Raw genomic sequence first — 115,343 nt, 5'->3', positions numbered from 1 at the left:
TTTACCCTTATGTCATACTCTAAGACGTAAGTACCTTTATTAATTTTGTCAAAGGCAGTATCTTTAGTACTTTTGTAAAAAACCTAAGGGATCTTTGTATTGGTACCAGATAAAACATCCACAGGTTCAAGGCTAGATGCTCTGATGTCTTTTAAATTTACAGACTCCATGTCTTCTTTCGTCGAAATAATTAATCGTACAGTAACTAGGTCGCCAATAGTCAAATCTCTGTTTAATTTAGTTAAAACAGCTCCTCTGGTGGTGCTTTTTTTTTATGATATTAAATAGTTTTTAATTCATCTGAAATACGGAGTGAATAACCCAGGCTGGTCCAATGAGTAAAAACTGTAAATCTTTTATAAAAGAGGGCTTCTTACCTTCAATCTTGTGTCCATAAAATTGACCAATCCAGCCTACAGTAAATACTGCAATAGAAAACCATAATAAAGGTAATGATTGAGCGATAATGTAATTTCCAATCAGACAAATTGTAGTAAAAACAAGCATTTTTAACCCCATTATTATTGATAATCTAAAATAAAAAAGCAGGATAAAAACTAAAACTATAAAAGCCCAATTAGCCAAAACGGGATGTACTGAAGCGAGTGGATTTAGAATTTGGCTTGGAATACTCATAAACAGTCCAACTACCGAAAAAAAGATTAAAGGCACACAGATGTAATGAATCTTTTTATTGGTTCGATTTTTATGGCTTACGCTGTATTCTTCAAACCATTCGTTTAATGTTTTCATGTGTTATTTTTTACTATTGCAAGCTAATTTAATAAAAAAATAGAGAACTGCTGTTGTTTGGTCTGTTTTGGCAAATTATTGTTAGTTGAAAGAATTGTGATTTTATCCCGATTAGTTTTTTGGATAAGGGATAGTAGTGGAAATCCTTTTTTGAGTTTTTTTAACTCAAAAAGATTGTAACAAATAGCCCGACCCTCCCTTTTTTGGAGGGTTAGCCCCTGAAAAGTGCCAAATTTAAGATTGTTTTAGTCTTTGTAGGTGTCAAATAAATACTCAAGTGTTTCTGGGATATTATTAGCTTTTATTGTAGGATAGAGGATCTCTTTGTCGAGCCAGCTTTCGATAATTAAATTAAAGTCGTCTTCAACATCATAAACAACAGGGACGCCTAGTTTTTTTAAAGCTGCGGCATTACATTCTTGTTCGTAATGATTGCGAATAGGTATGCTAAGAATTTTCTTTTTAAGATAAAGCGCTTCTGCAGGAGTTTCAAATCCGCCGCCTGTAATTATTCCTTCACAGTTGATTAAGCTTTTATTGAATTTTTTTTGATTGACTGGATAGTAGGTAATATTTCTAATGGTGTATGGAGATTCTACATCATTTAAAAACCAATGAAAATGAACTTGGTTTACTTTATTGAACGCTTTCTCTAAGCAGTCTTTGTCAAATGAAGGGAGGTATACGGTAATGTGTTCTAGATTTTTTGGTTCAGCTTCTATAATTTGATCTTTGATGATAGGAGGGCGAATAAAGCTATCGTAGTTTTCAAAGTGCAAGCCAATATTTTTAGGTGAAGGGGCGTAGTGTTTGAGAATCATTTCGCCCATAAAGCTTTTTTTTTCTGGTCTTGGAGTGTGTTCAGAGATAAAACTGGCTTGATGTCCAAATTGGACTGACTGTACATTTTGTAATTTGCAGGCCAACGATGTAATTGAGTCAAAATCATTAATTATTACATCATAATTTTTCAATGGTAATGCGTCAGCATCTTTATACATTTGGCGTGGTTTGATGTTTTTGACAATATTCCAATAGTCGAGTCCGCCGCATTTACTATAATGAAGGCTGCATCCTTTGCTTTTAAACTTTACAGGTAGTTTTATATCAAGGCTGGCATTGTTTCCGCTTAAAAAAAAATCGATAGTCCCGAATTTTTGCAAATAAGGATAAAGTTGCATGGCTCTACTGATATGTCCGTTTCCGGTGGCTTGTATCGCATAAAATATTTTCATATATGCTATTTGTTTAATGAGTTGAGGATCATCTCGTTTTAAATAATAGTTTAGTTTTTCCGGGTTTGTTTACTACAAAAGTAATTGTCCTATGTTATGGTAAAATGTTTTAAAGTTTTCTAATACATTATAATTTCAATTCTAATCGATGGTTTTAAGTTCTAATGTTAAATAAAAATCTTTTCTATTCCTTTAAAATTTCCTTATTTTTGAAAAATGAAACATACCTTAATTATTTGTTTGATATTTCCATTGATGATGCTGGCCCAATCAAGTTTTGATAAAGCACAGAAGCTGTTTGACGACGGTAAATATGAACAGTCAAAACCTATCTTTGAATCACTATTAAAATCTAATCCGTCTAATTTAAAAATCATTGAAAATTTGGGGGATATTGCAGGAAATAATAAGTCATGGGAGGAATCAATAAGTTATTATAAAAAGTTAATAGAGTTGAAGCCTTCTGAAGCTGATTATTTTTATAAGTACGGAGGAGCGAAGGGGATGCATGCTTTGGAAGTAAATAAGTTCAGGGCCCTAGGAATGATTGATGAAATCAAAGAAGCTTTTGAAAAAGCGATAGAATTAGATTCGGGGCACATTGATTCTAGATGGGCTTTAATTGAACTGTATCTAAAGCTTCCTGGAATTGTGGGAGGGAGCGAAACAAAAGCGATAAGGTATTCAAATGAACTACTGAAGCTGTCTGCAGTTGATGGTTATTTGTCTCGCGGACATATTGAAGAGTATTTTAAGCGATATGCAACAGCCGAGCAACAGTATAAAAAAGGAATCTCAGCGGGTTATTCTAAGGTAGGTTATCAAATGTTAGCTGACTTATATAAGAATAAAATGAATCAACCGGAGCGGGCTAGAATGGTCTTAGAAGAATTTAGAAAAAAAAGCAAATAGATAATCGCTGTCGCGGTTAATCAATTCAACCTATAAACGCATAATAGAACAATAAAATGAAAACACACTTCATCGCAATAGGAGGAAGTGCAATGCATAATTTAGCATTAGCATTGCACAATAAAGGGTATCAGGTAACGGGAAGTGATGATGCTATATTTGAGCCGTCAAAATCAAGGTTAGATAAAAAAGGAATTTTACCAGCTGAACTAGGTTGGTTTCCTGAAAAAATCACAGCTGATATTGAAGCAGTGATTTTAGGAATGCATGCAAAAGCAGATAATCCAGAATTGTTGAAAGCGCAGGAATTAGGTTTGAAAATTTATTCTTACCCTGAGTTTTTATACGAACAGTCCAAAAATAAAACAAGAGTAGTTATTGGAGGTTCACATGGTAAGACAACTATTACATCTATGATTCTCCATGTAATGCATTACCATGACATTGCAGTGGATTATATGGTGGGAGCACAGTTAGAAGGCTTTGATACTATGGTTCATCTTACAGAGGAGAATGATTTTATTGTCTTGGAAGGAGATGAGTATTTATCGTCGCCTATAGATAGAAGGCCTAAATTTCATTTGTACCAACCTAATATTGCTTTACTATCTGGTATTGCTTGGGATCATATCAATGTTTTTCCAACGTATGAAAATTACGTAGAGCAATTTGAAATTTTTATTGGTAAAATTACCAATGGGGGAATTCTCGTTTACAATGAAGATGATGCTGAAGTAAAGCGTGTTGCTGAAGCAGCTACGAATCCAATTCGAAAGTTAGCGTATCAGACACCTAATTATAAGGTCGAAAATGGAACGACGTTATTAGAAACTCCTGAAGGAGATATGCCTATTGAAGTTTTTGGAGCGCATAATTTGAATAATTTGGCTGGAGCCAAATGGATTTGCCAAAACATGGGAGTCGATGAAGCCGATTTTTATGAAGCTATTGCCAGCTTTAAAGGAGCATCAAAACGATTAGAAAAAATTGCCGAAGGTGAAAATAAAGTAGCATATAAAGATTTTGCGCATTCTCCTAGCAAAGTTGCAGCCACTACAAAAGCCGTAAAAGAACAATACCCAGATCGCACTTTGGTGGCCTGTTTAGAGTTGCATACGTACAGTAGTTTGAATGCCGAATTCCTAAAAGAATACGAAGGTGCATTAGAATATGCTGACGTAGCCGTGGTTTTTTACTCACCAGATGCTGTCAAAATAAAACAATTGGAAGAGGTGAGCTATGAGCAAATTGCGAATGCTTTTAACCGAAAAGATTTAATTATATATACGAATCCAATAGAGTTCAAAGAATACTTATTTAATTTAAATTTTGATAATTCAGCTTTGTTATTGATGAGTTCTGGTAATTATGGCGGTTTGAATTTTGATGAGGTTAAAAAAATAATTGAGTAGTCTATACGATGGGAGATCAAATTAAAATCGTAAAAACGACATCTGAGAATAAAGATTTTATTGCCTTAGTTGGTGCTTTGGATAAGAGTTTGTGGGAGGCATATCCTGAATTAAAATCGAATTATTGGGGGAATAACATCATCGAGTTGAATCCTAATGTGGTAATAGTTTATGTTAATGACGTGGCTGTTGCTTGCGCTTGCTTTAAGAAATATAATAAAGATACAATCGAAATAAAACGTATGTTTGTTTCGGTTGAAGAAAGAGGAAAAGGATTGGCTCAGAATATGTTACAGGAATTGGAGTCTTGGGCTAAGGAAAAGGAATTTTCGTTTGCTGTTTTGGAGACGTTATACAAACAAAAAGCGGCGATTAAGATGTATCAAAAAGTGGGCTATGTGATCACTGACAATTATGCGCCTTATATTGGGTTGGAAAATAGTATTTGTATGAGAAAACACATTTAAATTCAGTTGTGATATTGGACTTAAAGTAATAATTAGCGTTGGCAGTTGGATTAATTTAAATCTTGAAACGTGGAACAAAATAACTTTCCCATTACCCATTGGTCCGAAGACGACAAGCCACGTGAAAAACTAATGCTTAAAGGCAAAAGCGCATTAAGTGACGCTGAATTGATTGCTATTTTGATTGGTTCGGGAAGCCGAAATGAATCGGCAGTTGAATTAAGTAAGCGGATTTTGAAGAGTGTAAGTAATAACCTGAATGCTTTGGGTAAGTTGACAATTTCTCAATTGATGGAGTTCAAAGGAATAGGAGAGGCTAAGGCCATCTCCATTATTGCTGCTCTCGAGTTAGGAAGGCGCCGAAGAACTGAAGATGCTGTTGAGTTGATTAAAATCACTTCTAGCAAAGCGATATTTGAATTGATGCAGCCTATCATTGGAGAGTTACCGCACGAGGAATTCTGGATCGTTTATTTGAATAATTCTAATAAAGTGCTTTCAAAATCACAATTAAGTAAAGGAGGAATAACCGGCACTTTGGTTGATGTGCGATTGGTCTTTAAAAATGCACTTGAAATAGGCGCCACAGCTTTAATTTTATGCCACAACCATCCGTCAGGAACATTGATTCCCAGTGATGCTGACAAACAAATAACCAAAAAATTAAAAATAGCCGGTGACAGCTTAGAAATTAAAGTTTTAGATCATTTGATTGTTACAGAAACCAGTTATTATAGTTTTGTTGATGAAGGAATTTTTTAATAGTAAATTAAAAGTATAATGAAGATTGATAATATAAAAGATGTTTTTTTTGATTTAGATCATACCCTTTGGGATTTTGATAAAAATTCAGAAATCACTTTTGAAAAGATATTTAGTAAAAGCCATCCTGCAATTGAAATAAAGACTTTTATAGGGAAATATGTGCCAATAAATCAAGCATGTTGGAAATTGTTCCAATACGATAAAATTTCACATCAAGAATTACGTTATAACAGATTGAAACAGTCATTCGATGCATTGGATTATGATATATCAGATAAAGACATCGATTTGATTGCTGATGAATACATTCAATATTTACCGGATAACAATCATCTTTTTGATGGCGCTTTTGAAATTTTGGATTATTTAAATCAAAAGTACAAGCTTCATATCATTACTAATGGTTTTGCTGATGTTCAGCATAGAAAGATTAGTAATTCAAAATTGGTTAATTATTTTCATACCGTTACTAATTCAGAAATGGCGGGAGTTAAGAAACCCAACCCTATCATTTTTGAGTATGCGTTAGATTTAGCCAAGGCCAAAAAAGAAAATAGTATTATGATAGGTGATTCGATCGAAGCGGATGTACAGGGCGCTTTAGATATTGGATTAGATGCCATTTTTTTTAATGAAACACCTAGTCCTGTTGGGAAGCACATAAAACAAATTAACCATTTATTAGAATTAAAAAATTATTTATAAATTATGAAAAAAGTACTATTATTACTGGTTGCATTGATCTCTACATACGGTTTCTCACAATCGATTAATAATTACAAGTATGTAATTATTCCTTTAAAATATGAGTTTATGCGAACAGATAATCAATATCGTTTAGCTACTCTGTCTAAGTTCAACCTTAATAAAGCAGGTTTTGAGGCTTACTATGAAAATGAACACTTAGCTGTTACTACAGAAAGATGTGATTTAATGTATTTTGATGTAATCAAAGAAAAGTCTTTTTTGACAACAAAATTACATGCTGTTTTAAAAGATTGTTATGGCAAAGTTATTTATGAATCTGAAACGGGAATTAGTAAAGAAAAGGATTATCAACTTGCTTATAGTGAGGCTTTAGATAAGGCTTTTGTTTCAATAGGAAGCTTGGGTTATCAATATGCAGGGGCAGTAAAAGAGATGAAAAATGCTGCAGCTCCTGTTAAGGAGCAATCTACTACGGTTGAGGTAAAAGAGGTAGCTGCTGTTGCAAATAAAGTGACGCCGACTGCTGTAGTTGCACCAAAGGTTGCAGTTCAAAGTTCCGGTGCTTTGTATGCACAACCAATAGCAAATGGATATCAGTTGGTCGACACTACGCCAAAAGTGGTGATGAAGGTTTACAAGACCTCAAATGAATCTAATTTCATTGCTGAAAAAGACGGTAATAACGGCGTATTAGTATTAAAAGAGGGAGTTTGGTTTTTTGAATATTACAAAAATGGAACCTTGTTTTCTGAAAAAATAGATGTTAAGTTTTAGTTTAAAGCGAATAAACAATAAAGAAGCAGCTTGTCTATTATGGATAAGCTGCTTTTTTATTGGTTAATAACCATATTTATTTTTCCAACGGTTTTTTAGGAATTCCCGTGTCGTATTTTCCCGTGAATTACTTCCTGGAACATAAATTGCTTTATTACTTAGTTCCTTAGGAAGGAATTCTTGTTCTGCAAAATTATTGGCATAATCATGTGAGTATTTGTACTCATCACCATAGCCTAATTCTTTCATCAACTTAGTGGGTGCATTGCGTAAATGTATCGGAACAGACAAATCCCCCGTTTGTTTCACTAATTGTTGGGCAGTCCCAATTGCCATGTAAGAAGCGTTACTTTTAGGAGAGGTTGCTAAATAGATGGCGCATTGACTTAATATAATTCTGCTTTCCGGATAACCTATCGTGGTAACAGCCTGAAAGGTATTGTTGGCCATTATGAAGGCCGTTGGGTTAGCATTGCCAATATCTTCACTCGAGAGGATTAGCATGCGTCTAGCAATGAATTTCACATCTTCGCCACCTTCAATCATTCGGGCTAGCCAGTATACGGCTCCATTGGGATCACTTCCTCGGATCGATTTTATAAATGCCGAAACGATATCATAATGCTGCTCGCCACTTTTGTCGTATAGTACTGTATTTTGCTGCACTAGTTGAAAAACTCTATCATTAGTGATTACAATTTCGTCTTCAGCAGCGGCGTTTATGACAAGTTCAAAAATATTCAATAGTTTGCGTCCATCTCCTCCAGAAAGACGCAATAAAGCTTCTGTCTCCTTTAATTCAATATTTTTTGTCGATAAAAAAGTGTCTGTTTTCAAAGCGCGTTGCAAAAGAGATTCCAAATCTGATTTTGTAAACGCATTTAAAATATAAACTTGACAACGCGATAGTAAAGCGGGAATTACTTCAAAACTGGGGTTTTCTGTAGTAGCTCCAATTAGTGTAATCCATCCTTTTTCTACAGCAGCTAATAAGGAATCTTGTTGCGATTTGCTAAATCTATGGATTTCATCAATAAATAAAATTGGGTTTTTGGCTGTAAAAAGCCCTCCGCTTTGTTTTGCTTTTTCAATAACGTCACGAATGTCCTTCACTCCGGAATTGATCGCGCTCAAAATATAAAACGGCCGTTTTGATTCTTGGGCAATAATTTGTGCTAAAGTGGTTTTTCCTGTTCCTGGCGGTCCCCACAATATCAATGAAGGGATAATCCCTTTTGCGATTTGTTGAGTCAATGATCCGTTAGGGCCTATAAGATGAGCTTGACTGATGTAGTCTTCTAGTTTCTGTGGGCGTATGCGTTCTGCTAAAGGTGCTTCCATTTGTTTTTATGCATCTGAATTTAATATTCATTAATCATCATCTTAAATTCAGTTTAAGAAATGTAAAATTACTCAATTTTTTGCGTTCTACTTTTTAATATAGGTTTCTTTTTTCTTGGAGCCAATTCCAGCTATCCGTTGCAATCTTTTTATTTCATTTTAAAAAAATGAAGTAAAAAGGATTTTCACTTCTATCTGGGCTAGTTTTTTTTACAACAACTATTTATTGGAACTGACAAAATAGCATTAAATTGCATATGGATAAATTTTTGAGGTAGTTTCTTTGTAAATATGTGAGCTAACCAAAATTCAAAACTTAGACTAATGGACAAACATTTTAAATTCAGCAACTCTGTCGTAGGCCTGCCGCTCTTTTTTGTATTGTTTTTGTGGTTTATCTATTGGTTAGAAGTTCGATTTGGTTTTGACTTCGATGTCAATGGTATATTGCCACGAACTGTTTCTGGATTACAGGGAATTATCTTTAGCCCATTTATACATTCAGATATCAGTCACCTTTACAACAACTCGATTCCTTTGTTGGCTCTATTAGCGGCATTGCAGTTTTTTTATGCTAAACAATCTTTTTATGTTATCGGTTATGGCATTTTGTTTTCTGGACTGTTAACATGGATTATTGGAAGAGAAAATTACCATATAGGAGCCAGTGGGTTGATTTATGTTCTAGTCAGTTTTATTTTTTTTAAAGGGCTATTTACAAAATATTACCGTCTAATTGCGCTGTCGTTAACAGTGATTATGTTGTATGGAGGGATGCTCTGGTATGTTTTTCCAGAAGTGGATAATTCCATTTCGTGGGAAGGACATTTGGCAGGATTGGTAACCGGTTTTGTTCTTTCGTTTATTTACAAAACTCCCGAATATAAAAAGGAAGTAAAATACGATTGGGAAAAGCCTGATTTTGTAGCTGCTAAAGATAAATTTATGCAACGTTTTGATGAAAACGGCAATTTTGTGAATTTGCCTCCTGTAGTTGAGGAGGAATCGGAACTGCCGTATTTTACATCAAGTAGTACCTTGAGCTATGCAGCAGACTTAAATTATAGCCATGTTGCAAATATTGATTTAGAGTCAGAATCAGAATCGTGAATAGGAGTGGAAGGGGGCACTAAAAAATAGTAATGCCTGATTAGCAATACTGATTTGACTCGTTTAGGTTTTTTTAGTAGTACATCAGATTACAGAGGGCTATAATCTTTAATTATTTTAGGTATGAAAAAAAAACCGCCTAAAAATTAATTTAGACGGTTCAGTATTATTGATTATGGTTAATTACCAGCCTGGGTTTTGTTGAGCTAATAACGTTGGATTGTTAGTGGTTTCTAACAAGGGTATAGGCCATAGAACTCTTTTATCAGAGCTTGGTATTGCTGCTTCACCGTAAGGTCCTGTGTAAGGAGTTCCTAGAGTATAAGCAGATGCAGCTGGGTTTCCACTGGCTACCTTTGCAGGTATACCGTCAATAGGAAACATATCGTCATTTTGTAATCTGATGATGTCGTTCCAACGACGTCCTTCCAATAAAAATTCAATTCTGCGTTCTTTTAAAATAGCTCCAACCATTGTTTTTGCTGTTGGAAAACTTAATGCAGTATATGCTTGAGTTAGTGGTAATGCTAGAGATCTGTTTCTAACACTGTTAAGTCTTGTTAGGGCAGAAGTTAAATCTGGAGTGGATTTACGTGCATAAGCCTCAGCCATGTTAAGGACTACTTCTGCGTATCTAATAATAGGAGCTGCATCGGTATAATTAACGTCGTCTCTATATTTGTTTGTATACTTAACACCTCCACTCGTAAAGACCATACCAGTAGCTGGAGTCTCATCTCTACGTTTGTCATCTACTAACCAACTTGGATCTCTCCAGATAATAGGACTAATACCAATTAAGAGTCTTCTTTTGAATTGAGAAGCAAGAGCGGCATTTACACCAGGGTTCAAAGTTGAAGAATGTAGGATTGAAAATATAGATTCAGTATTTGAATAACTATTTGCAAATGGACCACTAGGTGTAGCAGTTAAGGTATATCCACCATTTAATTTAAGGCCTTCATTAATAACGTTATCCCAATCTCTTTTGTGTAGGTACACTCTTGTTTTGAACGCAATTGCAGCTTTTTTAGATGCTTTTGTAAGTGTAGTATTAGTGATCAAAGTTTCTGCGTCATTTAAATCAGCAATTATTTTTGTATAACATTCCGCCACCGTGTTACGAGGTTTTAGTAGTTCTGAATCAATTTCTGCTTGAGTATCAATGCCTATTTCTCTATAAGGAATTCCTAGGTGTGTAGCTCCAACACTGAAGTTATAAGGCCTTGCAAATTGTGCGAGCAACTCGAAATGCGTGATTGCTCGTAAAAATTTTGCTTGTCCAATATAATCGTTAGCAACAGCCTGAGTAATGATTCCTTTGGCAACAGCTCCAGTTACTCCGTCAATTACTAAGTTACATCTGTTTATCAAACGATATCCATCAATCCAGTAATACACGTTATTAGCAGTTCCTGCATCATAAGTAGATTGGTAAGTAAGTTGGTAAAAAGTTTGTGTGTTAACAGCATCTTCTCCTCTTGCTTCGTTTTGTTGTACAAATGCAGCTCCCCATACATATCCTCGACCTGCATTTGGATCGGTACTGTTGTACTGTCCTATTGCTGCCGCATTATACATACCGTTAATTGAGCTTTCAATTAAAGACGGCGAAGAAAAAGCCGCATCAATGGAGATGTTGTTTATCGGAGTTAAATCCAATATGGTATCTTCATTACATGAATTCATTCCGAATACAAGTATTCCTCCTGCTATAATTTTTAATAAGATTTTCATTTTTTTATAAGTTTACGTTAATACCCATTGAGATAACTTTTGCACGTGGTGTACCGTTCAAATCGACACCGAAAGTTTCCATTTCTGGATTTAAACCTTTGTACTTAGTAATAATTACTAGGTTTTGACCTTGAACAAAAAATCTAACGTTTGATAAGTTTGCTTTTGCAAGTAATGATTTTGGAAGACTATATCCTAAAGTAACATTGTCTAAGCTAATAAAGTCGCCGTTCTCTACAAATCGGGTAGTAGCATTACTTGACTGGTTTAAGAAGGTGTTTGTACCAGCATAAAGTCGTGGCGTCCACCCATCGCCAGGATTTTCAACACTTTGCCATCTTCCCAATATCTCAGTTCCGTTGTTATTTAAATTTTGTGTGACTAAATCTCTTCTAGTTGAGTTGAATAATTTATTACCGCCGCTAAATCTCACTAAAAATCCGAAGTCTATGTTTTTATAGGTGATTTTAGAGTTAAATCCACCAAAATAAGTTGGTAATGTTCCTCCTAATACTTTTTTGTCAGTTGCAGCCAATGTACCAGCAACTGAAACATCAGCTCCATTGTTTGGGTCAAATACTTTGTATGTTCCTGTAACAGGAAGTCCTTGTACTAATGTTCCATCTGCTTTATAGTAAACAGGATTTCCGTTTGCTGGATTTACACCCCAATATTCAAAACCGTATAGTGAGTTCACAGATTCACCTTCTCTAATAATAATATTTGGAGATATGTTTACGTCTGTTGAAGATCCACCTATTAAGTCAGCTCCACCATTTGGTAATGATGTTACTTCGTTAGTTTGTAATGTTAAGTTTGCACCTACATTAATTCTTAAGTCTCCTGTGTTAACGATAGTGTAATCAGCAGAGAATTCATATCCTTTGTTGTATAATGACCCTACGTTTTTTGTGATTCTATTACTAGGTATTCCTAATGATGGTGCGGTTGGTTCGCTTAATACAAGTCCATCGATGTCATTTTTAAAATAATCGAATCCTATTTTTAACTTATTGTTAAATAAAGCTAAATCTACACCAAAATCTGTTTTTTTACTAGTTTCCCATTGTAAAATATTATTACCAAATTGTGTGAATGCAATACCGTTGTTATCACCATATTTAGATGCTGATGTTAATCCTAAATAGGGATATGATCCAATTTCGGTGTTACCAACTTCTGAATAAGAAGCTCTAACTTTAAAATCATTAACGGTATTTGAAATTCCTTTCATAAATCCTTCGTTTGCGATATTCCAAGCAGCTGAATATCCAGTAAAGTTATTCCATCTTTGGCTTGGGTCTAATTTAGATAATCCATCTCTTCTTATCGAAGCACCTAGAAAGTATCTTTCATCATAATTGTAAGCAAGTCTTCCAATGTAAGATACGATACCTACTTCAGTTACAGAACCTCCAGATTCTTGAATTCCATAAGCTCCAGTTACTAGGTTTTGGTTGTAAAAGGTGTCTAACAAGTTAGTTCCGTTTCCAAAGAAGCGTTCGTTTTTTTCTTTCTGAAACTCGGCAACAGCAGTAGCTGATACATTGTGTTTTTCAAGGAATGTTTTATTGTAAGATAGGATGTTTTGAATATTCCATCTTAACAATTCAGTGTTGTCATTTTGTAATCTTCCTAAAGATCCTCTACCATCTCCGTGTATTGGGTTCCAATATAAGAAACCTGAAGTAATAGGGTTGTCAGCACTAGCTTGAAACTTGTAGCTAAGGTCTTTTGTGATTTTTGCTGTTGCAAAAGTGTTTACTAACATTCTGTTGATTTTAGACTTGTATTTATTGTTGTCTAAAACATAAACAATATTAGAAATGTTGTCACCTACTGGTTGTAAATTTGTTCCTTGTCCTACGTTACCTGTTGCTAAGTTAATGTTGTATCCTGTTGGATTTGTAGCGTCATAAATAGGATTGTTTGGAAGTTGTCTAATAGCATTGAAGATGTTTCCAGATAAGGAGTTTCTCCCGGTGTTTAATCCATCATATTGAGTTCTTGTAATTGCTACAGACCCACCCACGGTAAGCCAATTATTTATATCATGCTCTAAACTAGTTCTCAAAGTTATTCTTTGCATTTCATTAGCTTTAGCTACACCTTCTTGAGTAGTATAGCCCATAGACATGAAATATCTCGTTTTGTCTGAACCACCGCTAAAAGAAAGATTGTGGTCCATTTGAAAGGCACTTTGATTAAGAACCGCTTTCTGCCAGTCAATATCAAATTCATTTCCTGCTGCCCAAGGAGTTTGTGCTCTGTTTGTTCTTTTTTCATTAGCGATTACTAAAAAGTCTTCGGTTTTTAGTAGGTCATGCGTTTTAGTTGCCGATGCAAAACCTGTCACTACATTGTAGGCCACTTTCATTGCTCCTTTTTTACCTTTTTTGGTGGTGATAAGAATGACTCCATTTGCGGCACGAGAACCATAAATAGCTGTCGCTGCACCGTCCTTTAAAATTTCAAATGACTCAATGTCATTTGGGTTGATGTCTCCAAGTGCATTTGTATTAGCGTATCCTCCGATATCTCCTGAATACATTGGCATGCCATCTACCACGTATAGTGGGTTTGTTCCGGATGATATTGAAGCTGTACCTCTAATCCTTACTTTAGGAGCTTCCCCAAGTATTCCAGTTGAAGATGTCACTTGTACACCTGATGCTCTACCTGCTAATTGGCTTTCAAAACTAGGGGTCACAAGCCCTTCAATATCTTTACCTTTAACGGAAGATTGTGCACTTGTCAGGTCTTTCTTTTTCTGAACGCCATAACCAATTACAACCACTTCTTGAAGATTTTGTGATGCGTCTTTTAATTTAACGTTGATGGTTGTTGAGTTTGCTTTAATTTCTTGTTTTTCAGTCCCAATGTAAGAGAACGATAAAACTGCCGTAGGCGATACTTTGATAGAATATTTTCCGTCAAAATCTGTTTGGGTACTGTTTTGGGTACCCTTTACCACAACACTTACTCCAGGTAGTGGCTTACCTGAATTGTCAGACACGGTACCACTAACACTTCTGTCTTGCGCAAATGTAATTTGCGTAATTAATGCTAGTACCAGCATTAAAATTTGATTAAACTTTGGTTTCATTGTTAAATATTTTCGATTAGTTCAACAAATATCATAACTTAATGTTAATATTGTTGTGTTTTTATTTGTTGTAAAATAAAAATTATTTTCATATATACCATATTGTGTATGTTTTAAGATTTGTTTTTTCTAAATTCATAATCATCTGTATTTGTGGGTGTTAATTGTTTTTTTTTCAATTTATCAGCCCTCTTTTTTAATGTAATTCCAGTTTTTGTGAAGAAGCTACGTGAAGTGAGTATGTTAAAAATTGTAAATTTTAACATCGTCAGGTGAAGTTGTTATAAAAAAAACTTACGTAGATTTAGATATTATAAGAAAAAACCTCGTAAACATATATAATTTAGTGGTTTTAGTTGTTAAAGTTTGATTTTAAAGTGGTTGAAATAATATGATTTATTACAATAGTGTAGGTGCAAGTAGTCCTAGATTTGTTGTACAAAGTGCTAAGAAGAGCATCTTATGTTGTCAATCTGTTCAAAAATCCTTTTTGACTCAAATTCAGCATTTTTTCTTATTAATTATATGTCAATTCTAAGATGATAGGTTTGGTCTTCAGGTGTTATAGATAGTGACGCAGTTCGTTTTAGATTTATATTACAGACTTTTTATCTTTGCTCGTTACGTTTTCGATTCCATCTGGATGCAATGATAAAATATTTATAATTTTTAAAATTTGCTGTCTGGATTTGAATAGTGAATTGTGTTATTTATGACTTTTCATAAGCTTAGGAAAATAAAAAAAACCATCAGTTTGAATTGATGGTTTTAATACTAAAATAAAATTTTTAAAAAAAAGTAGTGATGGTTTATGGTAGAAATTAACCGTAAACTGATTTCACTATTAGTGTAAAGCGCTTCAAAGTTTCGCTGGGGCTATCTAATATTTAGTATTATTAGCTTATATCTTAGCAGATGTAATTAATTGTGCTTTTGTATCTCTTCAATTTTAATATTTTTTAGATTATTCGTTTCTATAGAGTGTTCGTATTTAATTAGGGATGTGATCATGACAAATATCTTACGTAATATTTAATTTTGCTATTAATTCAATTGTTGTAATATTTAAATTATTGTTATATATGCTGTACGATTTTTTTTATGCAGTAGTACGTAGGAATGGCTGTAAGTGGCTGTTATTGTGAGTTTTATTTATTTTTTCGTTCAATTTGTCGTAAATTTTTTTGAAAATAGAAATTCTTGTTTAAATAGTTAAAGTGCTAAATTTTAACATTTTAAATTCTGTTTCACGAAAATAGTTGTGGATTAATTAATATATTTTATAGGTTTTATGTTAAAAAAAAGGTTTTGTATTGTATCGATGTTACCAAAAAAAGGGATTGAACAACGAAGAAGTTGTTCAATCCCTTAAGAATATTTTGTTTGTGAGAATATTACCCCCTTTGTCGTACTGCTTCGTATAAAAAAGCACCACAAGCAACTGATACGTTCAATGATCCTATTGATCCAAACATAGGAAGTTTCGCTTTTTCGTCAACGATTTTAAGAACTGAAGGGTTGACTCCACGGTCTTCTGATCCCATAATAATAGCCACTCCTTCTTTTAATTCGATATCGTAAATATTTTTATCCGTTTTTTCTGTAGCAGCGACGGTTTTAATTCCGCTGGCTTGCAAAAGGAAAATGGCGTCTTTAATATGTTCTACTTTACAGATAGGAATGTTGAAAACAGCCCCTGCTGAAGTCTTTACCGTATCTCCGTTTACGGGTGCAGAACCTGCTTTTTGAACTATAATACCATTTACGCCAGTACATTCAGCGGTTCTAATTATAGCTCCAAAATTACGAGCATCAGAAATTTGATCTAAAACTAAAAACAATGGTTTTTTTCCATTTTCTAATACCGACTCTATCAAAGTTTCTAAATCAAAAAAGGAGATAGGGGAGATGGTCGCCACCGCACCTTGATGATTATTTGGTGTTAAACGGTTTAGTTTTTCAACTGGAACATAGGAGAAGTTTATATTACCACGCTTCATCACTTTCATTAAGTCTTTCATTAGTTCGCTGCTCGCTTCCTTTTGAATGTACACTTTGTCTACTGTTGCGCCTGCTTGAATAGCTTCGATAATTGCTCTAATCCCAAATATTTGATGTTCTTTTTCCATGCTGCAAATATATAAAAAAAACCACTCCGAATAAACGAAGTGGTTTGAATAATCTTGATATTAAAATATTAGTAGTTGTCTTCTAAGAAACCTGTTCTTTTATGACCAGAAAAAATTAATATGTTTCCTGGGTCGTAACTGAATTCTCCCTTAAAATAGATACTATCAGTAACGTTTCCACCTTTAGAGTGTGCTGCGTTTTTTAAGATCTTTCCTTCGGTAATTGTAAAAGTAGATCCCGGATCAAGTAAATTGTCTTCGTTAGCTACACTAAAAGTTAAGTTACTAGTATCTACGTTTAACTTTCCTTTTAAATACCATCCATCTTTATTGTCGTTTATGTACATAGTATTGTTCCCATCATTTGTGTCATAAGTAACATGATGAGAATGTTGAACTAAAACTCCTGATGCATCGCTGATATCGATATACCACTCACCATTCATTTCGATTGATGGTGTTTCTTCTTTTGCATAATCATCATAACCATTATTGTCACAAGAGCTTACTATGGTTATCATAAAAACTCCCAGAAGTATTTTATTGATATTGTTTTTTAATATATTCATGATGTTTTGATTAAAGTTGTACTTGAGTTAAAGTTGATACAAATTTGTATAGAGTAGTACCTGTATCCCAATCACAAGAAACTACCACTTTTTTTGTTGCTGGATTTACAGTAACTGCTGTTAGTGTAGCAACTCCGCCAAAGTAAGTATTTGTCATTGGATTTCCTGGGAAAGTAAATGTATTTGTGCTAATGTTTACAGCGTTCATTTTACCACCGGGTGTATTACTGTTGGCAATAGCTCTTGCTATTGGATACCATCCGCCAAATGCATCAGATATTTCGTAAGTTCCATCAGTGTTTTTCCAGATATAGATATATTTCATGTCTCTGTATGCAGCACTAGGAGTAGAACCATTTCTAGCAGCAGTTGAAGTATATACTCCTTCGATGCTGTTTACTAAATCTCCTGTTTTGTATACGATTACAGTTCTTGTAACTGTATTTGCAAAACCATCTTTGTTAGTAGCTTTGTAAGTTTGAATATATTCATCTTGAATATTCGTATCCAATTTATTTGACTTTCTGTTTACTCCTACTGCAGTCGAAGTGTATTCAATTGCAACTCCATTTTCAGTTGCAGAGACTCCTGGGTCATTGTATGCCGATCCTAATGGTACAAATACTATCGTTGCTCCCTTTAGTGTAATGTCCGGGAAATAGGTAACTGTAGATCCAATTTCTGGTTCAAGGCTACACGAAAGTATTGTTAAAAATAACATTGTGATACCTGCTATTTTGATTTTTTTTAAGTATTTCATATACGTGATTTTTATATTAATTTTTTTGATCCCACCAAACCTTTTGTGTAATTGATGTACGTTGAGTAATGTTGGTATTTCTATCAACTTCATTTTGTGGATAGAAAAGAATACTTGGGACAGTTTTAGCTGTTAATATAGAAGTAAGAGATGGTACTCTGTTTCCTTTTGAGTAATCTTGTGTTCCAAATGTTACAACTTCAGGAAACTTTGTTCTAGTGGTTTCTATATATGCCTCTATGTTGTTAACATTAGCTAAGGCTGCCCATTTTTGAATCATTACTTGTCTTACAGCTTGCTCAGTACCAAGTCCAGTGATGAACTCATATGCCGCACCTGTAGCTGTTAAAGTTGTTGCTCCAGTTGTAGCTAATCCGTAAGTTTTAAATGAATTTTCTACACCTAAATTGTATTTTTCTTTAGCTCCAGATTGACCAGAATATCTAATCAACGCTTCAGCTTGTAAAAAATAACTTTCTGCTACTGTTAATAAATAAACAGGTGTTGTAGCAGTAACTTTTGGTCTAGCATAGTTTATTGCGGTATTGGTGAAGTTTTCACCGTTTCCTTGGTCTAATGCTGCAAAGGTGTTAGTAGTTGACGCTCTGTACACTGCTGTTTTTCTTGGGTCACCGTTTTGTTCGTAAAACTCCATCAAAGTATTACTAGCAATATGATTTATATCACCTAAACCTGGAGATGAAGATAGATTTACTTCGTAAAATGGATTACGTTGTGAAATTTCAGTTCCAAATTTAGCAAAACTTGCATCCGCAGTTATGAAATTGTTTTGTGCTAAAAGAGCTTTAACAGCTACTGGATCTGCTAGAGATGTATATGCCATACGCATGTAAATCTTTAGTTTAAGTGTATTAGCGAATTTAAGCCAGTTTGTCATGTCTCCTTGGTAGATAACGTCCTGAGTACCGAATGCAGAGGGAACAGGATTTGCGTTATATGCAGCAACCGCTGTATTGATTTGTTTTAATAAATCAGTATAAATTTCGTCTCCAGGCGTGACTTTAGGGTTTATATTTGCTACTCCACCTAAAGATTCAGTATAAGGAACATCTCCGAAAACATCTACCAGAACTTGGTATGTATATGCCTCAAGAAGTTTTCCGATTAATACTTTTCCTGTATTTCCTTGTAACTCTGATTCAGTAATAACGAATTTTAAATCGTTTAAACATCCTGAGTAAAGTTCATCCCATGCCCTGTTTGCGAAATTAGTCGGAAGGTTGTATTGGTCAATCGCGTCGTACTGACCAGCACTTGGTGCTTGTGTGTGATATTGAGCGTAAAATCCACCAACATTTGCTAATTCTCCACCAGTCATTGCTATCAGCGAAGCTTCAGCAGAAGCAAGAGCCAAGTCAGGAGTAATTGCGCCGGGAGAATTAGGGTTAGTATTCACATCTAAATCTTGTTCGCAAGAGCTTAATGCTCCAACTGAAAAGATTATTAGTAATATTTTAGATATATTTTTCATATTATTTCTTTATTAAAAGTTTGCTTTTACACTAAAACCGATGCTTCTAGTTGAAGGGTTAGCGCTAAATTCACCAAATTGACCTGCAATATCTGTTCCGAAAGTTGATGTTTCTGGGTCAATATATTGGTTGCTGCTAGGAGTCCATAAGAATAAATTTCTTCCAACTACTGAAAAAGAAAGTGATTGTAAAGGACTAGCGCCTAACAGTGATTTAGGAAGTTGATATCCAATAACAACTTCTCTTAGTTTTATAAATGATTTATCAATTACTGTTGCTCTATCTAATGCTGTTGCACTATAATAGTCATCTTGGTGCTCAATATCTACTGGTGTAGTATTAGGAGCATATGTTACAGTTCCATCAGTAGCAGTTGATTGAGTTACAGAACCAGGAACAACGAATGGTTGTCTGTTATTGTAAGTTGTTGTTATTGAGTTCCCTGTAAATCGAGTAATGTCAGCAGTTCTTGAATACATTAATCCGCCTTGACGAATGTCAAATGAGAAATCCAAAGTTATATTTTTGTAACTTAAAGAGTTTCCTACTCCCATAGTGTAATCATATTGAGTATCTCCGTATACTTCTTTTATAGGCGATGCAATAGGAATTCCATTCGCGTCAACTACAATGTTTCCATTAGGGTCAGTTAAAGGTACATTACCTTCAATTAATCCAATCGGAGATCCTTGTTTAGCTATAAATGCAGTTGTACTCAACCCGCCTAAATTTAGTTTATCTAATCTTGGATCTAATTTCTCAAGGACCGAATTATTTGTTGCGTAGTTTATTGTTGTAGTCCATCCAAAACTATTGTTTTTTGGTTGAATAAAATTTAACGTTAATAATCCTTCAAACCCTTTATTAGAAATTGTTCCAACATTGGCAGTTTGTGAAGTAAATCCAGTTGATGCTGCAAGTGGTAATGAGATAATTTGATTTACAACTTTAGAATCATAATAGGAGAAATCAACAGTGAATAAGTTTCTAAAGAAAGAAGCTTCTATACCAAATTCATATTCTTTTCTTCTCTCAGGTTTTAAATCTGGATTGGCAGCTCTATTACCTACTTCATATCCGTTTACTCCATTGAAAGGGTAAGTTAAGTTACCAAAACCAAGACCTACATCTCCTTTTACGAATACTGGCAATACTTGGTATGGATCTGTATCAACACCTGTTTCACCGTAGTTAGCTCTTAATTTACCAAAATTCACAACGTCTTTGATTGCTGGAAAAGTATCTGTAAAAGCCCAACTTGCATTTATTCCTCCGTATAATACAGAACGATTTCCTTCAGGTAAAGTTGAGTACCAGTCATTACGTAGTGTACCAGTTAAGAAAAGTTGATTTTTAAATGATAATGAAGTACTGTTGTATACTCCGTACAATTTTCTTTCTGATCTACTAGAAGTAGCTTTAGCGTTTTCTGTTGAATTATCAAATGAATGAAATCCTGCAATATCTTGACTACCAACATTACCAGTAATTGAACTAGCTGTTCTTTGATTCATATTAAATCCAAATGAAGACTGTAATTCCAAGTCTTTTGAAAGATCAAAGTTTAAATTGTACAAAAGCTCATGGTTAATCTGTTTTGTAACAGACTTAGATTCTTCGTACGAACCTGGTTGTTCTGTTGATGAAAGATCATTAGGTGATCCAGGCAATGCATCTACTCTTTCTTCCCAAAGAGCTAAATTTGCCGTAGATTGGTCTAAACCAAAACGGTAAACAAAGCTTGACCATTTGTTGATTTCAGCATTCACTTCAATAGATCCGTAGATTCTGTCTTTTGTGAATTTTGATCCATTTTCGTTTAATGTAAAATATGGATTAGTTACACCGTAAGGAGTGTAGTAATTTGAAACATTGTTAAAAGGACTAGTGTAGTCTTTAAATTCGCTTAAAGCTATATCTGTAGGGATCTGCATTAAGTTGTTCATTACAGTCAAACCTTGACCTGTAGCAACGGCACTCCCGCCAGTATTCACGTAGTTTAAGTTTCCTGAAATAGTTATGTTTTTAACTTTTGAACTTCCAGATAAACCTAAAGTGTTTCTTTCGAATTTATCTGCATCAGTTGGCATGATTCCATCCTGTTGAGAATTTGAGTACGATAGTCTTACCGATGAATCTTGAGATCCTCCTGATATCGCTAATGTGTTTAATTGGCTTACTCCAGTGTCAAAAAAGTTCTCAAGCTGATCTTTTTGAAAAGAGTACGGTTTTATTTTTTGAGCATTATCTACTATATTTCCCCAAGGTCTAACAACACCATCAAATTTTGGTCCCCAAGATCCGTTTTCACCTAAAAAATGTTGTCCATTCCAACCTTGACCAAATTGATCTTGATACTGTGGAGTTCTTAAGATTTGCGTGAAATTAGTTGCGTTTGAAAAGCTTACTGCGATTTTACCAGCTTTTCCTTTTTTAGTAGTAATAAGAATTACACCACTTGCTGCTCTTGATCCATAAAGTGCTGTTGCAGCTGCTCCTTTAAGGATAGACATTGTTTCAATATCGGCTGGGTTGATATCTCCAGACCCACGACCAAAGTCATAACCGCCATTAAGGCTGCTTGAAAAGCTTGATCCATTGTTTATGGGAATTCCATCAACAACGTATAAAGGTTGGTTATTTCCAGTTAAACTACTAAATCCCCTGATAATTACTCCGGAAGAAGCTCCGGGATCAGTAGAAGCACTTGAAATAGTTACACCAGCTACTTTTCCTTTTAATGCATCAGCAACGTTAGTCTGTGAAGACTTATTTAGTTCTTCTGAATTAATAGTTGTTGCTGAGTATCCAAGAGATTTTTTCTCTCTTTTTATACCTAATGCAGTTACTACAACTCCTTCTAGTTGTACTGCAGTACCTACTAATCGAACGTTAATAGATGTCGATGTAGCTTTTTGTTCTTGAGATTGCATCCCAATATAGCTGAAAATTAAAATTTGACTAGGGCTCGCTTTGATTGCAAATTTTCCGTCAAAATCAGTTTGTGTTCCAAAGTTAGTTCCTTTAACTAATACACTTACGCCCGGTATCGGCATTCCTGTATTGTCAGAAACAACTCCTGTTACAGCTCTCTCTTGCGCAAAAGTTAGTTGCGCCATAAGTACTATTAATAGCACTAAGATTCCATTGAACTTTAGTTTCATTTTTAAATATTTTGAATTAGTGAAACAAAATTCTTAATAATTTGTTAAGTATCCTAATTATAGAAACGCTATTTTTAACATGAAAAGAAATTTAACATTTTAACACAATGTAAATTATATGTTATGAAACAATGTTTTTTTGCCGTTTCAGCGCGAAAAAAAGTAAAATTATAAGATAAAACTGACTTATAGAGCTTGGTATTAGGTTCTGGTTATGAGTGTGTTATTTGTAAAATTTAGATTTTGTGAGGGGAAAGTTGTTAAAACCCTTTGTTTATTTAACAATGAATTTTTGTCGTGATATATGATCTATATCAAAAAAGAAGGTTTGTTTAATAAGCTTATGTTGTTTTGTTTTTCGCTGTAGATTAGAAAGCGGTTTGTGGTTTAAGGGTTTATTCGTGCTGTTTACAATAATTTAAACTCAATAGCGGTAAAAGGTGTTGTGAGAAGGTGAATAGGTTTTTGCCAAATAAATTGAAATGGTTTGGAATTTTTGAAGTTCTATCTGGTTTTCGTTTTAATTGGTTTTCGAATTTGTTTATGATTGGGTTTAGCTTGTAAAGAGTTTGTTGAGATGTAATTAATGAGAATGAGTGATACTGCTGAAAGGTTTAAAAAAAAATAGTGAATTATAAATTGTAGTTTTTATGAACTCTTTGGTAGTTTAGCAACTGCATTCTTGAAACTAGTTTGGTTTTGGCGGTATAGATGGAAGTGTTGCTTTTTATAGTAGAAAGCTAAAGCAGAGTTCGATTTTCGTGCTGAATTATTAGGGTTTCTTTTGGATTTTACTTTGTATATCCGTGTTGTAGTAGTGAGGACTATAATTTTTAGATTGCTATAATCCGTAAAATGTTAGTCGATACCTTCCCAAGTTTGTTGTAGTGATTATAAGCTTTTCTTTCTTGTTGCGTCATTTATTTAACCTTATATATAGTTTGGGGGCTTTGTCAATTCACTAGATTAAATGGTCTGTTTCTTTACTCCGTTATGTAATAACGAGGTTCAGCTGTAGCTTGTAACGATCATATTCGAGGCTTTTAATAATTTAGTTTTTAATGTTGAATTTTGTGTGACTTTGAATGTTTTAATCTAAAAACCAAATATGAAGGTGTTCAATGCAGTTCCTTAATACTTATAGTAAGTTAGTCTCTTAAATTTGTCCTCGAGTTGGTGAGTACAGTTTCTATGGCTGCGTTTTTATTGCTATCATCATTTTAGTATTATAGTCATTTTAAATATATATATATTATTGCTTTAATGCTCGCTCTAATGTTTGATGTCCTTTATCTATGGGGCAAATAAACAAAAAAAAACCACCAGCTTTCGCTGATGGTTTTAATAATATTTAAGTGATAATTATAATTTATCCCAAAATACATGTTTGATTACTGTATTACCTCCTAGCTTAGAAGAAGCTGCTTCTAAGTTAGTTGCATTGATAGTTTCTTCTGCTCCAGGATATGTATATCTTTTAGGAACTTCCTTAATATCACCGTAAGTTATTGCAGGAACTTTTAATACAGGGAAATCTAATCTTCTGTAAGATGTCCATGCTTCAAAACCTCTGTTAAACAAAGCGATCCATGATTGCTCACCTATTTTTTGTTTCCATGTTCCTGTTGCAGTTGCATAAGCTACATCTGTTCTTGCTAAGTAAGTAACAATATCTGCACTAGCAACACCCCAATCTTGTAATGATGCAGTAATTGCTGCATTATAATGAGATGTAGCTGTACCGCCTACTGCAATACCTCTTTCTACAGCTTCGGCTAATAAGAATTCAACTTCAGAATTAGTAAGCAAGACTCCTGGGTAGGTAGGAGTTTTAATAGTTTCTGTAAGATGAGAAAAGTTACCATAAGTATTAAGTACACCATATACTCCTCCTTTATAAGTTGTTGATCCAACTGGAAATGGAGTGAAGTATTTAGCTCTTCGTGGGTCACTAAGTGCATTTAACTTATTTACAAATGTATCTGCAGGAACAAAGTCATTACGCCCGCTTGCTACTAAATCAACATATAGTGGATTTGTATTAGGCTGTACAGATGCGTATTTAAGGTAAGCGCTATCAGCAGTAGTAGTAATTACACCAGCTGCTAAAGCTGCCAAAGTTTGAGTTGTCGCATAAGCGTGGTCAACATCATCCATGTTTATCGCCATTCTCAAACGAAGTGTGTTTGCAAATTTCTTCCATTTTGCAGCGTCTCCTCCGAATACTAAATCAGCACTTCCAAAACTTCCTGCGCTAACATCTAAAGAGCTAGATGCAGCAGTTAGTGTAGCGATAAGATCCTTGTATATTGTTTGAGCATCATCATACTTAGGTTGTGGGTATTTAATAATGTCCAAAGCTTCAGTATAAGGTACATCTCCAAAAGTGTCAACTAAAACACTGTAAGAATAAGCGCTTAAAATGTCAAGTATGGCAATTTTATTGTCTAAAGCTTTTGCTTCAGCAGCTGATCCTGTAAAAGTTGCTTTGTGTGCAATTAGCAAGTCTTTTGATTCTTTAAAATCTCTTAATACATCACGATAATAAACAGTCCAATGAGTGTCAGGAATTCTTCTACCAGTAAGGTCATATTGACTTTCTTGTGGGTACTGAACTTCTGTCCATTGTTGTGCAAACAATCTAAATACGTTGAAATTTACAGACGTACTTGTCACTTGATCCATCATTGCATGTTCTGCGCTTGTAAATAGGAAGTTTGCTTCTGTTACTGTGGCGCGTTTTGTCTCCGTATTCAGTCCTGTAATGTCATCACTGCATGACGATACAAAAAGACTGATAGCAGGTATTAATATAAGCAGTTTATTTTTCATAGTTTAGAATTTTATTGTTAGGTTACATCCAATGTTTCTAGTTGTTGGTAAAGAACCAATAGATAGCCCTAATGAGCCAGCATTTGAACCTAGCCCACTTTCTGGGTCAGCATCTGGAAGGTTTTTTTGAATGATCCATAAGTTTGATCCAACAAGAGATATTTTCATGTCGTTTAATTTCAGTTTTGATACAAGTGAAGTTGGGAAATTATAGGTAATGTTCACCTCTCTTAATTTAATAAAACCAGCATCATAAACATAAGCTTTTCTAGCTCCAGTTCCTCCAGCGTAAGCCTCAGTAATAGCTCCTCCAGTAAAATATTCTGATCTTACTGTGTTTGGCGTTCCGTCGGCATAAACGCCAGGTAGTATTACACCACCACCGTCAGCAACTGCATTTCTTTTTGGGTTTCCTAGATCGTTGTCTCCAACTGTTTGTACACCTAATCCTCCTCCTACACCATACCATTGATCAGTAGAGAATATATCTCCTCCGTGTTTGATATCTATTAAGAAGCTAAAAGATAGTGATTTGTAGGTTAATTTATTACGAATACCTCCAACCCAGTCAGGGTTTACATTACCAATAATGTTATTAGTTGAAGTATTAATTACATACTTTCCTGTAGCAGGATTTATGATTTTTTGTCCGTCAGCAGTATAAGTGAAATCTGTACCTTTTAATACTCCAAAAGGTTGTCCTACCTCTGCATTCAAAGTAACTCCACCAGGGAATGAACTAACTTGTAAGTTGTCTACTCCGTCTGCTAATTTAGTTACTAAGTTTTCGTTTTTAGACCAGTTTAAATTGATGTCCCAAGCAAAATTAGTTGTTTTTACTGGAGTCGCATTAAATTGAAGTTCGATACCTTTATTCTCAATAGTTGCTGCGTTCAAAAAACGAGCTGAGTTTCCTGTAGAAGTTGAGTAAGGCACGCTTACTGCTTCTCCGTTATTGATGTTTTTGTATAAACTTACATCAAATCCAAGTCTTCTTTTGAACATTTGTGTTTCAAGACCTATTTCATAAGTTTTGGTCTTAATTGGTTGTAAGTTAGGGTTGTTTTTAGTGCTGTTTACGGAGTACTGCTGTTGTCCGTTAAAAGCATCAGATTTTGAATAGGTATCAACTAGTGCTAATCCTGGTGTTCCAAGAGGGCTTTCAGAATAACCTCCTCTTACTTTTCCAAAAGATAACCAGTTTGTTTCAATGTTGCTTGAGAAAACCCAGCTACCCGAAACAGAATTACTAAATAAATAATTATCTCCTACTGGTAAGTTTGAGAATGCGTCTCTTCTAGAAGTAGCATCTAAGAATAAGAAGTCTTTGTATCCTAAGGAAGCTGATCCGTAGTAACTATTTACTCCACTTTTATTAGCTCTTTCATATGCATATGGACTTGTTGAAAGTGAGTTGTCAAGAGCGTATAATCCCGGAACAATTAGCCCACCTTGAGTAGAAGCTGTAATAGAATTGAAAATATTTCTTTTTGCTGTTCCTCCTACAAGTGCAGTTAAATTAAAATCTTCACCAAAATCTTTCTTGAACGTAAGAATTAAATCATAATTCTGCTCAGAAAAATTTCCATTATAACGTTGGTAACCTGAAGTTTCGTCTAGTCTATTGATACCAAAAGTTTTTGCTACTGAACCGACAGCTACTCTTTCTTCACGTATCTCAGAGTAAGTATCTGTAGATATTTTACCTGTTGCAGAAAGCCAATCATTAACTTTATATGTTAAATTTGCATAACCTACAAAACGGTTTCTAGTATCATTTTGAAAGTTTTTGTAACGTTCAAAATAAGGGTTATTCCAGTAAGCAGGACTTCCGTCAGTGTCTGAAGTTCTGTTCCAAGTAATGTTTTGTCCTCCTGATGCATTGTATGCTTGCTCAAGTTGTTTGATGTCAGCATTAGTTTGCCACCATTGACGGAAACCAGTAACGAAATTATCACCATATCCAGTCAAGTTTCTACCTGTTGTAGATTGATTAGAAAAGTTAGCAAAAGAGCTAAGTGATAATTTATCTGTAAATTGATGATTTAATTTTAAACTAAAGTTGTTTTTAGTCAAATCACTATTGGGTAAAATTCCAGTTTGCTTAGTATTACTGTAGTTAAAAACCATATTACTCTTGTCATTAGCATCTTCGAATGAAATACTATTTACAAGCGAAAGTGAGTTTTTGAAAAAGCTAGTTGGGTCATTTTTAGCTCCAACCCATGGAGTTGCTTTACCGTAATTTGCATTTCCAGGATAAGCAGCGTATGCATCCCATTGGAATAAGTTTAAATTAGGGTCGAAAGCATCACCTGCTGATGCATCATCACCAAAGTACACATTATTGTTACTGTCGTACGATCCACCGTAACCTGCACCATATTCTTTTTGATATTTCACAAAAGTGCTTTTATCAATAGAACCAGATACTACCTCTGATGAAACAGTGATTCCTAATCCTTTTTTAGATCTACCTTTTTTAGTAGTAATCATCAATACTCCATTTCCTGCTAGGTAACCATATAGCGCTGACGCTGCGGCTCCTTTAAGAACGTTAACACTTTCAATGTCATCTGGGTTGATATCCATACCATTATTTCCATAATCATATCCTTCTCTACCTGTTGATTGGGCTGTTAAACCGTTGATAGAAGTGTTTGAATTATTTATAGGCATTCCATCAATCACGATAAGCATCTCATTACTTTGGCCAATAGATTTGATACCACGAGATATCGCACTAGTAGATCCTCCAAAGTTGGTGTTTCTTGTGATGTTAACACCTGCAACTTTTCCAGAAAGTTCATTTAAGAAGTTTCCACTTGAAGTTCCAGATTTTAACTCCTCAGATTTTAATTCTTGAGTTGCATAACCTAAGGATTTTTTTTCTCTTTTAATACCTAAAGCAGTTACTACTACTCCTTCAAGTTCTACTGCTGAACCAGTCATTGTAACGTTTACAAGTGATGATTTAGCTGCTAGTGATTGAGTTTTCATCCCAATGTAGCTAAAAAGCAAGATTTGATTTGGAGCAGCTTTGATAGCGTATTTCCCGTCAAAATCAGTTTGTGTTCCAGATTTTGTTCCTTGAACTAATACACTTACGCCTGGTATAGGCATTCCTGCATTGTCAGAAACAAGACCCGTAACAGTTCTCTCTTGCGCAAAAGTTAGTTGCGCCATAAGTACTACTAATAGTACTAAGATTCCATTGAACTTTAGTTTCATTTTTTAATATTTTGAATTAGTTACACAAAACTCTTAATAATTTGTTAAGAATCCTAATTAATGAAACGCTATTTCCAATATAATAGGAAATTTAACATTTTAACACAATGTAAAATTTAGGTTATATAATGATGTTTTTTTGTTGTTTGTGATTTGGGTTTAAAAATTCACACCATAGCTAAGTTGAATAATAGTATTTGAGAATTTTAATGTTTGGTCGGTTTGGCTGCCAGTAACTATTGAGATTTTTAAGAGCCCGTTATTTGTTTTAACACCTAGCCCAAACCCTAATCCTAAAAGTGTGGTTTTGGCGCTGGGTTGTTTTTTTAATGTTGCGTCTCTAAGTATGGAGTAATCAAATATAGTATGTAGGTAAAGTGTGGGCGAAACTAAGTATCGGTATTCGGTCAGAATGGCTGTCATGAAATTAGCCTGAAGGCTATTTTCTGTAAAGCCACGAATGGAGTTGATACCTCCAAAACGGAATAATTCATTAGTAATGTAAGTAGCGCTTTTTAAATAATAGTTTTGACTTCGAATGTTGATCGCATTTTTATTGTTCAAATAAAAAGTGTGCATAGCAAAAAAGTCAATGTAGAACTGGGGGGTCTTGATTGTATTTTCAGTACCGTTGCTTATTTCTCTTTTTCCAATTCCTGTTTTAATGTCAAGATTGGTTTTGTTGTGAAAGAGAGAGCTTCGATTGTCTATTTTCAGATAGGTTAATTCGGCTGTTAGGTAGGAATTTCGGAAATCAGCAATAATTGTGTTGTTTGTGTTTTGAATGTCACTTGATATTGTGGATTGGTAGCCTAAATAGATTCGGCCATTGTAATTAAGGTAGTAACTTAGGTCTAGGGCTGTTTTTGTGTTTTGAAAGATGCTGTCTTGTTTGAAAATATTCAATTGTCCTCTTATTCCTAAGGGACTTTTGAAGATGTAGGGCAGTTCTAATGCTGTTTTGAATGTTTTTTGTTTGTTTCCGTCGCTTTTCCAATACAATGAGAATTGTTCTCCTACTTTTAAGGTGTTCTGAAGATTTAGGTCAAGGTAGCCGTTGAAAGTTAATTTTTTGCTATCGTTATTATTAAATCCAATAAAGCCATCAAAAGTGTTTGACTTTGCTTTTTCAAGGTAGACATAAACTTTGGTGCTGTCTTTTGTGAATAGTATTTCGGGATACTTTATTTGGGTGATGAAGTTGTATTTTTCAAAATCATCGTGAATTTTACTTAAGAGAACGGGGTTGAATAGTTGGTTTTTGTATTTCCGATTGATTTGAGCCAAGTTTCCTTTTGGGAAAATGTCATTTTGTTTGGTTTTGTCGTAATTGACCACGATGGAATTAAGTTTTCTTAGGTTTTCGGACTCAATTTTTAATGTAGCGATTAGTTTGTAGTCTTTTTTTTGAAATTGAGTAAGGTATAATTTGGAAAACGAATAGCCCTTTTGGTCTAAAAGTTTTTGACTTCGGTTCAGGAAGGCTTCGGTTTCAGTGTAAGCAATGATAAGTGTGTCTTTAGGATTGTTGGGGAAAAGTAATTCGCTTAGTATGGAATTTGCATCTAAATAAATGTGTATTGATGTAATTCGTTCTCCTAGATTTATTTTTGCGTTGTAAGTGGAGTCGTTGATTTTTGTTTCGAACACGATTTTATTTGCAATAAATCCTATTTTTGATAGTTTTTCAACTACTGATCCAAGCTCGTCACTTACCGATTTTGCATTTTTATGTTTGGATATGTAGTTTAGGGAGTCAATCACTTTGGTTTCAGAAATAGAGTTTCCGGTGAGTTGTAAGTGGATGTTTTGGGCAGAAGATGTTAGTCCAATGCTGAATAGGAAAAAGTATATGATAATATGTTTCAATTAAAAAGAAGTTTTTATAAAAGTACTGCAAATATCCAAAGTTTGTAATAAAATTCCAATCGTTAAATAATCTTGTTGAAAATTAATGGATTAACGTTTGTAGAGTAAAAAATAATTTATACATTTGCAACCCCGTAAAAAGCGGGAATTAAATATACATAATAAATTTTTAGTATTAATTATGCCAACAATTCAACAATTAGTAAGAACAGGAAGAACTCAGATAACTAAGAAGAGTAAATCGGTTGCTTTAGATTCTTGTCCTCAAAGAAGAGGGGTTTGTACGCGTGTTTACACTACAACACCAAAAAAACCAAACTCTGCAATGCGTAAAGTAGCGCGTGTACGTTTGACAAATGGTAATGAAGTAAATGCCTACATCCCTGGTGAAGGACACAATTTACAAGAGCACTCGATAGTATTAGTTAGGGGTGGAAGGGTAAAAGATTTACCAGGAGTTAGATATCACATCGTTCGTGGTGCACTTGATACGTCAGGAGTAGCAGGAAGAACGCAAAGGAGATCTAAGTATGGTGCTAAACGCCCAAAAGAAGCAAAAAAGTAATTTAAAAAGTTATTCTTGTAGAGGCATGATTCGTCATGGTTATGTAGGTATGGCATTTTATTAAAAAAAAGACATGAGAAAAAGAGCGGCAAAGAAAAGACCACTTTTACCAGATCCAAGGTTTAATGACCAATTGGTAACGCGTTTTGTGAACAACTTAATGTGGGACGGTAAGAAATCGACAGCTTTTAAAGTATTTTATGATGCAATTGACATTATAGAATCAAAAAAGCAAGATGCAGAAAAATCATCATTAGAAATATGGAAAGATGCTTTAACTAACGTTATGCCTCACGTAGAAGTACGTAGTCGTAGAGTTGGTGGTGCTACATTCCAAATTCCAATGCAAATTAGACCAGATAGAAAAATTTCTTATGCAATGAAGTGGTTAATACTTTATTCAAGAAGAAGAAATGAGAAATCAATGGCTCAAAAGTTAGCTTCAGAATGTTTAGCTGCGGCTAAAGAAGAAGGTGCTGCTGTTAAGAAAAGAATGGATACTCACAAAATGGCAGAGGCTAATAAAGCGTTCTCTCATTTTAGATTTTAATTCTAAGAAATGGCTAGAGAACTTAAATATACAAGAAACATAGGAATTGCTGCTCATATTGATGCTGGTAAAACAACGACAACTGAGCGTATATTATTCTATACAGGAAAATCACACAAAATTGGTGAAGTACACGATGGTGCTGCAACAATGGACTGGATGGCACAAGAGCAAGAAAGAGGAATTACTATTACTTCTGCTGCTACAACTTGTGAATGGAATTTCCCAACTACACAAGGTAAAGTATTACCTGAAACATTGCCTTATCACTTTAATATTATTGACACACCGGGACACGTTGACTTTACAGTTGAAGTGAATCGTTCTTTACGTGTTCTTGATGGTTTGGTTTTCTTGTTTAGTGCTGTTGATGGTGTTGAGCCACAATCAGAAACTAACTGGAGATTAGCAGATCAGTACAAAGTACCACGTATTGGATTTGTTAATAAAATGGATAGACAAGGATCTAACTTCTTGATGGTTTGTCAACAAGTAAGAGATATGTTGAAATCTAATGCTGTTGCAATCACTTTGCCAATTGGTGAAGAGAATGATTTCAGAGGTGTGGTAGATTTGGTAAAAAACCAAGCTATTGTATGGCATGAAGAAGGTCTAGGAGCTACATATGATATTGTGCCTATTCCTGAAGATATGCTTGAAGAAGTTAAGGAATACAGATCTATTCTTATTGAGGCAGTAGCTGATTATGATGAAAATCTGTTGGAAAAATTCATGGAAGATGAAAACTCTATTACAGAGGAAGAAATTAACTTCGCTTTAAGAGCTGCGGTTATGGATATGGCTATCATTCCGATGATTGCTGGATCTTCTTTTAAAAACAAAGGTGTTCAATTTATGTTGGACGCAGTATGTAAATATTTACCTTCTCCAATGGACAAAGATGGTATCGAAGGGATTCATCCTGATGATGCTGAATTGTTAGAAGAAGATCAAACTAAAATATTGCGTAAGCCAGATGTTAAAGAGCCATTCGCTGCTTTAGCTTTTAAAATTGCTACTGACCCATTCGTAGGTCGTTTAGCTTTTTTCCGTGCTTATTCAGGACGTTTAGATGCAGGTTCTTATGTATTGAACACCCGTTCAGGAAACAAAGAAAGAATCTCTCGTATTTATCAAATGCATGCTAACAAGCAAAACCCAATCGATTTTATCGAAGCAGGTGATATTGGAGCGGCAGTAGGATTTAAGGATATTAAAACTGGAGATACATTGTGTGATGAAAAACACCCGATTATTCTTGAGTCAATGAAATTCCCTGCGCCGGTAATTGGTATTGCAATTGAGCCTAAAACCAAAGCTGACGTTGATAAAATGGGTATGGCTTTAGCTAAATTAGCTGAAGAAGATCCTACGTTTACTGTTAGAACTGATGAAGCTTCAGGACAAACTATTATTTCAGGTATGGGTGAGCTTCACTTAGATATCCTTGTTGATAGAATGCGTCGTGAATTTAAAGTTGAAGTGAACCAAGGTGAGCCTCAAGTTGAATATAAAGAAGCTTTTACAAAAATTGCTCAACACAGAGAAACTTATAAGAAACAATCTGGAGGTCGTGGTAAATTCGGTGATATCGTATTTAAATTAGAGCCTGCTGATGAAGTTGATGGTAAAGTCCCTGTTGGATTGCAATTTGTGAATGCAGTAAAAGGTGGTAACGTTCCTAAAGAATACATACCATCTGTTGAAAAAGGTTTCAGAGAAGCTATGAAAGCTGGTCCGTTAGCGGGTTATCAGGTAGATAGTTTGAAAGTGACGCTTTTAGATGGATCTTTTCACCCTGTGGATTCTGATGCACTTTCTTTTGAACTTGCAGCTAGAATGGGATACAGAGAAGTAGCTAAGGCTGCTGGAGCTGTAATTCTTGAGCCAATCATGAAAATGGAAGTTATTACACCAGAAGAAAACATGGGAGATATCGTAGGTGATATTAACCGTCGTAGAGGTCAGGTTAATGACATGGGTGATAGAGCAGGTGCTAAAACCATTAAAGCAGATGTGCCATTGTCTGAGATGTTTGGATATGTTACGACATTAAGAACACTTTCATCAGGAAGAGCAACTTCTACTATGGAATTTTCACATTACGCGGAAACTCCTTCTAATATTTCGGAAGCAGTAATCAAAAAAGCAAAAGGAAACGCTTAATCTTTAAGAAAATGAGTCAAAAAATCAGAATAAAACTAAAATCTTACGATTATATGTTGGTAGACAAGTCTGCTGAAAAAATCGTAAAAACGGTAAAAAGTACCGGTGCAGTTGTAACAGGTCCAATCCCATTACCAACACACAAAAAACTTTTCACAGTACTACGTTCTCCACACGTTAACAAAAAAGCTAGAGAGCAATTCGAAGTGATGTCATACAAGAGATTAATTGACATTTACTCATCTTCATCAAAAACAATTGATGCATTGATGAAACTTGAATTACCTTCTGGAGTTGAAGTAGAGATCAAAGTTTAAGTAGCTTTTTAAGAAAGAGAAGGGCACTGCATTTAAGTGGAAAATATTTTATTTGGTTTGTGTGTAAATAAGTTATACTTTTGCACCACTAAAAAAAATAGGGTTCACTTAAGTGTTAGTGTTCTATTTTTATATTTAATAATTAATAATTAATAATTATGTCTGGGTTAATTGGTAGAAAAATCGGCATGACTAGCATTTTCGACGAGAACGGGAAGAATATTCCTTGTACAGTAATCGAAGCTGGACCATGCGTTGTTACCCAAGTCAGAACCAAAGGTGTTGACGGGTATGAAGCGTTGCAACTTGGTTTCGATGACAAAAACGAGAAACATTCCACAAAAGCGGCTTTAGGTCACTTTAAAAAAGCGGGAACTGTAGCTAAGAAAAAAGTCGTTGAATTCCAAAATTTTGCAACAGAACAAAAACTAGGGGATCTTATAGATGTTTCTATGTTTGTTGAAGGAGAATTTGTAGATGTACAAGGTGTATCTAAAGGTAAAGGTTTTCAAGGGGTTGTAAAACGTCACGGTTTTGGTGGTGTTGGTCAAGCAACTCATGGTCAACATAACCGTTTAAGAGCGCCAGGTTCTGTAGGAGCTTCATCTTATCCATCTAGAGTATTCAAAGGAATGCGTATGGCTGGACGTATGGGAGGCGAAAATGTAAACGTTCAAAACCTTAGAGTTTTAAAAGTAGTGACTGAAAAGAACCTACTTGTTATTAAGGGATGTGTTCCTGGATGTAACAACTCTTATGTAATCATTCACAAGTAATGGAAGTAAAAGTATTAGATTTCAACGGAAAAGATACTGGAAGAAAAGTTCAACTTTCTGATTCAGTATTCGCAATTGAACCAAATAATCACGCAGTATACCTTGATGTTAAGCAATATCTTGCTAATCAAAGACAAGGGACGCACAAGGCTAAAGAAAGAGCTGAAGTTGCGGGAAGTACACGTAAGATTAAAAAACAAAAAGGAACTGGTACTGCTCGTGCGGGTAGTGCAAAGAATCCATTGTTTAAAGGTGGTGGAACAGTTTTCGGACCAAGACCAAGAAGTTATTCATTCAAATTGAATAAAAACTTGAAGCGTTTGGCTAGAAAATCTGCTTTCTCAATCAAAGCAAAAGAGTCAAATATTATCGTTCTTGAAGACTTTAATTTTGAAACTCCAAACACTAAAAATTTCATTAATGTTTTGAAAGCTTTAGAGTTAGAAAATAAAAAATCTCTGTTTGTGTTGGGTGACGTTAATAAAAACGTATATTTGTCCTCACGTAATTTAAAGGCGTCTAGCGTAGTAAGTAGCTTAGAATTAAGCACTTATGCTATTTTAAATGCTAATAACTTAGTTCTTTTAGAGAGTTCTTTGGAGATAATTGAAGAAAATTTAAGCAAATAATAGGATATGAGCATCATAATTAAACCTATAGTAACGGAAAAAGTAACCAAAGAAAGTGAAGTTTTAAACCGCTTCGGATTCGTTGTTAACAAAAAAGCAAATAAAGTTGAGATTAAGAAAGCTATTGAAGCTGCTTATGGTGTGACTATTTTGAGTGTTAACACGATGAACGTAAGACCGGATAGAACTACAAAATACACTAAAAGTGGTTTAATCAGTGGAAAGACGAATGCAATTAAGAAAGCAATTGTTCAAGTACAAGAAGGAGAAACAATTGATTTTTACAACAATATCTAAGATAGAAAAATGTCAGTAAGAAAATTAAAACCTATTACCCCAGGTCAGCGATTTAGAGTTGTGAATGGTTATGACGCCATTACAACTGATAAGCCGGAACGCTCTTTGATAGCGCCGATAAAAAACTCTGGAGGTAGAAATAGTCAAGGAAAGATGACCATGCGTTATACGGGTGGTGGTCACAAGCAGAGATATCGTATTATTGATTTCAAAAGAACAAAGGAAGGAATTCCTGCGACAGTGAAATCAATCGAATATGATCCAAATCGTACTGCGTTTATCGCATTATTGGCTTATGCTGATGGTGAGAAAACTTATATTATTGCTCAAAACGGATTGAAAGTAGGTCAGAAATTAGTTTCTGGTCCTGAATCTCAACCTGAAATTGGTAATACATTGCCTTTAAGCAGAATTCCATTAGGAACTGTTATATCATGTATTGAGTTACGTCCAGGTCAAGGAGCTGTAATTGCTCGTTCTGCTGGAACATTTGCTCAATTAATGGCAAGAGACGGGAAATATGCAACAATTAAAATGCCGTCAGGTGAAACAAGATTGATCTTGTTAACTTGTGCTGCTACTATTGGAGCTGTTTCTAATTCAGACCACCAATTAGTTGTATCTGGTAAAGCAGGTAGAACAAGATGGTTAGGTAGAAGACCTAGAACAAGACCTGTAGCGATGAACCCTGTTGATCACCCGATGGGTGGTGGAGAAGGACGTTCTTCTGGTGGACATCCACGTTCAAGAAATGGAATACCAGCAAAAGGTTATAGAACTCGTTCTAAGAAAAACCCGAGTAACAAGTATATCGTAGAACGTAGAAAGAAATAATAAGATATGGCACGTTCATTAAAAAAAGGACCTTTCGTTCATTATAAGTTAGACAAGAAAGTTCAAGAAAACATTGCAGGTGGAAACAAAGGAGTTGTTAAGACATGGTCTAGAGCTTCTATGATTACTCCAGACTTTGTTGGGCAAACTATCGCAGTTCATAACGGTCGTCAATTTGTACCAGTTTACGTAACAGAAAACATGGTAGGTCACAAATTAGGAGAATTTTCACCAACTAGATCTTTTAGAGGTCATGCTGGAGCAAAAAATAAAGGTAAAAAATAAGAAGCAATGGGAGTTCGTAAAAGAGAAACAGCAGATGCGAGAAAAGAGGCTAATAAGTCTATTGCTTTCGCGAAATTGAATAACTGCCCTACTTCACCTAGAAAAATGCGCTTAGTAGCGGACTTGGTAAGAGGTCAGAAGGTAGAAAGAGCACTAAACATCTTAAGATTTAGTTCTAAAGAAGCTTCAAGAAAATTAGAGAAATTGGTTTTATCTGTAATTGCCAACTGGCAAGCAAAAAACCCTGATGCTAATATGGAAGAGGCAGGTTTATTTGTTAAAACGATTACAGTAGATGGTGGAATGATGTTGAAAAGACTTCGTCCAGCTCCACAGGGTCGTGCACACAGAATAAGAAAACGTTCTAATCACGTTACAATCGTGTTAGGATCTATTAATAACACACAAGCAATTTAATACAAGATGGGACAAAAGACAAATCCAATTGGAAATAGACTTGGTATCATCAGAGGATGGGACTCAAACTGGTATGGTGGAAATGATTATGGTGATAAACTTGCCGAAGATCACAAAATCAGAAAGTATATCCATGCTCGTTTATCAAAAGCTAGTGTATCAAAAGTAATCATCGAGAGAACTTTAAAACTTGTAACCGTTACTATCACTACTGCTAGACCTGGTATTATTATCGGAAAAGGTGGACAAGAGGTAGACAAGTTAAAAGAAGAACTTAAGAAAATTACTGACAAAGAGGTTCAAATTAACATCTTTGAAATCAAAAGACCTGAACTTGACGCGTATCTAGTTGCTACAAGCATCTGTCGTCAAATCGAAAGCAGAATTTCTTACAGACGTGCAATCAAAATGGCTATTGCTGCCTCAATGCGTATGAACGCAGAGGGTATTAAAGTTTTGGTTTCTGGTCGTTTGAATGGAGCTGAGATGGCACGTTCAGAAGGTTTCAAAGAAGGTAGAGTTCCTCTATCAACTTTCAGAGCTGATATTGATTACGCACTTGCTGAGGCACATACTACTTACGGTAGAATGGGAATCAAAGTGTGGATCATGAAAGGTGAAGTCTATGGAAAGAGAGATCTTTCTCCGCTTGCAGGAATGGACAAAAAACAAGCTGGTGGTAAAGGTGGAGATGCTCCTCGTGGCAAATCTAACTTTAATAGAGGTGGAAAACCTGACGCTCGTAAAAGAAAGTAAATTTTTAAATTAAAGAAAAATGTTACAGCCTAAAAGAACAAAATACCGAAAGGTACAGAAAGGTAGAATGAAAGGAAACTCTCAAAGAGGGCATGAACTTTCTAATGGAATGTTTGGTATTAAATCTGTACATGAAGATGGATGTTTTCTAACTTCTCGTCAAATTGAAGCTGCGCGTATTGCTGCAACTCGTTTTATGAAAAGAGAGGGACAATTATGGATCAAAATATTCCCAGACAAACCAATCACAAAGAAACCTCTTGAGGTACGTATGGGTAAAGGTAAAGGTGCAGTTGAATATTGGGCTGCCGTAGTTAGACCCGGAAGAATCATGTTTGAAATTGGAGGAGTTCCTTTGTCAGTTGCAAAAGAGGCGTTACGTCTTGCAGCACAAAAACTTCCAGTAAAAACCAAATTCGTTGTTGCTAGAGATTTCGAAGCATAATCTATATTATATTATGAAACAATCAGAAATAAAAGATCTTTCTGCAGCGGAGTTGCAAGAAAAGCTTAGCCAGACTAAGAAAATATATGCTGACCTAAAAATGGCTCATGCTATATCACCAATTGAAAACCCACTTCAAATTAGAAGTGTAAGAAGATCAGTTGCTAGATTAGCTACAGAGCTTACAAAAAGAGAGTTGCAATAATTGTAATCTGCTGAAAGATGGAAGAAAAAAGAAATTTAAGAAAAGAGAGAGTTGGTGTTGTAACTTCGGATAAAATGGATAAGTCTATTGTAATCGCTGAAGTTCGTAAAGTAAAACACCCATTATACGGTAAGTTCGTGTTGAAGACTAAAAAGTATCACGCACACGACGAAAAGAACGACTGTAACATTGGAGATACGGTAAGGATTAGCGAAACGCGCCCTTTAAGTAAAACTAAATGTTGGAGGTTAGTTGAAATCCTAGAAAGAGCTAAATAATTATGGTACAACAAGAATCAAGACTAAAAGTAGCAGATAACACTGGAGCAAAGGAAGTTTTAACTATCCGTGTTTTAGGAGGTACCAAAAGAAGGTATGCCTCTGTTGGTGACAAGATTGTAGTTTCTATAAAAGACACAACTCCAAACGGAAGCGTTAAAAAAGGAGCTGTTTCAACTGCAGTTGTTGTACGTACCAGAAAAGAAGTGAGAAGAGCCGACGGATCATACATCAGATTTGATGACAACGCATGTGTGTTATTGAATGCTGCTGGTGAGATGAGAGGAACTCGCGTTTTTGGTCCAGTAGCAAGAGAACTTCGTGAAAAACAATTCATGAAAATTGTATCATTAGCACCTGAAGTGCTTTAATTCGTTTTAAGATGATAAAGCTAAAAATAAAAACAGGAGACATCGTAAGAGTAATTGCTGGAGACCATAAAGGTTCAGAGGGTAAAGTTTTACGTGTTGACCGTGAGAAAAACAAAGCGATTGTTGAAGGTGTAAACATGGTTTCAAAACATACGAAACCTAGTGCAAAAAGCCCTCAAGGTGGTATCGTGAAGAAAGAAGCTTCTATACAAATTTCTAATTTGTCTTTAATTGATCCGAAAACAAAGGAAACAACTAGAGTAGGAATTAGAGTTGAAGGAGATAAGAAAGTAAGATTTTCAAAAAAATCTAATCAAGTACTATAGTAATGACGTATATACCTAGACTGAAAGAGGAATATAAGAACAGAGTTATTTCTGCTCTTAAAGAGGAGTACGGATACATAAACGTAATGCAAGTTCCTAAATTGGAAAAAATCGTTTTGAGCCGTGGAGTTGGTGCAGCTGTATCTGATAAAAAACTTATTGACTATGCAGTTGATGAGTTAACAAAGATCACTGGACAAAAAGCAATATCTACAATATCAAAGAAAGACGTTGCGTCTTTCAAATTGAGAAAAGGTATGCCAATTGGAGCAAAAGTTACTTTGCGTGGAGAAAGAATGTATGAGTTTTTAGATAGACTTATTACTTCAGCTTTGCCACGTGTAAGAGATTTCGGTGGTATTAAAGCTACTGGTTTTGACGGAAGAGGAAATTATAACCTTGGAGTTTTGGAGCAAATCATTTTCCCAGAAATTGATATTGACAAAGTAAACAAAATTTCAGGTATGGATATCACTTTTGTAACTACTGCAAACACTGATAAAGAAGCAAAGTCGTTATTGGCTGAATTAGGATTACCTTTTAAAAAGAATTAAGACATGGCTAAAGAATCAATGAAAGCCCGTGAGGTGAAGAGAGAAAAAACGGTAGCTAAGTATGCTGAGAAAAGAAAAGCTTTGTTAGAAGCTGGAGATTTCGTAGGTTTGCAAAAGTTACCAAAAAATGCTTCGCCAGTTCGTTTGCACAATCGTTGTAAATTAACAGGTAGACCTAGAGGTTATATGCGTCAATTTGGTCTTTCACGTGTTACATTTCGTGAAATGGCAAATAACGGATTGATACCTGGTGTTAAAAAAGCATCTTGGTAAAACGTAATTTATTACGTTCTGATACAGACTTAACCTAGTTACGTCTGTATCATTAATATTTATAAATTGGTTTCAGGTTCGATTAATAATTAATTGAAAACCAAAACCGCAAATCAATAAACATGTATACAGATCCTATTGCGGATTATTTAACAAGAGTTAGAAACGCTGTGGCTGCAAACCACAAAGTTGTCGAAATTCCTGCATCTAATCTAAAAAAAGAAATCACAAAGATCTTATTTGATCAAGGTTATATCTTAAGTTACAAATTTGAAGACAACGCTGTACAGGGTTCGATCAAAATTGCTTTGAAGTATGATAAAGATACTAAAGAGTCAGTAATTAGAGATATCCAAAGAATTAGTAAACCAGGTTTACGTAAGTATTCAAGTTCTTCTACCATTCCTAGAATCCTTAACGGATTAGGCATCGCTATCGTTTCAACATCAAAAGGATTGATGACTGGAAAGAAAGCGAAGCAATTAAATGTAGGTGGTGAAGTAATTTGTTACGTATACTAATAAATATTCTATAAGATGTCAAGAATAGGTAAAAATCCAGTCGTAATCCCTGCCGGAGTAACTGTAGAAGTTAAAGATGGTATTATTACGGTAAAAGGAAAAAATGGTCAACTTACACAGGAGTTTTCGGACGTAACTGTAACAGTTGAAGACGGTCAAGTTCAAGTAGAAAGATCGTCTGATCACAAAGACCACAGAGCAAAGCACGGTTTGTATAGATCTTTAGTCAATAATATGATTATAGGTGTAACTGATGGTTTTACAAAGTCATTAGAATTGGTTGGAGTTGGTTATAGAGCTTCAAATCAAGGACAAAAATTAGATTTAGCTCTTGGATTCTCACACAATATTGTTTTGGAAGTAGCTCCAGAGGTAACTCTAGAAACTATATCTGAAAAAGGTAAGAACCCAATTGTGAAGTTAACTTCGTTTGATAAACAACTTCTAGGACAAGTTGCGGCAAAAATTAGAGGCTTTCGTAAGCCTGAGCCGTACAAAGGAAAAGGTGTTAAATTTGTAGGGGAAGTATTAAGAAGAAAAGCAGGTAAATCAGCATAAAAAATAAAATTATGTCATTAACGAAACCTCAGAGAAGACAGAGAATTAGATTCAGAATTAGAAAATCGATTAGTGGTACTGCTGCTAATCCAAGATTATCTGTATTTAGAAGTAACAAAGAAATTTATGCTCAATTAATTGATGACGTAAACGGAGTTACATTGTTGGCTGCATCTTCAAGAGAAAAAGAAATAGGAAAAGGTACAAACGTGGAAGTTGCTATTGCTGTTGGAAAACTAGTAGCAGAAAAAGCGTTAAAAGCTGGGATAGAAGTCGTAACATTCGATAGAGGAGGTTACTTGTATCACGGTCGTATTAAATCATTAGCAGAAGGCGCGAGAGCGGCTGGACTTAAATTCTAATATAGTATGTCTAATAGTAAATACAAGAATGTAGAGTTAATAAAACCAAGTGGTCTTGAATTAAAAGATCGTTTGGTGAGTGTTAATCGTGTTACTAAAGTTACAAAAGGTGGTAGAGCTTTCGGTTTTTCTGCTATTGTAGTTGTAGGTGATGAAAATGGAGTAGTGGGTCATGGATTAGGTAAATCTAAAGATGTTTCTGAAGCAATTGCTAAAGCAGTAGAAGATGCGAAGAAAAATTTAGTAAAAATTCCTTTACATGGTCAATCAGTTCCTCACGAACAAAAAGGTAAATTTGGTGGTGCACGTGTGTTTTTAATTCCTGCCTCTCATGGTACAGGAGTTATTGCTGGTGGAGCTGTTCGTTCAGTTCTTGAATCAGTAGGGATTCACGATGTATTATCTAAATCTCAAGGATCATCAAATCCTCACAACGTAGTAAAAGCAACTTTTGATGCTTTATTACAAATGAGAAGCGCTCACACTGTTGCAAAACAAAGAGGAGTTTCTTTAGAGAAAGTTTTTAAAGGTTAATTCAAGGAAATTATGGCTAAATTATTAGTAAAACAAGTTAGAAGTAAAATCAACTGTCCACTTGATCAAAAAAGAGGATTAGTAGCTTTAGGTCTACGTAAAATGGGTCAAGTGGTAGAGCATGATTCAAACCCTACAATCCTTGGGATGATAAACAAAGTTAAACACTTAGTTTCTGTAGAAGAAGCTAAATAACAAATACTGTTATGAATTTAAGTAACTTACAACCAGCTGAAGGGTCGACACACAGTCAAAATAAAAGATTAGGTAGAGGAGAAGGTTCTGGAAAAGGTGGTACTTCTGCAAGAGGTCACAATGGACAGAAATCTCGTTCTGGTTATTCTAAAAAGATTGGTTTTGAAGGAGGGCAAATGCCACTTCAAAGACGTGTACCTAAGTTTGGTTTTACAAACATCAATCGTAAAGACTACGAAGGTGTGAATCTAGATACTCTTCAATTATTAGTTGATAATGGTATTATTACAGATAGTGTCGATATGACAACTTATGTAGCAAACCGTTTGGCAACTAAAAATGAAATCGTTAAGATTTTAGGAAGAGGAGAATTGAAAGCAAAATTAAAAGTAACCGCTCACAAATTTACCGCTACTGCAAAAGCTGCTATTGAAGCTGCTGGAGGAGAAGCTGTAACAATGTAATTTTCGATTTATGAAGAAATTTATTGAATCAATAAGCAATGTTTGGAAAATCGAGGAACTAAAAAACAGAATCCTAATTACATTAGGTCTGCTTTTAGTTTATCGTTTTGGAGCACATGTTACGCTTCCAGGGATCGATGCAACACAGTTAACTAGTTTAGCCGGTCAAACCAAAAGTGGTATCGGATCTATTCTAGATATGTTTACTGGTGGTGCGTTCTCTAAAGCGTCAGTTTTTGCTTTAGGAATCATGCCTTACATTTCTGCGTCTATTGTTGTTCAGCTTATGGGAATTGCGATTCCTTATTTGCAAAAGCTTCAAAATGACGGGGAAAGTGGTAGAAAAAAGATCAATCAGATTACACGTTGGTTAACTATTGTTATTACTTTAGTTCAGGGGCCAACTTATATCTACAATCTTTACAGAACTTTACCTAGTAGTGCATTTTTATTAGGGTTTAATTCCTTTGAATTCTTATTTTCTTCAGTAATTATCTTGGTTACAGGTACAATATTTGCCATGTGGTTAGGAGAAAAAATAACTGATAAAGGAATTGGAAATGGTATTTCTCTATTAATTATGGTAGGTATACTTGCTAGGTTCCCACAAGCATTCATACAAGAATTTACTACAAGAGTTACGAATAACAACGGTGGACCAATGTTATTGGTTATCGAAATTATTATTTGGCTTTTAGTTATTGTTGCATGTGTTTTGTTAACCATGGCAATTAGAAAGATACCAGTTCAGTACGCTCGTCGTACTACATCAGGGGATTTTGAACAAGATATGATGGGTGGTAATAGACAATGGATTCCTTTAAAGCTTAATGCTGCAGGAGTTATGCCTATTATCTTTGCTCAGGCGATTATGTTCATTCCAGCTGCTGTTGCTGGATTATCAAAATCAGATGCATCGCAATCAGTTGTTGGCGCTTTTAGTAATATGTTCGGTTTTTGGTATAACCTTGTATTTGCAACTCTAATAGTTGTCTTTACATTCTTTTATACCGCGATTACTGTTCCTACTAATAAGATGTCTGATGATCTTAAGAGAAGCGGAGGATTTATTCCAGGTATCAGACCTGGGGTTGAAACTTCAGATTTTCTTGATAAAGTGATGTCTTTGATAACTTTCCCAGGATCTTTATTTCTTGCTTTGATAGCTGTGTTCCCAGCGATTATTGTTAGTCTTATGGATGTTCAACAATCTTGGGCAATGTTTTTTGGGGGTACCTCATTAATAATTATGGTTGGTGTCGCGATAGATACAATTCAACAAATTAATTCATACTTGTTAAACAAACATTATGATGGTTTAATGAAGAGTGGAAAAAATAGAAAAGCAGTAGCTTAATTTTATGGCAAAACAATCAGCAATAGAACAAGACGGATCAATCATTGAAGCATTATCAAATGCGATGTTCCGTGTAGAATTAGAGAATGGACATATTGTTATTGCTCATATATCTGGAAAAATGCGTATGCATTATATCAAATTATTACCTGGTGATAAAGTGAAACTGGAAATGAGCCCATATGATTTGTCAAAAGCAAGAATTACTTATAGATATTAAAGGATATTCACAATGAAAGTTAGAGCATCAGTAAAAAAGAGAAGTCCCGAGTGCAAGATTGTGCGTAGAAAAGGGAGATTGTACGTTATAAACAAAAAGAATCCTAGATTTAAACAAAGACAAGGATAGTTATGGCAAGAATAGCAGGGGTAGATATCCCGAAAAACAAGAGAGGTGTTATAGCACTTACCTACATCTTCGGATTAGGAAATAGTAGAGCTATTGAGATTTTAGATAAAGCTCAAGTAAGCCAAGATAAAAAAGTTCAAGACTGGAATGATGACGAGATCGGAGCAATTCGTGAAGCGGTATCAGAATTCAAAATTGAAGGAGAATTGCGTTCTGAAGTTTCTTTAAACATCAAACGTTTAATGGATATTGGTTGTTACAGAGGTATCCGTCATAGAACTGGTCTTCCTTTAAGAGGACAAAGAACTAAGAACAACTCTAGAACAAGAAAAGGTAAAAGAAAAACTGTTGCCAACAAGAAAAAAGCAACTAAATAATAAGTAATATGGCTAAAGCAACTGCAAAAAAACGTAAAGTTATCGTTGAATCAACGGGAGAAGCTCATATTTCTGCTACCTTCAATAACATCATTATTTCTTTGACAAACAAAAAAGGTGAAGTTATTTCTTGGTCTTCAGCTGGTAAAATGGGTTTTAGAGGTTCTAAAAAGAACACTCCATACGCAGCCCAAATGGCAGCAGAAGATTGTAGTAAAGTAGCTATTGAAGCAGGACTTAAAAAAGTTAAGGTTTATGTAAAAGGACCAGGAAACGGACGTGAGTCTGCTATCCGTTCTTTGCATAACGGTGGAATTGAAGTGACTGAGATTATCGATGTTACTCCAATGCCTCACAACGGATGTCGTCCTCCTAAGAGACGTAGAGTTTAATAATAATATTTAAGTATAACTAGGTAGAATATACGATTATCGAAGGATATGACCTGAATTCATAATCTCTACCTTAATTTAATTTTAAGAAATGGCAAGATATACTGGTCCAAAAACTAGAATTGCTCGTAAATTTGGCGAAGCAATATTCGGAGATGATAAAGCTTTCGAAAGAAGAAGTTACCCACCTGGACAACACGGGATGGCTAAAAAAAGAGGAAAAAAATCTGAGTACGCTATCCAGTTAATGGAAAAGCAAAAAGCTAAATATTCTTACGGAATTTTAGAAAAACAATTCAGAGGTTTATTCAAAAAAGCATCGGCTACTAAAGGAGTTACTGGTGAAGTTCTTTTACAATTGTGTGAAGCAAGATTAGATAACGTAGTATTCAGAATGGGTATCGCTCCTTCTAGAAGAGGCGCTAGACAACTTGTATCTCACAGACACATCACTGTTAATGGTGATGTGGTAAATATTGCTTCTTACCACCTTAAACCTGGTGATAAGGTTGCTGTTCGTGAAAAATCTAAATCTTTAGAGGCTATCGAACGTTCTTTATCTAATTCAAGTCATGTTTATGAATGGATTACTTGGAACAATGACGTAAAAGAAGGTACTTTTGTTACTGTACCGGCAAGACTTCAAATTCCAGAAAACATTAAAGAACAATTAATCGTAGAGTTGTACAACAAATAATAATTGACTTAGTCGAAATTTATGGCAATATTTAATTTTCAGAAGCCCGATAAAGTTATCATGATCGATTCAACCGATTTTGAAGGTAAGTTTGAGTTCAGACCTTTAGAACCAGGATACGGATTGACCGTTGGTAATGCACTTAGAAGAGTCTTGCTTTCAGCATTAGAAGGTTATGCAATTACATCTGTTCGCATAGAAGGTGTAGATCATGAGTTTTCTACTATCTCAGGAGTTGTTGAGGATGTTACCGAAATTATTCTTAATCTTAAACAGGTACGTTTCAAACGTCAAATTGAAGATATAGATAATGAAGCAGTTACTATTTCTGTTTCAGGTAAAGATCAATTAACAGCTGGTGATTTTCAAAAATTTATTTCAGGTTTCCAAGTTTTGAACCCAGAACTTGTTATCTGTAATCTAGATCCAAAAATCAAACTGAATTTCGATTTAACAATCGAAAAAGGTAGAGGATATGTTCCTGCTGAAGAGAACAAAAAACAGAATGCTGCAATTGGAACCATTTTTACTGATTCAATTTTTACTCCGGTAAAAAATGTGAAGTATGCAATTGAAAATTTCCGTGTAGAGCAAAAAACAGATTATGAAAAATTAGTTTTTGAAATAAAAACTGACGGTTCTATCAATCCAAAAGATGCACTTACTGAAGCTGCCAAGGTTTTAATTCACCATTTCATGTTGTTCTCTGACGAAAGAATTACACTTGAGGCTGATGAAATCGCACAAACAGAATCGTATGATGAGGAATCATTACATATGAGACAATTGCTTAAAACTAAGCTTGTTGATATGGACTTATCTGTAAGAGCATTAAATTGTTTGAAAGCGGCTGAAGTTGATACACTTGGTGATTTAGTATCGTTTAATAAAAATGACCTAATGAAATTCCGTAATTTCGGTAAAAAATCTTTAACGGAACTAGATGAACTAGTTGCAATTAAGAATTTAAACTTTGGAATGGATTTAGCGAAATACAAACTAGATAAAGAATAATTTACTTCATATTTTGCTCTCCATAATGGATTGTAGCAAGATGAAGTTAAAATAAATTGGTCATGAGACACGGAAAAAAATTCAATCACCTTAGCAGACAGACTGCACATAGAAAATCTATGTTAGCTAATATGGCTTGTTCTCTTATCGAGCACAAACGTATTAACACTACTGTTGCTAAAGCAAAAGCGCTTAAACAATTCGTTGAGCCTTTAATAACAAAATCAAAAACTGATACTACGCACAATCGTCGTATTTGTTTCGCTTACTTACGTAGCAAATATGCGGTAACTGACTTGTTCAGAGACGTAGCTGCTAAAGTTGGTGACCGTCCAGGTGGATACACACGTATCATTAAAGTTGGGAATCGTTTGGGAGATAATGCTGATATGGCAATGATCGAACTTGTAGATTTCAATGAACTTTACAATGGTGGTAAAAAAGAAGTTAAAAAAGCGAAAAGCCGTCGTGGTGGAAAAGCAAAGAAAGCAGATGAAGCTACTGAAGCTCCAGCCGCTGAAACTGAAACAACTACAGACGCAGCTGAATAGTTATGAAGATAATCATTCAATAAAAATTAAGGATAAGCTATTTATAGTTTATCCTTTTTTTTTGTTTTTTTTTTGGAGCAAATCAGTAAGGATTGTTTCAGTATGGCTCCTGCTGTGCGCTATATCTTTTGCTTTGGAAAGAATAAAGGTGAAATATGTCGTTTTCATCAGGGCTAGGTAAGGACTTTTTATTTTCATAATAAATTTCAAAAGTTTGTTTCCATTGCATTAAAGAATTAAATTTGCACAATATTTAACTACAAATGAAACGAGCTTTGCGAGTTCCATGAGACTATTAAAACAATAATAGAAATCAACGAATGAAATATACAACAAGACAAAGCGCCATGCTTTTATTAAGTGATGGTACCATTTTTCACGGAAAATCGATAGGAATTAGCGGAACAACTTTTGGTGAAGTTTGTTTCAATACAGGAATGACTGGTTATCAAGAAATATTTACCGACCCTTCTTATTTTGGACAGATAATGGTAGCTACCAATGCCCATATTGGAAATTATGGTGTCAATGAAAATGAAGTTGAATCATCTAGTATTAAAATCTCTGGATTGGTTTGTAAAAATTTTAGCTTCAATTATTCTCGCGCTGATGCTTCTGAAAGTTTAGAGGATTACTTTATTAAAGAAAATCTAATTTGTATCTCTGATGTAGATACAAGAGCATTGGTTAGTTATATTAGAGATAATGGTGCTATGAATGCTGTAATATGTACTGATGGAACTGCCGTTGAAGTGTTAAAAGCAGCATTGGCTAATGTTCCAGACATGAAAGGCTTGGAGTTGGCATCAAAAGTTTCTACTAAAGAGCCTTATTTTTATGGTGACGAGAATGCAACATATAAGATTTCAGCTTTAGATTTGGGAATCAAAGCGAATATCCTGCGTAATCTTGCTAAAAGAGATTGCTATATTAAAGTTTTTCCATTTGATTCATCATATGAAGATTTGGCTGCGTTTAATCCTGATGGTTATTTCTTGTCAAATGGCCCGGGTGATCCTGAGCCACTTTCAAGTGCAATTCAAGTAGCTAAGGAAATACTCGAAGACAATAAGCCATTGTTTGGAATCTGTTTGGGTCATCAAGTAATTGGTTTGGCAAATGGAGTTTCAACTTACAAAATGTTTAACGGACATAGAGGAATAAATCATCCGGTAAAGAATTTAATTACGGGGAATGGAGAGATCACCTCTCAAAACCATGGTTTTGCGGTAAGTAAAGAAGAATTGGACAATAATCCAGACTTAGAGATTACACATCTTCATCTTAATGACGGAACTGTAGCTGGTATGCGTATGAAAAATAAAAATTGTTTTTCAGTTCAATACCACCCGGAAGCAAGTCCTGGGCCACATGATTCTTCTTATTTGTTTGATCAATTTATTGAAAACATTAAAAGATAAAAAATATTGCTGTTTAATCAGCAATTTATCAGATTATATAAGGTCTGACTTTCTAGTAAAGTCAGGCCTTTTTTTATATTATTATTTTATTTTAGATTCCAAATGGATACGTTTCGGGGATTTGGCTTCCGTCAGGTTGGATGTTTAAGGCATGTAGTACAGTTGTTAAATCAATATAAATAAAGGCAGATGACCTCTGTGGTATAATGCTGGGGACGTAATTTCTATAGGTTTCGTATTAAGGGTTGGAGACTAGTCCTGTTGCGCGGTGGTTAATATAGTCTGAAATGCATTTTTTATTTCGGATTTTGTTCATTAGTAACAGTTTGTTTTGACCATTACTTGCAATGTTAAATGCATGTTGCCAATTTCCTTTTATGGCTTCGGGGGCTTTTATTTTTCTTGTCTCAGTTCCCCAATTTCTCTATCGGCTGTTAACTTATTGTTGTAGTCTTTGAGCCACTCAATAAATGCTGCTGTTTCACAATTGGCCCACCTCCATGTAGGCCATCGTTTGAACGCACTCTTAAAACTATAAATGTCTGTGCCGGAATTTAGGTATCCCTTTGCGTATTGATTTAGGCGATGGCAATGTGGCCAGTCTACTTCAATACCCACAAATGAAAATCCTTTTTGCTAGATTATGCGTTGTGTTATTTACGCTATCCATGTGCAGTATGCGTGTGTTCCGTAAGAAGCTTCACCAAGTAGAACATATTTTGCATCTCCTATATAGTCTATTAAAGGGTATAGGTCTTCTGTGTTTTGTAAAGGTGTGGAGTGATTCTTCAATAGCTCTACAATTTGTGGTAAATTATTTAAATTGTACAGTGTGTCCATCTTGCTTTCAATTTTTGTATATAAATTGCTTATAATGAGTAGTTTGTTTTTAAAATTTAATGGTAAGGAGAAAAATGGATCTAGTTTAACAGTTTTTCGGTTTCTGTTGTCAGCTTTTCCCATTTTTTAATTAAAAATAAAAAAGGAGGAAGTAATTTAGAAGAAATATGCCAATTATTTAGTTTTGGAAAATAATTATATCGTTTTCGTTAATAACATTCATTATTTTGATATTATCATTTAAAAAGATAGGATATATTTGTAGTATTATAATTTTAAATAAAGTAGTATGAGTATTATTATCAAAATTCACGCAAGACAAATTTTCGATTCGAGAGGAAACCCTACTATTGAAGTAGATGTAGTTACAGATAATGGAGTTTTAGGAAGAGCGGCAGTTCCATCTGGAGCTTCAACCGGAGAACATGAGGCTGTAGAGTTACGTGATGGAGGAAAAGCGTTTTTAGGAAAAGGAGTTTTGAATGCAGTGAAAAATGTTAATACCGTTATTGCTGAAGAATTATTGGGTACTTCAGTTTTTGAACAGAATTTAATCGATCAAACCATGATTGAATTGGATGGTACTCCAAATAAATCAAATTTAGGGGCAAATGCGATTTTAGGAGTTTCTCTTGCTGTTGCAAAAGCAGCTGCTAATGAATTAGGGTTGCCTTTATATAGATACGTGGGTGGGGTTTCTGCAAACACTTTACCGGTTCCAATGATGAATATTATCAATGGAGGTTCACATTCTGATGCGCCAATTGCATTTCAAGAATTTATGATTTTTCCTGTAAAAGCAACTTCTTTTACTCATGCAATGCAAATGGGAACTGAGATTTTCCATAGCCTTAAAAAAGTATTACATGATAGAGGTCTTTCTACAGCAGTAGGTGATGAAGGTGGTTTTGCACCAAATTTAGCTGGTGGAACTGAAGATGCATTAGATACTATCAAAAAAGCTGTTGAAATAGCTGGGTATACATTTGGCGATGAGATTATGATCGCTTTAGATTGTGCTGCTGCAGAATTTTATGTAGACGGGAAATACGATTACTCTAAATTTGAAGGTGAAACAGGTAAAGTAAGAACTTCTGCTGAACAAGTTGATTATTTAGCTGAATTAGCTTCTAAATACCCAATCATCTCTATTGAAGATGGTATGGACGAAAATGACTGGGACGGATGGAAATTATTAACTGAAAAAATTGGAGATAAAGTACAATTAGTAGGTGATGATTTATTTGTTACAAACGTAGAGCGTTTGTCTACTGGTATAGAAAAAGGAATCGCAAATTCAATTCTTATCAAAGTGAATCAAATTGGTACTCTTACTGAGACGATTGCAGCCGTAAACATGGCTAAAAATGCAGGGTATACTTCAGTAATGTCACACCGCTCAGGTGAAACAGAAGATAATACAATTGCTGATTTAGCAGTTGCTTTAAACTGTGGGCAAATTAAGACTGGTTCTGCGTCTCGTTCTGACCGTATGGCTAAATACAACCAATTGTTAAGAATAGAAGAAGAGCTGGGAGAAACTGCTTATTTTCCTGGGAAAAAAGCATTCAAAATAAAATAAGATTTCAAGATTTATATTTTTTAAAGCCATTCGTATTAAACGAATGGCTTTTTTGTTGAATTTAACAATATCAGTGACAATTTCTCTTTTTAATTCATGTTATTATCCTTAGATTTGGTAAATTATTAAATGTAAAGATTTATTTTCAAAATATTATGTCAAAAACAGCTACAATAGAAATTGATGGTAAAAGATATGAATTTCCGATAATTAAAGGAAGTGAAAACGAAGAAGCTATCGATATTAAAAAATTACGAGATTTAACTGGGATAATCACTCTTGACCCAGGGTATAAAAATTCAGGTTCTTGTACCAGTAAAATCACTTTCTTGGATGGGGAACTTGGAATTCTGCGTTACAGAGGATATTCAATTGAGGACCTAGCTGAAAAGGCTGATTTTTTAGAAGTTTCATTTCTTTTGATCTTCGGAGAATTGCCAACTGCAGAACAGCTGGAACAATTTGAGGTTGATATTAGAAAATATACCTTAGTCAATGAAGAAATGAAAAGCATCATTGATGGTTTTCCTAGAACAGCACATCCTATGGGTGTTTTAGCTGCTTTGACTAGTGCTTTGACTGCGTTTAACCCTAAATCGGTAAACGTTGACAATGACAAGGAAATGTATCAGGCTGTATGTAAGACAATGGGTAAATTCTTGGTTATTGCAACTTGGACTTATAGAAAAAGCATGGGTTATCCTTTGAACTATTATGATAATACCAAAGGGTATGTTGAAAACTTCATGAATTTAATGTTTAAACTGCCAACGGAGCCTTATAAAGCAAGTCCGATAGTAATTGATGCTTTAGATAAGTTATTTATTCTACACGCAGACCATGAGCAAAACTGCTCTACGTCAACTGTGAGAATGGTAGGTTCTTCGCATGCTGGATTATTTGCATCCATATCTGCGGGAGTTTCTGCACTTTGGGGTCCACTTCATGGTGGTGCAAATCAAGCTGTTCTTGAAATGTTAGAAGAAATTCACAAGAATGGTGGTGACACAGACGCATATATGGCTAAAGCTAAAGACAAAGAAGATCCATTCCGTTTAATGGGATTTGGACATAGAGTTTACAAAAGTTTTGACCCAAGAGCGCAAATCATAAAGAAAGCGGCAAATGAGGTTTTAGAGACTTTAGGAGTAGACGACCCTATTTTGGCTATTGCTAAAAAATTAGAGGCTGCTGCTTTAGAAGATGAGTATTTCAAATCAAGAAACTTGTATCCAAATGTAGATTTCTATTCTGGAATTATTTATAGAGCATTAGGTATTCCTACTGATATGTTTACCGTGATGTTTGCTATAGGTCGTTTGCCAGGTTGGATTGCACAATGGAAAGAGATGCGTGAAAATAAAGAGCCAATAGGAAGGCCAAGACAAATCTATACAGGCGCTGCCTTAAGGGATTTTAACAAACCTGAATAAAAAAAAAGAGTATTAAAAAAAAGCTTCACTAACTAGTGAGGCTTTTTTTATCTTTGCTCAAAATAGTAAATAAATATATGCTAGAATTAAAAGTAAATAACGAGACTTCAAGATTGAGAGCTGTAGTGTTAGGTACTGCGGTTAATAATGGACCAACCCCTTCCATTTCTGAGGCATATGATCCAAAATCACTGGAGCATATTTTAGCTGGAACCTATCCGGTTGAAAAAGACATGGTAATTGAGATGGAGGCGTTTAATAAAGTGCTGAAGAAATATGATGTAACCGTTTTTCGACCTGAATTAATTGAAAATTACAATCAGATATTTACCAGAGATATTGGGTTTGTTATTGATGATATTTTTATTAAATCTAATATTTTACCAGATCGCGAATCGGAGTTAGATGCAATCCAATATATAATTGATCAGATTGATCCTGAAAAGGTGGTGCGTCCGCCTGAAGAAGTTCATATAGAGGGTGGCGATGTCATGCTTTGGAACGACCATGTCTTCATTGGTACTTATAAAGGAAGTGACTATGCATCCTATATTACAGCCAGAACAAATATGCAAGGAGTAGAGTTTATTAAGGATTTATTTCCTAATAAAATTGTGAAGGAATTCGATTTGGTTAAATCAAAAATTGAAGCAAGGGACAATGCCTTACATCTGGACTGCTGTTTCCAACCCGTAGGCGTTGATAAAGGGATAATATATAAAAGTGGGTTTCGTGAAGAAGCAGATTATATGTATTTGGTAGCGCTTTTTGGGAAAGAAAATTTATTTCATATCACAAGAGAGGAAATGTATAAAATGAATTCCAATATTTTTTCTATTGATTCCAATGTGGTAGTTTCTGAGAAAAATTTCACCAGGTTAAACAATTGGTTGCGAGATAATGGTTTCACAGTAGAAGAAATTGCTTATGCTGAGATCTCCAAGCAGGAAGGTTTATTACGATGCTCCACTTTACCATTGATTAGAGATTAATTTTATAGCAGCTCAGAGACTCATTGTAGTGCGTTTCTGCGGTGTAAAACAAATAAAAAAAGACAAAAATGAAACAAACGACAAACTCCATATTAATGATTCGCCCTGTTGCGTTTAGAATGAATGAGCAAACCGCTATAAATAATTATTATCAGAAAGTGTTGGACGGCCTGTTGCCAGCAACTGTAAATGCTAAAGCACAACAAGAATTTGATGATTTCGTAGAGAAATTAAGAGCTGTTGGAGTTGATGTTACAGTAGTTGATGATACTTTGAATCCAGACACGCCAGATAGTATCTTTCCTAATAATTGGGTATCATTCCATGAAAATGCTGATGTGGCTTTGTATCCTATGTTTGCTAAGAATCGTCGTGAGGAACGCCGTGAGGAAATCTTGGATATGTTAGAAGAAAAGGGATTTAAAATAGAAAACATTGTTGACTATACTGAAGCTGAAGATGATGGTTTTTTCTTAGAAGGAACGGGTAGCTTACTTCTTGATAGAGCGAATGAAAAAGCATATTGTGCGTTGTCGCCAAGAGCTGATGAAGAGCTTTTTATAGAGTTCTGTGAAGATTTTGATTATGAACCTGTGATTTTTGAAGCCTTTCAAACGGTAAACGGAGAAAGAAAACTAATCTATCATACCAATGTGATGATGTGTTTGGGTGAAACTTTTGCTGTAATTTGTGCAGATTGCATAGATGACAAAAAAGAGCGAAAAATGGTTTTGGATAATCTAAAAAAGGACAATAAAGAAATTATATTAATCACAGAAGATCAAGTCAATAATTTCGCAGGAAATATGTTGGAAGTACGCGGCGAAGATGATAAACGATATTTGGTGATGAGCACAGCTGCGCATCAAAGTTTGACTCCTAAGCAAATAGGACAGTTAGAAAAACATGCTGCCATTCTTAGTTCGAGTTTAGATACAATAGAAGCTTGCGGTGGCGGAAGCGCCCGATGCATGATGGCGGAAATTTTCCTTCCTAAAGCATAAAAAAAAAGACCTTCAGAAATGAAGGTCTTTTTTTGTGAATATATTTTTACATTAAATTAGTTTGGACAATCGTTATTATCGAACTAATAATATATTGAACTCCAATAGCAATTACGATAAATCCCACAATTCTTGAAATAGCCACAATTCCTGAAGCTCCTAATATTTTAGCCAAATAATGCGCACTTCTTAACGTAATAAATATCGCAACGGCAACGGCAAATATTGCCAAAACCGAAATGATAATTTCAAACATTTCGTGGTGTTCGTGGTAAAAGGCAATCAATAATGAGATTGATCCAGGACCAGCCAGCATCGGAATAGCTAGAGGCGTTAAAGCAATATCATTCCTCCTTTGGGCATCATTCGCTACTTTTTTATTTACTCCTCTTTTCTTATTGAAATTCCCTGTCAGTAATGAAAACCCTGAGGTGGCGATAATAATCCCCCCCGCAATACGGAGTGCTTCGATGCTAATTCCAAAAAAAGACAAAACATATTCACCGAAAAAAAAGGAGATCACTAAGATGATAAAAACGTTGATAGCTGTCCATAATGAAATTCGGGAGCGTTCTTTTTCATCGTCGTCCATAGTAAGTCCAACGAAAATTGGTACAGTTCCTATGGGGTTCAAAACGGAGAAAAGTGCGGCAAATAGAGAAATAAAAAGTTCCATGTTTTTTTGCGAAATTAGTAGGTTTGGGTACAGAAATTAGCGCTCTAAATATTAATAAAAGGTTATAGTTAAAGTGATTTTAGCTTTTTATTGTACCAAATGAAATCGAAAGATATTGATTTTAAATGAAAAGGGACTATAGTATTTTACTACTTTTGCAAAAATAATAATAATTGAGATAATGAAAAATAAAAAAACTGTAGTTTTAGGTGCGACCACAAAACCAGAACGATATGCATTCAAAGCCATAGAAATGCTTGTAGATAAAGGACATTCGGTACTGGCTATTGGTCAAAATGCAGGGGAAGTGGCAGGAATAAAAATCAAAACTAAAGCAATTCCTTTATCAAATATTGATACAATCACTTTATATTTAAATCCGGCACGTCAGCGTGACTACTACAATTATATAGTGGAAGCAAAGCCAAAACGTGTCATTTTTAATCCCGGAACAGAGAATCCTGAATTATATCAGCTTTTAGAGTTAAACAACATCAAGGCAGAGGTAGCTTGTACATTAGTTTTATTGACCACTAATAGATATTAATTTTTAGGTAGCTAGTTTCTGCTTTCCGTTGCCTGCGAGCAAAGTGAACTGATGAAGTAATCTTTTTCTTTTTTTTTAAAAACAGGAAAAGGATTTACTCTAGACACTTCGGGATGATCAGGGCTAAAAAATTAAAAACTTATTTTTTCTGAAGTTGGTTTGCTTATTAATAGCAAACCAATAAAAGTGATTAGACCATTGATGATTATGAGCTCGTTGTCAAAGACGTACCCAAAAAACAATATTTTTGAATTTTCGCTAATAAAAAAAGTTAGCGCAGGAGACAGCAGGCATATCAAAGGCACCCATTTATCCCTGACTGTTTTTGATTTCATAAATAGTCCAAAACAGTACAATCCTAGTAATGGTCCATAGGTGTAGGAAGCTACCCTAAATATCATTCCCACTACCGAGCTGTCATTGATGACATTAAAAAACACAATCACCAGAAACATTAAAAAACAAAAAACGAGATGAACCAAATGTCTTGTTTTTACTGCATTGGTTTTGGTTGCATTTTCAGTTTTATCCATCGCTAAGAAGTCAACACAGAAAGAAGTCGTAAGTGCTGTAAGTGCTGAATCAGTAGTAGCAAATGTAGCTGCTGTTAATCCCAGTAAGAAAATCACCGATGGAATTAGGCTTAGGTGATGAAAAGCGATTTCAGGAAAAAGTAAATCGGTTCTTGGTTTTCCTGTAACTAAATCGATAGGAACTTCGATTCCGTTTTTTGTGGCATAAATATACAGCAAGGCACCAACACTAAGAAAGAAAATATTGATTAGAACAAATATCCCTGTAAAGGTAAACATGTTTTTTTGGGCTTCGCCAATAGTTGCACAGCTCAGGTTTTTTTGCATCAAATCTTGGTCTAATCCTACCATTGCGATCGTTACGAATATTCCTCCTAGTATTTGTTTTACAAAGTGGAATTTGCTGGATAGGAAATCTTCAAAGAAGAATATTTTCGAATAATTACTGTTTTTTACTGCCGAAAATGCTTCAATCACATTCAGGTCCATACTTCGACATATAAAATAAATAGTCATGAAGACCGATGTGACTAGGAAAAATGTCTGCAAAGTGTCTGTAATAATAATCGTCTTTAAACCACCACGATAAGTATACGCGAAAATTAAGGCTAAAGAAATAAGTACGGTAGCTGCAAATGGTATTCCGTAAAAATCAAATACATAACGCTGTAGAACAATTACAACCAGATACAGTCTAAAAGCAGAACCAATAGTTCTGCTTATCAAGAATATTGTAGCAGCAGTTTTGTAGGAATAAGTTCCTAGTCGGCGTTCTATATAGCCATAAATCGAAGTTAAATTCATTCGATAGTATAAGGGCAGCAGAACTTTGGCAATAAGGATAAACCCAATTGCATTTCCTAATACAAACTGAAAGTATTTGAATTGTTCTCCGCTTGGCGCCCCTACTTCTCCGGGTACCGAAATGAAAGTGACTCCGGAAAGAGCTGTTCCAATCATTCCAAAAGCAACCAAGTACCATTTCGAATTTTTATTGGCCTTAAAAAAAGCATCGTTACCGCTGTCTTTTTTACTTGTAAAGTGGGAAATGGTAAACAATATTCCGAAGTAAACTATGATGAGGGAAAGTATAGAGAATGGAGTCATTTTGTAGATTTAATGTGACCAAAATACAATATTTTGTTTAATCGGATATTTCTGGATTCAATATATTTAAAAAAGTATGGTTTTAAGAAAGGGATTAGGTATTTAACAGAACAAACAAATAAACAAATTGCTACATTTGCAGCTATGGAATTTTCATCAAAATTAATAGAAAAAGCGGTTAATGAGATAGCGCAATTGCCGGGAATTGGTAAACGATCTGCTTTGCGATTGGTACTGCATTTATTGAAACAACCTAAAGAGCAGACTGGCTTTTTAGCTCAAGCGTTAATAAACATGAGAGAGGATATCAAATATTGTGAGAATTGTCATAATATTTCTGATAGCTCGGTATGTGAAATCTGTGCCAATAAGAACAGGAATCACCAACTTGTTTGTGTTGTTGAAGATATTCGAGACGTAATGGCTATCGAGAATACGGGGCAATATAGAGGTGTGTATCACGTTTTGGGAGGTAAGATTTCGCCTATTGATGGTGTGGGACCGAGTCAGTTGAAGATTGCTACATTAGTGGAAAAAGTAAAGTCTGGTAGCGTAAGTGAGGTAATTTTTGCGTTGAGCTCAACGATGGAAGGGGATACCACTAATTTTTACATCTACAAACAGATTACTGATGCAGATATTGTTATTTCTACCATTGCTCGCGGAATTGCCGTAGGTGATGAGTTGGAATATGCTGATGAAGTTACCTTAGGTAGAAGTATATTGCAGCGGGTTCCATTTGAAAAGTCGTTTAAGACCAATTAATTTGCTTAATAAATTGTTAAACTTTTTATATAATAAATGAAAAGCTATATTTGTTATCTAAATCATTAAAATGAAGAAGTTTGTTTTCTTTTTATTCATAAGTATCAGCTTTATATTTACGTCATGTATTCCAACTCAGGATTTAATTTACCTGCAAAAAAAGGATGGAACTGAGATGGAAAACTCGATTTCTGCTGTAATGGCAAAGCCCTATAGATTGCAAACAAATGATGTGTTGAGTATAAGTATTAAAGCAATTGACCCAAAATTGGTGACCATTTTCAACACGACGAACCAAGGTGAAGCAGGCAAGTCAGCATCAGGATTGTATTTTGATGGTTTTACTGTAGATGATCATGGTAATATAAGAATGCCTGTTTTAGGTGATATAAACGTGATAGGTTTTACTTTGGATGAAGTAAGAGTTCGAATTGAGAAGCAATTGCTCGCCGAGTATTTTAATAAAGAAGCTAATCTTTTTGTGATTGTAAAATTATCGGGTTTCAAATATACCATTAACGGAGAAATAGGGAGTACGGGAACTAAAACTTTATTCCAAGACAATGTGACTATCATGGAAGCCATTGCAAATGCTGGGGATATTAATATTACCGGTGATAGAAAAGCGGTAACCATTATCAGGAAGACACCCAACGGAGTCCAAATGCATGATCTCGACCTTACAGATATTAAGGTGATGAATTCGCCTTATTTTTATTTACAGCCCAATGACTATGTTTATGTTAAACCATTGAAGCAAAAAACATGGGGTACAGGAAAAACGGGGATAGAGTCTTTCGGAACGATAACTACATTGTTTTCAGTGGCAACAACAATCTTCTTTTTACTATTTAAAAATTAAAACAGAATTCAAAAAATGTTAGACATAAAAGATTTTTCGATTTTTGAAAATCAGGTAAGTTTTGATTTTAAAGGTTTTTTAATAAAAATCGGAAGTTATTGGAAATGGTTTTTATTGAGTTTGCTTATCACTTTTACTATTGCCTATCAGGTGAATATTCGTAAAGGAAAAGTGTACAGTATGGAAACGCTTATTTCTGTAAAGGAAGAAAGTAATCCTCTTTTTACGTCTAATACCAGCTTGGTTTTCAATTGGGGAGGTACTTCTGACCAAGTTCAAACTATCTCAACTACAATACAGTCACGATCCCATAACGAGTTGGTAGTCGATAAATTGCAATATTATATTGATTATCTGGTTCAGGGGAAATACAATATGGAAGATGCCTATGGAGCGGTTCCTTTTTATGTGCAAATCGATAAGTCTAAACCGCAAATTACAGGGAGCCCAATAAGTATTACTTTTTTGAGTGATACTCAGTATGAAATCAAAATTCCATTTGTCAATAATTCCGTTTCATTATTGAATTATAGTGATAATACCTATAGCACAACTTCAGTTGCAGTTGGAGATTTTGTAAAAAGATATAAAGTGGGAGAGCAAGTTGTGTTGCCCTTTTTGAATTGGAAATTGCAAATAAATGACAACCCTGGTTTTTATAAAGGGAATGAATATTTTGTTCAATTTAATGATTTTAATGGCACGGTCGCTCGTTATCAAGGGGTGAATGTGACATCAGGAGACAAAGGGGGTTCTATTCTTACACTTGGAATGCAGGGGGCAAATAAGGCAAGGATGGTTGAATACCTTAATGCTACCGTAAACATGCTTATTAAGAGACAATTGGACGGTAAAAACCAATTTGCCACAAACACGATCGCGTTTATTGATAGCACCTTGGTTGCAATGGAATCACAGTTGAAGGAAACTGGAAATGAATTGAAAACATTTAGGAAAGGCAAGAATATTTACGATATAGAACAGGGTGGTTCTAAATTTTCAGATAAGATGCTTGAATTTGACGTCAAGAGAGACGAGGTGACCAGAAAAATCACTTACTACAACTCATTAAAAGCATATTTAAAAAACAGTGTAGATTATTCTAAACTACCGGCGCCGGCAGTAGCAGGTATTGAAGACCCAAATGTGGTAGTCAATGTGTCCAAATTGATTTCTCTTTCTACCCAAAGATCAGAAATGGCTTACGCCGTTAAAAGCGACAAGATTTTCAAGGATTTTGACAATCAGATGGAAGCGATAAAGAATGTGTTGTTGGTGAATATCGCTTCTGCAAAAGCCGAATTGCAATTTGACTTAGCAACTGTAAACAGTAAAATTAGTCAAACCGAAAGTACCATTAAAGACCTTCCAGATGACCAACAGGAACTGATTAAGATAAAACGAAAATATGATTTAAGCGATAATATCTATAGCACGTTTCTTCAGAAAAGAAGTGAGGCCGATATTGTTAAAGCGGCAAATTTATCGGATATTCATTTTATAGATCCAGCAAAAGATGTAGGTAGAGGCTTAATAGGTAACAAGACCTCTGTGAATTATGTATTGGCATTGTTTCTAGGTATTTTATTTCCCTTACTTTTTGTCTTTTTCATTTTCTTTATCAATAATTCCATTCAGAATACAGAAGACATAAGTAAGTTGACTAAAATTCCTCTGATTGGGGTTGTGGGTTTAAATAAAGAAATTTCTGAATTAGCGGTTTTTGACCGACCTAAATCTGCCTTGTCAGAATCTTTCAGAGCCATTCGTTCTTCTCTTCAGTATTTGTATAAACAGAAAAATGTTGATGGGGCAAAAACCCTGATGATTACTTCATCAGTCAGTGGAGAAGGAAAAACATTTTGTTGCATAAACATAGCGACAGTTTTTGCTCTAAGCGGAAAAAAGACGGTAATTATCGGACTCGATTTAAGGAAGCCTAAATTATATGAGGAGTTTAATCTATCAAATGATGTGGGTATTGTAAACTATCTAATCAAGCAAAAAAGCCTGGAGGAAATCATTAATCATACACAAGTTCCTTATCTGGATGTTATTCTGTCAGGACCGGTACCGCCTAACCCATCAGAATTAATAATGAGTGACTCTATGACTGAGTTGATTGAAGAATTAAAGAAAACCTACGATTATATTATTTTGGATACGCCGCCAGTAGGCTTAGTGTCAGATGCATTAGAACTGTCACAATATTCAGATGTTACCTTATACATCGTGAGGCAGAACTTTTCGAAAAAAGAAATGATTACCTTGCTGAACAATAGAATAAAACGAGGAGAACTAGACAACGCATCCATTATTTTTAATGGGTTTGAGAATAAGGCCAAGTATGGTGCGGGTTATGGTTATGGCTATGGTTACGGTTATGGCTATGGCTACGGAACATATTCAAATGGATATGATGATGAAGATGTTGGCAAATCAATTATTCAAAAAATAGTTAAGAAAGTCCGCAAAGTATTGGGCATATAAATAGATTAGATAATGATGAAAGAAGAAACGAGAAGTACGATACTAATCACAGGAGGAGCTGGGTTTATAGGATCAAACCTAAGTGAGTATTTTTTAGCAAAAGGCCATAAAGTAGTCTGTTTAGATAATTTTGCCACTGGGCACAGACACAATTTAAAGGATTTTATAAACAATCCTAATTATCGTTTGATTGAAGGAGATATTAGGAATGCTACTGATTGCAGCAATGCAGTAAAAGGCGTAGATTATGTCTTGCATCAGGCGGCTTTAGGTTCTGTTCCGCGATCTATAAATGATCCGGTTACTACTAATGACGTAAATGTCTCTGGGTTTTTAAATATGCTGGTGGCTGCCACAGATGCAAAGGTAAAGCGGTTTGTATATGCGGCTAGTTCATCTACCTATGGGGATTCTGTTGGGTTGCCAAAAGTAGAAGATGTTATTGGAAAACCCTTGTCTCCGTATGCCATAACCAAATATGTAAACGAACTATATGCTGAAATTTTCAGTAAAACTTATGGACTTGAAACGATAGGTTTGCGTTATTTTAATGTTTTTGGAAGAAAACAGGATCCTAAAGGAGCTTACGCTGCTGTAATTCCGAAATTTGTGATGCAATTGATGCAGCATGAAAGCCCTGTAATTAATGGGGACGGGAATTACTCCCGTGATTTTACTTATATCGATAATGTCATTCAAATGAATGAACTGGCGATGACTACCACTAATAAACAAGCTGTGAATACAGTTTATAATACGGCTTACGGAGATTGGAATACATTGAATAATTTAGTAGGCTATCTGAAGGAATTTTTATCGAAATACGATTCCGAAATTGCAAATGTTGCTATTAAGTACGGTCCCAATAGAGCGGGAGATATTCCGCATTCTTTGGCGAGTATTGATAAGGCAAAAGAATTGTTAGCTTACGATCCGAAATTTTCTTTACAGCAGGGACTAGAAGAAGCGGTGGACTGGTATTGGCAGAACCTGCGTTAAAGAAGTGCAAAGAGAATAGAAGAAAGAGAATAGAGCAAAGAGTTAAGAATTGAAAAACATAGAAATGAATATTACAAAAATTTGTTGCATCGGTGCGGGGTATGTTGGTGGGCCTACAATGGCTATAATCGCGCAAAAATGCCCTCAGATTGAGGTTACGGTGGTCGATTTGAATGAAGAGAGAATCGCGGCTTGGAATGATGAAGATGTTGATAATATTCCAATTTACGAACCTGGTTTGTCTGAGATTGTTAAGGAAGTCAGAGGAAGAAATTTGTTTTTCTCTACCAATGTGGAAAAGGCCATTGATGAAACTCAAATTATTTTTATATCGGTGAATACACCTACTAAGACCTATGGGAAAGGAAAAGGTATGGCAGCTGATCTGAAATTCATTGAATTGTGCGCCAGACAAATTGCCAAAATTGCAAAAGACGATAAAATTGTTGTTGAAAAATCAACGCTGCCCGTACGAACTGCTGAGGCTATAAAAAGTATTTTGGATAATACCGGGAATGGAGTACAGTTTCAGATTCTTTCTAATCCAGAATTTTTGGCCGAAGGTACAGCGGTGCAGGATTTGTTAAACCCAGATCGAATATTAATTGGTGGAGATACTACTGAAGAAGGACAAAAGGCAATACAAGCATTGGTTGATGTGTATGCTAATTGGGTGCCTACTGATAAAATATTGACTACAAATGTTTGGTCTTCAGAATTGTCAAAACTGACTGCTAATGCATTTTTAGCTCAGAGAATATCTTCGGTAAATGCAATGTCAGAATTGTGTGAGAAAACAGGTGCTGATGTGAATGAAGTGGCAAAAGCGATTGGAATGGACAGCAGAATTGGGGCAAAGTTCCTTAAGGCTTCTGTTGGTTTTGGAGGCTCTTGTTTTCAAAAAGACATTCTGAATTTGGTATACATTGCTAAGTCCTATGGATTGCACGAAGTGGCTGATTATTGGGAACAGGTTATTATTATGAATGACTACCAAAAAAGGCGTTTTTCTAATAAAATAGTACAAACTTTATACAATACCGTAGCCGATAAAAAAATTGCTTTCTTGGGATGGGCTTTCAAGAAAGATACCAACGATACCAGAGAATCTGCGGCAATTTATGTGGCGGATGATTTAATCAATGAGCAAGCACAAATTGCGGTTTATGACCCCAAGGTGTCCGCTAAAAAGGTCTTGGCTGACTTGGATTATCTAGAAACTCGGACTACAGAAAAAAACAATGCTTGTGTAACTTCATTTGTTGATCCTTATGAAGCCTGCGCAAATGCACATGCCGTAGCCGTGTTGACAGAATGGGATGAGTTTGTACAGTACAATTGGCAAAAAATATACCACTCCATGCAAAAGCCTGCTTTTGTCTTTGATGGAAGAAATATTTTGGACCGTGCTAAAATGGAGGAAATTGGATTTGTGTATCAAGCGATAGGTTCTTAATTATAGTTAGGAGCAAAGTTGCAAAGGGACAAAGATTCAAAGGGATCAATTGCATTGTAAAGTGCAGCATGTAATTGCAACTACTGATGTTGCATACTAATTTTATAGCAATACATTATAGATGATGAACTGGTATGTAGTTTACACAAAACCAAAATGGGAAAAGAAAGTTGCTGAGCAATTAACTAATTTTGGTATTGAATGTTATTGTCCATTGATCACAACGGTGAGGCAATGGTCAGATCGGAAGAAAAAGGTGGAAGTGCCACTTTTTAATTCCTATATATTTGTTCAGTTGGCAGACAAGGACCGTAATTTGGTTTTTCAGTCAGTTGGTGTGGTGCGTTATTTATTTTGGTTGGGGAAACCCGCCATTGTTCGCGATGAAGAAATAGCCACGATCAAAAACTGGCTAAGCATTGCGGATCAATATGATGTTGTGGTAGACGCATTTCAAATTGGTGATAAAATCACTTTGGAATCGGGACCCTTCATTACACAGGAGGCTACTGTACAGGAAATTAAAAAGACCCATTATGTATTAGTATTAGAATCATTGGGCTGCACCTTAAGAATGAATTTTAAGTAAATTTGAACTGTTTCTTTGCTGTACTTCTTATGATGTGTTAGTTGTATATAAAATAGGCTGGGAGCTAGCAGATTCAAAAAAGTAAAGAAAGCGCTGAGCTTTCCTGAAATTGGCAGTTAGATCTAAAGTCCGATGTTTTTTTAGTGATTAGAAATCTGTTCTAAGTTATTTATTTAACCGAATAATTAAATTAAAAAGCTCAGGTTTACCTCATATTTAAATGGGGTGAAGCTGAGCTTTTTTTATGTCAATTGTTTAGCGGCTTAGAGGTATTGTTGAAAATGAGTTCATAGATTTTTGTGGTTGAGATTTGACAAGCAGAGGGAAGCTCAATTGGATTCAGGCTGCTTGTCTAGGGTCAATGTTGCTAAATGACAGGACGTTTGGTATGGCTAAAGTGGAGTGTATTGATAATTTGTATTTTTCTTACAAAAATAAGCCTAAGTGGCGTTTGGGCTCTCACCTAATTAGGTGATATTTTTATGTAAATAAAAGGTTAAACCAATGTTTTTTGTATTGACAGTCAGCACGTTGTGTTTTCCATGTTGGCTTAAGTCTGTTGTACAGTTTTTTAAAATAAAAATCGTAGTGAAAAGAACGATTTAATGTCCCTATATTTGCAAATTCAATTTTTGCTGACTTTCTACCACATTGTTGTGGGTTGGAAGCGCGAAGCGGTGTAATATAGTTAAGAATATACACCTAAACTGTGTAAAGATTTACTTCAATATAGATGGTTTCAAATATTAAAATAGCGGTTATAGGTCTGGGTTACGTTGGTTTGCCATTGGCACGCTTGTTTGCTACAAAACATGCCGTAATTGGATTTGATATCAATGAATCAAGAGTTGCCGAATTAAAAGCAGGTCATGATGCGACACTTGAGATTGATTCCGTTTCGTTGTCTAAAGTTTTGGTTGAAAAAACAAATTCTGCAGTGGGATTGTATTGTACCTCTGTTTTAGAGGAAGTAACGGATTGTAATTACTATGTGGTTACGGTTCCTACACCAGTTGATAAAAATAACCGTCCTGACTTGACTCCTTTATACAGATCTTCTGAAACAGTGGGGAAACTATTAAAAAAAGGAGATATCGTAATTTACGAATCCACGGTATATCCGGGGGTGACTGAGGAAGAGTGTGTTCCTGTTTTGGAACGTGTCTCTGGACTAAAATTCAATGTTGATTTCTTTGTGGGATACTCTCCTGAGAGAATAAATCCCGGAGATAAAGAGCATACAGTAGATAAGATATTAAAGGTAACTTCAGGATCTACTCCTGAAATTGGCCAAAAAGTAAATGAGCTATACCAATCTGTAATTACGGCTGGTACTCATCTGGCTCCATCTATTAAAGTTGCTGAAGCAGCAAAGGTTATAGAGAATTCACAACGAGATATTAATATTGCTTTTGTAAACGAATTGGCTAAAATATTTCAACTATTAAATATCGATACTCAGGCTGTTTTAGCAGCTGCGGGAACCAAATGGAATTTTCTTCCTTTTAAACCGGGTTTAGTAGGAGGTCATTGTATAGGTGTTGATCCTTATTATTTGGCACAAAAAGCACAAGAAATGGGATATCATCCTGAAATTATTTTGGCTGGAAGACGCTTGAATGATAGTATGGGGGAATATGTAGCTTCTCAAATTGTGAAGTTAATGATCAAGAAAGGAATTTCAGTTAATGGAGCTACGCTCTTAATGCTTGGAATTACTTTCAAAGAGAATTGCCCCGATGTTCGCAATACTAAAATTGTGGATGTGATTGCCGCTTTAGTTGATTACGGTATTAGCGTTTCTATATACGACCCTTTGGCTAGTCCTGAAGCAGTGAATAAAGAATACAAATTAGGAACTACCAATACGGTTCCCAATCAAAAGTTTGATGCTGTTGTTTTGGGGGTTGCTCATGCTGAATTTTTAAATTTGGATTTTTCAAGATTACAAAATACAAATAGTATTTTGTATGACGTAAAGGGAGTTTTAGGAGATAATGTAGACGGAAGGTTGTAGAAATCGTTGACCGTTTTTCGTTTTTCGTCCATCGTTAACCGTTGACCGTCTTGCGTTAATCGTACATAGAAAAACCTTTCACGTTTTTCTATCGAACATCGAACATCGAACATCGAACAACGAACATCGAACAAGGAACAAGGAACAAAAAATATGGAAAATAAACATTCAATCACACATGTCATCCTTACTGGGGGCGTAGGAAGTCGTTTGTGGCCGTTGTCTCGCAAAAGTCAACCTAAACAATACCTTGATATTTTTGATGGCAAGTCTCTTTTTGAAATGACCGTAGATCGCAATCGCAATATAGCTGATAAGGTGATGGTGGTTGGGAATATTGACAATTGTCATTTGAGCCGAAAAGTATTAGAAAAAACAAATACAGAATATATCGATATCATTGAATCGACTCCAAGAAATACGGCTGCAGCCATAGCATTTGCCGCGTTTGCCGCTGATCCGGACGATATTTTGATTATCACTCCTTCTGATCATATTATTGATGATATGGAAGCCTATGAATCGGCAATTGAAGAAGCAGTGGAAAAAGCATCTAAAGGATATATTGTAACTTTCGGGATTATGCCTACGAAACCGGAAACGGGATATGGATATATTGAACGTAAGGGAGATGATGTAATTTCTTTTAGGGAAAAACCCAATCAGGTTTCAGCCCGGGATTTTATAAACAAAGGGAATTTTCTTTGGAACAGTGGGATGTTTTGTTTTAAGGCAGGAATTTTATTGGAAGAATTAAAAGCTTTTCATCCTGAAGTATATGAGAAATCAAAATTGGTTTGGGAAAACAATACTAATGGGAATTTAGATCTAGCGCTTTCTATGGATATCCCATCTATTAGCATTGATTATGCGGTGATGGAACGCTCAAAAAAAATTAAAGTGGTTTCCTCTAAATTTGGCTGGTCTGACTTAGGCTCTTTTGAATCAGTATATGATTATTTGATTTCCATTGGGCATCCAGTAGATGAAAATGGCAATATGGTGATTGGAACCAATAATTACACCGCTTTTATAGGTGTTAAAGATACGATATTCGTATATACAGATACGGCCAATTTAATTTTGAAAAAAGAATTTTCACAGGATGTCAAAAGTGTATATAATGCACTTGCGAGAGACAATTCCAATTTACTAAATTAAAAAACTTTGCTGTCGTTTGTCATCTCGACGATAGGAGAGATCACATAAGTAGCTAGATAATCGTAGTAAATGTGGTTTTGTGCTAAGAAGGTAATCTTTACTTTTTTCCTTGAAGAAAAAAGTAACAAAAAAATATTCATGGGTTAATATTGTTTTTTTTGTATTTATGAATCTTCGATTTCAAGCCTGAAAATAAAAATCTTGAAAACTGTTTTGATGGTTTACCTGACTGCCACTGGCAGTCCTCCTTTTAATTTCAAATGTTGTTTTCCTACGCTTTTTATTTAAGGGCGGGGCTGGGTTTGTTGATTAGATTGCGTCACTTCGAGTGTTTCAATTTTTTTTTATTTTGAAATGTATCGAGAAGTCGTGAATTTAAGAACATCGTTTCCAGTTGAAGAGACATAAATAAAGCATTAATAATGGCATCGAAAACCTTAATATAATTTTTATTATAAAATGAATAAAGACGCTAAAATATACATCGCAGGACACAACGGTATGGTGGGTAGCGCGATCTGGCGAACACTTACAGCTAAAGGCTACACCAAACTGATTGGGGCTTCGAGCAAGGAACTGGATCTGAGAAACCAACAAGCCGTAAAAGATTTTATGGCTGCCGAAAAGCCGGAAGTGATTATTGACGCTGCTGCAAAAGTAGGAGGGATCTTGGCCAATAATGATTTTCCGTACCAGTTTATCATGGAGAACATGCAAATTCAAAATAATCTAATCGATACAGCGTTGAAATCCGGTGTGGAGAAATTTATATTTCTTGGAAGTTCTTGCATCTATCCTAAACTGGCACCACAACCGCTAAAAGAAGAGTATTTGTTGACGGATACTTTGGAGCCGACAAACGAATGGTACGCTATTGCAAAAATAACAGGGGTAAAAGCCTGTCAAGCCATCAGAAAACAATTTAATAAAGATTACGTAAGCCTGATGCCAACTAATCTTTATGGTACTCACGATAATTTTGATTTGACTTCTTCTCACGTTTTACCCGCGATGATGCGAAAGTTTCATGAGGCAAAGGAAAATGGAAATACTCCGGTAACCTTATGGGGAAGCGGAACGCCGATGAGAGAATTTCTTTTCGTGGACGATATGGCACAAGCAGTCGTTTTCGCATTAGAAAACAAACTACCGGATTATTTATACAACGTAGGTACAGGAGAAGATTTGACCATCAAACAATTGGCCGAAACCATTCAAAAAATAACGGGACACCAAGGAGAAATCATTTGGGATAGCAGTAAACCCGATGGGACGCCAAGAAAATTAATGGATATATCCAAAATGCATGCGTTGGGATGGAAACATCAAGTACAATTAGAAGAAGGAATTCAAAAGACCTACGATTGGTTTTTAGAGAATATAGATCGATTTAAGCAAGTGAAGATGTAGGTCGTTGACCGCTAATCGTCCGCCGTTTACCGTCCAACGTCTATCGTTGAGCGTGTTTCGTCAATTGAACAACGAACAACGAAAAGCGAGCAACAAACAACGAACATCGAAAAGCGAACATCGAACAATGAATAATAAGCAATAATATCATGGATAACACACCACAAAAAGTAGCATTAGTAACAGGAATTACAGGTCAAGATGGATCGTATTTAGCAGAATTATTATTAGAAAAAGGGTATATGGTTCATGGTGTAAAACGCCGTGCGTCATCTTTTAATACGCAACGTATCGATCATATCTATCAAGATCAACATGAAGTGCATGTTAATTTTAAATTGCATTATGGTGATTTGACTGATTCTACTAATATTATACGAATTATACAGGAAGTACAGCCTGATGAAATCTATAATTTAGGTGCGATGTCACATGTAAAAGTGTCTTTTGATTCTCCAGAATATGTTGCTAATGTGGATGGACTAGGAACCTTGAGAATTCTTGAGGCGGTTAGAATTTTAGGTTTAACAAAGAAAACAAGAGTGTATCAAGCTTCTACTTCTGAATTGTATGGAGGATTGGCAGAAAATAAAAATGCAGCAGGTTTTTATGACGAGAACTCTCCTTTCTATCCTCGTTCACCGTATGGAGCGGCTAAAATTTATGGTTTTTGGATTACTAAAAACTACCGTGAGGCCTATAATATGTTTGCTTGTAATGGTATTCTTTTCAATCACGAATCTCCACGACGTGGTGAGACTTTTGTAACACGTAAAATCACCATGGCAGTAGCTGCTATTGCTAAAGGAAAACAAGATTGTTTGTACTTAGGAAACTTGAATTCTCAAAGAGACTGGGGACATGCTAAGGATTATGTAGAGGCCATGTGGCGTATTTTACAACAAGATGTGCCAGAAGATTATGTAATTGCTACAGGTGTGACTACGTATATTAGAGATTTCGTTATCATGGCTTTTGCTGAGGTAGGTGTTTCATTGCGTTTTGATGGCGAACAAGAAAAAGAGACAGCTACCGTGGTTGCTTGTTCTAATCCTTTATATCAGATCGCGATAGGTACGGTTGTACTTAGGGTAGATCCAGAATATTACCGTCCTACTGAAGTGGATTTATTGATTGGTGACCCTACAAAGTCAAAAACACAATTGGGATGGAAACCTCAGTATGACTTAACGGCTATGGTTAAAGAGATGGTTGTGAGCGATTTGAAATTATATTAGTTTTAAAATAGTATTTCAAAGACTGTGGCTATCCGACATTAAATTATTTGAGTAAATAATGTCTTTTCTGTTACATTGATAAAGGCAATTGAATTTTATAAAGTTAAATGATCATAAATTAAGATGGTAAAAAATTTAATAGTATTTGGAACTCGTCCTGAGGCTATAAAAATGGCACCTTTGGTGAAAGAGTTTAATAAGAACAAGGAATTATTTGACACCCGAGTTTGTGTAACTGCACAACACAGAGAAATGTTGGATCAGGTATTGGAGTTTTTTAAAATCATTCCCGATTATGATTTGGACTTAATGAAACCCAACCAGAATTTATATACGTTGACTTCAGATATTATTTTGGGATTAAAGCCTATTTTAGAGGAGTTTAAACCAGACTATGTTTACGTTCATGGTGATACTACCACGACGATGGCAACAAGTATTGCTGCTTTCTATTCTGGAGCAAAAGTGTGTCATGTGGAAGCGGGTTTGCGTACACATGATAAATATTCACCTTTTCCTGAAGAAATAAACAGACAAGTTACCGGCAGAGTTGCTGATATTCATTTTGCTCCAACAATTACCTCTAAAGAAAATTTGTTGAAAGAGAATGTTTTAGATTCTTCGATTTTGATTACTGGAAATACGGTAATAGATGCTCTTTTAGATAGTGCCGACAGAGTAGCTGCAATTCAAAATGATGAAATAGAATTCTTGAAAAAGGAATTGGATTTTACAAAACGTATCATTTTAGTAACGGGACACCGTAGAGAAAACCATGGAGACGGTTTTATCAATATCTGTGCGGCCCTTAAAGAAATTGCTGTTTCAAATCCGGATGTTCAGATTGTATATCCGGTGCATTTGAACCCAAATGTAAAAGGGCCTGTTTATGATATTTTAGGTGGTGTAGCTAATATTAAATTAATAGCTCCTTTGGCTTACCCCGCATTTGTTTGGTTGATGAATCAATCTACTTTGATAATCACTGATAGCGGTGGTGTACAGGAAGAGGCTCCAAGTTTAGGAAAACCAGTTTTGGTTATGAGAGATACCACGGAAAGACCAGAAGCAGTTGAGGCCGGAACGGTTATTTTGGTGGGTACCGATAAAAATAAAATCGTTCTCGAATGTAATAGTTTGTTGAATAACAAAGTGCGTTACCAACAAATGAGTGCATTGCACAACCCTTATGGAGACGGCAAAGCCTGTGAAAGAATAGTGAATTATATCAAAGAAATTTAAATTATGAATAATCAAAAAGTAGTAACTGTAGGATTAGGATATATTGGTTTACCCACTTCTGCCTTAATAGCCAATAATGGAATTTCTGTTCATGGTGTTGATGTCAATCAAAAAGTTGTAGACACAATAAATGCAGGGAAAATACATATTATAGAGCCGAGTTTAGATGAAGCAGTCGCAAAAGCAGTCGCAGCTGGATTTCTAAAAGCTGCTACCGAGCCAGTTAAAGCCGATGTGTATTTAATTGTGGTGCCAACTCCTTTTAAGCAAAGAAACGAACCGGATATTTCATTTGTTCAAGCAGCTACTGTAGCAATTTTACCACTTTTGAAAGAAGGAGATTTGTATATCATTGAATCAACTTCACCTATTGGAACCACAGAAAAAATGATGAATTTCATTTTCAATGAAAGGCCTGAATTAAAAGGAAAAATACATTTAGCTTATTGTCCGGAAAGAGTATTGCCAGGGAACGTAATGTATGAGTTAGTGCATAATGATAGAGTGATTGGTGGAGTTGACGAAGCTTCAACTCAGAAATCAATTGATTTTTATCGTCAGTTTGTTAAAGGGGAGTTACATGCTACCAATGCACGTACAGCTGAAATGTGTAAGCTTACTGAAAATTCGTCACGTGATGTACAGATAGCCTTCGCAAATGAGTTGTCTTTGATTTGTGCAAAAGCGGATATAAATGTATGGGAGTTGATCAAATTAGCAAACAAGCATCCACGGGTTAACATATTACAGCCTGGTTGTGGTGTTGGTGGCCACTGTATAGCGGTTGATCCTTATTTTATTGTTGCTGATTATCCTATGGAATCTAAAATCATTGCATCAGCTAGAGAAATAAATAATTACAAATCTTTTTGGTGTGCGGAGCAGGTAAAAACGGCTAAATTAGAATTTCAAATTAAAGAAGGAAGGAAAGCTAGTGTAGCGATAATGGGATTGGCGTTCAAGCCCAATATTGATGATTTAAGGGAATCTCCTGCCAAATATATAGCACAAAGAGTGATGCAAGATGCAAACGATGAAGAGTATTATATTGTTGAACCCAACATTGAAGACCATCATGTATTTAAAATATCAGATTATAAAATTGCTGTTGAAAAGGCGGACATTGTTGTGTTCTTAGTAGCGCACAATGAGTTTAAATCACTTGATATTGCAGATGATAAAATGGTATTGGATTTTTGTGGGGTACGGAATTAAAAATTAAATGTGAAATTCAAAAAATAAAACAGATTAATAAATCAAAAATATATCCCTTTGCTACTTCAGAATGGAAAATTAATCATTTGTTAAAAAGTACCCTTTATCGCAACATAAAGAACTGCAGGATTGCCAAGTTTTCAAAAATCATTAAAAAATGGAAGTCAATTAGGAATTATATTTGAATATGCACAACAACCTTTACCCGATGCTGTGGCACAAGCAGTTATTATTGGAGGGGATTATGTTTGCCTAATTTTAGCAGTTAATATTTTCTATGGCGCAGGGTTACAAAGTCTTTTGAAAGATGCATTAAAAGCTTTAAAAAGAGAATAAGTCAATAGTTTTTGGCAGTTTTATGCTTGATCGCAAAAGATATGGGGTGGCTGAGTTTTATGAAAATGCAAATGTTTTAAATATGGAGGAAAAGCTTGAAAATCCTAAATTTAATTATGCAGTGCTAGGCTTGTATAATATCCAAATTCTGTAGCTCAAATCGCAAAAAATGTAAAACCATCACATAGAGGAGAATTGGAAATCACATATGTAAATCAGTCTTATTTAGAGCAAAATAAGTTAAAAATGCAAATTTTTAAAGGGGATATGCATGGTTGGATACTCCAACGCATGGAGCTTTAACTGAAGCTTTAGAACTTGTGAGGGTTGTTGAGAAAGGGATAGGATTGAAAATTGCCTGTTTAGAAAAAGTTGCGTTTAAAATGAAATATATTGATAAAGGTCAATTAATAGAAATAGCTTCCTGATTAATTAGAAGTAGTTATGGTTTAAATTTAGAAAAAATACTGAAATTATGTCTAGAAATTAGCTTGTTATGATTTTTTTTGGGTTAATAGCAGGCAATTAAATTATTAAAAATGATTTTTATAGAAAAATTAGATTGGGATAGCCAATTTTTTAAACTCAAAATTGGAAGATGCACTATAAATCAAAATGATAAGTATTGTCTAAATCAATTTAGATATATTTCACAAGAGTATGATTTAGTCTATATATTTAGTCAACTTAATAATTTAGATTTTAAGTTAATGGATAAGAAGGTAGTATATATTAACGAAGATATAAGTGGGTTTTTAAGTATAAATAAAGATGCTAATGTAAATAAAATTGAATACTATCAACATAATAGAAAAAATTATGATGATATTTTAGATCTCACACTGCAAAGTGGTGAATACTCTAGGTTTAATATTGATGAAAATTTCAGGAATAATGAATATTCAAAGCTCTATAAAGAATGGATTGACAATTCTATAAATAAAAAATTAGCCCAAGAAATCATTGTAAAATATCTTGACAATAAAGTCGTAGGTTTCGCAACTCTATCAAAAAAAGATGATCAATTGGCGGATATTTCTCTTGTTGCAGTAGATAAAAATTACAGAGGTAAAGGAATTGCAAAAGAGATTATTTTAAACACAATTATTGAAGCTAAAAAAAGGGGATTTAATAAAATACAAGTTGTTACACAAGTAGACAACTTACCTGCGAATGGACTTTACCTCGCAACTGGATTCAAAGAAAAATCATTAACTAATATTTATCATCACTGGAATCATGATACCATTTAACAAACCATATCTAACAGGAAAGGAAGCGCATTATATGTATGATGCCGTTTATACAGGTAAATTATCCGGAAATGGAAAATATACAAAAAAATGTCAACATTTTTTTGAGGAAAAGTACGGGTTTAAAAAAACACTTTTAACAACCTCATGTACCGATGCACTTGAAATGTGTGCAATATTATTAGATATAAAACCGGGTGATGAAGTAATAATTCCATCTTATACTTTTGTGTCCACGGCTATAGCATTTATAAGGCAAGGTGCTAAAGTTATATTTGCAGATTCAGAAAGGGATACTCCTAATTTAGATGTCACAAAATTAGAAGCTTTAATTACAGATAAAACGAAAGTAATTGTGCCGGTCCACTATGCTGGTGTTGCAGTTGATATGGATCCAATAATGGAATTGGCAAGCAAGTACAATTTATTTGTTGTTGAAGATGCCGCTCAAGCTATTGATAGTTTTTATAAAGGAAGACCGTTGGGTACTATAGGTCATTTATCAGCTTTTTCTTTTCATGAAACAAAAAATATAATTGCAGGAGAGGGTGGTTTGTTAGGAATTAACGATGAGAGATTTGTTGAACGGGCCGAAATTATTTGGGAAAAAGGAACAAATAGAGCCTCTTTTTTTAGAGGAGAGGTCAATAAATATGGTTGGGTAGACATTGGGTCTTCATTTTTGCCATCTGAAACAACTGCCGCATTTTTATATGCACAATTAGAGAATATCAATGATATTCAATTGAAAAGAATTTCATTGTGGAATAGCTATTTTGATAAACTAAAACCTTTGAAAGATAAAATTTCGCTACCAGAAATTCCTTCGTATGCTACCTGCAATGCACATATGTTTTTCATTGTCTGTAATTCTATTGAGGAAAGAAATCGCCTTATTCAAACCTTGAAAGATAATGGAATTTATAGTGTATTTCATTATTTGAGCTTGCATAAAAGCCAATATTATTTAGAACATTTTTCAGAACGTCCTGTTTTGGAGGAGGCTGATAAATATACAGATAGGCTTTTAAGATTACCAATGTTTTATGAGTTAGCAGAAGTGGATCTAATAAAAATAACTAATTGTATTTTGGATTTTTATGATGTTTAGTATGATAGATTTTAATAAGCTTCTAAAGCTTGATGCAGGCAATAAACGTAGCGTTCAAGCTAAAAAAAATATTTTAGCATCGGTGTTTATTCGCGGAGCTAATATAGTTATAGGGCTGTTAATGGTTAGTTTAACAATTAATTATCTTGACACAGTCAAATATGGTATATGGGTGACATTAAGTTCCCTAATTGCTTGGTTTTCTTTTTTTGATATTGGTTTTGGAAATGGTCTTAGAAATAAATTTGCAGAAGCCTTAGCTCAAAATAATGTTGCTTTAGCCCGAAAATTCGTAAGCACAACATATTTTATACTATCTATTATCATTATTGTTTTAATCGGGATTTTTATTCCTTTAAGCAATTATATCGATTGGAATTTAATTCTAAACGTAAGTCAAACTATTGTTTCATCTTACGAATTAAAATTATTAGCAATTATTATTTTCTCGTTTTTTGGATTAAACTTCGTTTTTAAACTAATTACTACAATTCTCATCGCAGATCAAAGGCCAGCTTTAGCTGCATTTTTAACCTTATTAGGCAATATACTTTCATTAGCTTTTGTGTTTTTCCTTTTAAAAAGTACGGTAAGTTCACTTTTATATTTAGGCTTTGTTATAAGTATTGCTCCAGTCATAATTCTTATAATTTCAACTTTTATTTTTTTTAGTGGTACATATAAAGAGTATAGACCTTCCTATAAAAGTATTGATTTAAAAGTTATTCCGAGTTTATTTGGACTAGGAATAAAATTTTTCATAATTCAAATCGCTGCGATTTTATTATACCAAACAAACAACATAATTATTTCGCAACTTTATGGACCTAAAGAGGTTACTTCTTTCAATATTGCTTTTAAATATTTTAGTGTGTTGATGATGTTATTCTCAATTGTTATTTCACCATTTTGGAGTGCTTTTACAGAAGCATCGGTCAACAATGACAATAGATGGATTAGAAATATAATGAAAAAACTTTTTAAATTTTGGGGGGTATTGGTTTTGGTAGGCTTAATTATGCTTTTTATTTCAAGTTGGATTTATCCTTTATGGGTAGGTGAGAATGTAGTTATTAGCTTTTGGATGTCAATTCTTGTGCTAATATGGACTCTAATAAATACATGGAACAGTATTTTTAGCACTTTTTTAAATGGGATTGGAAAAATTAAGTTACAACTCTTTATTGGAATCTTTTCAGCTTTACTAAATATACCCCTGGCAATTTTTTTAGGAAAAGAAATAGGATTAAACGGAATATTTATCGCTAACATAATTGTAAGCTTATTAGGAGCATTTATTTATCCAATACAATACAAGAAATTAATTTTTAATGGTGCAAAAGGAATTTGGAATGCGTAAAATTAAAATTTTGAATTTGGCTTTTACGGATATGGGGGGGGCTGGAAAAGCATCTCTTATATTTAATGAAATGTTTAATAATGAAGGTTATGACTCTCGTCTTTTAGTTAAAGAATCTAATGTAGAAAATAATAATGTGATAATTTTTGCAAAGAAAAAAGACAATGTTTTTGTAAAATTTATTTCTAAACAGAAAGGTAGGATTAAGTATGTGCTAAATCGCTACTTTATATTTAAAGATAAATACTTTTTTTTTAAACTCAACGATAATTTATCCGAAATTTCTACTAAAGAAATATTAAATGCTGTTCCTTTTGTTCCTGATGTAATATTTTTACATTGGATAACGGGATTTGTCAATTCAAAAATGATTAATGAACTGGCAGCAATTACAAAAGCAAAAATATTCTGGATTATGATGGACAACGCGCCACTCACAGGTGGATGTCACTATCCTTGGGATTGTGAAGGTTTTCATTCTTCGTGTTCTAACTGTCCGGCCATTAAATTATCTTTTTTAAAGAGTAAAGCTGAAGCGAATTTAGCGACCAAAAAGTTAAATATTCCATTGAATTTAGAATTGATAACGTGTTCAATTATGGATTTTAACAGGGCTAAAAATGCAGCTGTATTTAAAAGTAATACAATTCATAAAATACTCTTTCCTATTGATGAAAAAAAATTTTCAGTAGCAGATCGAGACTATGCCAAACAATATTTTTCTATTCCTTCCGATAAAAAATTGATTTTTTATGGCGCCTCAAATATTAACAATACTAGAAAAGGGATAAAGTATTTCTTAGAAGGGATCAGGATTTTGCAAAATATTTTTTTAGAAAAGGGAATTCACTTAGATAATTATGCGATTTTAATTGCTGGAAATGTAACAACTAACCTGTTTTCGAATATAGAAATTCCAATATATCACCATTCTTTGTTAAATGAAGAAAAGCTAATTAATGCATATCAAGCGTCTTCAGTTTTTTTATCAACTTCCGTTGAAGATTCAGGACCATTAATGGTAAATCAAGCTGTTATGTGTGGAACTCCTGTTGTGGCATTTAACGTTGGAGTCGCTGTTGACCTAATAAATAGTGGGATTACAGGGTATTTATCTGAATTATATGACTCCCATTCTTTAGCTCAAAATTTATTTAGAATTTTAACGATGGATAATGAAATGGAAATGGAGATGTCAAAACAATGTAGAGAAATGGCTATAAGAACTTTTTCGTATAAAGCTGCAATTTCTAACTATAATGATTTAATCAATCAATCAGTAAAAGATAAAATAATTTACTGATGCAGAATTTATACCTCATGAAAGCCGAGCGAAAAACAGTACAAATTATCCTATTCTTAATAGGACTATCACTGGTTACATCGTATTTCGATTTTTTAATTCCTGGTTTAAGATATATTCAATATGCTGTTACTCCAATTCTAGGAATATATGTTTTATATTTTGGCTTGAAAAAAGGTAAATCGCTTTCTGTATTACGGTGGTTCTTTATAATTTTTATAATTTTTTTTCTAAGGGGTCTTTTATTAGGTAACTATGGAAAATATATCCTAGGTGATATACTATCATGGAGCTTTGTGTTTATGGTCGTGTTTTTTAATTCTGATGCTGCTTTTTACAGTTTTAAAAGCAAGATTCCTGAATTCATGGCAAAGCTTTTAATTGTTTTCATCCCCTTTACTTTATTTGTTTTTTTTAAATATGCTAATATTTCGGCTGATATAACTAGAAGCTTAATAGCAGATAACGGAGTAAATGAGAAGGCAATGTTTTACCCTTTACTATTTGCACCTTTATTACTTCCTTTTATATTTGATTTTAAATTGCACGTAAGAATCGCTGTAATTGTGGGTAATCTAATGTTGGTTTTTTTTGGTATAGTAACTGCAACGCGGGGAATGTTTATGATACCGATTGTAGCTTTCCTTTTAGTTTTTTTGCTTCAGAAAAAGATGTCATTTAAAATTGTGATAATTCTCATTCTTGTAATTGTAACTTTTTTGAATATAGGATCATTTTCAGATAATGAGGTGCTTAAAGAGAAATCAGACTACTTGTATTCTCGATTTAATGAAGATAAGGACGTGAGTGGAGGAAGAAATTCTGAAATTTTTGATTTATTTGATGAATATACCTTTACGGAATTTTTGATTGGCAGAGGAGCTGGAGGAACTCATACATTTGGGTTTTGGAAAGATGTAGATACTCCTTTAAATTTGGGAGCAAATGTGGCGCATTATGGTGTCACACATCTGCTACTGAAAGGTGGTTTCGTACTTCTAATTTCTTTCTATAGTTTGGCTCTTTGGGCAATTTTGAATTTATATAAAAAAGGAGATCGTAAGTACATGATAGTGATTATTTTATATTTGATTATGGAAATATCACACAACCAATTCAATAATTTAGCATTTTTAATACTTTTTTGGGTAAGTATTAGTTTTAGTTTGAAACTCACTAATAAAAGAAAACTAATAAATTCGAGTACGATATAATAATCCGTCTAAAAATGAAAGATTCCGCCTCACCAGATCTAAAACTACCTTTAATAAGTATTGTCACAGTTGTTTACAACGATGTAACAAATATTGAAAACACTATTGAGAGTGTTATTAACCAAACATACAGTAATATAGATTATATTACAATAGATGGTGGTTCATCCGATGGGACAGTTGATATAATAAATAAATACAAACATAAAATTGCAACTATTATCTCAGGAAAGGATAAGGGAATATATGACGCAATGAATAAAGGTACGGATTTAGCAAAAGGCGCATGGATTATTTATATGAATTCAGGTGATCTATTTAGTGATTCAACTATTTTAGAGAAAATATTTATAGAAAAACAAAAGTCTTTAGAGGGAATTTCTGTTATATACTCGGATGTTTTATCAAAAAACAAACAAATTATAAAACGATTATCAGCACGAAGGTTAAGGTTAATTTGGATGGGGCCTCCTTCAAGTCATCAATGTCAATTTGTGAAAACGGAACTTGCTAAAAGTAAACCCTTCAACTTGAATTTTAGAATCAATGCAGATTATGATTTTATTTACTATACGTTAAATAAAGGAGTAAAATTTTTGTATCTGAAAGAATTTTGCATAGCAATTTGCGATGCAAGCGAAGGTTTTTCAAAAACAAGTGATTCCAAATTTATTTTAAAAGAAAATTTTATAGTTTCTAAACAATATTCAAGCTTTCTTGAACAACAATTGTTGGTTATTGTTAATACATTAAAATATTTATATAGTATAGTTAGAAAATTTAAATAGTACTAATGATTCTACAATTCGCAAAATCGCCTCCACCAATAGGAGGAGTTTCAATACATGTTCGGCGTTTAATGTACTCTTTGAAAGAGGAAGGAATTTCTACTGAAATTCTTGATTATTCGAAAGAACGAAATTTAATAAGTATTTTAAAAAAGATATTTAGAGCTAAAATTATTCATATACATTTAAGTAAAAAAGCACATCGTTTGTTTTTTGTTTTTTTCTTTAGAATTTTATTTAAAAAGGTAATTGTGACATATCATGGGAAGTATGATTATAAAAACCTATTCGATGTATTGTCTTTAAAAATTTGTAACGTTTCGATAGTGTTAAATAGTTTTAGTTTCAAAAATGCACTTAATTATAAAAAGCAGAATGTTTATCAAGTTGGCGCATTTATACCTCCTATAGAGGATGAAATTATGCCTTTATCAAAGGAGGTATTATATCAATTAGAAATATTTAAAAAAAAATATGATTTAGTTTTTGCAACAAATGCTAGTAGTTATGTAACAGATAATTTGGGTAATGAGATTTATTGTGGTTCTGAATTAATTAATTTTTTTTCAAAAAATAAAAATTATGGACTTATATTTTCTGATTCATCTGGAACTTATTTTGATTTTTTTAGATCAAAAAATATAAATATACCTCCAAATGTTTATATTATAAATTCAAGTCATGATTTTATAAATATACTGCGCAATTCCAGTGCATTTATTAGGGCAACAACTATGGATGGAGATTCATTATCGGTAAAAGAAGCATTGTATTATGGTTTGCCAGTTTTTGCAACGAATGTTGTTGATAGGCCTAAAGGAGTAATTATGTTCAGTGATTTTGAAGAACTAGAAAAATTATTTTTAGACTTTGTACTCGATAAACAAGTATATGAAGTTAAAAATAGTTTTAAGGAAATTTTAAAAATTTACGACAACCTATAATATTGATTTCTTGTAGATAGTAAATTCAAATAAATCGTAAACAACAATTTTTTAAATAAAAAATAAAATGAATCCTCCTAAGATTAAAATATGAGAGAAAAAATATATAATAAGCTACCAATAAGTTGCCAAAATATTGCATGTACACTAAAAGGTTTTTATGAGATGAATTCTAGACTAGGAGGGGATTTTAAAAATACATATGTCTTTTTGAAGAAAACGGAATGGTTCGGTGAAAAGCAAATAGAAGCATATCAATTAGATCAACTCCGGAAACTGATTGGCTATTGTGATGAAAATATTCCTTATTATAAAAGAATATTTAAGGAGATTAATTTAACGGCAAAGAGTATTAATAGTCTTGAAGATTTAAAACGCATACCAATACTTACGAAAGAAGATGTAAGAAATAACTATAAAGACCTAATAAACCCAAATTTTAAAGGTAAAGTCTTGCATTCACACACGTCTGGAAGTACAGGGAAATCTCTGCAGTTTAATTTCTCTCAGGATGCAGTAAGATATCGGTGGGCTCTTTGGTTTAGGCATAGAGCTAGATTTGGAGTTGAACCATCTGATCGATTTGCGACTTTTACTGGTCAGGTTGTTGTGCCTATTAGTCAGTCCAGTCCTCCTTTTTGGCGTGAAAATTGGGCGATGAAGCAGACAATATTTACCATGCATCATATGAGTCTTGAAAAAGTACCAAGTATAGTAAATCGTTTAAATAAGGGCGGTTTTGCTTACTATGCTGGCTATCCATCCATATTATTTTCAATAGCTTCTTCAATAGAAGAATTAGGTTTGAAAATCACTCAGTCTCCTAAGGTAATATTTACAGGCGCAGAAGCACTACTGGGTTATCAACGAGAAAAGATTTCTAAGGTTTTTGGTTGTTTAGTTACGGATCAATATGGCTTTTCAGAAGGTTGTGGAAATGCGTCAAGATGTGAAAATGATTTATTTCATGAGGATTTTGAATATGGTGTTTTGGAATGTCACAATCCAATTCTTAACGATGATGGCTCAAGAACAGGTGAAGTTTTAGCTACAGGGTTTACAAACTTGGCAATGCCTTTTATAAGATATAAAGTAGGTGACACAGCTACTTGGATTGATTCAAACTGCTCGTGTGGTAGACATTCTAAAACAATTAGTAAAATAAACGGGAGAAATGAAGATTTTGTACTAACGCCTGAAGGTAATAAAATTTTACGCTTTGATTATCTTTTTAAAGACACTGTTAATATTGTAGAAGCTCAAGTTGTTCAGAAAAAATTGGGAGAAATAATTATAAGAATAGTAAAAAGGGAAAGTTATCTGGAAAGTGAAGAAAACGCACTTAGAAAAATAGTTCACTCTAAAATAAGCCCAAAACTGGAAGTCAATTTTGAATATGTTAATGAAATAGAAAGAGAAAATACAGGTAAATTTAGAGCTGTAAAATCTTATTTAAATAAATAAAATGAAACAAATCATACAATCCTTTAAAACGGGACAAACAATATTAGAAGAAGTTCCCGCTCCACAAGTAGCTAGAGGAACCGTATTAATACAAACTACCCGTTCTTTGGTTTCATTAGGGACGGAGCGGATGTTGGTAGAGTTTGGAAAATCAAACCTAATATCTAAAGCCCGTCAACAGCCGGATAGGGTGAAGCAAGTTCTTGATAAGATTAAAACAGAAGGGCTGATGCCAACATTAGAAGCTGTCTTTAATAAGTTAGGTGAACCACTTCCTTTAGGGTATTGTAATGTAGGGAAAGTAATAGCCGTTGGAGAAGGGGTGAGTGAATTTAAAGTAGGCGATCGTGTTGCTTCAAACGGGCAGCATGCTGAATTTGTATCTATTCCTAAAAACTTGGTAGCTCATATTCCTGATAATGTGTCTGATGAACAAGCCGCTTTTACGGTTATAGGTTCCATCGGTTTGCAAGGAATTCGGTTATTAAGCCCGACACTTGCTGAAACGATAGTTGTCACCGGTTTAGGATTAATAGGATTGTTAACTGCTCAATTGTTAGTGGCCAATGGTTGCAAGGTTATTGGTGTAGATATTGATGAAAGCAAATTAGCTTTGGCGAAACAGTGGGGGATTATTCCTTTTAATCCAAGAAATGGAGATGTTGTAAAATTTGTTGAAGAAAATACTAATGGAATTGGTGCTGACGGAGTTATAATAACAGCTTCTGCAAAAACGGATGAAATTATTTCACAAGCGGCTAAAATGTCACGAAAAAGAGGACGTATCATTTTGGTTGGTGTTATAGGTTTAAATTTAAGCAGGGCTGAATTTTACGAAAAAGAATTATCATTTCAGGTTTCCTGTTCGTATGGACCTGGACGATATGATGAAAATTATGAAAATAGAGGAATAGATTATCCTTTGGCTTTTGTTAGATGGACAGAAAAAAGAAATTTTGAAGCCGTTTTACAATCTATATCTTCAGGAAAGCTTCAGGTAAATGAAATGATCACCGAAATAATTCCGTTAGATAATTATTTGCAAATCTATGGTGAGATTGGTTCCAGTAAATCGATTGCCTCGATATTAAAATATAATGAAAGTGTTGTGGTGCCAAGCAATACAATTCAATTAAAAGAAGCCAATTATACAGGTCAAAAAGGAGTTATTGGAGTTATTGGATCGGGTAACTTTACTAAAATGACTATGTTGCCTGCATTAAAGGGCAGTGGTGCTAATTATAAATACATTGCTAGTAAAGGTGGTGTTAGTGGTACTGCAATGGCTCAAAAACATGGCTTTTCGCATTCTACTACAAACGTAGATGACGTATTAAAAGATGATGAAGTAGATTTAGTTTTAATAACAACAAGACACAACCTACATGCGGGAATGACTGTAAAAAGTTTAGAAGCAGGAAAACATGTTTTTGTTGAAAAACCTTTAGCCTTAAATACTGAAGAGTTGGAAGCTGTAATTGCTGCTCAACAAAAGTCTGGTAAAACGGTTATGGTTGGTTTCAATAGACGTTTTTCTCCGCATGCTGAAAAAATGAAGTCGCTTTTAGGAACTTCACAGATGAATATAATTGCTACCATGAATGCAGGAGATATTCCAGCAAATGTTTGGGTGCATGATATGTTAGTTGGTGGTGGAAGAATCATTGGAGAAGCCTGTCATTTTATCGATTTAATTAGCTATTTAACAGGAAGTAGAGTAAAAGCGGTTTGTATGAATGCGATGGGTGTCAACCCAGAGGAAAATACAGATAATGCTACTATCTTACTAAAATATGAAAATGGGTCAACTGGTGTAATTAATTATTTTTCGAATGGTTCAAAATCGTATTCTAAAGAACGTGTTGAGGTGTATTCACAAGAAAGAACTTTAATAATGGATAATTTTAGAGTAACTGAAGGCTTTGGGTTTAAAGGTTTTTCTAAATTAAAAACAAAATTGGACAAAGGACATAAAGATCAATTTCATAAATTAATCAATCAGGCTAAAAATGGTGGGCCGGCTTTGATTCCATTTGAAGAAATTGTTAATACGACTAAAGCTTCATTTGCTGCTATTGAAAGTTTAAAAACCAACCAATGGATTGAATTGTAATTAAAAAGTAAACCAATTGAATATTACATTAGCTTTTCAACTTTTTCAGAATATGGGGCTTCGGTATACGTCCTATAGAATTGTTCATGAAGTAGAAAAACGCTGCGGTTTTCTTAAGAAGAGACACCCTATGCAATCTGAACAAAAATATTTTATTTCACTTCAAGAGTGGAAAAAAGCTGCTATACCTTTTGTTATTGAAGGCAAGGAACATTTGTTTTTTGAGAAAATTAAGGACGAGTCTTTAAAGGAAAAAGCTTTAAAAATTCTTAATGGAGAACTATGTTTTTTTAGTTCAGATTGGAAAACTCTTGGGGCTAATTATGACTGGATAACCAATCCGGAAACCAATTATAAATACGATGTTTCCAAGCATTGGTCTGAAATAAATGACTTTAACCCTGCTAACGGAGACATAAAGTATGTTTGGGAAAAATCTCGCTTCAGCTATTTGTTGACTATTATAAGAAACGATTATCATTTTGAGGAGGACCATTCTCAATTTGTGTTTTCCGAAATTGAAAGTTGGATAGATGCCAACCCAATAAATCAAGGGCCCAACTGGAAGTGCAGTCAAGAGATTTCATTGCGATTATTCAATTGGATGTATGTTTTGAATTTTTATAAAAATTCAGATGCTTTAACCGAAGAACGTTGGAATAAAATCCAGAACACTATTTATTGGTCTTTGCATCATGTGTATTATCACATTAATTTTTCTAGAATTGCTGTTCGAAATAATCATGCCATAACCGAAACATTAGCTTTAACCCTAAGTGAATTGTTATTTCCTTTCATACCTGAATCAAAGAAATGGGCAAAAAAAGGGAGAAAGTGGCTGGAACAAGAAGTGGCTTATCAGGTTTACGAAGATGGTACTTTCCTTCAGTTCAGTATGAATTATCATCGGGTAGTAATTCAGTTATTCTCATTTGGAATTTCACTTACTGAGACGTATAAAAAACCTTTTTCGAAACTTTTGTATCAAAGAGCGTATGCCAGCTTGAATTTTTTATATCAATGTCAACAAGAAGAAAATGGCTATTTGCCTAACTATGGAGCTAATGATGGGGCTTTGTTTTTCCCGCTTACCAATACAGGGTATAGAGATTATCGTTCTCAATTAAATACATTACATCATATTTTGACTAAAGAAAAACTATTTGATGATGTTGTGATAAATGAAGAGTATTGCTGGGTTCAAAATAAAGCAAATCCAAAATATAGCTTCAAACCGCTAACCAAGTCTTTTGGTGTATTAAGTTTTGAAAATGGAGGTTATTACATTTGTAGGACAAATGAATCATTTACTTTTGTAAGATGTGGCAACCATAAAGACAGGCCCTCTCATGCCGATAATTTACATGTGGATGTTTGGGTAAAAGGACAAAATATCTTACGCGATTCGGGTACCTATAAATACAATACTTCAAAAGATTTCTCGGATTATTTTACCGGGACAAAAGCACATAACACCGTGGTCGTAAATAATCAATCCCAAATGCTGAAGGGAAGTCGCTTTATATGGTATTATTGGACCCAATGTCTAGGCGCAACATGGGAAGAAAAAAATGATGACTATATTTTTCATGGAACCATTAAAGCCTTTCAGCAATTAAGCAATAGTGCAACTCATTCACGAACGATTAAAATTTCAAAGTATAAAGCAAAGTGGACAGTTATTGATGAGGTTTTATCATTAGACCAATATGCTAAAGAACAAATTTGGCATGTAGATGATTTTTCTGTTGCTTTTGAAAGTCAGTCAAATAATAAAAAAGTTGAACCTAGAAACAGTTTGTCTTACGATTCAGAATACTATGGTTTAAAAAAAGAGGGCAAATCACTTTCTTTTGCTTTTAAATCACAAATTACAACTACGATTACAATTAAAGATTAAAAATATTTAAATAAATGAAAGTTCTTTATTTTCACCAACATTTTACTACTCCTGCGATTGGCGGTGCCACTCGCTCTTATGAATTTGCCAGACGTTTAATAGAAAAAGGACATACTGTTTCTGTAGTTTGTGGTGAATTCGCTAAACTCAATTTACCAGAAACTGATACAAAGGGGATTTATAGAGGAGATATTGATGGTATTGATGTAATCCAAATAGCTTTACCTTATTCCAATAGTGATAGTATTGCAGCAAGAGCTTGGATATTTCTAAAATTTGGAATACTTGGAATTAAGGTGGCTATGAAAGAGGAGTATGATATCTTATTTGCGACTTCAACTCCGTTAACTGCTGGGATACCAGGGATCTTTATGAAATTATTTGGTAAGAAGAAGAAATTCGTTTTTGAAGTACGTGATCTTTGGCCCGAGTTGCCCAAAGCTTTGGGTATGAAAAATCCTTTTCTTCTTTGGGGAATGAGTGTCTTAGAGAAAATAAGCTACAGTAAAGCAGATGCTTGCATAGGCTTGTCTCCCGGAATTTGCGAGGGAATTGTAAAACGTTCACAGAAAAATAAGCAAATCACATTAATTCCTAACGGTTGTGACTTAGATTTATTTGTGCCAGGTAATAGAGCTGAGCTTGTTTTGGAAGGAATTAAACCGACTGATACTGTTGCAATATTTACCGGGGCACACGGGATCGCAAATGGTTTGCATGCAGTATTAGATGCAGCGGAAGTATTAAAGCAGAAGGGAAGATTGGACATTGTATTGGCTTTTATTGGCGATGGTAAAATGAAACCGGAATTGGCTGCGAGGGCAGTGAATGAAAATCTCTCGAATTGTCGGTTTTATGATCCCATGCCAAAATCTAAGCTTAATAAAATTGTAGCTAATTCGGATATAGGCATGATGGTCTTGGCGGATGTGCCAGCATTTTATTACGGTACTTCTCCAAATAAGTTTTTCGACTATATTTCTTCGGGTTTACCGGTTTTAAATAATTATCCAGGTTGGTTGGCGGATATCATACAAGAGAATAATTGTGGACTAGTGGTGCCGCCCAATAATGCGGAAGCTTTTGCAAATGCATTGATTAAATTGGCAGATGACCGGAAACTTGCGGATGCATTCGGAGAGAACTCCAGAAGATTGGCTGAAAGTGAATTCTCTAGAAACGATCTTGCCGACAAGTTTGTAGATTTTTTGGAAGAAATTCAAAGAAAAAAGTAAATGTATAAAATCATATTCAAATCAATATTAGATTTCTTAATTGCGTTAACAGCTTTATTAATTTTATCACCGTTATTTTTGTTGGTAACTATTGGTTTATTTTTTTCCAACCAAGGCAAACCTTTCTTTTTTCAATCTCGACCAGGTAAAGACGGTACCATTTTTAAAATTATCAAGTTCAAAACAATGAACGATAAAAAAGATAAAAATGGAGATTTATTATCTGATGCTGAGCGTTTAACGAAAATCGGTATATTTGTGCGCAAAACTTCTTTAGATGAGTTACCACAGCTGTTAAATGTGATTAAGGGAGATATGAGTTTGATAGGCCCACGCCCTCTATTGGTTCAGTATCTACCTCTTTACTCTGCATTACAAAACAGGCGCCATGAGGTTAGACCGGGTATTACTGGTTGGGCGCAGGTGAATGGAAGAAATGCAATTAGTTGGGATACAAAATTTGAATTGGATGTATGGTATGTTGATCATGTTTCGTTTTTGTTAGATTTAAAAATAGTTTTAAAGACGATTCAAAAAGTGATAAAAAGTGAGGGCATTAATGCTCAGGAATCAGCAACAATAGAACCTTTTAATGGGAAATAGTAAAATATTTTTATACGGAGCCAGTGGGCATTGTAAAGTTATTGTCGACATATTAAAATCGAATAACGAAAACATTGATGCTATTATTGATGATAATCCAAAAGAGAATAGTCTATTTGGGATTTCAATAATAAATTCACTTGCTTTTAAACATGAGTTGACCCATAAATTGATTGTTTCTATTGGTAATAATAGTATTAGAAAAAAGATTGTGAATTCTTTGAGCACTTCTTTCTTTACTGCTATACACAGTAAGGCTCTTGTGTCAGACTATTCAAAGATTGGTGAAGGTTCTGTTGTAATGGCGGCGTCAGTTATAAATCCGGGTGTAAGCATCGGTAAACATTGCATCATTAATACTGGTGGTATAGTAGAACACGATTGTAAAATTGACGATTTTGTTCATGTTTCACCAAATGCAGCAATAGCTGGAGGAGTTGAAATTGGAGAAGGAACTCACATAGGAATAGCTGCTTCAGTTATTCAAGGAATGAAAATTGGGAAGTGGGTTACTGTTGGTGCTGGTGCCGTAGTAATTAATGACATACCAGATTATGCCGTGGTAGTAGGGAATCCGGGCAGAATTATAAAACACAATATTGAAAATACCACATTAAAAATGGACAAATCAAAAATATGGCTTTCGTCCCCACATATGGGAGGAACCGAACGCAACTATGTACAAGAAGCTTTTGATACCAATTGGATTGCACCTCTAGGACCTAATGTTAATGGTCTGGAGAGTGATCTAGAAGACTATTTGGGTGAGGAGTCTAGTGTTGGGGCTTTGAGTTCTGGGACAGCTGCTATTCATTTGGGGTTGATTTTATTAGGAGTGGAAGCAGGCGATACTGTAATTTGTCAAAGCATGACTTTTTCAGCATCTGCAAATCCAATATTGTATCTTGGTGCAACACCTATTTTTATTGATAGTGAGATTGAAACTTGGAATTTGTGTCCTTTGGCTTTAGAGGAAGCTATAATAGACAGTATTTCCAAAGGTGCAACACCAAAAGCAATCATTGCTGTACATCTATACGGGGTACCGTATAAAGTTGATGAAGTAAGAGTTGTGGCAGACAAATATGGCATCCCTATTTTAGAGGACAGCGCTGAGGCGTTAGGTAGTAGTTTTAAAGGTCAGAAATGCGGTACTTTTGGAGATATTGGTGTTTTGTCATTCAATGGTAATAAAATCATCACTACTTCAGGAGGAGGTGCTATTGTTACCCCTTCCAAAGAATTGAAAGAAAAAGCATTGTTTTTTGCTACACAATCTAGGGATGATGCTGCTCATTATGAGCATAGTGAGATTGGATACAATTACAGAATGAGTAATATATGTGCCGGCATCGGTCGTGGCCAGATGGAAGTGCTGGATGCACATGTTGGTTTACGTATAAAAATGCATGTTTTTTATGTCGATCTCTTTAAAGATATAGAAGGAATAGATGTTTTTAGTTCGCCAAATAGCGATTATTCAGCAAATTATTGGTTAACTGCTATATTGATTTCCCCAAATGCAGCCCATGGAATTAGTGTTGAGGAGCTTCGATTGGCTTTTGAAAAAGAAAATATTGAATCTCGACCGCTATGGAAACCTATGCATATGCAACCTATTTTTTCTGACTATCCTTATTACGGAAAGAAAATAGCTGAAACCCTATTTGGAAATGGTTTGTGTTTGCCTTCGGGATCTAATTTGACTAACGAAGATAGAGCTAGGATAACAGCAGTAGTTTATCAGGTATTTAACATTAAACCGGATTTAAAATTATCATAAAAGGATGTAGCCGGTAATCATAAAACAGGTAGAGTTAAAAGAGAAAATCTGGTTCTTTCTTCTGGTAAGGGGCTACAGCTAACATATAATATTTCGATGTATGGGCAGCAAAACCAGAATAGTCACAGTCAGTAGAAAATACTATGATAAGCCGGAGTTATTATTTTTTGCACTTATAAAAAATTAAATGTTCTGTCCAAATTTAACCCAAAAATAACAACTGCACTTTGGAGAAGCATAAATTAATAAGCCATCGACTTTCTCTTGTCAGAAGCTTTTTGGAGAAATATATTGGTAACTTAGAATATCTTCCACGCTGGCTAGTGTTCTTTATTGATGTATCAATATTATTATTAGCTAATTTTATTAGCTATGTGCTAATCTCTAACCTGACCTTGAGCTTTTATGACACTTTACCAATTCCTGTACGCTATGGAATAATTGTTTTTGTTAATGTCATTTTCTTTTTATGGTTTAAAACTTATTCAGGGATAATACGACATTCTTCATTTTTAGACGGCGTAAAACTTTTTTTTTCAACAAGTTGTGCTTTTTTAATTTTGGTGTTTGTAAACTATTTTTCCTTTTTTGTTATAGGAAAAAAGATTTACCTGCTGCCGGGTTTGTTCGTGAACTATGTAATTAGCTTTGTCTTATTATTCTTGTTTCGAATTTTTGTAAAGAGTTTTTTTGAAGTTTTTAAATTAAAAGAGGAAGAAACAGGAACTTTAAGAACGATGATTTACGGCTCTGATGCTAATGCGATTTTTGTCGCTAATGCATTGCAGTCAGAGATACCTTCTCGTTTTAAATTGGTTGCTTTTATTAACAAGGCAGAAGTTAATTCGACCAAAACCATTCTTGGTTTACCTATTTTGAGTCTCAAAAAGAAAATCCCTGTTTTGTTGAGATCCAAGAATGCCAAGGCGTTAATTTTGGCAGATAAAAGCTTAAGTGTGTCTGAAAAAATGGCAATTGTAGATTTGTGTTTGGATTTTAATTTTAAGGTTTTTACTCTTCCTGCGATTTCAGATTGGGAAAATCAAAATGAAATATCTAAGAAAGTAAAAAACATTCAAATTGAGGATTTATTAGAGCGCAACCCTATTGTTTTAGACAACAAATTAATTTCAAAGCAAGTTAAATCCAAAACAATACTGATAAGTGGTGCTGCAGGTTCAATAGGAAGTGAAATTGTTAGCCAAATAATGTCTTTCCATCCTGCAAAAATTATTATGGTAGATCAGGCTGAAACGCCATTACATCATTTATCGCTAGAACTAAGTAAACTTGAATCTAGTATTGAAATACATGCTGTAATTGCCGATATTCGGGATTATGAAGTCATGAAAGCTATTTTTGAAAAATACCAGCCGAAAATTGTGTATCATGCCGCTGCTTACAAACATGTTCCTTTGATGGAAGAAAATCCCGCACAGGCCATTTTTACTAATGTTAGAGGGACTAAAAATTTGGCTGACTTATCGATAAAATATAAAGTTGATCGATTTGTGATGGTTTCCACGGACAAAGCGGTAAACCCAAGTAATGTGATGGGAGCCAGTAAACGTATTGCAGAGAAATATGTACAATCTTTATTTTATAAAAATGTAAATGAGGGTGGTAAAGGGACCAAGTTTATCACGACTCGGTTTGGGAATGTTTTAGGATCCAATGGTTCAGTAGTTCCTTTATTTACGAAACAAATTGCAAGTGGAGGTCCAGTTACTATTACACATCAGGATATAATTAGGTATTTTATGACAATACCTGAAGCTTGCCAATTAGTTTTAGAAGCAGGTTCAATGGGCAACGGAGGGGAGATTTATATTTTTGACATGGGTAAACCAGTAAAAATTATTGACTTAGCCAGAAAAATGATCAAGTTAGCTGGATTTGTTCCTGATAAAGACATAAAAATACAAATAGTGGGACTTAGACCAGGAGAAAAATTATACGAAGAATTGCTTAATGACACTTCAAAAACGCTGCCTACACACCATCATAAAATTATGATTGCGCAAGAGACTCAAGAGTGTTTTGAGGATTTACATTCAGACATTCAAGACTTACTTGATTCAGCACGCTTATTTAATAACGATGCCATTGTTTTAAAAATGAAGCAGATCGTACCAGAATTTAAAAGTATGAACTCTACTTTTGCAGTATTGGATAAATAATCATTTGAAAACAATTAGAAATAATTATATTTTTGGTCATTCTAATATATTAATGTTAGAAAAAGCACTCTCTTTTTGGTGTGACATGAATTGATTTAGAAATCAGCTTATTTTTGTCCAATTTTAATAGCTATATTTACCAACTTTAAAAATTAATACCTTAATAAATATTTTTTTAATGAAAAAAATAATCCCTTTTTTAGTTGCTTTATTTTTATTTTCTTGCGCCTCCCGCAAAGATGTGGTGTACTATCAGAATATTGATGGTTTAGCAAATCAAAAAATCAGTTCCTATGAAATAAAATTGCAACCGGATGATTTGTTAACGATAATCGTGTCTGCCGAAGATCCCGAAATAGCTATGCCCTTTAATTTAAAGTCAATTTCTGTTCAGAATCCTGGGAAGTTAGATGCTTCAATTGGGCAACAAACAATGCAGTTGTATCTGGTAGATGCTGATGGATTTATTGAGTTTCCTGTTTTAGGAAAAATAAAAGTCAGTGGTTTTTCTCGTTCAGAGGTGCTTCAAATGCTACAGCAAAAAGTTGGAGTCTATATTAAAAACCCAATAATCAACCTTCGTATCATGAATTTTAAAGTTTCGGTACAAGGAGAGGTAACGTCACCAGGTACCTATAATGTGGCTTCTGAAAGGATTACCTTAATTGAAGCATTAACTTTAGCAAAGGACTTGACCATTTACGGAAAGAGAAATAATATTTTGATTATTAGAGAGATTGATGGAGTTATATCCTATAACAGGGTGGATATCACGAATGCGGATTTTATCAATTCTCCTTTTTATTATTTGGCTCAAAATGATGTAGTGTATGTGGAACCGAATAAAAACAGAATAAACGGGGCGGCAATTGGCCCAAATACGGGAGTAATCATCTCGATATCGTCCTTGTTGATTACTTTGATTACTTTAATAATTACTACTACCAAATAATTTTTTGCATGGAAAACAACGACTTCGGGGATGAGTATGAAAATGATTTTGATTTAAAAGCATTTCTTAATAAATATGTGATTCACTGGCAATGGTTTGTATTGGCAATGTGTATTGGATTACTAGCTGCTTTTTTATATTTAAGATATACAGTACCACAATATAATGTTAGTACCACAATTTTAGTTAAGGACGATAAAAAAGGAGGGATGCTTTCGGAGCTGTCTGCCTTTGCTGATTTGGGAATGGGTGGTGGAATGCAAAGTAATTTGGATAACGAGATTGAAATTCTTAAATCTCGTACTTTAGTGGAAAGTACAGTAAGAAAGTTAAACTTAAATACCACGCTAATCATTGCAGGAAAAATAGCAGACAGAGAGATCTATGGGGATACACCTATCTCAGTTAATTTTATGGATAAGTCGAATGGATTTTTCCAAAGTTCGATTGATTTAAATTTTACCGAAATATCGCCTACAAGTTTTGAGTTAGTTAATAAAGCAGAGAACGATTCGTCAAAAATAATTATAGGGAATAAAAAAGAGTTTCAGTATGAAAAGCCCATAATGACCAAGTATGGGGCTTTGATTATTAGTAAATTAGGGGTTAGTAATCAGAAGTTAAATACTAGTGGTAAATCTATAAGAATTGTAGTGCGTCCTCTTGAAAATGTAGTGCAAAGTTTTCAAGGCCGTCTTAAAGTAGAGCCAGTCAGCAAAAGCAGTAGCGTTGTGGCACTTTCCATAACCAGTCCAGTAATTAAAAGAGCAGAAGATTTTTTAAATAATTTAACTGTGATTTACAATGAAGACGCGGCAGCCGATAAAAATTTTATATCGGAGAACACTTCCGTTTTTATTGCTAATAGATTAAAATTGATTACTCAAGAGCTGGATGGAGTGGAACAGGATGTACAAAGTTTCAAGAAATCAAACCAACTGACAGATATTGAATCAGAAGCAAAAATTTTTATCGAAGGTTCTAACGAATATGATAAAAAAGGGGTAGAGACAGAAATCCAATTGAATATGGTTAGTTCTATGTTGAATTTTCTGAAGCAAAGTACTAATGCCGATTTATTACCTACAAACATAATTTCTGGGGATGCTAGTGCAGCAGGAATGATCAATTCGTATAATCAATTGGTTTTAGACAGAAATAGGATCTTGAAATCAGCTACGGAGGTTAATCCATCAGTAGTGAAGATGAATCAGGAAATTAGCTCCTTAAAAAACAATGTTCAAGGAAGTTTACAAAGGATGCAATCTAATTTAAACATTCAAAAGAGAAATTTAAATAGCGAGGAAAATATACTGAATGCCAAAATAGGGAAGATTCCGGCGCAAGAACGTCAGTTTAGGGTAATAGCCAGACAACAGAAGGTAAAGGAAGAGTTGTATCTGTATTTACTGCAAAAAAGAGAAGAAACCGCCATTTCACTTGCGGCGACAGAACCCAATGCTAGAGTGATTGATGATGCGAAGGGGGATAAGATTCCAATTTCTCCAAAGAAAAACATCATTTATTTAGCGGGACTGTTGATGGGACTTTTAATTCCATTTGGTATTATATACACGGATGATTTATTAGATACAAAAATTAAAAGCCGTCTCGATTTAGAGGGGAAAACAATGATTCCGTTTATTGGAGATTTGCCTACCTCAGATACGCCTTCAATAATCATGAAAGCGGAAAGCAGAACCAGTTCAGCTGAGGCTTTGCGAATTATAAGAACCAATCTGGAGTTTATGTTAAGCAAGGTGCCGGAAGGCATGGCCAAAACAATATTCCTAACCTCTACTTTTCCAAAAGAGGGTAAGACCTTTGTTTCTGCAAATCTAGCGGCCACTTTTGCACTTTCAGATAAAAAAATATTATTGATAGGAATGGATATTAGAAACCCTAGACTAGATGAATATTTAAATATTCCAGAAAGAGGATTTACTAATTATTTATCTTCTAATAATCTAAAATTAGAGGATCTTATCGTGAAGTACGATGGATATGATAATTTACACGTATTACCGGCAGGTGTGATACCTCCAAATCCAGCCGAATTGTTGATGAGCAAGAAAGTAGATACATTGTTTGAAACATTAAAAGCGCAATATGACTATATTATTGTGGATACGGCTCCAGTGAGTTTAGTAACAGATACCTTATTGATAGCGAAACACGCAGATACTTTTATATATGTGGCTCGTGCTAACTTTTTGGAAAAACGCATGCTGAGTATTCCTAACGGCTTATATAAAGATCAGAAGTTACCTAACATGTGTATGCTCCTTAATGATACTGATACGACTAAGGGTTATGGGTATGGATACGGTTATGGAAATGAACTAGAGAAAGAACCGTGGTTTAAAAAAATATTTAAGGCATAGATGGCTTTATAATCATCGAACAAAAAATCGCGAAATAGTTTCTATTTTGCGATTTTTTTTGCGTGTAAATAATTCTAGTTATACTCTTTTTAAATTTATAATTACTTCTTTGATTAGTAGTGGTTTGTTTTTTTTGTTTGTTGTTTAATAAAAATTTAGGTGTTCAAGCAGTTAGGTTTGCTGAAATTTTGTTTCCCATTTCATGACACAATCATAGCTTTTGCTATATTTTTACTATAGATTTGTGTAGAATTAGAAAAATTGTGCCCACTATGGTTGTGAGTCACTGTGGCGAAGCCGTGCAATTTTCTGAATATTCTTGAAGAAATTGTAGGTCTTTATTAGACAGGAAAGAAATTTTAAATTGATAAATTAATTTTTGGATACCTTATGAAAAAAATAGTTATTGTGGCTCTAATTTTATTAGCCCTTTTTCAATCATCAACGGTTGTTGCGCAAGATTTGTTGAAAAGTGGTGATTTAAGTACTTTGAAGGTTGATTACTTGTCAGACAGTGATGTTTTAAAGTTGAAGACTCAAATGCAGAATAATAATGTAAGTATAGAGCAAGCGGAGCTAATGGCTTTGGCTAAAGGAATGTCTGCTACTGAATTTGCTAAATTAAAATTACGTTTAAGTTCAAATGATACTACTTCTACTCCTGATAAAAAGGATGATATGAAAGAAGGTGAGGATTCATTGGAACTGAGTAGGAAACTAGAAAAAATAGTCAATACTAAAATTAAAGATAGTGTAAATGCGTTGGTTTTTGGTTCTCAGTTGTTTGATAATCCAACATTAAATTTTGAACCCAATTTGAAATTGGCTACGCCTATAAATTATATATTGGGTCCAGGTGATGAACTACAAGTAAGCGTTTATGGAGTGCAAGAATTTAATGCTAGTATTCCTGTTTCCTTAGAAGGGAAAGTGAATATTCAGTATGTAGGTCAGATTTCAGTTTCGGGAATGACAATAGAGGCTGCAACCCAAAAAATTAAAGGGGCTTTTGCAAAAGTATACAGTACAGTTAGTTCTGGACAATCGCAAGTAAGTATTAGTTTAAGTCGAATTCGCACCATTAAGGTGACAATTATAGGAAGTAAGCAGCCTGGAAACTATTCTATTTCTTCTTTGGCAACGGTTTACAATGCCTTGTTCTTAGGAGGAGGTCCGGGAAAGAATGGAAGTTATAGAAACATCGAGTTACTAAGAGATAATAAAATATATAGAACGGTTGATATTTATCATTTTTTAGTTAATGGTGATCAGTCTGATAATGTAGGTTTAAAAGACAATGATGTGATCCGGATTCCTGCATACAATCAAAGAGTTACAGTAGAGGGTCAGGTTAAGAGACCGGGTATTTTTGAAATGAAAAAAGGGGAGACTTTTAGCGATTTATTGTCTTTTGCATCTGGATTTAATGAGTTTGCTTATACTGCCTCTGTGAATGTACTGCAGAAAACGGCTAAAGAATTTAAAGTGCGTGACATCACTTCAGCAGAATTCAATACTTATAGACCGCAGTCAGGGGATGAATTTAGGGTGACTAAAATTTTGAATCGTTTTGAAAATAGGATTAAAATTGAAGGTGCCGTTTTTAGGCCAGATACGTATTCATTTTACGAAGGAATGCGAATTTCAGATTTAATTTTGAAGGCAGATGGACTAAAAGAAGATGCTTATAGCAAAAGAGCAAGAATCATTAGACTAAAATCTGATTTGACCACTGAAATTGTTAATATTGATTTAGAGCAGGCCTTGAAAGGGGATTTACAGGCAGATATAGCTTTAAATAGGGAAGATATAATCACTGTTTATTCTATTTTGGATTTTGTCGAAGAGTATAAAATTACTATTGATGGCGAAATTAAGAAACCTGGAATTTATGACTATCATGAAGGGTTGACTTTGAATGATTTTCTCGTTCAGGCAGGAGGCTTAACTGGTTCTGCTTCAAAAAGAGTAGAAGTTGCTAGAATGATTGTATCAGAAGTAATCGATGATGCTAATCCGAATAAGGCAGAATTATTTAATATTATGATTACACCTGATGATAATGAACAAGCTAAAAACTTTGAATTATTTCCTTTTGATGTGGTTAATATACGTAGAATGGCAGTTTATGAAAAACCAGAGATGGTGATCATCAGTGGGGCTGTTAATTATGCAGGTAAATATGTGTTGGCGAGCAAGAAATCAAGAGTTTACGACATTATAGAAAGAGCTGGTGGTTTGACTTCAGTGGCTAACTTAGACGGTGTGAAAATTAAAAGACCTATTAAAGCAAAACAAATTGAAGAAGTAGAGAGTATCAATTTGAACTTGGGAAAAAAAGACAGCATACAAAACAAGATAGAAAAGAAATTAAAAGAAGATATAAAATTTGCTATTATTCCAGTGGATTGGAGATCTATCGTTAAAGATAGAAAGAGTAGTACAAATGTCACATTGTTTCCGGGGGATGAGATTGAGGTGTCTACATTCAATGAAGGAGTGAAAGTAGCTGGGAACGTTTTATTGACGTCTGAAATACCTTATAGTAAAGGGAAAGGCTTTAATTATTATTTAAATGCAGTGGGTGGCATAGATAGTAAAGGATGGAAAAAGAAAGCTTATATTATTTACCCAAATGGAAAGGCTGCTGTTGCTCATTCTTTCTTGTTTATAAAATCCTATCCTACGGTTACGCCTGGATCGCAAATTATAGTTCCTGAGAAACCAGAAGTCAAAAAAATGAGTACGGGTGAATTTGTGAGCATAGCAGGTGTTTTGGCAAGTTTAGCAGGTGTTATCATAGCAATTTTAAGATAATGAGTAACATGAATGAAGTAAGCAAAAAGAATCATGAGGATGAAATTGCGATAAAAGAAGTAATCATCACGGTTAAAGAATGGTTTAATTTTTTGATTTCCAAATGGAAAATTATTTTTTTAGCAGGAATAATAGGGGCATTGGTAGGCTTGGCGTATTCTTTTTCTAGAGAGCCAGTTTACACCGCTAGTTTGTCTTTTGCTCTAGAAGATGAAAAATCGGGAAGTGGTGGAATAGGAGGTGCATTAGGTTTAGCTAGTACACTTGGTTTAGATATTGGAGGTGGAGCAGGTGGTGTTTTTACAGGTGCTAACTTGGCCGAATTATTTAAATCACGTTCCATGGTTGAACAAACTTTACTGACTCCCGTTAGTATAGACGGGAAAACTATCTCTTTAGCAGAAATGTATATTGAAGATAGTGGTTGGAGGGAAAGCTGGGAAAAGGAACCTAATTTAAGGAATATAAAATTTTTACCTAATTCTGACCGAAAGGGTTTTACTAGAGTTCATGACAGTATTTTGGGGGCTATCTATAAAAACCTCTCTAAAGCATTAGTCGTAGGTCAAAAGGACAAAAAAATTGCGATAATAAGTATTGATGTTCTTTCTTCTAATGAGCTTTTTTCTAAATACTTTTGTGAAGCCTTAGCTACTAAAGTTTCTCAATTTTATGTAGAGACTAAAAGTAAGAAATCTACAGAAAACATGTTAATCTTAAAACGTCAGACAGATTCCATTAGGAGAGAACTAAATGGTGCTATTAACGGTGTTGCTGTGGCTAACGATAATAATTTCAATTTGAACCCCGCTCTAAATGTTCGTCGTGCACCTTCAGCAAGAAGACAAGTAGACGTGCAGGCTAATACAGCAATATTAACAGAGCTAATTAAGCAAAGTGAATTAGCTAAAGTCACAGTGCGAAGAGAGACTCCTTTAATACAAGTAATTGACAGACCCATTTTACCTTTACCTAAAGAGAAGTTTGGAAAACTTAAAGGGATTGTTGTGGGAGGATTCTTGGCAGGTCTTTTGACAGTGATCTATTTGGTCTTTAGAAGGTTAGTTAAATTGATTCTTAAATAGTTTTTTATCTTATCTATCTTTATAATATGAAACCGGTTATTTTAAATTTCCCAAAAATTCAGGATCCAAGAGGAAACCTTACCTTTCTGCAGCATAAAGATCAAATTCCTTTTGAGATTCAAAGAATATTTTGGACTTATGATGTTCCTGGTGGAGAAATTCGAGGGGGACATGCTTACTTTAATCAGAAGGAAATCATTGTAGCTCTAAGTGGAAGTTTTGATGTAGTTGTTACAAATGATGACGGTAGTACAGATACCTTTTCTTTAAATAGGAGTTACTACGGATTGTACTTGCCGGCTAAAACATGGAGGCATATTGAGAATTTTTCTACTAATTCTTTAGCATTACATATTTCTAGTGATCCCTTTTCAAAAGATGATTATATTAGAGATTTTGAGGAATTTAAAACTTTGAAGAATGTATAACGTTTGGGACTGCAAAATAGTAGATTTATCTAAAGTGCATAATGAAGCAGGAAATATTACAGTATTAGAAAATAATAAAAATATTCCTTTTGATATCAAGAGAATTTATTATTTATATGATGTTCCTATGGGTGCTGATAGAGGCGGGCATGGACATTATGACTTGCAGCAATATATAGTTGCAGCAAGCGGATCGTTTACATTTGTATTAGATGATGGGGTTAATAAAAACGAATTTTTCTTAAACGACCCATCAAAGGCATTACATATTCAACCGGGTATCTGGAGGGAAATTAAAGGTTTTTCTAGTGGTTCTATTTGCTTGGTTTTGGCTTCTCATGAATACAATGAAAGTGATTATATCAGGGATTATGATGAATTTATAAAATACAAAAATGATACACAAATTATCTGATGTTCAGTCTAATAATATAGGGAAGGATACTTTTGTTTGGCAGTTTTCAATAATACTTAAGGAAGCAGTAATTGGCAATCGATGTAATATAAATTGTAATGTTTTTATTGAAAACGATGTCGTTATAGGCGATGATGTTACTATAAAGCCTGGTGTGCAAATATGGGATGGTGTGTCTATTAAAAATAAAGTAATGATAGGGCCTAATGTTACTTTTACAAATGACAGAATTCCTATTTCTAAGAATAAGGAATACCAAAATGAAAAGACTATAATAAACGAGTCAGTTTCCATAGGTGCAAATTCTACAATTTTGTGCGGTATTGAAATTGGTTTTAAAACTTTGATTGGGGCGGGAAGTGTTTTAACAAAAAGTACGTTGCCTTATACGGTATGGTACGGTAATCCCGCAGTACATAAAGGGTATATAACAGACGATTTTTGCTTATTAGATTTAGATTTGAAGGATAAGAAAACAGGAGACGAATATTTTTTAGAAGGGTTTAAACCAGTAAAAAGATGATTAAATTTTTAGATTTACAAAAGATAAATGGTCAGTACGCTGAAGAACTTAAGAAAGCGGCAGCTGAAGTTATCGATAGCGGCTGGTATTTACTTGGGGAACAAGTGAAACAATTTGAAAGCAGTTTAGAAGTTTTTCAAGAAGGCGGAAATGCAGTAGCTGTTGCTAATGGTTTAGATGCTTTGCGGCTTATCTTTAAGGCTTATATAGAATTAGGCTTGATGAAGCAAGGAGATGAAGTGATTGTTCCTGCAAATACATATATCGCCTCGGTACTGGCGATTACTGATAATGGATTAATACCTGTCTTAGTTGAGCCAGATTTAAGCTCTTATAATTTAGATTTAAATTTGATAGAGAATAAAATTACGGCAAAGACAAAAGCTATTATGGTTGTTCATTTATATGGCCGTGTTTGTTGGGGTTCTGAATTGGTTGCCTTAGCCGAGAAGCATAATTTAAAAATTATTGAAGACAATGCACAAGCTATTGGAGCTCGTTTTAATGGTGTTCGAACAGGTAATTTAGGAGATGCCGCTGGTTTTAGTTTTTATCCAGGTAAAAATTTAGGAGCTTTGGGAGACGCAGGAGCGGTTGTAACGAAAGATGTAGAATTAGCAGAAACGGTACGGACTTTAGCCAACTATGGCTCATCGCAAAAATACGTAAATCGTTACCAAGGCTTAAATAGTCGTATGGACGAAATACAAGCTGCTTTTTTAAATGTGAAGTTGCGTTATTTGGAAGCTGAAACGCAAGGTCGTAGAGCGATTGCTGCATATTATATTGCAAATATAAAAAACAGCAAGATCATCTTACCTTCTTTAGATGAAGTCGATGGTCATGTTTGGCATGTTTTTGTTATTCGCTGTAATAAAAGAGATGAATTACAAGCTTATTTACAGGAACATGGAATTCAAACTTTAATCCATTATCCAATTCCTTTATATAAACAAGAATGTTATTCATATATGTCAGCTATTTCATTAGCTATTACGGAGCAAATTCATGCACAAGTTTTAAGCCTGCCAATAAGTGCAGTGATTGATACTGATGAAATTCTAAAAGTAGTAGCTGTATTAAATGCTTTTAATGGCTAGTTTTTGAGCTTGTTTTCCTTAAACTTTACAATTCTTTATTTATTTTAATCTATCTTTTTTAGTAGTATTTAATGAATATAGTATGTAGTTCGACTTCTCTACTCTTTTTTGTCTTTGCATTTTGTGTAAATGATATGGACAGATAAGAAATTTAAAAAATAAAATATATATTAATGAATGTTTTTATAAAATCATTTAATAGGCCTTATTATTTGGATAGATGTATCCAAAGCATTTTGCTCAATATTATTGATGTTGATTTGTCGATAATAGTTTTAGATGACGGAACAAATCCTAAGTACTTAGAAAGGATAAAAGAGAAATATCCAACTGTAGAGATAAGACTTTCTCCTTTTTACAAAGCGAAGGTTGATAAGATTGAGAAATTTGTCTTAAAAGGAGAGAAAATAGACGAAATGGAGATTCCAACTCAATTTTGGCTATCAAATATCGCAAATAATAATGAGGAATATTTTATTGTATTAGAAGATGATATTTGGGTTACGGATAAAATTGAGACTCGTGCTATGATTGATCTAATGGAGTCACAGAATATGTGCATGATAAAATTATTTTATTTTGGTAACTCAAGACTGATTTCTGGAAAGCTTAACTCAGTATCAGCTTACGTAAATGAAATAAAACCTAAGTTAGTAACGAAAAATGAATTTTTGTTCAAGAATTTGTATTTGGGTAATCCATTTAAAATTTGGTCTATTTTAAATCGATTTAATATTAAAAATAATGGTGTAATAAATTATTATACCATTTATAATGTTGCAGGAGCAATATTCTCTAAGAAATATTATTCACACCTTTGGAAAGATTTTTCAGGTGTGGTGAATGAAGATGAACAATTAAAAAAAGCTTTGAATTTTTATAAAACTGAAAAATCAGTCAAGTATGGAGTGAGTAAAAAGGATGTTTTAAATACAAGTTTTACGTCGTCTGCAACTAATGTTTTTCCTGGAATTGATTTTAATCCATTTATATATAATGATTTGATGAACAAAGCTTGGTACGCTGGAGATTTAGACCCTATGTCTGGTTATCCACAAGACATACTTGAAAGTGATATCAAGAGTTTATTGAATAAAAGCAAAAATAAATTAGCATCAGTCGAGGAATGGGATAAATGGGTGAACCGTTTTAAAGATCAATATCAAAAAATTGGATTTTCCGTTTAATAATGAGTGAAAAGCAAGAATCCAAGGCGGCTTTAAAAGCTACTGGGACCGTGGGTGGTGGACAAGTAATTAATATTTTAATATCATTAATCAGGACTAAAATTATTGCAATTATTTTAGGTCCTTCGGGTGTTGGAATCGTTGGTATATTAACTACAGCCACCGAGATGATAAAAAATATCGCAGGTTTCGGTTTAGCTTTCAGCGGAGTTAGAGATATTTCAATCGCCGCGGCTAAGAAAGACGATATTGAAGTTTCAAAAATTGTAAAGATCTTTAACAAATGGGTTTTGATGTCGGCGCTTTTAGGTGGTTTCATCACCTTGGTGTTTTGCTTGCCTTTGAGTACATTTTTGTTTAGCGATAATAGTTATACTTTTGGTATCGCATTTTTATCAATTTCAATTTTTTTTACTACTATTAGTTCAGGTTTTCAAGCCGTAATGCAAGGGAAAAGGTCGATTTTAATGATGGCAAAATCGGCTATCGTCGCAAATTTAATAAGTTCGTTATTTTCAGTCCTTCTTTACCTGCAGTTTAAAGAAGATGGAATTGTACCTTCACTTATAATTACGGGTTTTATTAATTTTGTAGTGTCTTATTACTTTTATCGAAAATTAGCAATTCCTGATTTCGGCAAAATAGCACTTTCAGATTCTTGGCTAGGTGCTAAAGGCATGATTCGAATTGGTTTTTTTACTATAGTCGTTAGTGTATTTGATCAAATGGCAGGACTAGGGCTAAGAGCTTTTATTGCAGATAAAACGAATGTTGAAGGTGTTGGACTTTTTACTGCTGCTAATACAATTGCCACAATGTATCTGTCAATAGTATTAGGTGCAATGGCTAGCGATTACTACCCAAAGTTATCGTCAATTCACGATGATAACAAGAAATTACATGAGGCTGTAAATTCTCAGCTGTATATTGTTCTTCTTCTTGCATCTCCAATTATTATTGGAATGGTGGGTTTTGCAGATATTGCAATTCGACTATTATATTCAGCTCAATTTATTGGGGCTGTTGCTATTCTTAAATGGCAAGTTTTGGGTGATTTCTTTAAAATAATTTCTTGGCCATGTGGCTTTGTCTTCTTGGCAAAAGGGCATGGGAAGTTATATATGTCCTATAGTATTTCGTATACGGTTATTTATATGTCAATTGTTTATTTTGGTTGGGATTATTTAGGTTTTGTTGGTATAGGGTTATCCTTTTTTATAGCGCAGCTTGTTTCTGTTTTATTTACTTACATTTATAGTTACAATAAATTTGGTATACACGTATCTAAGTCTAATTTGAAAGTTATTGCTGTATTCATCCTACTTCTTACGTTTGCTTTTTATTCACAAGAATATCTTAGTGGCACTTTTCGTTTATTTTTGTCGGTGCTAGCTTTAGTGATTTCTATAGGGTATTCTCTATATCATTTGAATTCAATTATGGATGTAAAAGGAATTATAAATAAAATTTTAAAAAGGTAATGAATCAAGCTCCTTTAATTTCAGTTGTAGTTATTTGTTACAATCAAGAAGAAACAATAGGTCGCGCTCTTGACAGCATTTTAGGGCAACAAACTGATTATTCTTTTGAAATTATTATTGGAGAAGATGCTTCTCCAACGGGTAATACACGTTTGATCTGCGAGCAATATGCATTGAAATTCCCTAATGTTATCAGGGTGTTACCTCAAGCACCTAATAAGGGTTTGATGAAAAATTATTCAGATTGCTTGAAAGCATGCAGAGGGAAGTACATCGCAACTTGTACTGGTGATGATTGGTGGCATAATCCCTCTAAACTGCAACTTCAAGTTGAATTTTTAGAGAATAATCCGGATTTTGGAGTTGTGCACACTGAGGCAGATACCTATGATCCTATTACAAATCAAACTTTTCGTCCAAGTAGAGCTCGTGATTGTCCTGAAGGAGATGTTTTAGCAAATATGTTTAAAGTAAATTTTATTTATGCAATTTCAGTTTTATTCCGTGCAGATCTGCTATGCTTTACTGATTTCGAAGAATGGATTAAGATGAAATTTGTCGCAGAAGACCATGCTATGTGGCTTGCATTTGCCCCACATACACTTTTTCATTACATTCCTCTTAGTACAATAACTTACTGTTCCTCTCTAGAGTCTGCAAGTCGTTCTGCGTCATTAGATAAGAGATTAAGGTTTATAGAAGGGATTTGTCGCATTCAGCTCTATTTTCATGCTTTACAGAATCCTATTGAGCCTTCCTATGAAAGCTTAATTTTATTTCAAAAGAAATGGTTAATTCATGAGATATTGGTAAAAAAGGACTACTCAAAGTTGAAGGAATACAAAGCAACAACGTTAGTGAGACTGGCCCCCTTTAGCCATTATATGCTTTCTAGAGTTAATCTGAAAATGAAGACACTATTGACTATAATTAGAAAAGGAAAAACATCTGCAGAATTTATGTAACGTGGATAAAGTTAAATCTATTCACAACTGGATAGGTTTTTAGTTACTTAAATTTGAGAATAATTATTTTAATTCTATCCTCTGAAAGCGATACACCTATTATGAAACCCACAATAACTTTTCTTTTACCTAGTCATTCTAAATATCCAGTAGGAGGATTTAAGGTGGTATATGAATATGCAAACCGATTTGTTAGTGAAGGATATGACATTAGGATAGTTTTACCAGCTACGGTCTTTTTTAATGGAGAAAATTTCATTAATAAATTTAAGAGTGCTTTACGGTACGTTTATTATAAAGCTAATAATCAGTATACCCCTTATCATTGGTTCGATTTAGATAAGAAGGTCAAGATTTTTTGGGTTCCATCTTTAGATCAAAAACATATACCTAATTCTGATGTTATTGTTGCAACGTCAGCTGAAACCGCTGAGCGGCTTGATAATTTAGCTTTTTCAGGTAAAAAAATCTATTTCATCCAGGGTTATGAAACATGGTGCAATGGAGAAGAGCGTTTTCTTGAAACGCTGGATTTGGGACTTACAAAAATAGTTGTTTCCCCTCATCTTTTGAAAGTAGTAGAATCACGTGGACAAAAAGCAGAATTAATTTTAAATGGTTTTGATTTTAATTACTTTAAAAAAACAATAGATGTTGAAGATAGATATAAATACCAGATAGCAATGTTATTTCATTTATCATCGGCAAAAGGATGTGATGATGGTTTGAAATCGTTAGAAATTGTTAGAGATAAATTTCCATTATTAAAAGCTTCTTTTTTTGGATATCCTGAAAGACCAAAAAATTTGCCTTCTTGGATTAAGTATATTCAAACACCGGATAAGGATTTGCATAATAAAATATACAATGAGGCCGCTATTTTTATCGGAACAAGTCATTCAGAAGGCTGGGGGTTAACTGTTGGTGAGGCAATGATTTGCGGATGTGCAGTTGCTTGCACTAATATTGAGGGTTACAATATTATGGCCAAAAATGAGGATACCGCTTTGCTAAGTGAGCCCGGAGACTTTCAGTTAATGGCAGAGAATATAATTAGACTAATTGATAATGATAAAATACGCTATCAAATAGCAAAAAATGGAAGTACTAATATTCAAAAGTATAAGTGGGATGAATCGTATAATATTTTTAAAAAAACAGTGAAAATTAAGTGATAGTTTTAACATTTCTCCTTTTTTTAATAACGGTGTTACTAGCTTTTTTACCTATAAATCATACTGGAAAATTAAGTGAAATTTTTCTAATTGTCATAGGTGCATTTTTAATACTTTTTTCTGGTTTTCGAATAGGAAGCCAATTTCCAGACTATAGCTCTTATTTAATTTTGTACGAAGATATTAAAAGTGGGGATGTAATCGTTGAGTTGTCTTTTGTATTTATAGCAAAATTTGTTCATTTTGTTTTTAATAATGTACTATTTGTATTTTTAATTTATGCCGTCCTAGGCGTTTCCTTAAAATTAGCAGCGATAAAGCAATTAACAAATTTATGGCTTTTATCAGTGGTAGTTTATGTTGCTAACTTTTTCATACTACATGAAATGATTCAAATTCGTGTAGGAGTTGCAGCTGCTTTTTTACTTTTGTGCGTCAAACCTATTTATGACAGGGATGTTAAAAAATTTCTGTTATTTGCTTTATTAGCTATATTTTTTCATATTTCTGCATTAATAATATTGCCTTTATGGTTTTTAGGGAAATTCAAAGATAAAGCAAACTTATATTTTCTTACAGCGCTTGTACCTGCTGCATATGTTATTTACTTTCTAAAAGTAACAGTGTTAAATTTTATTCCAATTCCTTACGTACAAGATAAATTAGATTTATATGCTGCTTTACAAGAGTTAGGTACAGCTGACTTTTTTACTGATATTAACGTGTTTAACTATGTTTTCCTTGCAAAGATTCTTATTTTTTATTTTTTGTTATATAAACATAAGCTTTTGATGACGCATAATAAATATACAATAGTATTACTAAATATTTATGCAGTTTCGTTATTCATGTATCCCGCGCTTGCAATGATGCCTGTTCTGGCAGGAAGAGTTAATGAATTGCTAGGTATAGTTGAAATTATATTATTTCCTCTTTTATATTATATCATTTCTCCTCGCTATATTTCTGTAGTAATAGTTGTTGTTTGGTCTTTAGGTATATTATTGATTAATATATTTAAATCAAGTTTAATTATTTGATAATTTTTTTTTAATTCAATTCATATGGCGTCGTTAGTTTACATTTTATTAGCATCTTATAATGGAGAAAAGTATATAGAGAAACAGCTAGATAGTTTGATTTCTCAAACTTATACTGACTGGTCTTTATTGATAAGAGATGATGGGTCAAAGGACGAGACAGTTTCGATTATTAAAAAATACATTACGAAGGATACTAGGATAAAATTAATTGATGAACACGATCAGAATAAGGGGAAGGGAGCATGTCAAAATTTCGCCCGTTTAATGGAAGTGGCCGTGGCAGAAGAGGCCCATTTTATACTGTTTTGTGATCAAGATGATTATTGGTTTGCAAATAAAATAGAATTGATGTTTAAAAAGATGATGGATAGTGGTAGTTCTATGCTCTATTCTGATTTTTTATATGCTGACGAGAAATTGAATCCACTTCCCAGTAGTATTCAAGCATCAAAATCCCCGTTTTTGTTTCCTTTCTTTAAAAGTCTAATCGTGCAAAATCAGGTTTATGGATGCACTATGATGCTCAGTGGTGAGCTTGCTAAGAGATGTTTACCTATCCCTAAAGTTGCTGAAAATCATGATTATTGGATCAGCTTAGTGGCATCAGGAATAAATGTAAAAATATATCATTTAAAGGAGGCGCTAATGTTGTACAGGCAACATGAGAATAACGTTACGGGGAGTTTTAGAGATCATTATGTTTCAGCTCGAGTTAAACGCTTTTTCTTGAATTTTGATGTTTTAAAAAGAAGGGAAATAAAAAAAATATTAATGTTAAAGGTTTTGTCTGAGCAATTAAATGCTGAGCTGAATTCTGAGAATAAAAAATTATTAGAGGGCTTTTTTAAGTCCCTGGAAAAGAGTAAAAGTAGTATTGTTTTGTATTGTATTAAAAATAAAATAAAAAGACAATCTTTTATCTCCACAATCGTTTATTTTTTGGTGCTTTGTACTTTGGATAAACCAAAATTTTTGAATAAATGAAAATAGCTTATATTTTACCATCTTTGGTAAATACGGGACCCATCGTTGTTGTAAATAATGTAGTCAAGCACCTTAAAAATAAGGTTGAATTAATTGATGTTTATTATTTTAATGAATCGCATTCAACTTTGCATTTTGACTGTAATGTGTTCCATATTTCTAAATCAGACACCATTGATTTTGATAAATACGATATCATACATAGCCATACTTTATGGTCAGATGTTTATGTATATAAGAATCGAAAAAACATAAAAAAGGCGAAGACAGTTAGTACTATTCATCAAGATACATTTACTAGTTTTACCATCCAGTTTAATCGTTTTGCGTCATTTTTTTTAGGACATTACTGGTGTTATATTCAGCGCAATTTTGATGGTGTTGTAGCAATTTCGGATCAACTAAAGAATAGATACGGCAAATTATTTTCAAATATCAAGACAATTTATAACGGTTGTAATATAACAGATAATGAAAATATTCAAGAAGATATCGAAAAATTAATTCTGAGTTATAAAGAAAAAGGGTACAGGATATTAGGTTCGTATGCCTATATCAGCAAAAGAAAGGGACTTTCTCAGATTATTGATGTTCTTAGTTATCTTCCAGATTATGTTTACGTAATATTTGGTGAGGGGCCCTACTTAGAAAACTTGAAGAAAAAAGTAGCTAAATATAACTTACAAGATAGAGTCTTATTTTTACCTTATGTTAAAGCTCCTTATTCGTATTTAAAATTTATGGATATTTATATGATGCCATCCTATTCTGAAGGATTTGGTCTTGCAATGGTGGAAGCAGCATTAGCAAAAAAATCGATAGTATGTTCTAATTTACCTTCTTTTCATGAAATTTTCACAGAGAAAGAAGTGTCTTTCTTTGAAGTTGATAATGCGGAGTCTTTAATACAAGCAATTAATACGGCGTATTTAGAAGCTGAAAAAAAAGGTGAATTAGCTTATATAAAAGCGAGCTCTTCTTTTACTTCTGAAATAATGGCTAATAATCATTTATTATACTATCAAGAAATGGTAGCAGATAAGCACAAAGATATTTGAGTTTATAATTCTCTTTTCAAATCGCTAAAAAAAGTAAGTAATTTTAATAAAATTCACAAAATATTTACAATGTTAATATCAAGTAAACAAAAATTTTATTTAAGTCTTTTGGGGGAGTTAATTACAAGTCCTTATGAATATGGAAAAAATTTTATAAAATGGCATTTTATAAAGTCAAAAAATAAAAGCGATAAAAATAAAAAAAGAATTCCTGTTAAGACGAATAAACTAGCGGTCTGCATTCATGAATGGGGAGGATATGAAGGGAAGCGATTAAAAAAAATTAAAAATATTCCCGAGTTTGAATGTGGCTTAGACTATCAATTGTTACGCTTTAAAGATTATAAAGGGAGTTATGATCTTAATTTGACACTTACAATATCTGATTTCGATTTGTTGAAATCTGAGATCAATAATGTAAATATCAAGAAAGTATCTAATGTAGGAATGGATTTTTCTGGTTACGAAGTGTTTTTTGAAAGCATAAAAGAAGAAGACAATCAGTATGTTATATTAACTAATACTTCTGTTAGTAAAAAGCAAACCGATTTTATTGATGATTACCTTGATTTTTTTAAAGCTAATGAGTCGATCGGAATGATGGGGGTTTCTTTCAATACTAAAATGTATCAAAGTTTAATTAGAAACAATTTTAATCCACATTTACAAAGTTTTTTTTTAATAACGACTACGGAAGTTTTAAAAGAAGTGGTAAGTAAAAATGGATCTTTCCCAGGAAGTGGTATAGACCATAAATTGGCTTTAATTAAGTATGGAGAAATTAAATTGTCGAGAACAGTAATGGACTTAGGTTATAAATTGGGATGTGTATTAGATAACGGGCAACCTTTGTTATTTGATAAAAATAATTTTACAGATAATGGCAGGCATTCTTGGGATTCTTTTTTTGGAGATTACAGATTAAATTTATTAGAACCCAATTCAATTAATACTTTAAATTCAAAAAAAATAAAAAAATAATGTACGAAAAGGCGTGCTCTATGTCAATTGTCTTATATAATAATGATGTAGATGAATTATCAAAAACAATAGAGAGTATTCAACAAACTAATTTGAATATAAAAATTTTTTTAATAGACAATTCACTTAATGACAATCTAAAACTTTTTACTAAAGAAGATGAAATTTTTTATTTTCATAACCCATCTAATCCTGGTTTTGGCGCCGCTCATAACATTGCAATTGAAAAAGCAATAGGTAAGGGGTTTAAATATCATTTTGTTGTCAATCCTGATATCTATTTTACAGAAGATGTAGTGTCGCCAATGGTTGATTACATGATTCAGAATTCTGATATTGGAATGATGATGCCGCAAATTCTAAATTTTGATGGTTCCATCCAAAATTTACCTAAGTTATTGCCTACACCGTATAGTATTTTGATGAGGAAGCTTAAAAAACCGATGTCAATATATAAGGAATTTATTGCTAAATATGAACTAAGATTTGTAGAGAGAGAAATGTTATACAATGCTCCCATATTATCTGGTTGCTTTACCTTACTTAATTTAAAAGCAATAGAAGAAATTGGTATGTATGACGATAAATTTTTCATGTATTTTGAGGACTGGGACTTATCCCGTAGAATGCATCTCAAGTATAAAACAATATATTTTCCAAGGGTGTCCGTTTATCATGGATACACTTCTGGTGCAAACAAAAACAGTAAGTTATTTAAAATTTTCATTAATTCTGCGATTACTTATTTCAATAAATGGGGCTGGTTTTTTGACGCGGAGCGAGACGAAATAAATAAAAAAGCATTGTCGCAATTTAAATAAATGAAAATATCAATTACAGGAGCCACTGGGTTTGTGGGGCAAAATCTTCAAGTCTATTTGAAGCCATTTTACAGCGTTAGATCACTAAGTGTTCGTTATTTCGTAAATCAAAAAATTAATTTGGAGTGCGATGCTATAGTTCATCTTGCAGGTAAAGTGCATGATTTAAAAAAAGTTTCAGTTCCACAAGATTATTATGATGCTAATTTTGAATTAACAAAACAATTATTTGATGCTTTTTTAGGGTCAGAAGCTCAGATATTTATTTTTATGAGTACTGTAAAAGCTGTAGCTGATGAGGTTGATGGAATCTTGACAGAGGAAAATATAGCTAAGCCTAAAACGCATTATGGCTTAGCGAAACGCCAAGCTGAAGAGTACATTTTATCAAAGGGTTTACCAGATGGGAAAAAGGTTTATATTTTAAGACCCTGTATGATTCATGGACCAGGGAATAAAGGGAATTTGAATTTATTATATCAATTAGTTTCCAAAGGATTACCTTGGCCTCTTGGAGGTTTTACTAATAAAAGATCTTTCTTAAGTATTGAAAATCTTTGTTTTGTTATTAAAGAATTACTTGAAAACGGTAGCATTCCTTCGGGTGTATATAATGTTTCTGATGATGAAGCGTTATCAACTAATGAGTTGATACAAATATTAGGTAAAAGTTTAGGTAAAAAAGAATCCATTTGGAGAGTAAATACTTTAATTATTAAAAGCTTTGCAAAATTGGGTGATTACTTATATTTGCCTTTAAATTCAGAGCGCTTGCAAAAATTAACAGAAAGCTACATTGTTAGTAATAATAAAATAATTGAAGCTTTAGGGAAGCCTTTGCCAATAGAATCAAAAGAAGGTTTGTTGAAAACATTCCAATCATTCAAAAAATAATAAGTACGATATGACCATTGAAAAAACAACAATTCAAGATTTAGTAATAATCAATCCTACCGTTTTTGAGGATAGTAGAGGTTATTTTTTTGAATCCTATAATCAAGCTAAGTTTAACGAGAATGGAATTATGTATCCTTTTATACAAGACAATCAGTCTTTCTCCAAAAGAGGGGTGATTAGAGGGTTGCACTTGCAAATCAATCCTTTTGCACAAGCAAAATTAGTACGTGTTTTGGAAGGAGAAATTTTGGATGTAGCAGTAGATTTGCGTAAAAATTCGGCTACTTATGGACAACATTTTAGCGTGGTGCTAAGTGCTGCCAATAAAAAACAATTGATGGTACCTCATGGTTTTGCGCATGGTTTTTCGGTTTTGAGCGAAACGGCATCTGTAATGTATAAAGTGGATCAATTGTATAGTAAAGAAAGTGAAAGAGGAATTCGTTACGATGATCCTACTTTGGCGATTGATTGGCAATTAAGTCCTGAGGAAGTTATTGTTTCAGAAAAGGATTTGGTTTTGCCAAGGTTTGATGAGGTTGATTGGGAGTTTTAAAAAAAAATAGTTTAAAACTTTAAAAGTTTAAGGTTTGAAAGTTTAAAGTTTTCCGTTGGATCTTGACTTCCATCTCTTTGTAAGCGGAACAATCTAAATAAAATAAAAGCAGCAATAATAGCTATGTGCTTTTAAGTTAAAAAACAAAATGAAAAAAATAGTAGTAACAGGTGCAACAGGACAATTAGGTTCGGAGTTAAAAGTGTTATCTGAAAATTATTCGCAATTTGAATGGTTTTTTGCAGATAGAACACAAGTATCTTTGGATAATTTAGCTGTGTTGAAAGTACAATTAGAAAGTATTCAGCCTGATGTTATATTGAGTTGTGGTGCTTATACTGCAGTAGATAAAGCAGAAACGGAACCGGAATTAGCGGACATTATTAATCATCAGTCGGTTAAGATTATTGCCCAATATGCAAAGGACAATAAAGTAAAATTAATTCATATTTCTACTGATTATGTTTTTGATGGTTCATCTTCAGTTGCATTGAAGGAAGACGCAATCACAAATCCTATTAATATGTATGGAGCGACTAAAATAGCAGGAGAATTAGCGGTAATGGCCGTTAATCCAGAAGCTGTGATTATTAGAACTTCATGGGTGTACAGTCGTTTTGGTAATAATTTTGTAAAAACGATGCAACGTTTGCTGAAAGAACGTGATACTCTTGGGGTAGTGAATGACCAAATAGGTTCTCCGACTTATGCTGCCGATTTAGCGCAAGCGATGATGGACATATTAAACAATGGTAAATGGATTCCTGGAATTTATAATTATTCGAATGAAGGAGAAATAAGTTGGTACGAATTCGTCTTGGCCATTCAAGAAATCGGAGGGTATACTTGTGAGGTGACAGGGATTCCTTCCTCATCTTATCCCACTCCTGCAAAACGTCCCGCTTTTTCTTTATTGGATAAAAGTAAGATTAAAGCTATTTATGGAGTTGTTGTTCCGGGTTATAAAGAGAGTTTGAGAAAATGTATGGGGTTGTGAGTTGAGCGTTATCGTGATTAGTTTTCGATAATGAGTGGTGTCCCTCGACTGTGCTCAGAATGACGGAAAGAAGTTCTTTTTCTTTTCCCTTGATGCAAAAGAAACAAAAGATTAAGCCTGATCCCGATAGTTATCGGGATCAAAACTTAAAAATCCAAAAACTGTTTTTGAGTATTTAGCTGACTGCCACTGGCAGTCCTCCTTTTAATTTCAAATGTTGTTTTTTGACGTTTTTAATTTAAGGGCGGAGTGCAGCGTTGCGAGCGCTGTAAATTTTCGGTTTGCCCCGTCCCTAAAGGGAGGCGAAAATTCAGAACGTGATTTTGCCACGACAATAAATGAAGCTAAAAACTTAGAAAGTAATTTTAGATAAAGTCTGTTGTCAAAAAACAGATTTCGTGTGTCTTTTTTGTCTCAGCGTTGGCGGGTAGGGGAAATAAGAAAGAAACATTATTAAATACAGTTTTTTATTACTTTTGCTTTAGGCGCTAAAACTTTCGGTTTGGCCCGTCCCTAAAGGGAGCCGAAAATTCAGAACGTGATTTT

General features: G+C 34.1%; 108 protein-coding genes and 3 pseudogenes (1 of these 111 running past the window's edge). 93 read left to right on the top strand and 18 right to left on the bottom strand.

Annotated elements, in window-relative coordinates; all coding sequences use genetic code 11:
* The 3 genes and pseudogenes from HJ01_RS18060 to HJ01_RS01975 all read right to left on the bottom strand — a co-directional run.
* Positions 1-236: pseudogene (locus tag HJ01_RS18060) on the bottom strand (hypothetical protein) (its annotated part extends 64 nt beyond the left edge of the window); the annotation flags it as partial.
* 55 nt (positions 237-291) lie between these two features.
* Complete coding sequence (locus HJ01_RS01980) at positions 292-753, bottom strand: DUF962 domain-containing protein (protein WP_007136592.1); 462 nt, start codon at positions 751-753, stop codon at positions 292-294.
* A gap of 245 nt (positions 754-998) precedes the next feature.
* On the bottom strand, positions 999-1,988 hold the full coding sequence (locus HJ01_RS01975; protein ID WP_007136591.1) for a glycosyltransferase family protein: 990 nt from the start codon (positions 1,986-1,988) through the stop codon (positions 999-1,001).
* Positions 1,989-2,204: 216 nt separating this feature from the next.
* On the opposite strand from HJ01_RS01975, the gene HJ01_RS01970 reads away from it, so the two are divergent.
* The 6 genes from HJ01_RS01970 to HJ01_RS01945 all read left to right on the top strand — a co-directional run bounded on the left by HJ01_RS01970 (position 2,205) and on the right by HJ01_RS01945 (position 7,026).
* The gene (locus HJ01_RS01970) at positions 2,205-2,900 is read left to right on the top strand and encodes a tetratricopeptide repeat protein (protein WP_040473605.1); all 696 of its coding nucleotides are present in this window, start codon (positions 2,205-2,207) and stop codon (positions 2,898-2,900) included.
* Between the two features lie 56 nt (positions 2,901-2,956).
* Positions 2,957-4,312: a UDP-N-acetylmuramate--L-alanine ligase gene (locus tag HJ01_RS01965; protein ID WP_007136588.1), complete on the top strand. Its 1,356-nt coding sequence runs from the start codon at positions 2,957-2,959 to the stop codon at positions 4,310-4,312.
* Positions 4,313-4,320: 8 nt separating this feature from the next.
* Positions 4,321-4,779, top strand: a complete 459-nt coding sequence (locus tag HJ01_RS01960; RefSeq protein WP_007136587.1) for a GNAT family N-acetyltransferase — start codon at positions 4,321-4,323, stop codon at positions 4,777-4,779.
* Positions 4,780-4,848: 69 nt separating this feature from the next.
* Complete coding sequence (gene radC / locus HJ01_RS01955) at positions 4,849-5,541, top strand: RadC family protein (protein ID WP_007136586.1); 693 nt, start codon at positions 4,849-4,851, stop codon at positions 5,539-5,541.
* Between the two features lie 18 nt (positions 5,542-5,559).
* Positions 5,560-6,249 (top strand): YjjG family noncanonical pyrimidine nucleotidase, encoded by a 690-nt coding sequence (locus tag HJ01_RS01950; RefSeq protein WP_007136585.1) that lies wholly within the window; start codon positions 5,560-5,562, stop codon positions 6,247-6,249.
* Between the two features lie 3 nt (positions 6,250-6,252).
* Positions 6,253-7,026 carry a hypothetical protein gene (locus HJ01_RS01945; protein WP_007136584.1) on the top strand — a complete coding sequence of 258 codons (774 nt, stop codon included), beginning with the start codon at positions 6,253-6,255 and terminating at the stop codon, positions 7,024-7,026.
* A gap of 63 nt (positions 7,027-7,089) precedes the next feature.
* Here the strand turns inward: HJ01_RS01945 and HJ01_RS01940 are convergent, their stop codons facing one another.
* Positions 7,090-8,367 (bottom strand): replication-associated recombination protein A, encoded by a 1,278-nt coding sequence (locus tag HJ01_RS01940; protein WP_007136583.1) that lies wholly within the window; start codon positions 8,365-8,367, stop codon positions 7,090-7,092.
* Between the two features lie 324 nt (positions 8,368-8,691).
* Between HJ01_RS01940 and HJ01_RS01935 the strand changes: the two genes are divergently transcribed.
* A complete protein-coding gene (locus tag HJ01_RS01935) occupies positions 8,692-9,477 on the top strand; it encodes a rhomboid family intramembrane serine protease (RefSeq protein WP_007136582.1) in 786 nt (261 codons plus the stop codon).
* A gap of 183 nt (positions 9,478-9,660) precedes the next feature.
* On the opposite strand, the gene HJ01_RS01930 is transcribed toward HJ01_RS01935, so the two are convergent.
* The 10 genes from HJ01_RS01930 to HJ01_RS01885 all read right to left on the bottom strand — a co-directional run bounded on the left by HJ01_RS01930 (position 9,661) and on the right by HJ01_RS01885 (position 30,367).
* Positions 9,661-11,214, bottom strand: a complete 1,554-nt coding sequence (locus tag HJ01_RS01930; RefSeq protein WP_007136581.1) for a RagB/SusD family nutrient uptake outer membrane protein — start codon at positions 11,212-11,214, stop codon at positions 9,661-9,663.
* 4 nt (positions 11,215-11,218) lie between these two features.
* Positions 11,219-14,320 (bottom strand): SusC/RagA family TonB-linked outer membrane protein, encoded by a 3,102-nt coding sequence (locus HJ01_RS01925; RefSeq protein ID WP_040473604.1) that lies wholly within the window; start codon positions 14,318-14,320, stop codon positions 11,219-11,221.
* Between the two features lie 1,394 nt (positions 14,321-15,714).
* Positions 15,715-16,449 (bottom strand): 23S rRNA (guanosine(2251)-2'-O)-methyltransferase RlmB, encoded by a 735-nt coding sequence (gene rlmB / locus HJ01_RS01920; protein WP_007136578.1) that lies wholly within the window; start codon positions 16,447-16,449, stop codon positions 15,715-15,717.
* Positions 16,450-16,517: 68 nt separating this feature from the next.
* A complete protein-coding gene (locus tag HJ01_RS01915) occupies positions 16,518-17,018 on the bottom strand; it encodes a lipid-binding protein (RefSeq protein ID WP_007136577.1) in 501 nt (166 codons plus the stop codon).
* 10 nt (positions 17,019-17,028) lie between these two features.
* Positions 17,029-17,778: an immunoglobulin-like domain-containing protein gene (locus HJ01_RS01910; protein WP_007136576.1), complete on the bottom strand. Its 750-nt coding sequence runs from the start codon at positions 17,776-17,778 to the stop codon at positions 17,029-17,031.
* Between the two features lie 16 nt (positions 17,779-17,794).
* Positions 17,795-19,270 (bottom strand): SusD/RagB family nutrient-binding outer membrane lipoprotein, encoded by a 1,476-nt coding sequence (locus HJ01_RS01905; RefSeq protein ID WP_007136575.1) that lies wholly within the window; start codon positions 19,268-19,270, stop codon positions 17,795-17,797.
* Between the two features lie 12 nt (positions 19,271-19,282).
* Positions 19,283-22,435 (bottom strand): SusC/RagA family TonB-linked outer membrane protein, encoded by a 3,153-nt coding sequence (locus HJ01_RS01900; RefSeq protein ID WP_238531059.1) that lies wholly within the window; start codon positions 22,433-22,435, stop codon positions 19,283-19,285.
* Between the two features lie 1,362 nt (positions 22,436-23,797).
* Positions 23,798-25,267 carry a SusD/RagB family nutrient-binding outer membrane lipoprotein gene (locus HJ01_RS01895; protein ID WP_007136573.1) on the bottom strand — a complete coding sequence of 490 codons (1,470 nt, stop codon included), beginning with the start codon at positions 25,265-25,267 and terminating at the stop codon, positions 23,798-23,800.
* Positions 25,268-25,270: 3 nt separating this feature from the next.
* Positions 25,271-28,498, bottom strand: a complete 3,228-nt coding sequence (locus HJ01_RS01890) for a SusC/RagA family TonB-linked outer membrane protein (RefSeq protein WP_007136572.1) — start codon at positions 28,496-28,498, stop codon at positions 25,271-25,273.
* A 159-nt stretch (positions 28,499-28,657) separates the two neighbouring features.
* Positions 28,658-30,367: a hypothetical protein gene (locus HJ01_RS01885; protein WP_007136571.1), complete on the bottom strand. Its 1,710-nt coding sequence runs from the start codon at positions 30,365-30,367 to the stop codon at positions 28,658-28,660.
* 181 nt (positions 30,368-30,548) lie between these two features.
* Here HJ01_RS01885 and rpsL point away from each other — a divergent pair, with 181 nt between their 5' ends.
* The 33 genes from rpsL to carA all read left to right on the top strand — a co-directional run bounded on the left by rpsL (position 30,549) and on the right by carA (position 49,203).
* Positions 30,549-30,932: a 30S ribosomal protein S12 gene (rpsL, locus tag HJ01_RS01880; protein WP_007136570.1), complete on the top strand. Its 384-nt coding sequence runs from the start codon at positions 30,549-30,551 to the stop codon at positions 30,930-30,932.
* A 73-nt stretch (positions 30,933-31,005) separates the two neighbouring features.
* Positions 31,006-31,482: a 30S ribosomal protein S7 gene (rpsG, locus tag HJ01_RS01875; RefSeq protein WP_007136569.1), complete on the top strand. Its 477-nt coding sequence runs from the start codon at positions 31,006-31,008 to the stop codon at positions 31,480-31,482.
* Positions 31,483-31,491: 9 nt separating this feature from the next.
* Complete coding sequence (fusA, locus tag HJ01_RS01870; RefSeq protein WP_007136568.1) at positions 31,492-33,648, top strand: elongation factor G; 2,157 nt, start codon at positions 31,492-31,494, stop codon at positions 33,646-33,648.
* Between the two features lie 11 nt (positions 33,649-33,659).
* Positions 33,660-33,965 carry a 30S ribosomal protein S10 gene (gene rpsJ / locus HJ01_RS01865; RefSeq protein WP_040473603.1) on the top strand — a complete coding sequence of 102 codons (306 nt, stop codon included), beginning with the start codon at positions 33,660-33,662 and terminating at the stop codon, positions 33,963-33,965.
* A 158-nt stretch (positions 33,966-34,123) separates the two neighbouring features.
* Positions 34,124-34,741 (top strand): 50S ribosomal protein L3, encoded by a 618-nt coding sequence (rplC, locus tag HJ01_RS01860; protein WP_007136566.1) that lies wholly within the window; start codon positions 34,124-34,126, stop codon positions 34,739-34,741.
* Positions 34,741-35,370 (top strand): 50S ribosomal protein L4, encoded by a 630-nt coding sequence (rplD, locus tag HJ01_RS01855; RefSeq protein WP_007136565.1) that lies wholly within the window; start codon positions 34,741-34,743, stop codon positions 35,368-35,370. Before rplC ends, rplD begins: the two co-directional genes overlap by 1 nt.
* Positions 35,371-35,376: 6 nt before the next feature.
* Positions 35,377-35,667: a 50S ribosomal protein L23 gene (rplW, locus tag HJ01_RS01850; protein ID WP_007136564.1), complete on the top strand. Its 291-nt coding sequence runs from the start codon at positions 35,377-35,379 to the stop codon at positions 35,665-35,667.
* A 9-nt stretch (positions 35,668-35,676) separates the two neighbouring features.
* Positions 35,677-36,501 carry a 50S ribosomal protein L2 gene (gene rplB / locus HJ01_RS01845; RefSeq protein ID WP_007136563.1) on the top strand — a complete coding sequence of 275 codons (825 nt, stop codon included), beginning with the start codon at positions 35,677-35,679 and terminating at the stop codon, positions 36,499-36,501.
* Positions 36,502-36,507: 6 nt separating this feature from the next.
* Entirely contained in the window at positions 36,508-36,786 is a 279-nt protein-coding gene (gene rpsS, locus HJ01_RS01840) for a 30S ribosomal protein S19 (protein WP_007136562.1), read from the top strand.
* Between the two features lie 6 nt (positions 36,787-36,792).
* Positions 36,793-37,203 carry a 50S ribosomal protein L22 gene (rplV, locus tag HJ01_RS01835; RefSeq protein ID WP_007136561.1) on the top strand — a complete coding sequence of 137 codons (411 nt, stop codon included), beginning with the start codon at positions 36,793-36,795 and terminating at the stop codon, positions 37,201-37,203.
* 6 nt (positions 37,204-37,209) lie between these two features.
* Positions 37,210-37,959, top strand: coding sequence for a 30S ribosomal protein S3 (gene rpsC, locus HJ01_RS01830; RefSeq protein WP_007136560.1), 750 nt, complete (start codon positions 37,210-37,212; stop codon positions 37,957-37,959).
* A 19-nt stretch (positions 37,960-37,978) separates the two neighbouring features.
* Positions 37,979-38,404, top strand: coding sequence for a 50S ribosomal protein L16 (rplP, locus tag HJ01_RS01825; protein WP_007136559.1), 426 nt, complete (start codon positions 37,979-37,981; stop codon positions 38,402-38,404).
* Between the two features lie 13 nt (positions 38,405-38,417).
* Positions 38,418-38,609, top strand: coding sequence for a 50S ribosomal protein L29 (rpmC, locus tag HJ01_RS01820; RefSeq protein WP_007136558.1), 192 nt, complete (start codon positions 38,418-38,420; stop codon positions 38,607-38,609).
* Positions 38,610-38,626: 17 nt separating this feature from the next.
* Positions 38,627-38,887, top strand: coding sequence for a 30S ribosomal protein S17 (gene rpsQ, locus HJ01_RS01815; protein WP_007136557.1), 261 nt, complete (start codon positions 38,627-38,629; stop codon positions 38,885-38,887).
* A 2-nt stretch (positions 38,888-38,889) separates the two neighbouring features.
* Positions 38,890-39,258, top strand: coding sequence for a 50S ribosomal protein L14 (gene rplN / locus HJ01_RS01810; RefSeq protein ID WP_007136556.1), 369 nt, complete (start codon positions 38,890-38,892; stop codon positions 39,256-39,258).
* A gap of 11 nt (positions 39,259-39,269) precedes the next feature.
* Positions 39,270-39,584 (top strand): 50S ribosomal protein L24, encoded by a 315-nt coding sequence (gene rplX / locus HJ01_RS01805; protein WP_007136555.1) that lies wholly within the window; start codon positions 39,270-39,272, stop codon positions 39,582-39,584.
* A gap of 2 nt (positions 39,585-39,586) precedes the next feature.
* On the top strand, positions 39,587-40,138 hold the full coding sequence (rplE, locus tag HJ01_RS01800; RefSeq protein WP_040473602.1) for a 50S ribosomal protein L5: 552 nt from the start codon (positions 39,587-39,589) through the stop codon (positions 40,136-40,138).
* A gap of 3 nt (positions 40,139-40,141) precedes the next feature.
* Positions 40,142-40,411 (top strand): 30S ribosomal protein S14, encoded by a 270-nt coding sequence (gene rpsN, locus HJ01_RS01795; protein WP_007136553.1) that lies wholly within the window; start codon positions 40,142-40,144, stop codon positions 40,409-40,411.
* A gap of 122 nt (positions 40,412-40,533) precedes the next feature.
* Positions 40,534-40,932 (top strand): 30S ribosomal protein S8, encoded by a 399-nt coding sequence (gene rpsH, locus HJ01_RS01790; protein WP_007136552.1) that lies wholly within the window; start codon positions 40,534-40,536, stop codon positions 40,930-40,932.
* Positions 40,933-40,947: 15 nt separating this feature from the next.
* Positions 40,948-41,490: a 50S ribosomal protein L6 gene (gene rplF, locus HJ01_RS01785; protein ID WP_007136551.1), complete on the top strand. Its 543-nt coding sequence runs from the start codon at positions 40,948-40,950 to the stop codon at positions 41,488-41,490.
* An 11-nt stretch (positions 41,491-41,501) separates the two neighbouring features.
* Positions 41,502-41,852: a 50S ribosomal protein L18 gene (gene rplR / locus HJ01_RS01780; protein WP_007136550.1), complete on the top strand. Its 351-nt coding sequence runs from the start codon at positions 41,502-41,504 to the stop codon at positions 41,850-41,852.
* Between the two features lie 6 nt (positions 41,853-41,858).
* A complete protein-coding gene (rpsE, locus tag HJ01_RS01775; protein ID WP_007136549.1) occupies positions 41,859-42,386 on the top strand; it encodes a 30S ribosomal protein S5 in 528 nt (175 codons plus the stop codon).
* Between the two features lie 12 nt (positions 42,387-42,398).
* The gene (gene rpmD, locus HJ01_RS01770) at positions 42,399-42,581 is read left to right on the top strand and encodes a 50S ribosomal protein L30 (RefSeq protein WP_007136548.1); all 183 of its coding nucleotides are present in this window, start codon (positions 42,399-42,401) and stop codon (positions 42,579-42,581) included.
* 11 nt (positions 42,582-42,592) lie between these two features.
* Positions 42,593-43,045, top strand: a complete 453-nt coding sequence (rplO, locus tag HJ01_RS01765) for a 50S ribosomal protein L15 (RefSeq protein WP_007136547.1) — start codon at positions 42,593-42,595, stop codon at positions 43,043-43,045.
* A 10-nt stretch (positions 43,046-43,055) separates the two neighbouring features.
* Positions 43,056-44,402, top strand: a complete 1,347-nt coding sequence (secY, locus tag HJ01_RS01760; protein ID WP_007136546.1) for a preprotein translocase subunit SecY — start codon at positions 43,056-43,058, stop codon at positions 44,400-44,402.
* Between the two features lie 4 nt (positions 44,403-44,406).
* A complete protein-coding gene (gene infA / locus HJ01_RS01755; protein ID WP_007136545.1) occupies positions 44,407-44,622 on the top strand; it encodes a translation initiation factor IF-1 in 216 nt (71 codons plus the stop codon).
* Between the two features lie 12 nt (positions 44,623-44,634).
* Positions 44,635-44,751, top strand: coding sequence for a type B 50S ribosomal protein L36 (gene ykgO / locus HJ01_RS17275; RefSeq protein ID WP_008992256.1), 117 nt, complete (start codon positions 44,635-44,637; stop codon positions 44,749-44,751).
* Between the two features lie 2 nt (positions 44,752-44,753).
* Positions 44,754-45,128, top strand: a complete 375-nt coding sequence (rpsM, locus tag HJ01_RS01750; protein WP_007136544.1) for a 30S ribosomal protein S13 — start codon at positions 44,754-44,756, stop codon at positions 45,126-45,128.
* A gap of 8 nt (positions 45,129-45,136) precedes the next feature.
* The gene (gene rpsK, locus HJ01_RS01745) at positions 45,137-45,520 is read left to right on the top strand and encodes a 30S ribosomal protein S11 (protein WP_007136543.1); all 384 of its coding nucleotides are present in this window, start codon (positions 45,137-45,139) and stop codon (positions 45,518-45,520) included.
* Positions 45,521-45,611: 91 nt separating this feature from the next.
* Positions 45,612-46,217, top strand: coding sequence for a 30S ribosomal protein S4 (gene rpsD / locus HJ01_RS01740; protein ID WP_007136542.1), 606 nt, complete (start codon positions 45,612-45,614; stop codon positions 46,215-46,217).
* Positions 46,218-46,238: 21 nt separating this feature from the next.
* Entirely contained in the window at positions 46,239-47,231 is a 993-nt protein-coding gene (locus tag HJ01_RS01735; RefSeq protein WP_040473601.1) for a DNA-directed RNA polymerase subunit alpha, read from the top strand.
* A gap of 62 nt (positions 47,232-47,293) precedes the next feature.
* On the top strand, positions 47,294-47,782 hold the full coding sequence (gene rplQ / locus HJ01_RS01730) for a 50S ribosomal protein L17 (protein ID WP_040473600.1): 489 nt from the start codon (positions 47,294-47,296) through the stop codon (positions 47,780-47,782).
* Between the two features lie 320 nt (positions 47,783-48,102).
* Positions 48,103-49,203: a glutamine-hydrolyzing carbamoyl-phosphate synthase small subunit gene (gene carA / locus HJ01_RS01725; RefSeq protein WP_007136538.1), complete on the top strand. Its 1,101-nt coding sequence runs from the start codon at positions 48,103-48,105 to the stop codon at positions 49,201-49,203.
* A 393-nt stretch (positions 49,204-49,596) separates the two neighbouring features.
* Here the strand turns inward: carA and HJ01_RS17105 are convergent.
* Positions 49,597-49,827, bottom strand: a pseudogene (locus HJ01_RS17105) (erythromycin esterase family protein); the annotation flags it as partial.
* 33 nt (positions 49,828-49,860) lie between these two features.
* Entirely contained in the window at positions 49,861-50,166 is a 306-nt protein-coding gene (locus HJ01_RS17100) for a hypothetical protein (RefSeq protein ID WP_050855206.1), read from the bottom strand.
* Between the two features lie 166 nt (positions 50,167-50,332).
* Here HJ01_RS17100 and eno point away from each other — a divergent pair, with 166 nt between their 5' ends.
* The 4 genes from eno to ctlX all read left to right on the top strand — a co-directional run bounded on the left by eno (position 50,333) and on the right by ctlX (position 55,054).
* Positions 50,333-51,625 (top strand): phosphopyruvate hydratase, encoded by a 1,293-nt coding sequence (eno, locus tag HJ01_RS01715; protein WP_007136537.1) that lies wholly within the window; start codon positions 50,333-50,335, stop codon positions 51,623-51,625.
* A 155-nt stretch (positions 51,626-51,780) separates the two neighbouring features.
* The gene (locus HJ01_RS01710) at positions 51,781-53,058 is read left to right on the top strand and encodes a citrate synthase (RefSeq protein WP_007136536.1); all 1,278 of its coding nucleotides are present in this window, start codon (positions 51,781-51,783) and stop codon (positions 53,056-53,058) included.
* A gap of 77 nt (positions 53,059-53,135) precedes the next feature.
* Entirely contained in the window at positions 53,136-54,050 is a 915-nt protein-coding gene (locus HJ01_RS01705) for a dimethylarginine dimethylaminohydrolase family protein (RefSeq protein WP_007136535.1), read from the top strand.
* Positions 54,051-54,118: 68 nt separating this feature from the next.
* A complete protein-coding gene (ctlX, locus tag HJ01_RS01700; protein WP_007136534.1) occupies positions 54,119-55,054 on the top strand; it encodes a citrulline utilization hydrolase CtlX in 936 nt (311 codons plus the stop codon).
* A gap of 46 nt (positions 55,055-55,100) precedes the next feature.
* Here the strand turns inward: ctlX and HJ01_RS01695 are convergent, their stop codons facing one another.
* Positions 55,101-55,730 (bottom strand): MarC family NAAT transporter, encoded by a 630-nt coding sequence (locus HJ01_RS01695; protein ID WP_007136533.1) that lies wholly within the window; start codon positions 55,728-55,730, stop codon positions 55,101-55,103.
* Between the two features lie 181 nt (positions 55,731-55,911).
* On the opposite strand from HJ01_RS01695, the gene HJ01_RS01690 reads away from it, so the two are divergent.
* On the top strand, positions 55,912-56,277 hold the full coding sequence (locus tag HJ01_RS01690; protein ID WP_007136532.1) for a CoA-binding protein: 366 nt from the start codon (positions 55,912-55,914) through the stop codon (positions 56,275-56,277).
* 131 nt (positions 56,278-56,408) lie between these two features.
* On the opposite strand, the gene HJ01_RS01685 is transcribed toward HJ01_RS01690, so the two are convergent.
* On the bottom strand, positions 56,409-57,917 hold the full coding sequence (locus tag HJ01_RS01685; protein WP_007136531.1) for a sodium:solute symporter: 1,509 nt from the start codon (positions 57,915-57,917) through the stop codon (positions 56,409-56,411).
* Between the two features lie 144 nt (positions 57,918-58,061).
* Between HJ01_RS01685 and recR the strand changes: the two genes are divergently transcribed.
* The 48 genes and pseudogenes from recR (at position 58,062) to rfbD (ending at position 114,797) form a co-directional block, all read left to right on the top strand.
* Positions 58,062-58,682, top strand: coding sequence for a recombination mediator RecR (gene recR, locus HJ01_RS01680; RefSeq protein WP_040473620.1), 621 nt, complete (start codon positions 58,062-58,064; stop codon positions 58,680-58,682).
* Between the two features lie 70 nt (positions 58,683-58,752).
* A complete protein-coding gene (locus tag HJ01_RS01675; RefSeq protein ID WP_007136529.1) occupies positions 58,753-59,544 on the top strand; it encodes a polysaccharide biosynthesis/export family protein in 792 nt (263 codons plus the stop codon).
* A 15-nt stretch (positions 59,545-59,559) separates the two neighbouring features.
* Positions 59,560-62,034: a polysaccharide biosynthesis tyrosine autokinase gene (locus tag HJ01_RS01670; protein ID WP_007136528.1), complete on the top strand. Its 2,475-nt coding sequence runs from the start codon at positions 59,560-59,562 to the stop codon at positions 62,032-62,034.
* A gap of 12 nt (positions 62,035-62,046) precedes the next feature.
* Entirely contained in the window at positions 62,047-63,033 is a 987-nt protein-coding gene (locus tag HJ01_RS01665) for an SDR family oxidoreductase (protein ID WP_007136527.1), read from the top strand.
* A 64-nt stretch (positions 63,034-63,097) separates the two neighbouring features.
* Positions 63,098-64,489, top strand: a complete 1,392-nt coding sequence (locus HJ01_RS01660; RefSeq protein ID WP_007136526.1) for a UDP-glucose 6-dehydrogenase — start codon at positions 63,098-63,100, stop codon at positions 64,487-64,489.
* A 124-nt stretch (positions 64,490-64,613) separates the two neighbouring features.
* Entirely contained in the window at positions 64,614-65,078 is a 465-nt protein-coding gene (locus HJ01_RS01655) for a UpxY family transcription antiterminator (RefSeq protein ID WP_007136525.1), read from the top strand.
* A gap of 733 nt (positions 65,079-65,811) precedes the next feature.
* Positions 65,812-67,095, top strand: a complete 1,284-nt coding sequence (locus tag HJ01_RS01650; protein WP_007136524.1) for a nucleotide sugar dehydrogenase — start codon at positions 65,812-65,814, stop codon at positions 67,093-67,095.
* 153 nt (positions 67,096-67,248) lie between these two features.
* On the top strand, positions 67,249-68,256 hold the full coding sequence (locus tag HJ01_RS01645; RefSeq protein WP_007136523.1) for a mannose-1-phosphate guanylyltransferase: 1,008 nt from the start codon (positions 67,249-67,251) through the stop codon (positions 68,254-68,256).
* A 459-nt stretch (positions 68,257-68,715) separates the two neighbouring features.
* A complete protein-coding gene (locus HJ01_RS01640) occupies positions 68,716-69,666 on the top strand; it encodes a GDP-L-fucose synthase family protein (RefSeq protein WP_007136521.1) in 951 nt (316 codons plus the stop codon).
* Between the two features lie 149 nt (positions 69,667-69,815).
* The gene (gene gmd, locus HJ01_RS01635) at positions 69,816-70,904 is read left to right on the top strand and encodes a GDP-mannose 4,6-dehydratase (RefSeq protein ID WP_007136520.1); all 1,089 of its coding nucleotides are present in this window, start codon (positions 69,816-69,818) and stop codon (positions 70,902-70,904) included.
* 123 nt (positions 70,905-71,027) lie between these two features.
* Positions 71,028-72,146, top strand: a complete 1,119-nt coding sequence (gene wecB, locus HJ01_RS01630) for a non-hydrolyzing UDP-N-acetylglucosamine 2-epimerase (RefSeq protein WP_007136519.1) — start codon at positions 71,028-71,030, stop codon at positions 72,144-72,146.
* 3 nt (positions 72,147-72,149) lie between these two features.
* Entirely contained in the window at positions 72,150-73,361 is a 1,212-nt protein-coding gene (gene wecC, locus HJ01_RS01625) for a UDP-N-acetyl-D-mannosamine dehydrogenase (protein WP_007136518.1), read from the top strand.
* A 129-nt stretch (positions 73,362-73,490) separates the two neighbouring features.
* Complete coding sequence (locus HJ01_RS17095; RefSeq protein WP_007136517.1) at positions 73,491-73,697, top strand: sugar phosphate nucleotidyltransferase; 207 nt, start codon at positions 73,491-73,493, stop codon at positions 73,695-73,697.
* A gap of 539 nt (positions 73,698-74,236) precedes the next feature.
* Positions 74,237-74,950 carry a GNAT family N-acetyltransferase gene (locus tag HJ01_RS01615; protein WP_040473599.1) on the top strand — a complete coding sequence of 238 codons (714 nt, stop codon included), beginning with the start codon at positions 74,237-74,239 and terminating at the stop codon, positions 74,948-74,950.
* Positions 74,937-76,061: a dTDP-4-amino-4,6-dideoxygalactose transaminase gene (rffA, locus tag HJ01_RS01610; RefSeq protein WP_040473598.1), complete on the top strand. Its 1,125-nt coding sequence runs from the start codon at positions 74,937-74,939 to the stop codon at positions 76,059-76,061. The genes HJ01_RS01615 and rffA overlap by 14 nt, the downstream gene beginning before the upstream one ends.
* Before the next feature lies 1 nt (position 76,062).
* Positions 76,063-77,421 (top strand): lipopolysaccharide biosynthesis protein, encoded by a 1,359-nt coding sequence (locus tag HJ01_RS01605; RefSeq protein ID WP_100208506.1) that lies wholly within the window; start codon positions 76,063-76,065, stop codon positions 77,419-77,421.
* Positions 77,414-78,724 (top strand): glycosyltransferase, encoded by a 1,311-nt coding sequence (locus tag HJ01_RS01600; RefSeq protein ID WP_007136511.1) that lies wholly within the window; start codon positions 77,414-77,416, stop codon positions 78,722-78,724. The genes HJ01_RS01605 and HJ01_RS01600 overlap by 8 nt, the downstream gene beginning before the upstream one ends.
* Positions 78,724-79,938, top strand: coding sequence for a hypothetical protein (locus HJ01_RS01595; RefSeq protein WP_007136510.1), 1,215 nt, complete (start codon positions 78,724-78,726; stop codon positions 79,936-79,938). The genes HJ01_RS01600 and HJ01_RS01595 overlap by 1 nt, the downstream gene beginning before the upstream one ends.
* A gap of 14 nt (positions 79,939-79,952) precedes the next feature.
* Positions 79,953-80,726, top strand: coding sequence for a glycosyltransferase family 2 protein (locus tag HJ01_RS01590; RefSeq protein ID WP_007136509.1), 774 nt, complete (start codon positions 79,953-79,955; stop codon positions 80,724-80,726).
* A gap of 5 nt (positions 80,727-80,731) precedes the next feature.
* Positions 80,732-81,670 (top strand): glycosyltransferase, encoded by a 939-nt coding sequence (locus HJ01_RS01585; protein ID WP_007136508.1) that lies wholly within the window; start codon positions 80,732-80,734, stop codon positions 81,668-81,670.
* A 90-nt stretch (positions 81,671-81,760) separates the two neighbouring features.
* Positions 81,761-83,134 (top strand): phenylacetate--CoA ligase family protein, encoded by a 1,374-nt coding sequence (locus HJ01_RS01580; RefSeq protein ID WP_040473596.1) that lies wholly within the window; start codon positions 81,761-81,763, stop codon positions 83,132-83,134.
* A 1-nt stretch (position 83,135) separates the two neighbouring features.
* Positions 83,136-85,247: a bi-domain-containing oxidoreductase gene (locus tag HJ01_RS01575; RefSeq protein WP_007136506.1), complete on the top strand. Its 2,112-nt coding sequence runs from the start codon at positions 83,136-83,138 to the stop codon at positions 85,245-85,247.
* A gap of 16 nt (positions 85,248-85,263) precedes the next feature.
* Positions 85,264-87,147, top strand: coding sequence for an alginate lyase family protein (locus tag HJ01_RS01570; RefSeq protein ID WP_040473595.1), 1,884 nt, complete (start codon positions 85,264-85,266; stop codon positions 87,145-87,147).
* Between the two features lie 14 nt (positions 87,148-87,161).
* Entirely contained in the window at positions 87,162-88,382 is a 1,221-nt protein-coding gene (locus tag HJ01_RS01565) for a glycosyltransferase family 4 protein (protein WP_007136504.1), read from the top strand.
* Positions 88,383-88,985 carry a sugar transferase gene (locus tag HJ01_RS01560; RefSeq protein WP_040473594.1) on the top strand — a complete coding sequence of 201 codons (603 nt, stop codon included), beginning with the start codon at positions 88,383-88,385 and terminating at the stop codon, positions 88,983-88,985.
* Positions 88,975-89,556: pseudogene (locus HJ01_RS17810) on the top strand (acetyltransferase); the annotation flags it as partial. The gene HJ01_RS01560 and the pseudogene HJ01_RS17810, both read left to right, overlap by 11 nt.
* Positions 89,557-89,604: 48 nt before the next feature.
* Positions 89,605-90,768 (top strand): DegT/DnrJ/EryC1/StrS family aminotransferase, encoded by a 1,164-nt coding sequence (locus tag HJ01_RS17800; protein WP_040473618.1) that lies wholly within the window; start codon positions 89,605-89,607, stop codon positions 90,766-90,768.
* A 662-nt stretch (positions 90,769-91,430) separates the two neighbouring features.
* Entirely contained in the window at positions 91,431-92,948 is a 1,518-nt protein-coding gene (locus HJ01_RS01550) for a polysaccharide biosynthesis protein (protein ID WP_238531058.1), read from the top strand.
* Between the two features lie 178 nt (positions 92,949-93,126).
* Positions 93,127-93,900 (top strand): polysaccharide biosynthesis/export family protein, encoded by a 774-nt coding sequence (locus tag HJ01_RS01545; RefSeq protein ID WP_007136499.1) that lies wholly within the window; start codon positions 93,127-93,129, stop codon positions 93,898-93,900.
* A gap of 8 nt (positions 93,901-93,908) precedes the next feature.
* On the top strand, positions 93,909-96,284 hold the full coding sequence (locus HJ01_RS01540) for a GumC family protein (RefSeq protein WP_007136498.1): 2,376 nt from the start codon (positions 93,909-93,911) through the stop codon (positions 96,282-96,284).
* A 390-nt stretch (positions 96,285-96,674) separates the two neighbouring features.
* Positions 96,675-99,101, top strand: a complete 2,427-nt coding sequence (locus HJ01_RS01535; RefSeq protein ID WP_007136497.1) for an SLBB domain-containing protein — start codon at positions 96,675-96,677, stop codon at positions 99,099-99,101.
* A gap of 8 nt (positions 99,102-99,109) precedes the next feature.
* Positions 99,110-100,186, top strand: a complete 1,077-nt coding sequence (locus HJ01_RS01530) for a Wzz/FepE/Etk N-terminal domain-containing protein (RefSeq protein ID WP_100208507.1) — start codon at positions 99,110-99,112, stop codon at positions 100,184-100,186.
* A 26-nt stretch (positions 100,187-100,212) separates the two neighbouring features.
* Entirely contained in the window at positions 100,213-100,614 is a 402-nt protein-coding gene (locus HJ01_RS17715) for a sugar 3,4-ketoisomerase (RefSeq protein ID WP_007136495.1), read from the top strand.
* Positions 100,607-101,029 (top strand): sugar 3,4-ketoisomerase, encoded by a 423-nt coding sequence (locus HJ01_RS17710; protein ID WP_007136494.1) that lies wholly within the window; start codon positions 100,607-100,609, stop codon positions 101,027-101,029. The genes HJ01_RS17715 and HJ01_RS17710 overlap by 8 nt, the downstream gene beginning before the upstream one ends.
* On the top strand, positions 101,010-101,552 hold the full coding sequence (locus tag HJ01_RS01515; protein WP_007136493.1) for an acyltransferase: 543 nt from the start codon (positions 101,010-101,012) through the stop codon (positions 101,550-101,552). The genes HJ01_RS17710 and HJ01_RS01515 overlap by 20 nt, the downstream gene beginning before the upstream one ends.
* Positions 101,549-102,652 carry a DegT/DnrJ/EryC1/StrS family aminotransferase gene (locus tag HJ01_RS01510; RefSeq protein ID WP_007136492.1) on the top strand — a complete coding sequence of 368 codons (1,104 nt, stop codon included), beginning with the start codon at positions 101,549-101,551 and terminating at the stop codon, positions 102,650-102,652. Before HJ01_RS01515 ends, HJ01_RS01510 begins: the two co-directional genes overlap by 4 nt.
* 173 nt (positions 102,653-102,825) lie before the next feature.
* Positions 102,826-103,839: a hypothetical protein gene (locus HJ01_RS01505; protein ID WP_007136491.1), complete on the top strand. Its 1,014-nt coding sequence runs from the start codon at positions 102,826-102,828 to the stop codon at positions 103,837-103,839.
* A 2-nt stretch (positions 103,840-103,841) separates the two neighbouring features.
* Positions 103,842-105,320, top strand: coding sequence for an oligosaccharide flippase family protein (locus tag HJ01_RS01500; RefSeq protein WP_007136490.1), 1,479 nt, complete (start codon positions 103,842-103,844; stop codon positions 105,318-105,320).
* On the top strand, positions 105,320-106,285 hold the full coding sequence (locus tag HJ01_RS17090; RefSeq protein ID WP_007136489.1) for a glycosyltransferase family 2 protein: 966 nt from the start codon (positions 105,320-105,322) through the stop codon (positions 106,283-106,285). Before HJ01_RS01500 ends, HJ01_RS17090 begins: the two co-directional genes overlap by 1 nt.
* Before the next feature lie 53 nt (positions 106,286-106,338).
* Entirely contained in the window at positions 106,339-107,460 is a 1,122-nt protein-coding gene (locus HJ01_RS01490) for a glycosyltransferase family 4 protein (protein ID WP_138984264.1), read from the top strand.
* Entirely contained in the window at positions 107,457-108,500 is a 1,044-nt protein-coding gene (locus tag HJ01_RS01485) for an EpsG family protein (protein ID WP_040473593.1), read from the top strand. Before HJ01_RS01490 ends, HJ01_RS01485 begins: the two co-directional genes overlap by 4 nt.
* Positions 108,501-108,524: 24 nt before the next feature.
* The gene (locus HJ01_RS01480) at positions 108,525-109,487 is read left to right on the top strand and encodes a glycosyltransferase family 2 protein (protein ID WP_007136486.1); all 963 of its coding nucleotides are present in this window, start codon (positions 108,525-108,527) and stop codon (positions 109,485-109,487) included.
* Entirely contained in the window at positions 109,484-110,545 is a 1,062-nt protein-coding gene (locus HJ01_RS01475; RefSeq protein WP_007136485.1) for a glycosyltransferase family 4 protein, read from the top strand. The genes HJ01_RS01480 and HJ01_RS01475 overlap by 4 nt, the downstream gene beginning before the upstream one ends.
* A gap of 69 nt (positions 110,546-110,614) precedes the next feature.
* The gene (locus tag HJ01_RS01470) at positions 110,615-111,526 is read left to right on the top strand and encodes a hypothetical protein (protein ID WP_007136484.1); all 912 of its coding nucleotides are present in this window, start codon (positions 110,615-110,617) and stop codon (positions 111,524-111,526) included.
* A gap of 20 nt (positions 111,527-111,546) precedes the next feature.
* Complete coding sequence (locus HJ01_RS01465) at positions 111,547-112,347, top strand: glycosyltransferase (RefSeq protein WP_238531057.1); 801 nt, start codon at positions 111,547-111,549, stop codon at positions 112,345-112,347.
* Positions 112,348-113,241 carry an NAD-dependent epimerase/dehydratase family protein gene (locus HJ01_RS01460; protein ID WP_007136482.1) on the top strand — a complete coding sequence of 298 codons (894 nt, stop codon included), beginning with the start codon at positions 112,348-112,350 and terminating at the stop codon, positions 113,239-113,241.
* Between the two features lie 10 nt (positions 113,242-113,251).
* Positions 113,252-113,800, top strand: coding sequence for a dTDP-4-dehydrorhamnose 3,5-epimerase (gene rfbC / locus HJ01_RS01455; protein ID WP_007136481.1), 549 nt, complete (start codon positions 113,252-113,254; stop codon positions 113,798-113,800).
* Positions 113,801-113,948: 148 nt separating this feature from the next.
* Positions 113,949-114,797: a dTDP-4-dehydrorhamnose reductase gene (gene rfbD / locus HJ01_RS01450; RefSeq protein WP_007136480.1), complete on the top strand. Its 849-nt coding sequence runs from the start codon at positions 113,949-113,951 to the stop codon at positions 114,795-114,797.
* The last annotated feature ends 546 nt before the right edge of the window (positions 114,798-115,343 follow it).

The sequence above is a fragment of the Flavobacterium frigoris PS1 genome (assembly GCF_000252125.1).
GTDB lineage: Bacteria > Bacteroidota > Bacteroidia > Flavobacteriales > Flavobacteriaceae > Flavobacterium > Flavobacterium frigoris_A.
This window is presented reverse-complemented; position numbering and strand designations above follow the sequence as displayed.

Coding starts and splice junctions, on each gene's coding strand:
- HJ01_RS01930 (WP_007136581.1), bottom strand. CDS start 11,214: ATGAAAATCTTATTAAAAATTATAGCAGGAGGAATACTTGTATTCGGA.
- ykgO (WP_008992256.1), top strand. CDS start 44,635: ATGAAAGTTAGAGCATCAGTAAAAAAGAGAAGTCCCGAGTGCAAGATT.
- HJ01_RS01510 (WP_007136492.1), top strand. CDS start 101,549: ATGATTAAATTTTTAGATTTACAAAAGATAAATGGTCAGTACGCTGAA.
- HJ01_RS17100 (WP_050855206.1), bottom strand. CDS start 50,166: ATGGGAAAAGCTGACAACAGAAACCGAAAAACTGTTAAACTAGATCCA.
- rplR (WP_007136550.1), top strand. CDS start 41,502: ATGTCATTAACGAAACCTCAGAGAAGACAGAGAATTAGATTCAGAATT.
- HJ01_RS01475 (WP_007136485.1), top strand. CDS start 109,484: ATGAAAATAGCTTATATTTTACCATCTTTGGTAAATACGGGACCCATC.
- rplD (WP_007136565.1), top strand. CDS start 34,741: ATGGAAGTAAAAGTATTAGATTTCAACGGAAAAGATACTGGAAGAAAA.
- wecB (WP_007136519.1), top strand. CDS start 71,028: ATGGTAAAAAATTTAATAGTATTTGGAACTCGTCCTGAGGCTATAAAA.
- HJ01_RS01685 (WP_007136531.1), bottom strand. CDS start 57,917: ATGACTCCATTCTCTATACTTTCCCTCATCATAGTTTACTTCGGAATA.
- rpsN (WP_007136553.1), top strand. CDS start 40,142: ATGGCTAAAGAATCAATGAAAGCCCGTGAGGTGAAGAGAGAAAAAACG.
- HJ01_RS01560 (WP_040473594.1), top strand. CDS start 88,383: ATGTATAAAATCATATTCAAATCAATATTAGATTTCTTAATTGCGTTA.
- HJ01_RS01970 (WP_040473605.1), top strand. CDS start 2,205: ATGAAACATACCTTAATTATTTGTTTGATATTTCCATTGATGATGCTG.
- HJ01_RS01915 (WP_007136577.1), bottom strand. CDS start 17,018: ATGAATATATTAAAAAACAATATCAATAAAATACTTCTGGGAGTTTTT.
- rpsK (WP_007136543.1), top strand. CDS start 45,137: ATGGCTAAAGCAACTGCAAAAAAACGTAAAGTTATCGTTGAATCAACG.
- carA (WP_007136538.1), top strand. CDS start 48,103: ATGAAATATACAACAAGACAAAGCGCCATGCTTTTATTAAGTGATGGT.
- rplX (WP_007136555.1), top strand. CDS start 39,270: ATGATAAAGCTAAAAATAAAAACAGGAGACATCGTAAGAGTAATTGCT.
- HJ01_RS01890 (WP_007136572.1), bottom strand. CDS start 28,498: ATGAAACTAAAGTTCAATGGAATCTTAGTACTATTAGTAGTACTTATG.
- HJ01_RS01600 (WP_007136511.1), top strand. CDS start 77,414: ATGCGTAAAATTAAAATTTTGAATTTGGCTTTTACGGATATGGGGGGG.
- HJ01_RS01515 (WP_007136493.1), top strand. CDS start 101,010: ATGATACACAAATTATCTGATGTTCAGTCTAATAATATAGGGAAGGAT.
- HJ01_RS01595 (WP_007136510.1), top strand. CDS start 78,724: ATGCAGAATTTATACCTCATGAAAGCCGAGCGAAAAACAGTACAAATT.
- HJ01_RS01925 (WP_040473604.1), bottom strand. CDS start 14,320: ATGAAACCAAAGTTTAATCAAATTTTAATGCTGGTACTAGCATTAATT.
- HJ01_RS01980 (WP_007136592.1), bottom strand. CDS start 753: ATGAAAACATTAAACGAATGGTTTGAAGAATACAGCGTAAGCCATAAA.
- HJ01_RS17800 (WP_040473618.1), top strand. CDS start 89,605: ATGGACAAATCAAAAATATGGCTTTCGTCCCCACATATGGGAGGAACC.
- HJ01_RS01575 (WP_007136506.1), top strand. CDS start 83,136: ATGAAACAAATCATACAATCCTTTAAAACGGGACAAACAATATTAGAA.
- rplE (WP_040473602.1), top strand. CDS start 39,587: ATGACGTATATACCTAGACTGAAAGAGGAATATAAGAACAGAGTTATT.
- rplO (WP_007136547.1), top strand. CDS start 42,593: ATGAATTTAAGTAACTTACAACCAGCTGAAGGGTCGACACACAGTCAA.
- HJ01_RS01545 (WP_007136499.1), top strand. CDS start 93,127: ATGAAAAAAATAATCCCTTTTTTAGTTGCTTTATTTTTATTTTCTTGC.
- fusA (WP_007136568.1), top strand. CDS start 31,492: ATGGCTAGAGAACTTAAATATACAAGAAACATAGGAATTGCTGCTCAT.
- HJ01_RS01910 (WP_007136576.1), bottom strand. CDS start 17,778: ATGAAATACTTAAAAAAAATCAAAATAGCAGGTATCACAATGTTATTT.
- rplW (WP_007136564.1), top strand. CDS start 35,377: ATGAGCATCATAATTAAACCTATAGTAACGGAAAAAGTAACCAAAGAA.
- rpsC (WP_007136560.1), top strand. CDS start 37,210: ATGGGACAAAAGACAAATCCAATTGGAAATAGACTTGGTATCATCAGA.
- HJ01_RS01585 (WP_007136508.1), top strand. CDS start 80,732: ATGATTCTACAATTCGCAAAATCGCCTCCACCAATAGGAGGAGTTTCA.
- HJ01_RS01615 (WP_040473599.1), top strand. CDS start 74,237: ATGATTTTTATAGAAAAATTAGATTGGGATAGCCAATTTTTTAAACTC.
- HJ01_RS01640 (WP_007136521.1), top strand. CDS start 68,716: ATGAATAAAGACGCTAAAATATACATCGCAGGACACAACGGTATGGTG.
- rpmD (WP_007136548.1), top strand. CDS start 42,399: ATGGCTAAATTATTAGTAAAACAAGTTAGAAGTAAAATCAACTGTCCA.
- rpsJ (WP_040473603.1), top strand. CDS start 33,660: ATGAGTCAAAAAATCAGAATAAAACTAAAATCTTACGATTATATGTTG.
- HJ01_RS01705 (WP_007136535.1), top strand. CDS start 53,136: ATGCTAGAATTAAAAGTAAATAACGAGACTTCAAGATTGAGAGCTGTA.
- HJ01_RS01505 (WP_007136491.1), top strand. CDS start 102,826: ATGAATGTTTTTATAAAATCATTTAATAGGCCTTATTATTTGGATAGA.
- HJ01_RS01665 (WP_007136527.1), top strand. CDS start 62,047: ATGATGAAAGAAGAAACGAGAAGTACGATACTAATCACAGGAGGAGCT.
- rplB (WP_007136563.1), top strand. CDS start 35,677: ATGTCAGTAAGAAAATTAAAACCTATTACCCCAGGTCAGCGATTTAGA.
- HJ01_RS01470 (WP_007136484.1), top strand. CDS start 110,615: ATGTTAATATCAAGTAAACAAAAATTTTATTTAAGTCTTTTGGGGGAG.
- HJ01_RS01565 (WP_007136504.1), top strand. CDS start 87,162: ATGAAAGTTCTTTATTTTCACCAACATTTTACTACTCCTGCGATTGGC.
- HJ01_RS01940 (WP_007136583.1), bottom strand. CDS start 8,367: ATGGAAGCACCTTTAGCAGAACGCATACGCCCACAGAAACTAGAAGAC.
- HJ01_RS01500 (WP_007136490.1), top strand. CDS start 103,842: ATGAGTGAAAAGCAAGAATCCAAGGCGGCTTTAAAAGCTACTGGGACC.
- HJ01_RS01465 (WP_238531057.1), top strand. CDS start 111,547: ATGTCAATTGTCTTATATAATAATGATGTAGATGAATTATCAAAAACA.
- recR (WP_040473620.1), top strand. CDS start 58,062: ATGGAATTTTCATCAAAATTAATAGAAAAAGCGGTTAATGAGATAGCG.
- rpsL (WP_007136570.1), top strand. CDS start 30,549: ATGCCAACAATTCAACAATTAGTAAGAACAGGAAGAACTCAGATAACT.
- rplP (WP_007136559.1), top strand. CDS start 37,979: ATGTTACAGCCTAAAAGAACAAAATACCGAAAGGTACAGAAAGGTAGA.
- rpsM (WP_007136544.1), top strand. CDS start 44,754: ATGGCAAGAATAGCAGGGGTAGATATCCCGAAAAACAAGAGAGGTGTT.
- HJ01_RS01655 (WP_007136525.1), top strand. CDS start 64,614: ATGAACTGGTATGTAGTTTACACAAAACCAAAATGGGAAAAGAAAGTT.
- HJ01_RS01660 (WP_007136526.1), top strand. CDS start 63,098: ATGAATATTACAAAAATTTGTTGCATCGGTGCGGGGTATGTTGGTGGG.
- rpsG (WP_007136569.1), top strand. CDS start 31,006: ATGAGAAAAAGAGCGGCAAAGAAAAGACCACTTTTACCAGATCCAAGG.
- secY (WP_007136546.1), top strand. CDS start 43,056: ATGAAGAAATTTATTGAATCAATAAGCAATGTTTGGAAAATCGAGGAA.
- rpsQ (WP_007136557.1), top strand. CDS start 38,627: ATGGAAGAAAAAAGAAATTTAAGAAAAGAGAGAGTTGGTGTTGTAACT.
- HJ01_RS01975 (WP_007136591.1), bottom strand. CDS start 1,988: ATGAAAATATTTTATGCGATACAAGCCACCGGAAACGGACATATCAGT.
- HJ01_RS01735 (WP_040473601.1), top strand. CDS start 46,239: ATGGCAATATTTAATTTTCAGAAGCCCGATAAAGTTATCATGATCGAT.
- HJ01_RS17715 (WP_007136495.1), top strand. CDS start 100,213: ATGAAACCGGTTATTTTAAATTTCCCAAAAATTCAGGATCCAAGAGGA.
- HJ01_RS01895 (WP_007136573.1), bottom strand. CDS start 25,267: ATGAAAAATAAACTGCTTATATTAATACCTGCTATCAGTCTTTTTGTA.
- HJ01_RS01645 (WP_007136523.1), top strand. CDS start 67,249: ATGGAAAATAAACATTCAATCACACATGTCATCCTTACTGGGGGCGTA.
- HJ01_RS01670 (WP_007136528.1), top strand. CDS start 59,560: ATGTTAGACATAAAAGATTTTTCGATTTTTGAAAATCAGGTAAGTTTT.
- rplV (WP_007136561.1), top strand. CDS start 36,793: ATGGGAGTTCGTAAAAGAGAAACAGCAGATGCGAGAAAAGAGGCTAAT.
- HJ01_RS01935 (WP_007136582.1), top strand. CDS start 8,692: ATGGACAAACATTTTAAATTCAGCAACTCTGTCGTAGGCCTGCCGCTC.
- rpsD (WP_007136542.1), top strand. CDS start 45,612: ATGGCAAGATATACTGGTCCAAAAACTAGAATTGCTCGTAAATTTGGC.
- HJ01_RS01950 (WP_007136585.1), top strand. CDS start 5,560: ATGAAGATTGATAATATAAAAGATGTTTTTTTTGATTTAGATCATACC.
- rpsH (WP_007136552.1), top strand. CDS start 40,534: ATGTATACAGATCCTATTGCGGATTATTTAACAAGAGTTAGAAACGCT.
- HJ01_RS01580 (WP_040473596.1), top strand. CDS start 81,761: ATGAGAGAAAAAATATATAATAAGCTACCAATAAGTTGCCAAAATATT.
- wecC (WP_007136518.1), top strand. CDS start 72,150: ATGAATAATCAAAAAGTAGTAACTGTAGGATTAGGATATATTGGTTTA.
- HJ01_RS01535 (WP_007136497.1), top strand. CDS start 96,675: ATGAAAAAAATAGTTATTGTGGCTCTAATTTTATTAGCCCTTTTTCAA.
- HJ01_RS01480 (WP_007136486.1), top strand. CDS start 108,525: ATGGCGTCGTTAGTTTACATTTTATTAGCATCTTATAATGGAGAAAAG.
- HJ01_RS01965 (WP_007136588.1), top strand. CDS start 2,957: ATGAAAACACACTTCATCGCAATAGGAGGAAGTGCAATGCATAATTTA.
- HJ01_RS01945 (WP_007136584.1), top strand. CDS start 6,253: ATGAAAAAAGTACTATTATTACTGGTTGCATTGATCTCTACATACGGT.
- HJ01_RS01605 (WP_100208506.1), top strand. CDS start 76,063: ATGATAGATTTTAATAAGCTTCTAAAGCTTGATGCAGGCAATAAACGT.
- rfbD (WP_007136480.1), top strand. CDS start 113,949: ATGAAAAAAATAGTAGTAACAGGTGCAACAGGACAATTAGGTTCGGAG.
- eno (WP_007136537.1), top strand. CDS start 50,333: ATGAGTATTATTATCAAAATTCACGCAAGACAAATTTTCGATTCGAGA.
- HJ01_RS01690 (WP_007136532.1), top strand. CDS start 55,912: ATGAAAAATAAAAAAACTGTAGTTTTAGGTGCGACCACAAAACCAGAA.
- HJ01_RS01675 (WP_007136529.1), top strand. CDS start 58,753: ATGAAGAAGTTTGTTTTCTTTTTATTCATAAGTATCAGCTTTATATTT.
- HJ01_RS01710 (WP_007136536.1), top strand. CDS start 51,781: ATGTCAAAAACAGCTACAATAGAAATTGATGGTAAAAGATATGAATTT.
- rpsS (WP_007136562.1), top strand. CDS start 36,508: ATGGCACGTTCATTAAAAAAAGGACCTTTCGTTCATTATAAGTTAGAC.
- rpmC (WP_007136558.1), top strand. CDS start 38,418: ATGAAACAATCAGAAATAAAAGATCTTTCTGCAGCGGAGTTGCAAGAA.
- rfbC (WP_007136481.1), top strand. CDS start 113,252: ATGACCATTGAAAAAACAACAATTCAAGATTTAGTAATAATCAATCCT.
- rplF (WP_007136551.1), top strand. CDS start 40,948: ATGTCAAGAATAGGTAAAAATCCAGTCGTAATCCCTGCCGGAGTAACT.
- infA (WP_007136545.1), top strand. CDS start 44,407: ATGGCAAAACAATCAGCAATAGAACAAGACGGATCAATCATTGAAGCA.
- HJ01_RS01460 (WP_007136482.1), top strand. CDS start 112,348: ATGAAAATATCAATTACAGGAGCCACTGGGTTTGTGGGGCAAAATCTT.
- HJ01_RS01900 (WP_238531059.1), bottom strand. CDS start 22,435: ATGAAACTAAAGTTCAATGGAATCTTAGTGCTATTAATAGTACTTATG.
- HJ01_RS17710 (WP_007136494.1), top strand. CDS start 100,607: ATGTATAACGTTTGGGACTGCAAAATAGTAGATTTATCTAAAGTGCAT.
- rplQ (WP_040473600.1), top strand. CDS start 47,294: ATGAGACACGGAAAAAAATTCAATCACCTTAGCAGACAGACTGCACAT.
- HJ01_RS01590 (WP_007136509.1), top strand. CDS start 79,953: ATGAAAGATTCCGCCTCACCAGATCTAAAACTACCTTTAATAAGTATT.
- HJ01_RS17090 (WP_007136489.1), top strand. CDS start 105,320: ATGAATCAAGCTCCTTTAATTTCAGTTGTAGTTATTTGTTACAATCAA.
- HJ01_RS01530 (WP_100208507.1), top strand. CDS start 99,110: ATGAATGAAGTAAGCAAAAAGAATCATGAGGATGAAATTGCGATAAAA.
- rlmB (WP_007136578.1), bottom strand. CDS start 16,449: ATGGAAAAAGAACATCAAATATTTGGGATTAGAGCAATTATCGAAGCT.
- gmd (WP_007136520.1), top strand. CDS start 69,816: ATGGATAACACACCACAAAAAGTAGCATTAGTAACAGGAATTACAGGT.
- rplN (WP_007136556.1), top strand. CDS start 38,890: ATGGTACAACAAGAATCAAGACTAAAAGTAGCAGATAACACTGGAGCA.
- rplC (WP_007136566.1), top strand. CDS start 34,124: ATGTCTGGGTTAATTGGTAGAAAAATCGGCATGACTAGCATTTTCGAC.
- rpsE (WP_007136549.1), top strand. CDS start 41,859: ATGTCTAATAGTAAATACAAGAATGTAGAGTTAATAAAACCAAGTGGT.
- rffA (WP_040473598.1), top strand. CDS start 74,937: ATGATACCATTTAACAAACCATATCTAACAGGAAAGGAAGCGCATTAT.
- HJ01_RS01650 (WP_007136524.1), top strand. CDS start 65,812: ATGGTTTCAAATATTAAAATAGCGGTTATAGGTCTGGGTTACGTTGGT.
- HJ01_RS01960 (WP_007136587.1), top strand. CDS start 4,321: ATGGGAGATCAAATTAAAATCGTAAAAACGACATCTGAGAATAAAGAT.
- ctlX (WP_007136534.1), top strand. CDS start 54,119: ATGAAACAAACGACAAACTCCATATTAATGATTCGCCCTGTTGCGTTT.
- HJ01_RS01540 (WP_007136498.1), top strand. CDS start 93,909: ATGGAAAACAACGACTTCGGGGATGAGTATGAAAATGATTTTGATTTA.
- HJ01_RS01695 (WP_007136533.1), bottom strand. CDS start 55,730: ATGGAACTTTTTATTTCTCTATTTGCCGCACTTTTCTCCGTTTTGAAC.
- HJ01_RS01905 (WP_007136575.1), bottom strand. CDS start 19,270: ATGAAAAATATATCTAAAATATTACTAATAATCTTTTCAGTTGGAGCA.